The sequence below is a fragment of the Streptomyces sp. NPDC004838 genome, from assembly GCF_053600955.1.
The window spans coordinates 1-112195 of record NZ_JBSGAW010000026.1; the positions used below are offsets into that span (position 1 = coordinate 1).

The window sequence follows — 112195 nt, forward strand, 5'->3', positions numbered from 1 at the left end:
GCCACGGACCGGCCAACCTGGCCACCCTCCGCAACCTCGCGATCAACGCACTCCGGGACGCTGGGTACAGCAACATCGCCGCTGGACTCCGCGAGGTGTCCTACGAACCATTCACCCGACCACTCAAGCTCCTGGGCATCAACTGACCACCACCACAACAAGATCACCGCGACTTTGAATCAGCCCTGGGGAAAGGGGATCGACCAGTCCTTCGGGTCGATCTGCATCCACGTCTTGATCTTGTTGCCGTCCGGGTCGACCTTCACCATGTACAGCGCGTCGAACAGTTGCTCGTACGCCTTCGGCGGCCGGGTTGACAGGTCCGTGAACGTGTAGCTCACCTGCATCGGCAGACACGCCTCGGTCCGGGTCATCTGCGTTGCGATGTTCACCAGCGTCGGGTCGCACCAGGCACCCTTGATGATCGGGTCCGGGTATGAGGGCAGCCGTTGCTGTCGCCGCGCCTGCGCCACGTCCTCCGGGCTGCGCTTCAGCTCCGCCAGCGGCGTCAGCGTCACCGTTGAACGGCTCTTCGGGCCGGTGCTGCGGTACACCTTCGGCTTGCCGTCGGTGACCGTGCCATTCCGCTGGACCGTCACCCACTCCCACGCGGGCTGCGGCGCATCGTGGTGCGCGGGCGGGGTCGCGCCGATGTTGGGCTTGGGGAGATCGATGTCGATCTTCTTGGCGCGGCCTATGTCGGTACGCCTCGGTGACGCGAAGCCGTAGATTCGAGTCGCGCCCGTGTTGTCGGCCCGGTCTACTGACCGTACTTCCGCCTGATGGTTGCCGTTCTCGGTAGGGGCGGCGTTGAACGAGGCGTAGAGGCTGCCGGTGGATGTCGGGGTGCTCAGCCACCCGTCAGGGCTGGTGTTCCCGCTGTTGCCGTCGTCGTCGGTTTCGGCCGGACCGATCCGGTACTGCACTTCGCGGGCGTCGGTGACGCCGGTCTCCACATCGAATCGGCCCTGCTCGCCCGTGGCGCCGCCCGGAAGGTTCTCCGGGTAGGTGGACGACGTGATGCTCTTCGGAGCGCCGGGGGCGGTGGTGTCGACGACGAACTGACGCCACGGGGACCAGCCGGTGTTGTAGTGCGTGCCGTCGTAGGCGCTGGTGCGGAACTTGTAGGTGTGGCCGTCCTTGAGCTGGCCCGCGGGCACGGTCACGTGGACGGGGGTGCCGGAGGCGGCGTAGGCGGACACGACGACGCCGTCGCCCGCGGGGGTGGTGATGGGGAGATTGGTGACGGAGTCGTAGATCTGGAAGGTGCCGTTGACGTGGTCGCCGTCGGGGTCGGTGAAGGTGTCCCGCAGGGTCGGCGTGGTGGTGTTGACGGCCCAGACGCCCGCGTACGACTTGAAGGGCGGTCCTGCCTCCTGGTGGGTGCCGTCGGAGGGCCGGTAGTTGTAGACGACGGTCAGCTTGGGCTGGTGGGCCGCGTTGTTGGCGGAGTTGACTCGCTTCCAGGCGCGTGTGTCGTCCACGGCGGCGCGCAGGCCCATATGACCACGGGTGGCGCTGGCCGAGGCCCAGGTCTGGACGAGGGTGTCGACGTCGGCGTTGATCCAGCCGTCGGGCTGGGCGGCGGCGCAGGACGGGTTGCCGCGGGTCTGGGCGGAGGAGTGGTACTGGTGGTTCCAGACGGGCTGGTGCGTCCAGCGCGATGCTGTGGAAGACGCGGTGGTGTCCCAGACCGTCCAGCTCTGCGCGGTGCAGTCGGTGTTGCCCGAGTGGTAGTTCCACAGCGCGAGATTCGTGTCGACAATCAGCGCGTCCCGGAACGGTGTGGTGTTCCAGGTGATGAATGAGCGGGCGGTGCGGGCCGTCCCGTCGGGGTTGTGGGTGCCCGGGCGCGGGCCGCGCGGGTGTCCGTGGTCTCGGTTCTGGTCTCAGTCGGTGGTTCGGGTCGGGGAATGAAGGTGTCTCCCATGCGGCGCATGGCGTCCTTGTGAGGGTGGAGCGTCCGGCTTGAGCAGGCGTTCGGCCCGGCCATGCTGACCCGGCTCAAGGCCCAGCTGTGGTGGGGCGTCCGCCGGAGGGAGGGAGAAGTCGGTATGCCTGAACGGGAAGCGCAAGACCGGCCGCGCCCTGATCGAGGCGCTGTGGGCGGAAGGGGAGCGGCCGCGTACCGCGTACTTCGAGTGGTTCGCGCCGGAGGAGACGGACCGGGCGGACCCGGCGACGTGGCGGGCCTGCCTGCCCGCGCTCGGCTACACAATCGCTTTCACGATGAGCCCGCGCGCTTCCTGCCCGTGGACTGCCGGCTTCGTGATCCTGGCGAAACGCGCGGAGGGCGTGCTCACGCATCGAAGCCACCAAGGCACCACCAAACCGGCGGGCCTCACCGTGTCACAGAACAGACACACCCGGCACACCAGCACCCCACCCCGGCGGAAGATGGCCTCTCGCATCAGTAACGCCGAGGGGGCACACATGGGGTTCATCAACGACGCCAAGGCACAGGTCGCCGTCAAGGAGGCGCGGGAAGCCTACGCGCGCGGTCAGCAGGTCCTCGTCTACAAGATCATTGAGGCGACCATGAACAGCCGAGTCACCGCGCCCATGCCGGGCGTTGCCGAGCAGATCAGCGCGATCGAAGAGGCGGGCTGGACTCTCTCCAACATGGCGGCCGCAGAGGCCAAGGCCCTGACCAGTGAACGCACCGCGCTCATCTGTCTGTTTCGCCGAATGGGGTGACCGCGCGAAACACGGGCCCGGCCGCCCGCGCAGGCCGGGCTCACGCACGCTCGGGGGTGCGGCGAGGGTGACCGCCCTGCCACCGAGCGGGTCTCACCTGTGTCACAGAAACAGGCGCACCGCCCACAGGACCGCAGCCCCCGCGCAGGATGAACCTTCTCTCATCACGCATACGTCATGAGGAACCATGGCCAGCTATAGCGACATCCAGAAAGCCGTCAGAGTCGAGAAGTTCCGCATCTGGTTCGCCTGAGTCTCCGGTGGAATCATCATGCTGCTCATCGCCAACGCCACCAAGAACATCGCGATCGTCAGTGTGATCACCCAAACCCTCGCCATCGTCCTCGGTATCCTCTCGACCATCACCGCCATACGGATGACCAACCAGCTCAACAAGAAAGCCGAAACCGCCCGTAAGGAAGTCCTCGGCGACCTGTAACCAGAGGTAAGGCGGCGCTTGGGCCCGGACGCTCCGGTACCGGGCGCCCTACCGTCGACTCACCGCCCAGCAACGCGCCCTCCACCACGCCGACATCAGCAGCGTCACAGCCCGGTGACAGGAATAACGCACCACCCAGTAGCACGGGCCACGTCCACCGCCCTGACCTGATGCACGGACACATCCTCACCACCACCGTCGCGGCCGGCCTCCTCCTCGCGCTCACCGCCCCTTATCCGCTCCTGCGGTCGGCCGTGCTCCTGCCTGCGATTGTGGATGCGGCCGAGATCCCCAGAACCTGGCCCTGGGTCGCCGGGGCGCTCGCCGCGTCCGCTGGTGAGGGGATCGCGTCGTGTACAGGGTTGCCAGCCGACCAGCCTGGGATCGGGCACAATCCGGTGCGGGGCCACCGCCTTCCGCCGTGTTCAGGCTGAGCACCCCCGCGGCCCAGGGGCGTAACTCCGTTAGACGCGAGGGAAGCCGGTCTCGCCGGAGGCGTGGCGGTGTGCCTCGGTGAAGTACCCGCTGGGTGGTGGCAGTTCGGATGCCGAGCCCGTGCCTCACCCCGGTCGGCGGTCGCGAGTCTGCGGATGAGTACGTGCGGCCTCGATCTGAGTCACGGTACTCATGACCCCTGCTCTGCCCGTTCCCACACTGCGAGCATGAGACGACCATCCAGGAACCATATTGCTCGGGTCCGGAAACCCTCCCTCGTCCGGCGCGGCGCGGCGCTCGCGGTGGTGTGCGTGTTCGCTCTCGCCGGCTGTGGCACCGAAGAGGCGGGCGGCGAGGATCCGAAAGCCGGAGCCGGCGACCGGGCAGGGGGCGAATCGGTCGCGTCCTCGTCCGCCGGGTCCAGGGACGCCGAGTTCCTCGCGTTCATGGAACTCCTCAGCTCCCTTGCCGAGCCGTGCTTCCCGGACGTGCCGGTGCCGCCGGGGGAACCGCCCTCCGCGGCCCTGCCGTCCTTCTCGCGCGAGCCGACCATCATGCCGTTGCCCGAGGAGTCCTTTCCGGACGAGCCGCCGCCCACCGGTGAACCCATGGACCCCATGGACGTCAAGAAGGAGGTGCCACTGCGCTCCACGGAGAAGTGCGCTGCCCGCGTCCACTCCCAGCGCATCACGAAGGCCCTCGAGAGCCAGCCCGCCCCCGCCCCGCAGCCGGTCAAGAAGACCCTGCGCGGCCTCGGTTACATCGACGAGCGGATCCACGGCCCGCAACGCTCCGGTGACAGGGTGGAGTTCACCCTCGACCTGCGGATTCTGGGCGGCGAGCTGTGTTTGTCCGGCAACGTGACCGGTACGAAGACCGTCATCGAGCCGTACGGCGCTTCCTCCGAGGTCGACTGCACGGATGTCGAGCGGCGCCGCTGAACAGCGGCAGGCAGGTTGGGTACGCCCCCAGTCCGGCCTTGTCTCGCAGTCGTGGCTACTTCGCCGAAGTTCGGCTGGCGGATGGGGCACGGCGCGCGGTGACAGCCCGCGGGGTCGCCCTGTGGTCGCGGCCCGGCTCCGCGCACGCGGGTTCGCCCTTCAGGGTCCCGAGAAGACGCTGCCGCGATGACAGGCCGAGGTGACCGGAGGCAGCCGGAGAGGATCGGCCGAGGCTACGGAGCTACTCGGACGCTTCCAGTTCCTCGAAGTCACCCAGACGCCATGAGCCGTTGAAAGCCGGCTGTTCGGGGCCGTACACGCGGAAGCAGCCGAACCAGCCGCGGCCCGGGATGGTCCGGATCCAGTGGGGGTCGGGGGCGGTGGGCGGCTTCGTGGGGGCGAAGAAGAGGTCGATCACCTTGGTGCTCTCGGGGGCGAGGCCGTCCAGCAGGGAGCGGAGGGCCGCCCGGTCCTGGGGGGTCGCGACCTCGGAGCGGGTCTCGGCGTCGTACACCGTCAGGGACCAGAACAGCGTGGCCGGTACGGGCAGGGGCACCGACAGACGGTAGGCACGGCCGCCGTCGAGGTAGCCGCCTCGGGCGTCGCGGAGGCCGAGCCAGGAGAGGGAGCCCTGGCCCAGCGCGCGGCGGAACATCGCCGGGGCGGCCCCGGTCGCCTGGGCGAACCAGCGGTCCCTGGCCTCGATGTCGAGGGAGCCGGGACGTTCGAAGGAGCCGTTCTCCGGGCGGAGCCCGGCCCACTCCCAGGCGCGGTCCGGCCAGGCGAGGCGGTCGGGGCGGCGGGAGGCGAAGGCCGAGACGAGGAGGCCGTCGCGGCCCTCGTGCGCGGCCTCGGTGAGAAGCGCGGTCATCCGCTCGTCCGGCGCGAAGGGGCGGCCCGTCTCGATGCCGAGTTCCGCGAGCAGGCCCAGCATGGGGCGGAACTCCTCGATCGCGGGCTCCGAGTCGATCACCCCGTGCAGGACCCGCCAGAAGGCGAGATTGTCCTCCCAGCGCAGACAGGTGCAGTCGAAGGGGCGATCGCTGTGGTCGACGAAGGCGTACGGAGACGGATGGTCGCTCTTGGCCAGCGGGTAGCAGCGGACCGCCGCCAGCACCTTCTTCGCGGCCTCCACGTCACCGCGCAGCGGCAGCGCCCGCAGGGCGCAGAACACGGTCCAGGTGTCCGCGCGCACCACCGTGTACCCGTCGTACCCCTCATCGGCGACGGGACCGTTCCAGCCGGGCGGCAGCAGCAGATGCCGGCCGCCCCTGGGACCGTACGCGCCGGGCAGGCCGAGATCGGTCAACCAGCGGTGGTGGTGGTCGTTCACCAGTCCGACGATCGGGCCGGGCGGCAGGTCGATCACCATCGGGCCGCTCTCCCGCAGATCCAGGACGCCGTTCGTGCAGGGCGTGTCCGAGTTCAGGGTGAAACCGATGTGGTGGGGGCGGGCGAGGAAGAGCAGCGCGGTGCGGTTGTCCACGGCTCCCGTGTCGCGTACGCCCTGGATGACGCCCTCCAGCGAGACGGTCGGGTAGAAGAAGCGGTACGCCTCGACGGCCCGGCGGCGGTCCGTGTCGGCGAGCGCGGTCCGGGTGCTCTCCCGCGTCGGATAGCCGCCCCGGAACTCCACCGTGCGCGCCATACCGGCCCCTCTCGTCTGTCCCACCCTCCGAGGGGCACCGGGGAACCGCCATCGACGAGGTCCGAACGGGTGACGGGCGGGAACGGGCCTCATCACCATCGGCGGTCCTGCCGGTCCTGCCGGTCTTCTCGGTTCGGTCCTGCCGGTTTTGCCGGTCTTCTCGGTCCTGCTGGTTCTCCCGGTTCTCCCGGTCGTCCAGTGCGTCCAGTCGTCGGACCGGTCGTGCCGCTGATCGGCCGTCCACCTCACCGGGGGACAGGTCGGCGATGCGCTCGCTTTCCCGGATGCGACGGCCCGCCCGCCTTCGGGTTCCCCGCGCGGGCGTGCCCGGACCCGGTCGGGGGCGGTTCGGCTGGTACGTCGTACTCCTCGCGCGCCCTCCGCACGTACCCGCGCGGCCATGGCGGCGGATCACCGGCCCGCTACGAAGCCACGGTCCGGCTCGCCCCGATACGCCAGGCGCTGTGACCGCGACCATCGCGTCGGCGGGCACGTAGTCTCGGGTCAGGGGCCCGCCACCAGTCACGAGCCCACCCAGAGTCAAGGGCCCGCCACGAGTCACGAGCCCGCTGAGAGCGATGAACAGGATCCCGCAGTGGCCGTCACCCGTCGTGCCTCGCTCGCCGCGCTGACCGCCCTCGCCGCCGTCCCGCTCGTCGGCTGCACCAAGGCCGCCGACACCGCCTCGCCTCCCGCGACGGATCCCGCCGGTGCCAAAGCCGCCGACACCGCCTCGCCTCCTGAGACCCATGAGGCCAAGGCGCCGACCGGCGACGCCTTCGCGGCCTTGGAGCGAGAGTTCGACGCCCGGCTCGGCGTCTACGCGATCGACACCGGCAGCGGGCGGACGGTCCTGCACCGGCCCGACGAGCGCTTCGCCTACTGCTCCACCCACAAAGCGCTCTCGGCAGCCGCCGTACTCCAGCAGAACACCCTGGAAGAACTCGAAGAACTCGTCCGCTACAGCCACGACGACCTGGTGTCCCACTCACCGGTCACCGAGAAGCACGTCGACACCGGCATGTCCCTGCGCGCTCTGTGCGACGCCGCCATCCGCTACAGCGACAACACCGCCGCCAACCTCCTCTTCGACGAGTTGGGCGGACCGAAAGCCTTCCAGGCCGCGCTCGCCGCCCTGGGCGACACCACCACCCGGGCCGACCGCATCGAGACCGCCCTCAGCGAAGCCACCCCGGGCGACACCCGCGACACCAGCACCCCTCGCGCCCTCGCCACCGACCTGCGCGCCTACACGCTCGGCGACACCCTCGACGACGAGAAGAAGGCGCTGCTGACCGATTGGCTCAAGCGCAACACCACCGGCGACAGCCTCATCCGCGCGGGTCTCCCCGCCACCTGGGAAGTCGGGGACAAAACCGGTACAGGCGGCTACGGCACCCGCAACGACATCGCCGTCGCCTGGCCGCCCAAGGCCGCCCCCATCGTCATCGTCACCCTCTCCAGCCGCGACACCCAGGGCACCCAGGACACCGAACACCACGACGAACTCATCGCACGCGCCGCCAAGGCAGTCGTCACCGCCTTGACCTGACGGCCTCGAGGAGGCTCTAGGAGCGGCCCGAGATCCGGTCCGCCAGCTTCGCCACCCGGTCCGTCCCCGTGGAGATCCCCGCCGACTCACGGCGGTCCGCGCCCCGATAGGCCGCGTACATCGCCTGTACGCCGACCCAGCGCATCGGCTCCGGCTCCCATTTGCGGACCTTGTGGTCGACCCAGGGCAGCGCGGTGAGATCGGTGGAGCCCGCCTGCCCCGAGTCCCGCTGGATCAGATCGCGCAGGGTGCGGGCCGCGAGATTGGTGGTGGTGACGCCGGAGCCGACATAGCCGCCCGCCCAGCCGAGGCCGGTGGAACGGTCGAGCGCGACCGTCGCGCACCAGTCGCGGGGCACGCCCAGGACGCCGGACCACGCGTGGTCGATCCTGGCGCGCGCGGTGGCGGGGAAGAAGCGGACCAGCATGTCGCGGAGCGCCTCGATCGTCGCGGGCTGGGTGCGCCCGTCGTTGTCCGTACGCGATCCGAAGCGGTACGGGACGCCCCGCCCGCCGATCGCGATGCGGTCGTCCGCCGTGCGCTGGGCGTACACATAGGCGTGGGCCATGTCGCCGAGCGTTTCACGGCCCTCCCAGCCGATGGTCTCCCACACCGACGGGGGCAGCGGCTCGGTCGCGATCATGGAGGAGTTCATGGGGAGCCAGGCGCGGCGCTGGCCCTTGATGCCGGCGGTGAAGCCCTCGGTGCAGCGCAGGATGTAGGGGGCGCGGACCGTGCCGTACGGGGTGACGGCCCGCTTCGGCATGATCTCCGTGACCGGGGTGGACTCGTGGATCGTGACGCCGAGCGCCTCGACCGCCGCCACGAGGCCCTTGACCAGCTTCACCGGGTGCAGCCGCGCGCCGTGCGGGGTCCAGCTGGAGGCGATGGCTCCGGTGACGCGTACCCGGTCGGCGGTCTCACGGGCCCCGAACATCAGCCGTTCCTTCTCGCCGAAGGCGATCTCGACGGCGTGGTACGCCTTGAGCCGCTCGAACTGCGCCGGGGTGTAGGCGACTTCGAGGACCCCGCCCCGGTGGATGTCGGCGTCGATGTTCTCCTCTTCGGTGACCCGGATGACTTCGTCGACGGAGTCGTTCATGGCGTTCTGGAGGCGTACGGCGGCTTCGTGGCCGTGGAGCCTGGCGTACCGGCCGCGGCCGGCGATGCCGTTGTAGAGCCAGCCGCCGTTCCGCCCCGACGCGCCGTAGCCGCAGAATTTCGCCTCAAGGATGGTGATCTTCAGAAAGGGGGCGGCCTGCTTCAGGTAGTACGCCGTCCACAGTCCGGTGTATCCGCCGCCGACGATGCAGACGTCCGCCGTGGCGTCACCGGGGAGCGGCTCGCGGGGCTCGGGGAGTCCGTCCTGCGCGTACCAGAACGAAATGCCGCCGTTGACGGTGCTCGTCGTGCTCATCTTGTCCCTTTGCCTCTTCGGCTTCGGCCTTTTGTCTCTCGGCCTTGTCGTTCTCCGGCCCTGCTCATCGCTCTGGTGCTCTGGTGGTCTGGTGCTCAGGTGCTCTGATGCGTGGCGGGACCATGTTCATACGACTGTAAGCGCGGCGGCGGGCGGTGAGAATAACGGAATTCGTTGAGTTGGAAGTCTGTGGGATCGACGGGTGACGGACGCCCCGGCGGCTTCGGCGGACAGCCGGCGGCCGGGCTCGCCCGCGCCGGGCACCACCCTGTCGCGCGCGTCCGCCGGGACAGTCCGTACGGCTCACGGCTCACGGCTCACGGCTTACGGCACGAGTACGACCTTGCCCATCGTCCCGCGGGTCTCCATCGCGCGATGCGCGCGGGCCGCCTCGGCGAGCGGGAAGCGCTGGACGGCCGGTCGCAGCCGGCCCTCCGCCGCCTCGTCGAGGGAGCGTCGCTCCAGTACGCGAATGTCCCCGCCCGCCTTCTGGAGCATCACCGGGCCGAGCACCTGTTCGGAGGTGATGCCGCGATCGGTCTGTTCGTCGTCGGTGAAGGTCAGCGGGCCGCCTTCGCTCTGGTCGCCCCTGACCCAGCCGAAGACGATGTGCTGCCCGCCCTTGCCGAGAAGGCCCACGGCGGCGAGCGCGGTCGTCCCGCCGACCGAGTCGAAGACGACCGTGGCGCGCCGGTCGCCCAGATACGAGGAGACCTGGTCCGGCCAGTCGGGCAGCGTGTAGTCGACCGCGAGGTCGGCGCCGTTGGCCAGCGCGCGGGAGACCTTGACCGGGCCGCCCGCGAGGGCGATGACGGTCGCGCCCGCGTTCTTGGCGTACTGGACGAGAAGCGTGCCGATACCGCCCGCCGCGGCCGGGACGACGGCGACGGATTCCGGGCCCAGCTCCGCGAACTGGAGGATGCCCATCGTCGTACGCCCGGTCCCGATCATGGCGACGGCCTCGGCCTCGTCGAGACCGGCGGGGATCTCGTGGAGTCGGGCCGCGTCGGTGACGGCGAGTTCCGCGTAGCCGCCGGGGACCATGCCGAGGTGGACGACGACCTTCTTGCCGAGCCACCGGGGGTCGGTGCCCGCGCCGAGCCCGTCCACCGTGCCCGCGACCTCGCGGCCGGGGATGGTGGGCAATTCGACAGGGGTGGGGTACGGGCCGGTCCGCCCCTCGCGCAGGTCGCTGTCGAGGAGGTGCACGCCGGCAGCGGCGACGGCGATCCGCACCTGTCCGGGGCCGGGGACCGGGTCCTCGACCTCCTCGTACACGAGGTTCTCGGCGGGTCCGTAGGTGTGGAGGCGGATGGCGTGCATGGATGCTCCCGTTGGGTGGCTACTTGGAAGTGCGGTTTGGCGGTGCGGCTGGGCGGCGCGGCTTCTGGGAATGCGGCGGCTTGGAACGCGCGGCTTGGAATGTGGCGTCCGGCCGCCCGACCAGCGTTCAACCTCAAGTCCGCTTGAGGTCAAGAGGTGTTCCGCCGCCGCCCCGGGATTCCCGGCCGGTTACCGGATTCCCGGACTGGTGGCGGGCCCCGCGCGGGTCTGGCCCCGCCGGTGGAAGGCATGTCATGATCGCGGTACTAAGGGGGGAGACCATGGCTCTGTACATCGGCGTACCGATCGGCCTGATAGCGCTGCTGCTCGTGGTCGCCGGGGTGGCCGCACTCCGTTGGAGCTGGCTTCCGTCCTGGCAGCGTCGGCACGTCGTCCGCCCGCAATTGTTCGGCTGGGCGCAGCTGACGATCGCCGCCGCGCTCGTCCTCCAGTTGGCGGGCGGTCTGCTCATCGAGCAGACGGGCGCGCGTTCCGCGGTCACCACGTTCGGCGCGGTGGTCGCGCTGTTCGGCCTCTCGCTGATGGTGCCGGCCCAGCGGCAGCCGCGGAGGCGCTGAGTCCCGTCCCCTTGGGGATCCTTCGGGGGCGGTCGCCGCGGGTTCTCTCCCGGCCTCCCCCCCGGCCTCCCTCCCGGCCGGCCCGCGTCAGACGCGCGGGAAGCGGGCCTGGAGGTCCCAGATCACGGGATTGTCCGCGAGTCCTTCGTGCATGTCGGACAGGTCGGCGATCAGGTCGTGCAGAAAGTCCCGTGCTTCCCTGCGCAGCTCGGTGTGGCCGAAGGTGAGCGGCGGTTCGTCCCCCGCCATCCAGTCCGCCTCCACGTCCACCCACCCGAACCGCCGCTCGAACAGCATCCGGTCGGCGGACTCGGTGAAGTCCAACTCCGCGTGGAGCGGCCGTGAGGCCCGGCTGCCGAGGGGGTCCCGATCGAGCTGCTCGACGATGTCGCAGAGCGCCCAGGCGAAGTCGAGCACCGGCACCCATCCCCAGGCTGTGGACAGCTCCCGGTCCTCCTTGGCGTCCGCGAGATACACGTCCCCGCAGAACAGGTCGTACCTCAGGGCGTGGACGTCCGCGCGGCGGTAGTCGGTCTGCGGGGGGTCGGGGAAGCGACGGGAGAGGGAGTAGCCGATGTCGAGCACGGGGTGATGGTGTCACGCCCCCCGGATCCGCCGTCGGCGCGGTCCGGTGCCGCCGGGGGTGGGGACCTGCGCGGTCGCGGGTACGGCCCTGCGCGGTCGCGTCGCCGGTACGGTGTCGTCGGTCCGGGGGCTGGGGGCCGGGGTCCGGGCGCGTACGGGCCTCTTTCGGGCCTCGGGCACGTGTTCCGGGCCTCGGTTACGTGATGCGAATCGGCCGTCATCGGCCGACGCGGCTCCGGCCGGGGCCCACCCGGTCCGGGCCGGGAGGCGGGTCGGGGCAGGTCGGGGCGGGGCGGATCGGGGCGGATCGGGGAGCGTGCGGCCGAGCGGTGTCCCGGACAGACAGGCCCTGTCCCGGACACGGGAGGGCCGGGAACGCGGCAGGGCCTTCGCACACCGGCCACCTGCTCTTTCCGGTGGGACAGGGACGGACCGTCGCTCACGGGTGGCCGGATCCCGCAGTGATACCGGATACGGCCGGATCCTGTGTCACCCCGCGCGCGCCCACGCTCTCCGGCCGCCGACATGTTGGAGCCATGTCATAACCTGCGTGCCGACCGATCACACGGGCCGTGGACGGGAGCTGTCGCGGCTCTCCGAACGAAACGGGGTTTCCCATGGGTGTGCGTATGCGTGGCCTGTCGGTGGCGACGGCGTTCTTAGTCGCCGCCGGTTCCGTCGCCCTGACCGGCTCTCCGGCCGCTTCCGCGACGGCCGCTTCCGCGACGGCCGCCTCGGCGATGGCCGCCACCGGCGCGGCTCTTCCCATCACGTCGAGCGGCGACATCGTGGTGGACGGCGACCACCGGCGCGTCTTCATCAGCGACCCGTCGGGCGGCAAGGTCGTCGTCACCGACTACGCGGGCCGGGTCGTGGCGACGGTCGCCTCCCTGCCCGGCGTACAGGGTCTGGAGCTGTCCGAGGACTCCGAGACGGTGTACGCGGCCGCCGCTCGGGCCGACGCCATCGTGGCGATCGACACGGACACGCTCAAGGAGTCCGCCCGCTACCCCACCGGTCCGGGCACCCGGCCCACGTTCCCGGCGCTGACCGGTGACACGCTCTGGTTCGGCTACGGCGCGGCCACCGAAGGCGACATCGGCTCGGTCGACGTATCGGACGACGACGGCGACCCCACCGTCACCCTGAACCGGGCGCCGGGCCGTGAGTGGTACTCGGCCCCCATGCTGGCGTCGGCACCCGGTGAGCCGGATGTCCTGGTCGCGGGTTCCGTGGGTCTCAGCCCGGCCGAGGTCGTGGCGTACGACGTATCCGGGGGTACGGTCAAGCGGCAGGCGTATCTGTGGACGAGCGCCTCCAACACCGAAGACATCGCCCTCAGCCCCGACGGCGACCAGGTCGTGGTGGCGAGCGGATTCCCGTACCACCTCCAGGTGTACCGGACATCGGACCTCGCCGAGGATGGCGCCTACACCACCGGTTCGTACCCGAACGCGGTGGACATCGCTCCGGACGGCACCGTGGCCGGGGGAGTGAACAGCTGGTACTCACCCGACGTCTTCACCTTCCGGCCGGGCACCGCCACCCCGATCCGGGAGTACGACTTCGGCCGGACCAGCGCCACCATCCCGACGCTTCAGTCGGCGGGGCTCGCCTGGGCTCCCGACCGCAGCAGGCTCTTCGCCGTCGCGGGCGACCGATGGGCGGGGGCATTCACTCTGGAGGTCCTTCCCGCGCCCACGCGGCCGGCGCCGTGACGTCAATCCGGCCGGCGCCGTGAACCGTGGCGGACACCGCGTCGACAGGTGACCCGAGCGCGCGGAGCGCGGAGCCGGGCTGTGGCGGCGGGGCTCACGCGCGGTGGTGGCGGGGCCCTCGGCGGGCGGTAGCCGCGCGTGGTCCCCCTTCTCCGGTGAACTTCGCGGCCCCGCGCGCCCCTCGCCGCCCCCGGCACTCCCGCCACCCCCGCCGCCCCCGGCACTCCCGACCGGGGGACCCGTCGTCCCTCCGGTCCGACACCCCCCGCTGTTACCCTGATGAAGACGTTGATCGTTTGTTGAGGAGCCCAGACATGGTGGTGGACGACGACATCTCCGGGTGATTCCCGGACCCGACAGGCCACCGGCCGGTGCGTGGAAGCGCCGCCGACGTGGCCTCGCTGTCGTTTCCTCCCTCCCCTTGTCTCTCGCCGGGGCACACGTGTCTGCCCCGCCTCCTCCTTACGAGGTCACCTCCATGTCCGATGCCTTCATCGTCTGCTCGAACCTGTCCTTCTCCTGGCCCGACGACACCCCCGTCTTCGAGGACCTGTCCTTCACGGTCGGCTCCGGCCGCACCGGCCTCGTCGCGCCCAACGGCACCGGCAAGAGCACGCTGCTTAGGCTCATCGCCGGTGAACTGCCGCCCGGCACCGGGTCGGTCTCCGTGGCCGGCACCCTCGGCTACCTCCCGCAGACCCTTCCCCTCACCGGCGACCTCACGGTCGCCGAGGTGCTGGGCGTCGCCGAGATCATCCAGGCCATCGACGCCGTGGAGTCCGGGGACGTCGACGAGAAGCACTTCACCACCATCGCCGACGACTGGGATGTCGAGGAACGCACCCGCGCCCAGCTCGACCGCCTCGGCCTGGCCGACCTCACCCTGGATCGCAGCCTGAGCACCCTCAGCGGCGGCCAGGTCATCTCCCTCGGTCTCGCCGCCCAGTTGCTGAAGCGGCCCGACGTACTGCTCCTCGACGAACCCACCAACAACCTCGACCGCGACGCCCGGAACAAGCTCTACGGCGTACTGGAGGACTTCAAGGGCTGCCTGTTCCTGGTCAGCCACGACCGCGCGCTGCTCGACCGCATGGAACGCATCGCCGAACTCGGCCGCGGTGAACTGCGCACCTACGGCGGCAACTTCACCGAGTACGAGGAGGCCGTACGGGCGGAGCAGGAAGTCGCCGAGAAGAACGTCCGCAACGCCGAGCAGGAGCTGAAGCGGGAGAAGCGCGAGATGCAGCAGGCCCGCGAGCGCGCGGAACGCCGCCAGAGCAACGCCGCCCGCAACCTGAAGAACGCCGGTCTGCCCCGCATCTTCGCCGGCAACATGAAGCGTGGCGCGCAGGAGTCCGCGGGCCGGGCGGGCCAGATGCACGCCGGCCGGGTCAGCGAGGCGAAGGCCCGCCTGGACGAGGCCGGGCGGGCGCTGCGCGAGGAGCAGCGCATCACGCTGGACCTGCCGGACACCAACGTCCCCGCAGGACGCAACCTGTTCCTCGGCGAGCGGCTTCGCGTCCGTCTCGGCGGTCTGGACGTGTTCGCCGGTGCGGGGGTCGATGTGACGATTCGGGGTCCGGAGCGTGTCGCGCTGACCGGTCCCAACGGCGCCGGCAAGAGCACGCTGCTGCGTCTGCTCAGCGGTGACCTGTCTCCGCGGAGTGGTGTGATCAAGCGTGCCGACGGTCGCACCGCCTACCTTTCACAGCGACTGGACCTGCTGGATCCGGACCGTACGGTGGCCGAGAACTTCGCCGAGTACGCCCCGGAGCGGCCGGAGGCCGAGCGGATGAACCTGCTCGCCCGCTTCCTCTTCCGAGGGGCTCGCGTCCATCTGCCCGTCGGGGTGCTCTCCGGAGGCGAGCGGCTGCGCGCCACCCTGGCCTGTGTGCTGTGCGCGGTACCGGCTCCGCATCTGCTGCTCCTGGACGAGCCGACGAACAACCTCGACCTGGTCAGCGTGGGCCAGTTGGAGAGCGCCTTGAACTCCTACCAGGGCGCCTTCGTGGTGGTCAGCCACGATGAGCGGTTCCTGCGCGGGATCGGCGTGGACCGGTGGCTGCGGCTGGCCGACGGCGAGCTGAAGGAGACGGGCGCCCCAGAGGAGTGAGCCGCCGGTGTCGACCCCGCCCGTGTCCGAGGCCCCGCGTCTCCGACCGTCGGAACCAGCGGTCGCCCGGTCCCGGAAACGTGGGCCGCGGTGCCGGTGGTCCGGCATGTGGCCGGGCGTGCATAACATCAGAGAATGACCTTGAAGACTTTGCAGGTCGACGCCGTTTGGGTGCGTCGACTGATCGCTTTCGCGGAGCGTCCCTGGGACAGATCCCAGCTGGAGGAAGCCTTCTTGCAGCTGGGATGGGCAGGACCCGGCGCGGAGGGACGCCCCGACGTTCAATGGGGCGGCGGGGCGGGGTGTCCTCACGAAATCGACGGTGGCGGGGTGGACGGGGTCGGGTGGCGACTGGAACTCGGGGATCCGCCGGGAATCGGAGTCGAGGATGCGCACATCCGGCTGCCGTGCGCGCTGTTCTGGCCCGCGTTCGGCGACGAGGCTGACATCGAGGACGAAGAGGATGAAGGGGACGACGAGGGCGAAGAGGACGACCTCGATGGTGATTACGGACCGGCGTGGATCCGGCAGCCGGAGGCGACACGTGCCGGCTTTCATGCCGAGTACGACCGTCTGGGAGCGCTGATCCGGGCAGAACTCGGCGAGCCGGACGAGACAGGGTCCGCTGACATGGACGAGCACTGGGAGACGTGGAACCGGAAGGCCGGGGAAGTGGTCCTGGAGCGCACCGACGACATCAACTCCTACTCCCACTACGACGTGATCGCCTTGAAGGTCGTCATGGGCAGTGGGCACCGCTGAGGATCACCGGGCCGGACACCGTGGCCGCCGAAATCGCCACCCGTGCGGAAGGAAGAGAATGACACTGAACCCCGAGCACATCGTCCGGCGGCTGTTCGAGGAGACAGAAGCCGAGAACTTCGACTTCACGATCACGCTGAGCGACAGCGAGGACGAGGAACGGTGGCTACAGCTGCGGGGTAGCTCGATCAACGTTCCGTACCCTCATAGCGATAGCCCAGAACAGGTCATGCCCGGCTTCGATGTCTTCGGCACCGTGTCGTGGGGTGTCGACAGCTGGGAACCCGGTCGCTACGCGACGCTCGACTGGGGCGTTGACGAAGGGCCGGAGCGCAGGGACGAGCGACTCGTCCTCACGACGGTCCTCACACGGATGCTTGAGAACTACCTTGGACTGCCGGTGGATTCCGGTCGATGGGTCGTCGAGGAAGCGTGACGCGTCCCGCTTCGGCGACCGATCGACACGTCCAACGCCTCTGTCGGGACCTCTGGCAGGACGTCTGTCCGACCGTCTGTGGGGGACCTCTGTCGGGACCTCTGCCGGGACCTCTAGGGAAGCAGGCGCTGCTCCTTCGCCACCGACACCGCGCCCGCCCTCGTGTCCACGCCCAGCTTGGCGTAGATCCGGCCGAGATGGGTCTTGACCGTCGCCTCGCTGATGAACAGCGCCCTCGCGATCTCACGGTTGCCGAGGCCCCGAGCCAACTGCCCGAGAATGTCTCGTTCGCGTTCCGTCAGGGAGGGACGGCCCGCGCCGCGCATATGGTCCATGACACGGCTCGCGATCGGCGCGGAGAGCGCCGTACGACCCTGGGCGGCCGAGCGGATCGCGGCGAACAGTTCCTCCGGGCGCTCCGCCTTCAGCAGATAGCCCGTCGCGCCCGCCTCGATCGCCCGCGTGATGTCCGCGTCGGTGTCGTACGTCGTCAGCACGAGGACATGAGCACGCCCGCCCGCGCCCGAGCCTGCGCCTGTACCCATGTCAGGGCCCGAGCCCGCACCCGCGTCCGCATCCGTGCCCGAGCCCGAGCCCGCAGCGACGCCCGCATCCGTGCCCGAGCCCGCTTCCGCTTCGGCGGACGCCGCGGCGATGCGACGGGTCGCCTCCACCCCGTCGATCCCCGCGCCCAACTGGAGGTCCATCAGTACGACGTCGGGCCTGAGCTTCACCGCCATGGCGACCGCTTCCTCGCCGCTGCCCGCCTCCCCGACGACCTCGATGTCGGGCTCGCTGCCGAGGAGCGCGAGCAGCCCGGCGCGTACGACGGCGTGGTCGTCGCAGAGCAGGATCCGTACCGGACGCACCGGATGCGCGGGACGTACCGGGTGTGCAGGACGCATGGGGGTCATACCCGCTCCAGGGGAGGTTCCAGGGGAGGTTCCAGGGGAACCGCGGCGGAGACGACGGAGCCCTCTCCCGGCGCGGACTCGATCGTCAGGGTGCCGCCGAGCTGCCGCAGCCGTGCCCGCATCGCGGCGAGCCCGTGACCGCGCGGGCCCTGCGGCGCGTCCAGCACGTCCGCCGGTGCGAACCCCCGGCCGTCGTCGGCGATGTCGAGGACCACCTGGTCGTCCAGATGGCTGAGGGTGAGCGCCGCGGTGGCCGCGTCGGAGTGCTCGCGTACGTTCGCCAGAGCGCCCTGCGCGATCCGCAGCAGCGCCGACTGCACGCGGTCGGGCAGCGGGCCGGGCGTACCGTCCACGAGGAACCGGACCCGCAGCCCGCCGGACGCGCCGGCGGTCTCCCGCTCGGCCAGCGTGCGCAGGGCTTCGGCCAGGCCCCCGCCCGCCGCCAGCTCGGCCGGGGCGAGGTCGTGGACGAAGCGCCGGGCCTCGGCGAGGCTGCGCTCGGCGATGGACTCGGCGGTCAGCACATGGCCGCGGGCGGTCGCCGGATCGCTCTCCCAGGTCCGTTCGGCCGCCTGGAGCAGCATCTGCTGACTGGACAGGCTCTGCGCGAGGGTGTCGTGGATCTCCATGGACAGCCGCTGGCGCTCGGCGAGCGTGCCCTCACGGCGTTCGGTGGCGGCCAGCTCGCGGCGCGTCCGGATCAGGTCGTCTATCAGGGCTTGGAGCCGGTCGGCCTGGCGGCGCATATGGAGGAAGACGGCCGTGGCGAGTACGGCGACGGCGGGCGGCAGCAGGAACATGTTCGGGTCCACGCCCTGCCGCAGCCGCCACTCCGCCATCACGACGAGCACGCAGAGTACGGCGACGAGGGCGACGGCGGCGCGCGTGGGCAGGGACCGCAGCCCCGTGTAGATCAGGGGGACCGCGCACCAGGCGAAGCTGGGCGCGAGCAGGACGACCACCACCCAGCAGCCGACGACGAGCCCGAGCCGGACGAGTTCGCTCCGGTCCGGTGCCTGTCCGTCCCGCGTGCGCCGGTCCTGTGAGTGACCGTCCCGTGTGCCCGAGTGCTCTGCGTACCGGTGGCGTACGTACCGTTCCCGCACGTACCGGACGAGGCGGTGGCCGCCGAGCTGGAGCGCGGCCAGGGCGATGCTCAGCCCGATCACCCAGGGCAGCCGCGGACTGTCGGAGTGCTTGATCACATAGCGCAGGAGGGCCCCGCCGAGGAGGGCGAGGAACGCGATGTTCATGAGCGCGTCGAGCCACCGGGTGTCGTGGTCCGCGCCTCCTCGGGCGTAACGCGCCGAGCCGCCGAGGGCGCGGGCGTACCCGCCGGGGCGCGCGTCCGCTCCCGCGTGGGTGCCGGGCGCGGCCGCGCGCGCGGTCCGGGCGTCGTCCCGTGCCGTACGGTCCCCGGCCCGGCCGCCCCGCGCGGCGGGCGCGCGCCCTCGGTGGAACATCGTCATCTCTCCTGAGCTGGGTCTTCTTCCGCATGGTGACCCGGTGGGACCGCGACCGCATCAACCGATCGGCCGACCCGGACGTCATCCATGATGCCTGCGTGGAGCAGCCGGTACGCCGACGGCCGGGCCCCGGACCCGGCCCGAGGATCGATGGCGGAAGGTACCGAGCCCCACAGCACACAGGAGCCAACGATCATGAAGAAGATGTCGATCCGCACCCGCGTCATCACTGGTGCTGTCGCCGCGGCCGCACTCAGCGCGGGCACCTTCGGAGCCGTATCCGCCAGCGCTTCCGCCCCCGCCGCCGAAACGCGCGCCTCGGAGCGGACGGACGCCTCGAACCGGAACCTCCAGCAGACGACGCACCTGACGATCGACGCCGCGACGAAGGCCGCGCAGGCGACGCTGGACGCGGCCGAGCGGGCGGGCCAGCGGGTCACCGTCGCCGTCGTCGACCGCAACGGCAACACCATCGTGACCCTGCGCGGCAACGGCGCCGGCCCGCAGTCGTACGAGTCGGCCGAACAGAAGGCGTTCACCGCGGTCTCCTGGAACGCCCCCACCTCCGAGCTGGTCAAGCGCCTCGAGAGCACCCCCACCCTGAAGGACATCCCCGGCACGCTCTTCCTCGCGGGCGGCGCGCCCGTCCAGTCGAAGGGCGCCCCGATCGCGGGCATCGGCGTCGCCGGCGCGCCGAGCGGCGCGCAGGACGAGGAGTTCGCGAGGGCGGGCGTCGCGACGCTCACGCGCTGACGCGCCCTTCGCGCCGCCTTGGCCCCACGCACCGACCACACCGCCCCGGCGGCGGCCCCACCCGCCGCCGGGGTACGCCCGCGCTCGTCAGGGGGAGGGCTTCTCTCGGCAGGCGCGGCCCTCACAGGCCCTGGGACGATCCCTGGGCTTCCGGCCAGCACCTCACCATGATGTTGCTGATGTATATCTCTATGCACATTGTCTATGCGGAGGCGGGCAGGGGTGAATGCGGCATGGCGGTGACGCAGATCGATATCGATGACGAGGCCCTGGAACGTGTCATGGCTCTGTCGAATGTCCGGACCAAGAAGGAAGCGGTCAATCTCGCCCTCCGTTTCTACGCGGAGCGGCAGGAGCGCGCGGCGCGGATCAGCCGCCACTTCGAGCGCGCGCGCGAGTGGGGTGCGGTCGAGGACGCCGAACTGCTGCACCGGGCGGAGAAGCGCGGCCGGTGATCTATCTGCTCGACACCTCCGGTCTTGTGCGGTTGCTCAGCGACTCCAAACTCCAGTCGGCTTGGTACGACGCCGTCGACGCCGGGGCCATGTCGTCGTGCTACCCCCAGCGCACCGAGTTCCTCCACAGTGCCCGGAACCAACGGGAGTACGACGAGATCGTGGAGATGTTCACGGACCTCTACCCCGATGTGTCCGTGCCGAAGAACGCGGGCCGCTGGATCGGGCGGTCCAGCATCGTATGGCCCGAGCGGGAGAGCATCGCAGCGCCTCGGCGGTGGATCTCATCATCGCCGCTACCGCTGCCTACCATGGCCTGACCGTTCTGCACGACGACGCCGACTACCGTGCCGTCGCCCGGCACGCGGCTGATCTGAGCGAACACCGCGTCCACGACATCGTCTGACCCGGCCCTTCCGGGGCCTTGGATCCATGCCCCGGCACCGCCCCTGGGCTCCGGGCCTTCACCCGTGCCGATGCCTTCGCTCCCCGCCCCCGCGCCGCCCCGCGCCTAGGATCAGCGCATGCCCCGGCCCTCCCGCTCGCGCGCCCTGGCCCCCGCCCTCGCCCTGCTCCTGCTCCTGCTCCTGGTCCCGCTGTCCGGGTGTACGGACGGGGGCGGGCGCGGCGGGGACGGGAGACCGGGGAGCGCGGGCGTACGGGACCCGCTCTTCCCCAAGCTGGGCAACGGCGGATACGACGTACGGCACTACCGCCTGACCCTCGAATACGAACCGGGGACCGGCGAACTCGGCGGCACCGCCGAGATCCTCGCCCGCGCCACGCAGGACCTCAGCGCCTTCAATCTCGATCTGCACCGGATGACCGTGCGGGACGTCACCGTCGACGGCGATCCGGCCGCCGTCAACCAGGCGGGCCACGAAGTGACCGTGCGCCCCCGCCGCGATCTCGCCGAGGGCCGGAACTTCCGTACCGTCGTCCGCTACTCCGGCAGCCCGCGCACCATCACCGATCCCGACGGGGCGAAGGAGGGCTGGCTGACGTCAGGGGGCGGCTCGCTGGCGGTCGGTGAGCCGGCGGGGTCGATGGCGTGGTTCCCGGGCAACAACCACCCGAGCGACAAGGCCGCGTACGACCTCGCGATCACCGTACCCAAGGGGCTGAAGGCGGTCTCCAACGGCGAACTCGCGCGGGAGACCACGACCGGCGGGCGCACCACCTTCGTATGGCGGACGCCCGAGCCGATGGCGTCTTATCTCGCGACGCTCGCGATCGGCCCGTACGAGATGACGTCGTCCCGTACTCCGGCCGGACTGCCGGTGCTGACCGCCACCGATCCCGCAGCGGCGGACACCGCGGCCGTGTCCGCCCGTATCCCCGAGATCATGACGTGGGCGACGGCGAAATTCGGCCCGTATCCCTTCTCCTCCATCGGCGCGATCGCCGTCCGGGACGGCGCGGTCGAGTACGCCCTGGAGACCCAGAACCGGCCCGTCATCCCGGCAGGTCAGTTCGACGTCGCGACCCTCGTCCATGAGATCGCGCACCAGTGGTACGGCAACTCCGTGACGCCCAGGACCTGGAAGGACATGTGGCTGAACGAGGGGTTCGCCACCTACGCCGAGTGGATGTGGTCGCAGGACACCGGCGGAGCCCCGGTACGGGAGCGTTACGAGGAGGCGTTCGCCGGCAGCGCCAACTGGGCCTTCCCGCCCGCCGATCCGCCCTCCGCGAAGGAGATCTCCGACCCGCCGGTGTACGGGCGGGGCGCGATGGTCCTGCATCAGGTACGGAAGACGGTGGGGGACGAGACGTTCTCCCGGATCCTGCGGGGGTGGGCGACGGAGCACCGGCACGGCAACGCGTCGACCGGCGACTTCACCGCGTACGCCGAGAAGGTGTCGGGCAAGGACCTGGACCCGGTGTGGCAGACCTGGCTGTACGGCAAGGACAAGCCGTCCCGGCCGTGAGACGGGCGCGGGTCGTCGGGTGGGCCCTGGTCGTCGGGGAGCCCTGGTCGTGACGCGGGCCCTGGCCATGAGGCGGGCCCTGTGGCCATGCGGGTGGGCCACGTCGTCAGGTGGACTTCTCGGATTTCAGCTCGCCCCAGACCTGCTTCCCCCACTGGTACCGCTCTGTGCCCCACTGCTCGGTGAGCGCGTCGACCAAGAGGAGTCCCCGGCCCCGGACCTGGTCACCATGGGAGTCCGTCCTCAACCGCGGAACCGTCTGGGAGCGGTCGACCACGCCCACACGGGCACCGTTCTCCGGGAGCCGGGACACCATCACGCGGATCGAGGGAAAGCGACTGTGGTCGACCGCGTTGGACACCAGCTCGGTGACCACCAGCGTGGCATTCTCGATCAGTTCCTCCAGATCCCAGGCGGCCAGCGCGGTACGGACGAGCCTGCGGGCCACGGCGGCGCTCTCCGGCGTGCGCGGGAGCGTCTGGGAGTATCCGGGATGCCCTGTCGGGCGGGACGTGACAGTCATCAGGACCTCGGTGCGGTGTGTGGACGGCTCGCGGTCTCCCCCGAGGGGGTTACGGCCTCGCCCCAGTGAACGGCCGCCCCGGACACGACAGGAGGAAGAGTTCCGGGTGCATGTGTCCGGCCCGACCGGAAAACTCGCGAATCCCTCACGAAAAGGGACCCGCTCTTCGCCTCCCTGGCCCATGCCCGTACGGCCGTCGGCCACTCAAGACTCGGCGATCGTCAGGCCGCCCTGCGCTCCCTGGGGTACGCCCAGGAGGCCCTGGTCAAGGCGGAGACGGACCGGCCCCGGCCGAGCTGGACGGCTTTCTACGGCCTCCCCGAGCTGACGGCCGTCACCGCTATCGTCCGGGACCGGATCGGGGACCACGCGGACGCGGAGGCGGCGTCTCACCAGGCACTCTCCTCGATACCCGAACAGTTCCGCAGAAACCGGGCCCTGGCCACGACGCGGCTCGCCCTTGCCCAGCTTCACCAGCGTGACATCGACCAGGCGTGTGCCACCGCGTCCAGAGCCTTCGAGCTGATGTCGGGCTCCCCGATGCCGGGCCGGATGCGGTCCCGCCTCGGGGATTTCTACCGCGACTTGATCACCCTTGCGCCGGACGCGGCGGTCGCACAAGAGTGGGGAGACCGCTACCGCGCCGAATGGAGCCGAGCTTGAACGTCGCCGAACTGGTGGTCCGTCGCTTCACCCACGAGGACCTCCCCGAGATCCGCCAGGCCCTGATCGACATCCACGCGGACGCCTACGCGGACGCCATGGACGCCGAGTTCAACCAGCGTTTTCCCTGGTTCGTGGATCACTGGGGCGGCAACCACGGCTTCGATTGCGTGATCGCCTTCGACGGTGAGGCGCCGGCGGCCTTCGCTTACGGGGCTCCCTCCACGCCCTACCGGGAGTGGTGGCGCGAGCACCTGAAGGAGACTCCGGCGGAGCACCGGACCTTCTCGTACTCCGAGCTGGCCGTCCGGACTCGGTACCGGAAGACGGGCACGGCGGAGCTGGTCACCTGGGCGCTTCTGGATGGGCGTGATGAGGACCTGGTCGTCCTCCTGGTCGACACCGACCACCCCCGCGTGCAGGCCCTGTACGAGACTTGGGGCTTCCGGAAGGTCGGCGAGCGCCAGCCCTTCCCCGACTCCCCGGTGTACGCGGTCATGCTCGCGGAGCTTCCTCTGGAGCGGCCCGGGAAGGCTGTGTCCTCTTAACCGTCTACAAGGCGGTGACCGACACGTCGAGCCCTTCCGGAAGCGCGAGGGGCTCCATCATCTCGGAAGGAATCACTGTCCGGACTCAACGGTCGCCCACGCAAAACGCCCGGCTGGGAAACCCCAACCGAGCGCCTGCGTAAACTCCTCGCGTCCTGACCAAACCGACCACGTGTGGCAACGCCCCCTGGAATCCGCCGACGAGTTCCGGTCGGACGGGCGGGGGCTCTCGCGGCCTGCGATCGGTCAGGGATCCATCCGGGATCGGTGAGGATCCGTCAGGACCGACAGCGATCTGTCAGTGATCTGTCAGTGGTCCGTCAGAGGTTGACGCCGAAGTCGCGGGCGATGCCGTCCAGCCCCGCCGCGTACCCCTGCCCCACGGCGCGGAACTTCCACTCCGCGCCGTTGCGGTACAGCTCGCCGAAGACCATCGCGGTCTCGACCGCCGCGTCCTCGCTCAGGTCGTAGCGCGCGATCTCGGCGCCGCCCGCCTGGTTCAGGATCCGGATGTACGCGTTGCGCACCATGCCGAAGTTCTGCGAGCGGGTGACGGCGTCGTAGATCGAGACCGGGAAGACGATCTTGTCGATGTCGGCGGGCAGCCCGGCCAGGTTGACGTTGATCTGCTCGTCGTCGCCACCGCCCTCGCCGGTGCGGTTGTCACCGGTGTGCACGATGCTCTGGTCCGGCGTCGACTTGTTGTTGAAGAAGACGAAGTACGCGTCGGAGGAGACCCTGCCCGAGGCGTTCACCCCGATCGCGGAGGCGTCGAGGTCGAAGTCGGTGCCGGTGGTGGTACGGACGTCCCAGCCGAGGCCGACCGTGACGGCGGTCAGGCCCGGTGCCTCCTTGGTCAGCGAGACGTTGCCGCCCTTGGAAAGGCTTACTGCCATTGGGATGTCCCCTTTGTCGTCTTCGTGGTTGAGTCTGTGTACTTGAGCTCTTCCGAAGCTACCGTTACCCCTCATAACGCAGGCAAGGGATCAGCAGGTTCCCTGCGATTTTCTGTTCTTCTTTCCGTTCTTCGTGCATCCCCGGAGCGGCGTGGGGGTGATGCCGAAGCCGGCCGGTCCGCGGACCGTTGAAAACGTGATGGCGCGAGCGGGCTCGGCAGGGGAGCATGGACCCATGTCCGGGCCCTATGTCATCCGCGGTTCGGTCTCCCTCCCGGAGGCCGAGCTGATCTGGCGTTTCTCCAGGTCGTCGGGGCCCGGCGGCCAGCACGTCAACACCAGCGACTCCAGGGTCGAGCTGCGTTTCGATCTCGCCGCGACGGAATCCCTGCCCACGGTCTGGAAGGAACGGGCCCTTGAGCGGCTCGCCGACCGGCTCGTCGGCGGCGTGATCGCCGTCCGCGCGTCCGAGCACCGCTCCCAGTGGCGCAACCGTGAGACGGCGGCGGTCCGTCTCGCCGCCCTCCTCGCCGAGGCGACGGCTCCGCCGCCGAAGCCGCGCCGCCCCACCCGTATCCCGCGCGGCATCAACGAACGCAGACTGCGGCAGAAGAAACAGCGCGCGGAGACGAAGCGGGGCCGGTCGGGACAGGACTGGGGCTGACGTCCCGACGCGCACAGGGTGTGCCGCATTCCGGTGACCCTGAGCATGCGGCGTGCAGTGTGCGGGCGCGACGCGATCCCCTGGGCCTGCCGTCCCCTGGGCCTGCCGTGGATGACTCCGCGTACGCGCACGTCCCGGGAGCGCACGCTGTCTGATCCGCCGCTACAGCACAGCCGTCAGCGGCAGCCGGACCGCCGGGGGCAGCGGCCGGATGGCCGGCTCGGCCTGCATGCTCTGGATCAGCAGCGCGGCGAAACGCCGGGAGGCGGCCACCGCCGCGGCCGGTGCTGTGGTCCGGATGCCACCGTTGGCCATGAGCACCATGATCAGGTCCTCCAGGACGAAGTCCGGGCGCAGCTTGCCCGCCGCCTTGGCCCGGCGGGCGAGTTCGGCGGCATTGCCGAGTGCCCGATCCCGGTCCACGGCGAAGTCGATCGCGCGCGGGAAGGCCGAGACGAACGCCGCGGTGAAACCCCGGTCCTGTGCGTGCATTTCACAGAGCTTCTCGATCATCCGGCAGAAGCCGTGCCATGGGTCCGGATCGGCCAGCCCGTCATCGACGACAGCGGCGCAGGCCGCCATCTGCTCGGTGAAGACCTCGGTGACCAGCGCCTCCTTGGTCGGAAAATGCCGGTAGACGGTCGCGGGGCCGACCCCGGCACGCCGCGCGATCTCGCGCATCGCCACGTCCAGCCCGTGCTCGGCGAAGGCTGTGCGGGCCACTGCGAGGATGCGCTCGCGGTTGTCCCGTGCGTCGGAGCGCTGGGAGTGAGGCAATCGGTTCGTCACCGCTCTCACTTTAGCTAAACGGACGGGGTGTTCCAGTAGCGTCCGGCGCCATGAGAGCACTGACATTCGCCGAGTACGGTCCGACAAGCGTTCTTGAGGTCGCCGACGTACCGGAACCACATGCGGGGCCGGGCCGGATCCGGGTGGCCGTACGGGCCTCGGGCCTCACTCCCGCCGACTGTTATCTGCGCTCGGGCCGGTTCCGCGACATGGCGCCGCTGCGCCTGCCCCATGTGCTCGGCATGGACGCGGCAGGTGTGGTCGACGAGGTCGGCACAGGAGTCACCGGTGTCCGGCGGGGCGATGAGGTCTTCGGCATCGTCGATGTCGCGGAACTCGGGGGCGCGAGCGCCGAGTACGCCGTCCTGGCCGCCTGGGCGCCGAAGCCGGACGCGCTGAGCTGGGAGCAGGCCGGCGGCGCGGCCGGGAACATCGAGACCGCCACGCGCGTGCTCGACCGGCTGAAGGTCGGCACCGGCACGACCCTGCTGATCGAGGGCGCGGCCGGCGGGGTCGGCACGGTCGCCGTCCAACTCGCGGTGGCCCGCGGCGCGACCGTCATCGGTACGGCCGGCGCACGCAACCACGAGTTCGTCGCGGGGCTGGGGGCGGCACCGACCGCCTACGGCACCGGGCTGGGTGAGCGGGTCGCCGCCCTCGCGCCGGAGGGAGTCGACGCCGTCCTGGACTGCGCCGGATCCGGCTCGCTGCCCGATCTGGTGGAGCTCACCGGTAGCCCGGACCGGGTGGTGACCATCGCCGACATGAACGCCGCCGAGTACGGAGTCCACCTCTCACGCTCGGCGGGCCCCGGAGCGGACCCGCAGGCGCTCGAAGGACTCGCCGCGGCCGCCGCCCTCGCGCGACAGGGCCGCTTCACCGTCCCGGTCGCGGCCGCCTTCACCATCGAGAACGCGGCCGCGGCACACGAGTTGAGCGAGACCGGCCACGCCCGGGGAAAGATCGTCCTTACCCTCTAGCGACCTTCTGGCGACCCTCTGGCGACCTTTTGGCGAGCTTCTGGCGACCCTCTGGCGTCGCATCTGCGAGGCCCTGGTCCCGTGGTGACGTGACGCGCTGTTCGGACGTTGGTCCGGGCAGCGCGTTGTCGTCGGGCTGTCCGGCCGTCAGAACGAGTCCGCGCCCGCGGAGCAGGCACGCCGCCGACGACCGGCCGCTCCGCGAGGTCGTCGACAGCGCGAACGTTGCCTGACACGGTCGCCCGGCACGTCGCAGAGCGCGACCCCCGCCGCCCCCCGCGGGAGTTGAGCCCCCGTGCACCGACGCCCTCCGTTCCCCGGCGTCGGACGACGCCCGGGAACGGGCGTGCTAGCGTTGGTGGCGCAGAGACAACCGGGTCGACTGCGGGACCAGAAGTGGGAGGTGAGGTTGATGTCTGCCGTCAAGGCCACTGCCGTGTGCAGTGCCCGCCGGACCATCCTCACGTCCCGGGCCCCGGTCTGACCTGACGTTCACCCCCTCCCAAGCCCGACGGCTCACGGGGGCGGAGCTTCGCGCTCGACGGGGTCCTTGTTCAAGGGTCTCTACGTTGTCTCAATCTACTTTCCACCATGATCAGCCGTACTCCCTGGCGGACTACGGCTGGGACGAGGCGTGTGAGCACGCCTTCGCGCCCCATCGCGATGCCGGCCTGATCCCGGCCCGCGTCGTGCGAGCCGAACGCGGCTCGTGCCAAGCAGTCACCGACACCGGAATCCTCCGCGCGGAGGTCCCCGGTGCCGCCGATCAGAGGAATCCGCTGTCGCCGTGCACGGGCGACTGGGCGGCCCTGCGTCCTGCCACCACCCATCACGGACCGGTGCTGGACGCGGTACTGGAGCGGCGCACCGCCCTGGTGCGATCCACCGCTTCGCGTACCTCCCGTGGCCAGGTCCTGGCCGCCAACGTCGACACGGTCGTGGTGACGGTGTCGCTGGGTGCCCCGCTGAAGCACGGCAGGACCGAACGCATGCTCGCCCTGGCCTGGGAGAGCGGTGCCCAGCCGGTCGTGGTGCTCACCAAGGCCGACCAGTGTGCCGACGCGCAGCTGGCCGCTGCCGAGGTGTCCGAGGTGGCACCGGGCACGGACGTGCTGGTCACCAGCGCCGTGACCGGGCTGGGCCTGGACACCCTGACGGCCGTCCTGAACGGCACCATCGTGCTGCTGGGCCCCTCCGGAGCGGGTAAGTCCACTCTGGGTAACCAACTGCTGGGCGAGGACCGGCTGGCGACCGGCGCCGTGCGCGACGTGGACGGCAAGGGGCGGCACACCACCGCATGGCGGGAGCTGTTGCCGCTGCCCGGCGGCGGGGTTCTGCTGGACACCCCCGGTCTGCGCGCGATCGGCCTGCACGACGCCCAGGACGGGCTGGAGCAGACCTTCGCCGAGATCGAACACCTCGCACAGGACTGCCGGTTCACGGACTGCGCACACGTGAGCGAACCCGGCTGCGCGGTGCTGGCCGCCGTCGAGGCAGGCGAGATTCCCCAGCGCCGCCTGGACAGCTACCGCCAGCTGCTGAGGGAGAACGCCTACGCCGACTCCCGTACCGACGCTCGGCTGCGCGCCGACCGCGAGGCCGCCAAGAAGGACATCACGCGGCACCTGCGGGCCACCTACCAGTTCCGGGAGCGCCAGCAGTGAACGACACCGACACACCCGACCACGCTCCTGGCGCCGAACCGGTGACGGACGCGTTCCTCGCCCTGCACCACGACCTGCCCCGGCAGGGCCCCGGCTCGGACGCCACCACACGGCGCCTGCTGGAGACGGCCGGGCCCTTGCCCGAGCGTCCGCGGGTGCTGGACGCGGGCTGCGGCCCCGGCCGCTCCACCCTGCTGCTGGCGGAGGAAGCCGGTGCGCACGTGACCGCGGTGGACCTGCACCAGCCCTTCCTGGACGGCCTCGCCGCCGAGGCGGCCCGCCGGGGCCTGGGCGACCGGGTCACGGTCGTCAACTGCTCGATGGACCGGCTGCCCGTCCCCGATCACAGCTTCGACGTCATCTGGGCCGAGGGGTCCGTATACACCGTCGGCTTCGATGTCGCCCTGCGCGCCTGGCATCGCCTGCTCGCCCCCGGCGGCGTCCTCGTCGTCACCGAAATCGAATGGACCGTGCCCAGTCCCGCCGCCCCGGCGCGCGCCTACTGGGACGCGACCTACCCACTGCGCAGCCACGCCGCAAACACCGCCGCCGCGCAGGCCGCCGGCTACCGCCTCGGCGCGCACTGGACGCTGCCGGAAAGCGACTGGTGGGACGAGTACTACACGCCGCTCACCCAGCGCATGGCCCGAGCGGACCCGCGGCGGCCCGGCATGCCGGAGGCCCTGGCCGCACACCGGACAGAGATCGACATGCGGCGCGCACACGGTAGTGACTACAACTACGCCGCCTACCTCCTCCACCCCCACGACACCCCTGAGAACGGAACCATGACCACCTGGACCACCCGCCCCGAAACCGCCGACGACATCCCCGCCATCCGGGACATCCTCACCGCGGCCTTTCCCTCCGCCGCCGAGGCCGGCATCGTCGACGCCCTGCGCGCTGACCCGAAGGCGTGGATCGACGGCCTGTCGATGGTCACCGCGGCCCCCGACGGCACCCCGGTGGGGTACGCGCTGCTCACCCGCTGCCATGTCGACGGCCAACCCGCCCTCGCCCTGGCCCCGTGCGCGGTACTGCCCTCGGCCCAGCGCACCGGTGCCGGCTCCGCGGCCATCCGCGCCGCCTTGGCCGCCGCCCGGGTCATGGGAGAGAACCTCGTCGTCGTCCTGGGACACGCCGGTTACTACCCTCGGTTCGGCTTCACGCCGGCCTCCCGTTTCGGCATCCGCGCCCCCTTCGACGTACCTGACGAGGCCATGATGGCCATGGCTCTGGACGACACGAGCCCGGTCCCGGCGGGCACCATCCAGTACCCCGCCGCGTTCGGCGTCTGACCCCTCCTGTGGCGCCCCGGGGCTCGTGCCGCGGGGCGCCACAGCCCTTGCCGGGCCACGTGATCCCTGATGGCCCGGATGGCCCAGATGGTCCGGATGGTCCGGGAGGGCGCGGCGGCTGTCGGACGGCGGGGGTCACACCGGGGCCGAGGCCGCTTCCTCCTGCGGGCTGCGCGGCCACGGCAGTACGCGTACACGCGGCCACGGCAGTACGTGTACACAGCGGATACGGCCGCGCGAAGCGCCCGCATCGGCCGATTGGATGATGTAAGGGTCATCCGTCCTGCTTCCGCGGACTGGCCGGTACGCGGACCGGTATGCGGGCCTCCGCGATGCAGGCTGGAGGAAGTGCGGTCGGGAGCCTCCGCCGCCGTCCGGGGCCGAGTCACAGGGAGTGAGCCATGAGCAGCGCCGTCGACAGCAGATTGCTGGAAGCCGCCCGCGCCGGGGACGCCGACGGGGTACGGGCCGCGCTGGCGGACGGCGCGGAGATCGAGGCGCGGGACGAACAGTCGCGTACGCCGCTGTTGCTGGCCTCGCTCGGGGACCATGTCGAGGCCGCCCGCGTGCTCGTCGCCGCCGGCGCCGACCCGGACGCGCAGGACGGCCGGGCGGACAGCGCGTGGCTGGTCACCGGGGTGACCGGCAGCGTGGCGATGATGCGGGCGCTGCTGCCCGCGCGGCCGGACGTGGCCCTGCGCAACCGCTTCGGCGGGGTCTCGGTGATCCCCGCCAGTGAGCGCGGGCATGTCGCGTACGTACGGGCCGTGCTCAGCGAGACCGATATCGACGTGAACCACGTCAACGACCTGGGGTGGACCGCGCTGCTGGAGGCGGTGATCCTCGGCGACGGCGGGCGCGACCACCAGCAGATCGTGGAGATCCTGCTGGCCTGCGGAGCCACGCCCTCCATCGCCGACAACGACGGCGTCACCCCGCTCCGGCACGCCGAGCGCCGTGGGTTCCGGGAGATGGCCGCTCTGCTGCGGGACGCCCGGTGAAACGCCGCGCGCTGCTCGTGGTGCCCGTTCTGCTCGGCGTCCTCGCCGGCTGCGGCGCGGACGCGAGCCCCACCACGGCACCGGACGCGAGCAGTGCCTCCGTACCGGATTCGGACCGCGCCACGGCACCGGATTCGGGCCGTGCCGCCGGGCAGGGCACGCGTGAGGCGGGGCGGCCCTCGGCCTCCGCGCCCGTGGACCCGGACCCCGGCCGTACGACTCCCTCCGGCACCCTCCTCGTCGCCGACTTCGGCGGGGACACCGTCACCTTCCTCCATCCCGAGCGCGGGCCCTTCGCCTCCGTCCGGGTCGGGACCGCGCCCTACGGCCTCACGGTCGGGAAGGACGGCCGGGCCTGGATCGCCACCGCCGAAGGGGTCGCGGTGGTCGACACCCGTACGCGGAAGAGCCTGGGCCGTATCCCGTACCGCACGGAGACCGGGCCCGTCACCGACGGCGAGTACCGGGGCGGCGGGATGGGCATCGCCCTCGCGCCCGACGGGAAGCGCGTCTATGTAGGGGTGAACGTCCCCGGCGGGCCCGGTGTGCTGGAGATCGTCGACACCGCCGCCCGCCGGGTCGTCGACACCGTCCCCGTCGGGCGGCGGCCGTTCGACGTCGACGTGTCACGCGACGGCGCGGAGGTGTACGCCACGAACCACGACTCCTTCGACGTGACCGCGGTCCGGGCCGATGGCCTCACCGCCCGCCGCTTCGAGGTCGCGCCATACGGAACCGAGGGCGGCCTCGGCTCCTGGCTCAAACCGCACTACGCCGCCGTGCGCGAGGACGGGCGGCTGCTGCTGCCGTTCGAGGGGGAGCGGCTGGCCGTACTCGATCCGCGTACCGGACGGGTCACGATCGAGAGGATGACCGCCGACACCCACCAGCACGGCGCGCTCCTCACCCCCGACGGGACCCTTCTCGCGGTCGGCACCGGACCGATCGGCTCGGGCGACGAGGACGCGTCGCTGACCATCCGTACCAAGGACGGCCGGGAACGCGTCGTACCGCTCGACGGGCCGCACGAGGACGTCGCCGTCTCCGCCGACGGGCGCACGGCGTACGTCACGGGCGGCTTCACCCGTGACGGGTACTGGGACGGGATCACGGTCGTCGGCATCGACGACGGCGGTACGCGCCGTCTGGCCGGAGGCGCGAGACCGCTGGGCATCGCGGTCCTGTAGCCAGGGTGGGCCCCGCCGATCCACCCCCGGTGGCCGACCCGTCGGTCCATCCGTCGGGCCACCGGCCGTGGCATCCGACCGGCGGTGCGAGGGGCCTGCGGATTCCTGGGGTGCGCGGCCGGGCGGGGCGCGGTCCGGCAGGGCGCGCGGCTCCACGGGTGGTGCTCTGTGGTGGTCGTCGGCCCGACGGGTGGTGCTCGGCCATGGTCGTCGGCCCGACCGGCGGTGCTCCGCCGTCCCCGTCAGCCCAACTGGCGGTAACGGCCGCGGAAGTACGTCAGCGGTTCCCCCTCCGCGCTCGGGAGCCCCACCTCCAGCACCCGGCCGATCACGAGCGTGTGGTCACCCGCGAGCACACGCTGTTCGGTGCGGCACTCCAGTGTCGCCAGCGAGCCGCGGACCAGGAGCGCGCCACTCGCCTCGCCCCTTGTATAGGGGATGTCCTCGAAGAGAAGGCGGTCGCTGAGCCGGCCCTTCATCGCGAAGCGGCCGGCGACATGACGCTGACTCTCGGCCAGGACCGAGACCCCCCACATCGGCTGCTCGGACAGCAGATCGTCCATACGGGAGCCGTTGCGCAGACTGACCATCACCAGCGGCGGGTCCAAGGACACCGAGAGGAACGCGGTGGCCGTCATTCCGGCGTCCTCGCCCCGAGGGCCCGCGTCCTCGTCGTGCGCGGTCACCAGGACGACACCCGCGGCCAGCCGGGACATCGCGGCACGGAATTCCTCGTTGCTCACCCCCTCAGCATGGGGGATCGAGACAGCGGAGCCGGAATGACCGGAATGATCCGAGCGAGGGGGGCGACCGGAACGAGGTGAGGGCGTCGTCTGCAGCACACAGGCACGCTAGCCGTGGGGATCCTCCCGGCGCATCGGGCCAAAGGGGCGGCGATAGTCCTAGGACCCACGGCCCGCCGCGCCCACGCCGTCGTCCGCGGGCCAGGAGCAACCACCCGGCGCACCTGCCGTTCGGCCCCCGGCGGGCCCGTCGCCCCGGCCCCCGGCGGGCACCCGCACCCGCCCCGACAGTCGTTTGACGGTCGTCGAGGCAGCCGCCCGGCACCCCCCGACCCCCACCGTGCCAGCACCCCTCGCCACCCCGACACGCCCCATGCGCGCTCCCCGTCCGCGCCCCCTCCCCGCCCGCCCGACTTTCCGCTTTGCGTTCAGAAAACGCTGGTAAGAGCCAAAAGCACTTCCATTCGGAACCCCCCGACGCTCATCAGTCGATGTGACTTGAGTCACAGAGGACGGTATTTGTTGACCCTGTGTACCGGGGGGACAGCTCGCTGTGATTCAGTGGCCGGGAAGCCGCGCGTGGCCAGAGCGCGAGACGACCGCGAGAAGACCGCCGCACGAAGGCCGAAGAGATACCTGGAGTCTGCTGTCGAGGTCTCGGGGAGAGCGAGCATGGAGACCGAGTCGGAGCCCTACGTCCGTCTTGCGACCCTGCGACAGCTGCACAAGGTCGTGGCGGACCTCAACATGGCGCGCAGCCTCGCCGACACGCTGCAGACCGTCGCCGACGGCATCGTGGCGGGACTCGGCTACGAGCTGGCCTGTGTCAACCTCGTACGCCCCGACGGAGACCTCGTCGTCGCCGCCTTCGCCGGCAGCGCCGCGGCCGAGGCCCTCATCACCGGCCGGGTCGGCTCCCGCCCGTCCTGGGAACGCCGCCTCTCCATGGGCGAGGCGTGGGGCGAACTCCGCTTCATCCCGCACACCGAGGGCTGGGTGCTCATCGAGGACGACGTCCCCCAGTGGCACACCGACGGCCCCGAGCCCCGCTTCGAGGACGAGTGGCACCCGCGCGACCGCCTCTACGCCCCCATGTACGCCTCCGCCTCCGGCCGTGAACTCCTCGGCGTCATCTCCGTCGACCGGCCCCGCAACGGACGCCGCCCCGGCCCCTGGGGCCAGGAAGCACTCCAGATGTACGCGTCCCAGGCGGGCATTGCGATCAGCAATGCCCGACTGAGAGCAAACATGCAGCGCGCACTCGTCCGCCTGGAACGCGAACAGCAGGCCCTGCGCGCGAGCGAGGAGTCGTTCCGGCAGGCGTTCGAGTACGCGCCCAGCGGCATGGCGATCGCCGAAATGGGCGGCGACCAGCACGGACGCCTGCTGCGCACCAACGACGCCCTCTGCCGGCTCCTCGGCCGGCCCGCGTCCGCGATGCGCCGCTACTCCTTCGCCGACCTGGTCCACCCCGAGGACGTCGGCACCCTGCTCCGCACCTCCGCCGAGGGCGGACGGGCCGAGATCCGCCTCGGCCGCCGGGACGGCACCTATATCTGGGTCTCGCTCCGCAACTCCGTCGTCGCCGACACCGCCGACGGCCCCCGCTTCCTGCTGACCCACGTCGAGGACATCGAGGACCGCAAGCGCCACGAACTCCAGCTCGCCCACCGGGCCTCGCACGACGCGCTCACCGGTCTGCCCAACAGCGCCGAACTACGCGCCCGGCTCAGCGCCAAACTCTGCGAGCAGCACCCGCAGACCGCCCCGCGCGGGACGGCCGTCGGCGCGATGGACGCGGCCCATGACGCCCTCTACGACGCGGAGACCGAGGCGATCTTCAACGCCGACGGCTTCGACTTCGGGCACCCCAGCCATCCCTTCGACCCGCATCACATCCACACCATCGCCCCCGACGACGAGATCGACGACGGCAGGAAAGGGCTCGCCGTCCTCTTCTGCGACCTCGACGGCTTCAAGACGATCAACGACCGGTTCGGGCACCAGACCGGCGACTTCGTGCTGGTCGAGGTCGCGCGCCGGCTCACCAGAGGCGTACGCGAAGGGGACACGGTCGCCCGGCTCGGCGGAGACGAGTTCGTCGTCCTCGCGGACGGCCTGGGCGCGGCGGACGCGGCCGATCTCGCCGTACGCCTTCGGAACGCGATCATCCAGCCGATGCGGGTCGGCGGCCGCGGGGTCAGGGTCGGCGCGAGTTTCGGCATCGGGTGGGCGAGCTGCGGGATGACGGTCGACGAGGTGCTGCGCTCCGCCGACCAGCGGATGTACGTCGAGAAGCGGTCGAGGTCGAAGGTGCACCGCCGCGCGGGGTGACCCGCCGGGGCCCGGACCGCTCCCTGGTCCGGCCGTAAGCTCAAGTGGTACGCGGGTGTTGCGACCGTCGGCCGGGACCCTGTGAAGTCCGGCCTATTGGGTCAACGCCAGACAATCGGTTACTCCGAACCGGGTAGGCTCGCCCGCGTCGGCGTAGCGCTGGCGACATGGTGAGGAGTGACAAGGGATGACGGCCGCGAACAACGGCGGAACCACGCCCGAGGACGACGACCCGTTCGGCTACCTGTACGAGGACGGGCAGGCGGCGGGCGCCACACCACCCGGACAGGGCCGGGGCTACGGCTACCCGGGTCCCGCAGCGCAGCCCGGCGTCCCCCGAACCTCGTATAACCAGGTGCGGACGGTCGGCGAGCGCCAGTACGGCGGTCACCAGGCCCACGGCCAGGTTCCCCCGCAGCACCACCCGCAGCAGCCGGGGTACGGGCAGCAGGGCCCCGGCCAGCCGAACGCGCAGTACGCGGCGCCGGAGACGTACCCCGGCGGCGTGCCTCCCCGCGGGCCCGCGCAGCAGCCCGGCGGGCGCGGCGGCGGGCGCGGCCCCAACACCAAGGGCCTCCTGATCGGCGCGCTCGCGGTCGTCGCGGTCGTCGTGATCAGCATCAGCATCGCGCTGCTGACCAGCGGCGACGAGAAGGGCAAGGGCAACGAGGCCAAGCCGACCAACAGCGCGACCGCGGGCGACTCGGTCAAGCCGAGCGACGAGCCGTCGAGGCAAGAGGAGATGCCCGGCGAGCTGCCCAGGCAGGACGCCGCGACGCTCAAGCTGGGTTCCCCAGCTGAGCTGGGCACGGAGATCCAGGGTGCCAAAGGCGACGGCGGTGCCTATGTGAAGTTCAACGGCCTCGGCGGGTCGGCCAGCTGGTCGGTTCAGGTGCCGTCCGGCGGCGAGTACACGATGTTCATCACCTACAGCGTGCCCGGCAAGGACGCGAAGACTTCGCTCACGATCAATGACGGAACGCCGCGCTCCATCAACATGTCGAACTTCGCGAAAGCCGGAGAGGGCGACTGGGAGAAGGGCTGGACCCGTACCTACTCCTACGTCACCCTCAAAGAGGGGAAGAACGACCTGAAGATCTCCTGCGAGCAGGGCGACCAGTGCGAGGCCCTGCTCGATCAGGTCCGCCTCGAAAAGGGGAGAGTTAGCTGACGGGTCGTCAGTCCTTGGGTGGATCCCTACCGCGCGATCGCGGTAGGGATCTTGTTTTGACCCGAGAATCAGAATCCTGCCCAGGCGTAGCAACTGCTTCTCAAGGTGTTGCCGTCGAAAGTGGCCGCCTGAATCCCGGCGTCGAACAGGCCGCTGGCGTCCGAGGCCGTTGTCGTCCAGGTCCTCTGTGTGTTGGGGCCCCCGGTGTGCGAGCGCCACTGCCAGTGCTTGAGGGTTCCATGGGTGTTTCTGGAGACGAACCGGATCTTCACGTGGTACCGGTCGTTGGAGACATCCCTGACGGTCATTTTGACGTTGACGTTAGCGCCGGGGCCGTGCCAATTCCGGATCTCCACGCTGCCCGAGGCGCCTGTTGTGCCACATGCCCCGTGTGCGATCGGGACCGGAGGTGCCGCGTGGGCAGGGGCCGTCAACGTGGCCCCCAGGGCTAAGGAGGCGGTCAGAGTCGCTGTGGTGGTCAGAACACTTCTCCGCATATCGATCCCTTCTAGAACATGCGATCGAATGGAACGCTACTTCTGGCGATACGTAGAAGGCATGAGCATTTTTGCGACGTTGCGGGTCAGGTGCTCATCAGCCGCAGGAAGTCCGCCACCGTCCCGGCCATCGCCTCACGGGCCGGGGCGAGGTATTTCCGGGGGTCGACGGTCCGGGCGTCGGCCGCCAGGAACTCCCGGACCGCGCGCGTGTACGCCGTGTTCAGTGCCGTGCCCACATTGATCTTGACCATGCCGACCGCGACGGCGGCGCGGATCTCGCCGTCCGGGACCCCTGACGAGCCGTGCAGCACCAGCGGCACCGGGACGGCGTCCCGGAGCCGGGCTATCAGGGCGTGGTCCAGGGCCGCGGTCCGTTCGGTCATCGCGTGAGACGAGCCCACCGCGACGGCCAGCGCGTCCACGCCCGTCGCGGCGGCATAGGCCGCGGCCTCGTCCGGGTCGGTCCGTACGCCCGCGGTGTGCGCGTCGAGCGGGACCCGGTTGTCCCCGCCGTCCTCGTCGGCCTTGCCGGGCTTGGCTCGCTGACCGTGCTCGCCCCGCTCGCCGTCCTTGCCGCCGATGCGGCCCAGCTCCGCCTCGACCCAGATGCCGTGCTCGCGGCCCCAGCGGACCGCGTCCGCGGTGACGCGCACATTCTCCGCGTAACCCAGCTTCGAGGCGTCGAACATGACCGAGCCGAAGCCCTCGGCGCGGGCCTCCCGCAGCAGTCCGGGGGAGACCACATGGTCGAGGTGGAGGGCGAGGGGCGCCGACGAGGCGCGGGCCACGGCGGTCGCGGCGGCGGCGACGGCGGACAGTCTGCCGCCGTGGAAGCGCACCGCGTTCTCGGAGATCTGGAGGATCGCGGGCGATCCGGCCGCCTCCGCGCCGGCGGCGATCGCCTCCGCGTGTTCGAGGGTGATGACATTGAACGCGGCGATGCCCCGCCCGTCGGCAGCGGCGGCCGAGACGAGTTCACCGGTACGGACGAGGGGCATGTCGGTCACCTGCCGCGCTGGAGGACGTACGGGGCGGGAGGCCGGTCCGGACGGCGAGCAGCGGCCAGGGGTGCGCGCGCCGAGCGGCGAACCGCTCCACGGCGAACCGCTCCACGGCGAACCGTGCCATGCGCCGTGTCCGGCGCTGGGTTCCCGGCCGGGTGACGGGTTCCGGCCGGGGCCGGGCCGGATGGCGAACCGCTCCACGGCGGAGGCGGACCGTGCACAGGGTGACCGCGCCGGACGGCGACCCGCACCGGGCCGAGCGGCGAACCCCCACAGCCGCTCCCGCCGCCCCGCGGGCCCCGCGCCCGCTCACGCCGCCGCCGTGCGTTCGGTCACCGTGATCCGCGGGAGCAGTTCCCCGTACGCCGACGCGTCGAACTCGCCCGCCGTCGGGGCCAGGACGGTCGCCGCCGAGAGGGCGACCGCGCGGGCGAGGCGTTCCGGCCAGGGCATGCCGTCGACGAGGCCGGCGAGCAGCGCGGCGACGGTGGAGTCGCCCGCGCCCGTCGGGTTGCCCTTCAGCGGGGTGGGGGCCTTGGCCTCCCAGATGCCGTCCGGTGTGGCCGCGAGGAGGCCGTCCGGGCCCAGCGAGGCGACCACGGAGCGCGCTCCCCGCCGCCGCCCGCCGAGGGCCGCGCGCAGGGGCTCACGGGCTCCGGTGAGCTGGGCCAGTTCGTCGGCGTTCGGCTTCACGAGGTCGGGGCGGGCGGCGATACCGCGGCGCAGCGGCTCGCCGCTGGTGTCGAGGAGTACGGGGACCTCGGCGGTCCGCGCCCGGCGGACGAGTTCCGCGTACGCGCCCACGTGGATGCCGGGCGGCAGGCTGCCGCAGAGCGCGACCGCGTCGGCGTCCCGCAGCAGCGCCTCGTACGAGACGAGGAAGCGGCCCCACTCCTCGGGGGTGACGGTGGGGCCCGGCTCGTCCAGCCGGGTGGTGTCGCCGGTCGACGCGTCCACGACGGCGATCGTGCGGCGGGTGGTTCCGGCGATGGGGACGAGCGCGTCGTGCGGCGAGAGGGGCGCGAGGAGTTCGCGCAGTACGGTTCCGGCCGTACCGCCGACCAGTCCGGTGACGACGCTCTCGTGGCCGAGCGCGGAGAGCACACGGGCGACGTTGAGGCCCTTGCCGCCGGGGCGTTCGCGGACCTCGGCGACGCGGTGGACGGCGTGCGGGACGAGGGCCGGGACGTGGTAGGTGATGTCGAGCGCGGCGTTCAGCGTGACGGTGAGGATCACCGCGGCACCCCCTCGAACCGTCGGACAGTAGGGCATTCGGGCAGTAGAGCGGTCGGGCAGAGCCGGGCCGTACGGACGCCGGTCCCCTGGCGGTCCGGCCCACCGACCGTCCGGTCCATTGCAGTCCGGCCCACCAGCGGTCCAGCTACCAGCGGCCCAGCCACCGGCGATCCGGCCACCGGGCAGTCCGGCTACCGGCGATCCGGCACGTCGGCAGTCCGGCACACCGGCAGTCCGGTCGTACGAAATTCAGTGCGGATTCTCGTGCGGCCCTGATCATGCCAAACAGAGGGCGGTTGGCCCAGACCCCGGGCCAACCGCCTTGCCATGTTCTGTGCCACTCCGTAGCGGATTCACCCTATGTGGGCTCGACGACCCACGCACCCTGTCGCATCACGCCCTTGAGTCCGAACTGCTCGTCCAGGACCACCAGGTCGGCGTTCTTGCCCGGCTCCAGCGAGCCGACGGTGTCGTACACGCCGAGGAGTTTCGCCGGGTTCGCCGAGATCGCCTGGACGATGTCCTCCACCGGGATGCGGTCCACGGTGGCGGCGCGCTTGAACGCCGTGTCCAGGGTGAGGGTGGAGCCCGCGATCGAGCCGCCCTCGACGAGGCGGGCGACGCCGTTGGTGACGTCCACGGCGAGCGGGCCGAGCTGGTAGTGGCCGTCGCCGAAGCCGGCCGCGTCCATGGCGTCCGTGATGAAGGCGACGCGGCCCGCGCCCGCGCGGTAGAAGGCGAGTTCGAGGGCGGCGGGGTGCAGATGCGTGCCGTCGTTGATCAGCTCGACGGTGACCCGCTCGTCCTCCAGCAGCGCGACGATCGGGCCGGGGGTGCGGTGGCCGAGCGGGGGCATCGCGTTGAACAGGTGCGTCGCCACGGTCGCGCCCGCGTCGATCGCCTCGACGGTCTGCTCGTAGGTGGCGTCCGTATGGCCGATCGCGGCGATGACGCCGTGCTCGGCCAGCAGGCGTACGGAGTCGATGCCGCCGGGCAGCTCGGCGGCGAGCGTCATCATCTTCGCGGTGCCGCGCGCCGCGTCGACGAGCTTGCGGACCTCGGCCGGGTCGGGGTGGCGCAGCAGTTCCTCGCTGTGCGCGCCCTTGCGGCAGGGGGAGATGAACGGGCCCTCGAAGTGGATGCCCGCGAGGTCGCCCTGCTCGACGATCTCGGAGAGCGCGCCGGCGCGGTGGGCGAGGAAGCCGAGATCGGCGGTGACGAGGGAGGCGACGATGGTCGTGGTGCCGTGCTCGCGGTGGGTCCGCACGCCCTGGAGCACATCCTCCGCGGTGCCGCCGGTGAAGGACGCGCCGCCGCCGCCGTGGTTGTGGATGTCGACGAAGCCGGGGACGATCCAGTGGCCGGACAGGTCATGGGTGGGCGTCTCGTCGGGCGCGGTCCCGGCGATCTTCGAGCCCGCGACGATCACCCGTCCGTTCTGGACGGTCCCGGTCGGCAGTACCACCCGGGCGCCGGTGAGGATCGTGGTGTCGGCGCGTGCGGCGCTTTCGGCGAGTGCGGCGCGTGCGGCCATTAGACGGTTACCTCCGAGTCGGTGGTGATCAGATCCCAGGCGAGCAGACCGGCGCCCAGGCAGCCGGCGGTGTCCCCGAGGGCTGCTGGGACGATGGTGGGCAGTTTCTGGAAGGTGACCCGCTCCTCGACCGCGGTCCGGAGCGGTGTGAACAACGTTTCCCCCGCCTCGGCGAGGCCGCCACCGATGATCAGGGTGCGAGGGTCCAGGAGGGTGAGCGCGGTGACGAGTCCGGCGGCGAGGGCGTCGACGGCGTCCTGCCATACGGCGATCGCGCGCGGGTCGCCGGACTCCACGGCCTTGGCGCAGTCGGCGGCGTCGGCGTAACGGTCGCCGCTGGCCTGGGCCCAGGCGCGGGTGACGGCGGAGGCGGAGGCGAGGGTCTCCAGACAGCCGCGCTGGCCGCAGCCGCAGTCGGGTCCGTCGGGGCGTACGACGACATGGCCGATCTCGCCCGCGTAGCCGTGGGCTCCCGCCTCGATGGAGCCGCCGATGCCGATGGCTCCGGCGATCCCGGTGCCCAGCGGCACGAACAGGAACCGGTCGGCCCCCAGGCCCGCGCCGATCCTGCCCTCGGCGAGGCCGCCGGTGCGCACATCGTGGCCGAGGGCGACGGGGATGCCGCGCAGCCGACGGCTGAGCAGGTCGCGCATGGGGACGTCGCGCCAGCCGAGGTTGGCGGCGTAGACGGCGATCCCGAGGTCGGAGTCGACGATTCCGGGTACGGCGACTCCGGCGGCGAGGGCGCTCTGGCCGAGGTGGTCCTGGCCGTAGTTTCGGAGGTCCTCGGCGAAGTCGAGGATCGACTGCACGACGGCATCGGCCCCCCGCTCCCGCCCTGTGGCGCGCCGATCCTCATGGAGGAGCGTCCCGTCCACCCCGACGAGGGCGGCTTTCATGCCGGTGCCGCCCACATCGAGGGCGATGACGTGTCTCACGCGCACAGTCTGGCGGGTGAGGACCCGAAAGGTCTAGTCCACTAGCCAGGATTGTTGAGTAGACATACAAATTCAGGGGGCTTTTTTTGGGATCGTTTGCCGGGATTTGGGACGCGCACTGGTTGCAAATACTGCGAATTTCCATTGCTCAACGGCTTGTTCGGCCGCATCTGGTTCGCCCGATCCATACCGGTTCCGTCCCTGGTCGGCCGACGGTGCGCGTACGGCGCGGGGGCGACGCGCGGACCGCCTTCGCGCCCGGAAAGCCGTCCGCCGCGGCACGCGCCGCCGGGGGTGACCCTCTGGGGGGCGGCTCGCCGGGGCGGTCGGTCGGTGACACTCCGGATGGATGTGAGGACGGAGGGTGAGTGCGAGATGTCGGGGGTACGGGGCAGTGCCCGGACGGAGCTTCGGGGGCTTGCGGGGATCACGGGGGTACGGCGCGGTGCGGCGGTACGGCCTGGCCCGGGTCACAGGCGGGGGCGGGAGGCGGAGGCGTACACCTGGGCGCGGGCACCTGGTCACCCTGTGTGAGCACCTGGCCTATTCCGCCGGGCAGGCGAGGCCGGGCTCCGCACGATTCGGAGAGCACGCGACCAGTGCCAGGGACAGGAACTGGGCCTGCCCGAGGTAGAAGCCGTGGGAGACGTCGCCGCCCCACGCAAGCCGCTCGGAGGCGGAGGAGACCAGGACCGCGAGCCGAGTGGTGTCGCGGTCGTGTGCTGAGGCGAATCGGGGCGCGCACTCCGCCAGTCGTCGGCCCAGCCAGTCCGCTGCGTTCTTCGGCTCCTGCCAGGTGTCCTTGATCAGGGCCGGTCGCTTGATCAGCCAATGAGCCGTCTCGATGGGTGGGAGGTCCGTCACGGGGAACTCGGCGACCGCCTCCCGGTACCGGTCCACGAGCCGCTGTGCCGCCGTGTCGCCGACCGCCGCCGTGGGTGGTGGGTCGGGGTACGGGGGTCGCCTCAGCCCCTCGTCGTCGAAGCGTTCTCTGGGGCCGGTCCACAGATAGCCGTGGATATGCAACTGGGCTTCCCGTCAGGCGAGTGGAGAAGCGGCTCCCAACCCGCGGGGGAAGGGGCGAGAGCCGCCGTCGAGAGGGTCCTGTGAGTCAGGCCGAGAGACCGAACCGCGCCGGATCGATGCCCGCCGCCTCCAACTCGGCCGTGGTGAACCTGAGCGGCTCACCGCCCGGCCGCTTGCTGTCTCCCAACGCCCACCCGTCCATGGCGATACGGGCGAGGGTCACGCAGGATTCGCCGTCCGGGTGGGTGTTGCCACCGCAGGCCCGGGAGAACTCCGCCCCGGTGACGTCGAGGCCGTACAGGTCGGTTCCGCTCATGGATGTGCACCTTTCTGGATTCAGTGACTGAGAAGTGGAGAGGCTGGCCGGACCGCCTGCGGTTTGTCGTCCGGCACCAGGACGACGCAGGGCGTGAGGACGCTTCCCTTGCCACCGGATAACAACTGGTCAAGGGCGGAGTGAAATCCGGTCACCACTCCCGACGACCGCTCTCGCGGCAGGATCGCCTCTGACGGCGGGAGGATCATTTCCGTGTCCGCCGAGGCCGCCCATCCCTGAATTGGCCGGACAGGATTGTGGATTCGGCCCGTCTCTCCGTCCCGGAATATGGGACGGGCGGGGGCCGGCCCCCTTCGCCGACCTCGTACGGCCGGCTTTACCTGCTTGTCCTGCTTGTCCGGCTTTCTCGGGTTGCTTGGCATCCACCCATCGTGGCCCTCCGGCGACGATGGTTCTAGGGTGTTTCCCGTTCGCTCAAGAAGTCATCACGGATGCCAGTGACGTGGGTCCGCATATCCTCGCGGAAAAGGGCCACCCGTCCGAAGTCCTCGAACTTTGAAACGTACAGTTCGATGTCTCGTTGCTCGCTTGTCGTGATCTCGGCGTGTGGGATCTCAACAATTACCATTCGGAAGTCGAAGAGCGCGAATGATGACGTCGGAAGGCATGGCATCGCCGCAGACAGCGGTACCACGCCGATGGTGATGTTCGGCATTCTGGACATAGTGATGAGCTTGTCCAACTGTGCTGCCATCATCGGCGCTCGAATCAGCTTCCACCGTAGAACAGATTCAGTGATCAGGAAGCTGAATTCGCGTGATCGGTCGTAGAGCACCTCCTGACGTCGCAGACGTGCACCGATCATCTTCTCCAGAGCGTCGTCGGTCAGTTGCGACCCTTGCTGTACACCTCGAACGTATTCAGGTGTCTGGAGCAGGCCGGGAATGCATGAGGGTTGAAAGATCCTCAACAGTGTCGTCTGGGCCTCGATGGCTCGGATGGTCTCCTGGTGTTTGTGGAGGCCAGTACGGCGGTAGATACGCCATGCCGTCGCCTCCGTGGACACCCTTCTGGCCGCTGCGGTCAGCTCGGCCTTGACTTCCTCGGACACTCCCAGGGCCGTGAGGACGCGTTCCACATCGAGAACGCTCGGCGCCAGCGCACCGTTTTCGATCTTGCTGAGTTTGCTGGGAGACATGACAGCGCTGCGGGCAACGACTTTGGCCTGTTTCCCGCTGGTCTCCCGTAGTCTCCGCAGCGCTCTGCCGAGGTCTGTTCCGTTCACTCTTCCTGGTACCGCTCCCACCACTCGGTGAACGGCACGGCACGCCCCAGGGCGATGTCCCGATGCTCAATCCACTCCGAAGCGTCCGAGTGGGATCGCGCGCCGAGGAACTCCCCGCCTGCTCCGTAGGTCATGGAGACCACGGAGGATTCGTCGAAAATCCAGAAGTCGGGAACCCCTTCGAGGGGGTTCGGCTGGTCGGTGGTGTCGAGGATAAAGAACTCTTCACCAGCCGTCACGTTCTTTCCATAGCCCCAGCCGAGCTCGAACCTGAGATAGTCCGTGAGGGGGCGGGAGAGGATGTGTACGCGGTACATGCGCTTCCCGGCCGCAGTGTTTCCGCGTACCTCGTCCACCCATTCCTGGTTGTAGTCGTCCGGCTGGGGTTCACCGGCCAGGAATGCCCGAATCATTTCTGCGTCGGATGACCCGCTGTAGTCGTTCAGGGTCTCCAGTCGAAAGGCTTCCCGTTGGAAGTCCGAGAAGAGTTTCTCGAACTCGTCAGGCGAGATATTCACGTGCGTACCTCTCGATGACGTGGGCGGGGATTCGGACGACGGATTCACCGGCCGGGATATCTAAACCGCCCGTCTCCGTTTCGTCTACGTCGTAGCCCTGAACGAGTAGGTCCCCGCTGCCGTCGATGGAGTACAGAGCGGCACAGGTGCCCTTCTCGCACTCCCCGACCAATCGCGTCAGTGCCATGTCGTTCCTCTGTTCCGAGGTCTGTGACTGTGTTGAGTTCGATACTCCCGAGCCGGTGATGCGAGGGTCAAGGGAACACCGTTGAGAGAACAGGAAACCGGGCAGCGTGTCGCTCTGCGGTCCTGTACGGCTCCGTAGTCCCGTCCGGCCCCGCCCCCCACCCTTGTCCGACCCTTGTCCGGGCATCCCGCCGTGCGTGTCCCGTGGCCGCTTTCGGTCGCGGCGCGATGCCGCACATGCTGCGGGTGGAAGTGCGTACGCCGACTGGACTCCGGCGATAGGTGCGAGCGCGGTTCGCCCGCGCTCGGCGAAATCCTCACGATGACGTTGGCCATATCCGGACCACGGTGCGGGGCCGGCGGTGCGAACCTCTCGACGCAGGGGTGCGGTCAGGTGGTGGGGATGACGTAGGCACGGGCGAAGTGGGTGCCGATGACGGCCTCGTGGAGGTGTCCTGCGATGCTGCGGTCGCCCACGACGCCCATGACGACGTGGAGGTGGACGAGACCGTTGCGGATCTCGCCGGTGCCGGTCATCTCTCCGGGCAGGTCGTACGCGGTGATGGTGTCCTTGAGCGCGTCGTCCTCGGGCATGGTGGAGAGGGTGAAGGAATCGGCGGCTCCGATCAGGGAGACGATCGCCGCATCGGTGATCCCGGCCTCGGCGGCCTGGCGGTTCAGCTCGCCGACGAACTCACCCTCGGGGACTTCAAAGACGATCACGCGGGACTCCGCCCGATCATCGGGCTCAGTTCCCGCAGCATGACGGAGGAACACCAGCGGGCACCAGCGTCACGGGGGTTGAGGGCTTCCCTCGCGAAGCGGGCGGCGAGGAAGTCCGCGCGGTGCCCGTAGGAAGCGGGCTGCGAGACGATCCGGCCCCCGGTCGTCCAGTCCACTGCACAGACGCGGGAGGTCACAGCCCTCATATAGAGGTTGCGGACCTCCTCGTCGTGTGCCAGGACGCGGGCGACTTCGTCGGCCTGGCCCTGCCCGGGAACCTTGGCGAGAATGCCCGCCGCGTTGACGCGCAGGATCGGTACGTCGCCATCGAGCATCCACCGGCGCAGGTGCGCGGTGGACCCCTTGTCGGTCAGTGATGCGGTGACGATGTCCGCGCCGTAGGTGGTCTGGACGCGGGCCAGGGGCCCTGGGTCGCACCCGGCGATGCTGGCCGCCATGTCCGAGGCCGGATCGCCATGTCTGACGGCCAGGGCGGACACTCCCAGGAAGGCCCGTCGGTTCAGACGGTCCAGCTTGGCCTCCGCCGTCAGTTCCCTGTCAGGGACGCCCAGCACCTGGGACAGGTGCCTGATCCAGTGCTTGCCGGGGATGACCTTCCCCGTCTCCCACCGCTTGACCGCGTCTCGGCCCGGAGCCCCGTTGGGGTCACATGAGGAAGTGGCCAGTTGGTCGGCGAGCTGGGACTGTGTCCACTGCCTGGCGAGACGCCGACTACGGATTAACTCTCCCATCGGCATGGGCACATGATGCCCCCCGAAATGCCCCTCCGGAGTTGACTCGGCAGGGTTCACCCTTGAGGAAGCCTCCATCAGGAGGTCGCGCCATCACCTGCCGTAAGGGGCCGCCTCACGCACCCCCGGCAGGGCTGAACACTGGAGTATTCGTCCCGTCGAGGGTGGACGGGAACCGGCCTGCGATACACCGGAGCCGGACACCCCGCCTCGCAAGAGCCCCCGCCCGGAGTGGAATGGCTGCAGAGCATTCCCCTGCCGGAATCAAAAGAACTGGGTAAAAGTCGGCCAAGGAGGAAAATTGATCAGCAACTCCACCAGTCCGGATGCCTCTGTCTCCTCGGTTCCATGGGGAATGCGCCGCATGGAACCCCTCCGGAACGGTGAGCAGTCTCCGTGGCGCTACGTGGGAATCGACCCCCACACACAGACCGGCCGCTGGGCTGGAAGCGACGGAGTGATGAGCCCCGCCGAACTCGGAAAGCACGGCACTTCCGTGAACACGTATCCGCCCACTCAGGTCGGAAAGGACGGAAAGATCGACGCCGACAGTGGTCAGGACGCCACCCAGGATTAGGAGACAGCGGGCGTGAACGAATTCCCGGTGCTGGTCGCAACAGAGCATGAGGACGCAACAGCCGACTTGGTGATCGCCGAGTTGAACCGGCGCCGGGTGCCCGTACTGCGACTTGATCCCGGACGCGACTTTCCCAGCCGCGCCGGAGTCGTCGCACGCATGGGGCCCGGAGGCTGGAGCGGCCGCATCTCAGTGGGGGAACGAACGGCAGACCTCGCACGGATACGAGCCCTCTATCACCGGCGGCCGAGTGTTTTCACACAGGCTGAAGACAATCAGGCCGCTCGATTCTCGGCGCAGGAGAACAGACGTGGCTTCGGTGGAGTGCTGGCGGCGCTGTCGGATTGCCTGTACCTCAGCCACCCTCAGGCAATCGCCCGAGCCGAATACAAGCCTGCCCAGCTCGCCACGGCATCCAGAGCAGGATTCACGGTCCCGGCGACACTGATCACGAACGACCCGGCCGAAGCCAAGGCATTCAGCGCCCGGCAGCCGAGCATCTACAAGCCCCTGCACGCCGGGGCGTACGACGTTGACGGCGAACCGGCCGGCATCTGGGCCGCGCCCGTCAAGTTTGAGGATCTGGATCGCACCGTGAGCCATTGCGCGCACCTGTTCCAGGCTCAGGTACCCAAGACAGCCGACGTGCGCGCGGTCGTTGTCGGCGATCGGGTCTTCTGCGCACGTATCACCTCTCCGCCCGGTGTGGTGGACTGGCGTGCAGAATACCGGAATCTGAGCTACGACCCGATCCCGTGCCCGGACGAGTTACGACCGCTACTTCTCGACTATCTCGCACACTTCGGTCTCCGCTTCGGTGCTTTCGACTTCGCCGAGACCGTTGACGGTGCGTGGTGGTTCCTGGAATGCAACCCCAATGGTCAATGGGCCTGGCTCGAAGCCGCAGCCGGACTGCCCATCACCGCCGCAATCGCGGACCTGCTAGAGAACGGCGAGAGGACGACATGACCGATGACGCTCATGCGGAATCGCTGCGCGCGGGTCTCGCGCGACGGCTCCGCGCATCGGGTGCGCTGAGAAGTCCGCGATGGGAAGCCGCCGTCAGGGCCGTGCCACGTGAGGCGTTTCTGGGCCACGGATGGTTCGAGTACGAGGAGGGCGGCTGGTATCGTCCGGTCCTTCTCGCGGAAAGCCCCGAACTGCTGCCGCGCGTATACGAGGACGACACGCTCGTCACGCAGGTGGCGGAGTCGGTGTTCCCGCGTCAGGTCGAGGGGCGCATCGCGCACCGGCCCTCCTCGTCGTCCACCCTTCCGGGACTGGTGGTGCGCATGCTTGAGGAGTCGCGAGTGTCCGAAGGGCATCGGATTCTCGAAATCGGTACGGGTACCGGCTACTCGACCGCTCTCCTCTCCCATGCGGCCGGCGATGAGAATGTGACCACTGTCGAGGTGGACGCGGACGTCTCCTCCCGCGCCGGAGTCGCACTCGGACAGTTGGGTTACTGGCCCGAACTGGTCGTTAGTGACGGGTTGAAGGGCCACCAGGACGGCGCGCCCTATGACCGGGTCATCGCCACCTGCGGTGTCCATACGGTTCCCGCCGAATGGATCGCTCAGACCCGCGCGGGCGGCAAGGTCCTCGTCACGGTCTGCGGCTGGATGAACGCCTCCGAACTCGTCCGGTTGACCGTGGCGGAAGACGGAACAGCAAGTGGCCCCGTTCTGGGCGGGCAGGTCTCGTTCATCCTCGCGCGACCGCACCTCCCCCCGGCACTCGGCATGTTGCCCGATCTCGACTCAGCGGAGGCAGTCCCCACCACCGTTGGCGGTGACGTCCTGGACGACTGGACAGCCCGCTTCGTCGCACAGTTCGCGGCCCCACGGGCTCAGCGCTTCACACTGCCTCGCAACGGCCGGGACGAACATGTCGTCATCGACGTGGAAGCAGGGGCATGGGCCGCCGTGTACCAGGACGGCGCGCGATGGATGGTTCGGCAGGGCGGCCCCGTACGGCTCTGGGACGCCATCACCGACCAACTCGCCAGATGGCGCGATGCGGGCGAGCCGACTGCCGAGCGTCTACGTCTGCACGTCGGGCCGGATGGTCAGCGCCTGTCCTGGGGATAGCCGCACTTGGCCCGTCGGGCACGGTACGCCCGGAGGGGGGATTGGGCCCTCTGCTTGGACGGGGGTGGTGGACGGCTTTGAATTCTCTACGGGGCGGCGGACCGCTGGGGCAGCGATCCGCCGGATCCCGGTGTGCCCTTCGGGTCAGGGCGTGAGGTCTCCGCGTGTGAGGGCGGTGACGAAGGCGGACCAGTCGGCCGCCGGGAAGACGAGGACTGGGCCTTGGGGGGTTTTGCTGTCGCGTACGGGGACGATGGCGTCGAGGTTGTCGGCTATCTCGACGCACTCGCCGCCGTCGGAGTTGCTGTGGCTGCTCTTGCGCCACGCGGCGGCGGTAAGGAAGTCGTCGGAGACCTCCAGGCATGCACCGCCGTCCGTGTTGCTGTGGCTGCTCTTGCGCCAGGTGACGGCACTCAGGTCGATGGGTCGTCGCACGGCACTTCCTCCAACATCCGCGAGATGAAGATCCGCGACTCGGCCGGGGGCAGCGCCAGGTCGCGTACTGCATCGTATGCGAGTTGAAGACGCTCAACAGAGCAGGATTCTTGGATCAGTTCGCCACGATGGGCATTCTCCGTGTAGGCCACGGTCCGCCCTTCTGGGAGCCGCAGGAACATCACGGCAGTACTGTCCAGGCTGTGGAGACCGGCGCTGAACGGTACAACCTGAACCGCCACGTTCGGGAGCTCAGTCACGGCTATCAAGTGCCTTAGCTGCTCCTGCCAGGCATTCGGATTCCGTAGTGCCATGCGCAGCACCGCTTCATGGAGAATGGTGCGGAACTGCGGCCCCATGGGGCCTGTCAGCAGCTCGCCTCGGATGAGCCGTGCTTTGACATGCTTGTCCAGCTCCTTGCCATTGCCGCCACCCCCGGCAAGCAGTTCACTCGCGTATCCCTTGGTCTGGAGCATTCCGGGCACGCTGCTCACCCCGAAGTGCCAGAGACTCACAGCCTCCTGCTCCAGCTTCATGTACTTCCGGTACTGCTCCTTGAACTGCGTCGTGTCCGCGACCGCCAGCTCCCACAGCGCCAGGAACATCCCCGCCGTCCCGTAGTGCTGGTCCAGCGCCTCGACGACCTCCGGGCCGCCCAGGGTCTCGCCCTTCTCCATCTTGCCGAACAACGACCAGTCCCAGCCCAGCACTTCGCCCAGCTTGCGCAGGCTCTCGCCGCGCTCGGTGCGGCGTAACCGAAGCTCCTCGGCGAACCGCTGGCGCGGCACCCGGCTGCGGTCGGTGGTGGCTCTTCTCGGCGGCATGGGGTTCCCCTCCGTGGAAGGTGTGGAACTAGCGCCGTCCGGTGTGGAATTACGGCCCGATTCTGACGTTCGTTCCCCGATTCCGGGGCCATGCTTCGTAGCGCCCGGAACACGCAGAGTAGCCCAACTCCCGTGACGTATATCAGCAAACGGGGAAATGTCAGGATCGGAGCGAACACAGATGGCGACGGATCGTTGGAGTGCGGCCGAGAAGATCAGGAACGCCGAGGAGGCCCGCGACGCGCTCGCCGCCGCGCTCGAACGGGCGGGGATCCGGCTGCCCTCGCTGGGCGTGGACCCGTACACATACGCGTCCGCGGTCCCGCTTCCACTGGTGGAGCTGGGCCGCTGTTCCCCGTCCGTCGCGCTGGCGCTGGCGGCGGTCATCGAGCAGGGGACCGATCGAGGGGCGGCACGGCGGTGAGCGCCCACGCCAGGGCCCTGCACCCGGAAACCTCAGAGGTCCCGGAGGCTCCGGCTCTCCCGGAGGGCCCGGCAGTCTCCGCCGCGCGCTTCCCGTGGCGGGACGGATGGCCGTACACCGCGCGGGCCGGCGACGGCAACGCCTGGGTGACCGGCCGCTGTTGGTTCTTCTGCCGCCGCGAAGACGAGCCTGTGCTCTGGGTCGGCTCCGTACGCAGCCCCGGCGGGATCGGGAACGTGTACGCCTGCGGTCTGTGCGTCGCCGAGCTGGACCGCCTGGTGCGCATTCAGGTCGCCGAACGGGACCTCGGGCAGCTTGCTGCCCGGTGACCGGCCACGGCACCCGCGCGGAAGGAACGCCGGGCGGATCGCGCCCGGACACGCCACCACAACGAACACGCCACAAGCGGACCCCCGCGACGCTACGAACGTCCGGGGGCGTGGCCCATCAGCTTCGAAGGAGCTGACGAACATGACGGACCTTATCCTGCGCGCGGTCGCGCGTCTGAGTTCTCTTCTGTTCACCGGCGGCGGCGGACGGCACCGAGCCGTGACCGTGCCGCCCGCCCCGGCCCCCGCCGTACCGCAGCCGCCCCGGCACGTGGCCCTTCCGGCCCACCGGAGCCCGTACGCCCAAGAAGTCGCCGAGAAGCTGCCGTTCACGGACACGATCGACCCGGTACGGCCCTATGTACTCGCCTCGCCCCGCCCGCGCCCGGACTCTCCGGAGGAGCGGGCGCAGGCCGAACGGCGCTGGGTACTGGAGATGGCGATACGCGGTCTCGACGCGGGACCGGCCGTCATCCATGGAGTACGCGTCCTGCCCGGCGGCCGTACGGTCACAGTGGCGGCGGTCGCATGACCGCCGACAGCCTCACCGGCGAGCCCCCGGCCCTCCCCGGCACCGACTGCTGCCACTGCGGCAGGCTCACCACCGCTCCGGTCGCGGTCCGGTGGGTCCCACGCCCCAGCGGAGCCGGGACGACCTTGTACGCGTGTCCCGACTGCGCACCCGGACTCTGCCTCGGCCCGACGCCGGGGGAGCTGGACGGGGACGCCTGACGGGAGCGGGCGGTCGCCGGTGATCGGACCGTTCGCGATCGGGACGACCCGTGTGCAGGGGAAGCCGCGACACATCGTTCGGCGGGGCGGCACCGGCTCGGTGCGTTTCCGGCGGGCGATGTGCCGCGGCCTCGGCCGGTGGCAGTACGGTCCCGGCCAGACCCACAGGTCAGACGGCGACGCTGGACTCCCCCGCGTACGATGAGCGCGAAAGGTTGGTGGGTGTCAGCGTGGGCAAGTCACGGGGAGGCGGTCGTACGGGCTCGGGTTCCGGGCAGAGTGTCTGGCTGCGCCGATCGCCCGCGCCGCGCCACGAGCCGCCGCTGTCCAGGGAGCGCATCACCGAGGCGGCCATCGCCCTGCTCGACGAGGAGGGCATGGAGCGGCTGACCATGCGCCGTCTCGCGGAGCGTCTGGGCGTCGGGGCCACGACGCTGTACTGGCACATCGACACCAAGGACGACGTCGTCGACCTGGCGACCGACGCCATCTTCGTCGAAGCCTCGCTCCCCGACGGGCAGGACGGAAACTGGCAGGAGAATGTCGTAGCCCTTCTCTCCGGTTGTCGGGCCATGCTTGTGCGGCACCCGTGGTCCGCGGCGCTGCCGCTGCGTCAGCGACCGTCGATCGGGCCGAACTTCCTGGCGTGGCTGGAATTCCTCCAGGCGACACTGTCGCGCGCCGGATTCAACGCACAGCAGACACAGGCCGTCTGCTGGCTGCTGTACAACCACGTCCTGGGCTCCGCCGCGAGCCAGTCCAACCTCCAGTGGCCCAAGGACGAACGCATGGCGGCCCAGGAGCAGTTGAGGCGGCAGCAGGACAAGTTCCCGACGCTCGTGGAGTACGAGTACATGCTCGACGAGGGCTGGGAGGAGAACTTCCGCCTGGGGGTGAAGGTCGTCCTCGACGGCCTGGAGGCCCAGCTCCCCGCCATCGACTGACTGAGGGTCCCGTCGTGGTGCTTGCCGGGACCGGGTCTTCTTCGTGTGGCTCACTTCTTGCCGATGTGCAGCGCTTCCTTCTTGAAGACCTCGAAGTAGCTGGGAACGCCCTGGGTGGTGATGACCTCGACGCGGGCGCCGACGTTGCGGTTGTCGACCGCCTCGCGCACCAGCGCGTCCGCGAGGTCCCGCCGCGAGGTGAACCAGCCTGGGTGACGGGACGGGCTGACGATGTAGTCGGTGGCGGTCGTGGCGTCGAAGAGACCGGCGGGGCGGACGACCGTCCAGTCCAGGCCGCTGGCGCTCACGATGTCCTCCATACGGCTGGTGTCCTCGTAGAGGGGGCGGCCCATCTTGAGCAGGATCGGCACGATCACCTTGCGGAAGACGAACTTCTCGCCGGGTGCGTCCTCGTAGTTGGCGCCGATCGAGCTGACGCAGACCAGCCGCCGGATGCCGTGGGCGTGCATGGCCGTGATGACGTTCCCGGTGCCCTGCGAATAGACGGTCACCGGCTCCTTGGTGTACGGGATGCCGACGGTCGAGACAACTGCGTCATGGCCGGCCACCACGCGGTGCACCTGCTCGGCGTTGAGGATGTCCGCCTCGGCCACGCTCAGCCGGGCGCTGCTCAGCGGGAACGCGTCGGGCCTGCGGGTCACGGCGGTGACCTCGTGGCCTTCGGTGAGTGCCTGTTCGGTGGCCAGCCGGCCCGTCGGGCCGTTTGCGCCGAAGATGACCAGTTTCATGTGTTCCTCCTGTGCGGGACGACATGGTGTGGCTGCGGGCGTGTGGCTGCGCGGATGTCCACCGGGACACGGGAAGGGGTGCGGCGCGGTGCCTCGCGTCCGTGACGCAGGGGAGACCCGGCCGTGCATGGGGGCGTCCCCGTGCCTTCGGCGGGCGTCCCGCCGCCCTCCCGGTGCCCGTCGGTCCCCGTCTGGCGCCTCGGAAGACGAGCCGAATCGGACATCGATCGAACACCCGAACGTTGTTCTAGGGCCAGATCAACGTACCACCGTCGGGTGGGGGATCGAGTGGCGGGACCTGGCCGCCGGCGTGCGGCGCACCTGCGGCCTTGAAAACCGTGTCCTGGGTGACCGGCGACGAAGCCTGCGGCCAGGACCCGCGCCTACGTGCCGACTTGGAGGCACCCGGCATCAGGCATCCTGCATCAGGTAGTCGGCATGGGGCATGAGACATGGGGCATCAGGCACTCGGCACCTGATCGCGCCACCTGGCATCGAGCATCGGGCGCTTGGCATCAGACATCCTGCATCAGGCAGTCGGCACCCGGCACCTGATCAAGCGTCAGGCACTCGGCATAAGGCATCAGGCATCAGGCATCAGCCCCATGCGGCCACTACCGACAACGGACCGACGACGAACCCGCTGTATGGATCGCAAAACCGGACTGACGCGCCAACCGCCCAGGAGGGAGGGCTTCTCCCCCGAAGTGATGAGGTGATCCCCTTCGGTCGGCCGAGGCCCGTGCGGGGACCTGGAACCTAGCGTCGGAGTGTGTCCAAATCCCCCTCCTCCCAACGTGTTCCGTCCCTCGACGTCCTGCGCGGCGTCGCCATCATCGGAACCCTGCTGACCAATATCTGGATCTTCGTCCCCATGGAGTTCGATCCGGGCTCGTGGACGAGTACGAGTCCAGGCAGTTGGCAGCAGCGAATCCAAGAACTGTCCGGTGTGGTGTCGAACGGCAAGTTCCTGGGGCTTCTGTCGATTCTGTTCGGCGTCGGCATAGCGATTCAGTTCGAGTCGGCGATGCGGCAGGGGCTTCGCTGGCCCTGGCGGTACGAGTGGCGTGCGCTGCTGCTGCTGGCGGACGGCTTCCTGCACTTCGCACTCGTCGTCTCATTCGACATTCTCATGGGGTACGCGCTGGTCGCGATGGTCGTCGCTCCGCTGCTGCGGCTGCGGGACCGCTGGCTCGCCGTGGCCACCGCGCTCGCCACGGCGGTGCACCTGGCCCTGGAGTTCCGCCGGGCGGAGGGGATGCAATCGTCCGGCCGCGAGACCTCCCCGGAGCCGACGCCCGACGACTTGAAGAACAACGTGGACACGGGCGCCGGCGCCCCCGACGTCGGCTATCTCGATGAGGTGGTGATGCGGATCGAGGATTTCTGGAACGGCCGCTACGAGGCGTTCGTCATCGCCCCGCCGCTGTCCGCGGCCCTCTTCCTCGCCGGGGTGCTGCTGTGGCGGCGGGGCCTGTTCCGGGACGACGAGCGGGCACGGACGCTGAGCCGCCGGCTGGCGTTGTGGGGGCTGGGCACGGGGGTGCCGCTGTCGCTGTGGCGGGTCACCCCACTGCCGGGCGCGGAGGACCTCGCCCTCGATCTGTCGCGCTACGTCTTCGCTCCCCTGGTGGCCTTCGGATATCTCGGGCTCGGCCTCATCCTGCTGCGCCGTTTCGGGAGTTCCGGTTTTGTCGCACGCCGGTTCGCCGATGTCGGCAAGACCGCGCTGTCGTGCTACATGCTGCAGAATGTAGTGGCCCTGGTGATCTTCAGCCCCTGGGCGTTCGGTCTCGGAGCGCTGGGCGCCGTGGGCACGCTGGTCGCCTGGGCGGCGATCAGCGCCCTGCTGATGGCCGCCGCGTCCTGGTGGCTGCGGCACCACCGGCAGGGGCCATTCGAGTTGGTCTGGCGAGCCGCGGGCGACGCCCCCTTCCGCCGTGGGCGGAAACGGGCGGACGACACCCCCGTCCCCGTCGGCCAGCGGAGTTCCGATTGACCACAGTGCTCAGCAAGAACGTGTCCGCGCCCCGGGCCATCGCCCCCACGGCGGCGGCCGTGATCATCGTCACGGCCGGCATCGACCTGGGTGAACTGATCTGGGGCGGTGTGACGACCGGCTGGCTCCTGGTCACCGCCGTCACCACCGTCGTCTCCAGTGTGTCCATGCTGTGGCGCCGTACGCGTCCCGGGGCGGCCCTGACCGTCGCGTGCCTGGGCTATGCCGTCGCCTGGGTCATCTGTCTGTCCCAGCCCAGACCGCTGCCCGCCATGGTGCAGGCCGCCGTCTGGGTGACCGCGTTCGGTGCCGTCGCCACGGGCACCGAACGATGGCGGCACACCGCGCTCGCGGCGCTCGGGATGTGCGTCGCCGCGGATGCGTACGCGCACATTGCCGTCGGCTGGCGCCTCTCATTCGCGCCGGCGGGCGTCGTCTACACGATCGTCAACTTCAGCTTCATCCCCGTCGTGGTGGTCGCGGCGGCCGACGCGGTGCGCGGCAGGGTCGCACTCGCCACCGCCCGCGCCGAGCAGGCCGACCGGCTGCGGGAACTGGACGCGCGCGGCGCCGCTCACGACGAACGGCTTCGGCTGGCACGGGAGTTGCACGACGTGGTCGCCAACAGGCTCAGCGCCGTGGCCATGCGGATCACCGCTGTCGGCCATGTCAACGGAACACGGCGTACACCCGAGGGCAGGGCCCTGACCGAGATCGGTTCGGAGATCGACAGCGCGCTGACCGAACTGCGCTCCGTGCTGGGCACCCTGCGGGACGACGAGCACGGAGCGGACACCCCGGACACACACTCGCTGAACCAACTCCCGGGGCTGGCCGAAAGCGCCCGCCGGGCCGGGGCGGATGTCGAGGTGACGATCAGCGGAGAACCGCGCCCGCTGCCCAGCCTGATCGACCTCGCCGCCTATCGCATCATCCAGGAGGCACTGGCCAATGTGACCCGGCACGCCTGCCCACCGCGTGCCACGGTCACTCTCGACTACCGCGACACCGCCCTGCATCTGCGGGTCGACGACGACGGCACCGCACCGGGCGGGCCGTCGACCGAGGTACGGGGGCATGGAATCATCGGGATCCGCGAACGCGCGGCGCTGTGCGGTGGCCGGGCGACGGCGGGGCCCCGGCCCGGCGGGGGCTGGCGGGTCGACGCGGTCCTGCCCTGCCGGAAGGGTGTGTCATGACCGTGTCCGTCCTGCTCGCGGACGATCAGGAGCTGGTGCGTACCAGCATGCGCATGATGATCGACGTCGAACCCGACCTCTCGGTCGTCGCGGAAGCCCCGGACGGGCGTGCCGCGGTCGAACTGGCCGCCCGGCTGCGTCCCGATGTCGTGGTCATGGACATCCGGATGCCGGAGATGGACGGGGTGACGGCGACCCGCCGGATCATGGCGGACGCCGCCCCGCCCGCCGTGGTGGCGCTCACCACCTTCGACCTGGACGAGTATCTCTTCGGAGCGCTGGCGGCAGGTGCCGCGGGCTTCGTACTGAAGAAGGACACCGCCCACACTCTGCTCGGTGCCATCCGGGCGGCGGCGCGCGGCGAGGGCTTCGTGTCGACGGGCCCGACCCGGCGGCTGATCTCCCGGCTCTCCGGCGGCACCGCCCCCGCGGTCCTGCCGGACGATCTCACCCCTCGCGAGAGGGACGTCCTCGCGCTCCTCGGGCATGCGATGAGCAACACGCAGATCGCCCGGAGGCTGCGCATCGAGGAGAGCACCGTCAAGACACACGTTCAGAACGTGCTGGCGAAACTCGATGTGCGCAGCAGGGTTCAGGCTGCCCTGATCTCCAGCAGGGCCGGGCTCGTCCGGTACGGCGAGAGCACCGCGGCACCGCCACGGGAACACTGACGCGTCGGCCGTCGGCCACCACTCGCTACGACGAGACCCCGAGAGTCCTACCAGGCGGCTGTCACCGTCGCGTCCCTGCTCCTCTGGCTGAACCCACTGTGAAGACACCGCCCAACCGATGCCCGACCGATGCCTAACCGTCCAGGCTGTCCGGACCGTTCAGACTGTCCGGACCGTTCAGGATCACGCTCCGTGTCAGGTTCCTCGGGCGGTCCGGGTCGAGGCCCTTCGCCTCGGCGAGGGTGACCGCGAGGCGCTGTGCGCGGATCAGGTCCGCCATCGGGTCCGCCGAGACATGGGCGACCAGCGTGCCTCCGACCGCCGCGACGTCCGCCGCGAGTCCCTCGGGGAGCGCCCCGAAGACCCAGGCCACCCGGCCCGGCGCGGTGATGGAGATCGGACCGTGGCGGTACTCCATCGCCGGGTACGCCTCCGTCCACGCGCCCGCCGCCTCCCGCATCTTCAGGCCGGCCTCCAGCGCCAGGCCGTACGTCCAGCCCCGCCCCAGGAAGGTCCACTGCTCCGCCGAGACGACCGCGTCCGCGAGCGGCTCGGTCACCGCCAGCTCCGCGTCCACCGCCGCCTCGGTGACCGGCTTCACGCCGGGGACGTCGCCGAGGCCCGCGCGCAGAAAGGCCAGCGCGGTCGTGGCGAACCGGGTCTGGACGACCGACTCCTCGTCCGCCCAGTCCAGTACCGCGACCGTGTCCGCCGCGTCCATGACCGGTGTCTTGGGGTCGGCCGTCAGCGCGAGGGTCGGCACGCGGCCCTTCAGCCGCGCCAGCAGCTCCAGGACCTCGGTCGTCGTACCGGAACGGGTGATCGCGACGACCCGGTCGTACGAACGCCCCGCCTGGTCGTACGAACGCCCCGCCTGGTCGTACGAACGCCCCGCCTGGTCATGGGTACGTCCCGCCTGGTCGTGCGTACGCCCCGAGGGGAACTCCGACGCGGCGAAGGCGTCCGTCTCGCCCAGCCCCGCCGCCTCCCGCAGCGCGGCGTACGCGATCGCCATGAACCACGACGTCCCGCACCCGGTGACGGCCACCCGCTCGCCCGGCCGGGGCAACCCGTCGAAGTCGGCTGCGAATGCGGCGGCCCGCCGCCAGCAGGCGGGCTGGGTCGCAATCTCTGTCGCGGTACGGGACATTCTGCGGTACTCCTCGCGAGTTTGGGAAGTATCGGGAATTTCGTAAGGACTGGTGCGGCTTTCTGCGGTTTCTCATGGATTTGGGTCATTGGTTCAGGCCAATTCATTGAAACTACATGCTGTAAAACCTGTCCCGCGGCCGGGTCGCCCATTACCTCAGGTGATGCAGACGTTGCAGAAGTGAGACCGCTCGGCGTAGACCTTTGAAGATTGAAGGAGAAAAATGGCTGCCCATCTCGGTGGCGCAGGGGGCGCCGGGGGATACCGGGCATATGCACGCATGCGGGGCGCCACGGGAGCGTCATGGGGGCCCGAATGGTACAGAACCAGCCATCCGGCTAAAGGTGGGGAACGCCTGTGCGAAGGCACCTTTTCGGAGTTACCGCGGCCGCCGCCGCGTTGGGGATATCGGCCACTCTCTTGGGCTGTGGCTCCTCGTCCGGCTCGTCCGATGTCACCCTCAAACTGGTCGCCGCCGACTACGACGTCGACGGCGGACAGAGCAGCAGAGCCTACTGGGCGAAGCTGACCGCCGATTTCGAGGCGCAGAACCCCGGTATCGACGTCGAGGTCCAGATCGAGTCCTGGAACGACGTGGACCGCAAGGTCGCGGAGATGGTCAAAGAGAACAAGGCGCCGGACATTGCTCAGATCGGGGCGTACGCCGACTACGCCGCCGATGACAAGCTCTACAGCGCCGACGAACTGCTCTCCATCCCGATCCAGTCCAACTTCCTCGGGCCTCTCACCGACGCCGGCAAGCAGCGGCGCGTGCAGTACGGACTGCCGTTCGTCGCCTCCACTCGGCTCCTCTTCTACAACAAGGAGCTCTTCGAGGAGGCGGGGATCGAGAAGGCCCCGGAGACCTGGGCCGAACTGCGCGAAGCCGCGCAGAAGCTGAAGACGAAGACGGACGTCCCCTATCCGTTCGCCCTTCCGCTCGGGCCCGAGGAGGCCCAGGCGGAGACCATGATGTGGCTCCTCAGCGGTGGAGGCAACGCCTTCGTCGATCCCGGCGGCACCTACACGATCGCCTCCGAGAACAACATCAACACCTTCGAGTGGCTGAAGTCCAATCTCGTCGACCGTGATCTCACCGGCCCGGTCGCCCCCGGCAAGCTGAACCGCAAGGAAGCCTTCGCCGCGTTCACGCGGGGCGAGGTCGGCATGCTCAACGGCCACCCTTCCCTGATGCAGACGGCCGAGAAGGCCGGCATCAAGCTGGGCAAGATCCCCATGCCCGGCCGCACCGGCAAGCCCAAGGCCACGATGGGCGTCGCCGACTGGATCATGGGCTTCAGGCAGAACGGCAACCGCGCCGAGATCGGCAAGTTCCTGGACTTCATGTTCAGCGACAAGAACGTGCTCGACTTCGCCTCGCAGAACGATCTGCTGCCGGTGACGATCTCCGCCTCGGAGACGATGGCGCGGGACCCGGAGCACAAGGACCTGAAGGAGTTCCTCGACGGGCTCCCCACCTCGATGCTGCCGCCGGTGGGCAAGACCTCGTGGTCCGCCGTCAGCGAGGACTTGAAGAAGCACATCGGCAACGCGGTCGCCCCGGACAACAACCCCAGAACCGTGCTGGAATCCATCGCCGGGCGGGCGGAGAACGCGGACGCGGAGGAGTAGCGCGGAGCGCGTACGGCTCCACTGCGGATGCGGCTGCGGAAGCCGAAGCCGAAGCCGAGGGGGAGGCAGACACGGATGTGGATGCGGGGCGCGGTCGGGCTGTGCGGGCCCGGCCGCGCCCCGCTGTCCGTCGTCCGTCGTCCGTCGTCCGTCGTCCGTACGTGCCGAGCGTGCCGTGCGCGCCGCAGGGAGGGGGAGGCCCTCCGAGCGGGCGTGGATTCCCGAGGGCTGCCCGCTTCGGGGAGCGCCGATAGGTTGGACCGTATGACCGACCATGAGCCCGGCCCTCCGGACGCGCCCGACCAGGGATCCCTCCCTGTTCCCGGCCCCGACTCCGGGCCCGGCCCCGCTTCCGCGCCCGCTTCCGGGCGCGACTCCGGCTCCGGGTCCGACTCCGAGCTCGGCTCTGAAACCGGCCCCGCGCCTGCAACCGGTTCCGCCCCCGAAACCGGCTCCGGAGCAGGCCCCGCCGACGAAACCGCCGACGAAACCGCCCCTGACCCCGAAACCGACCCCGAAACCGACCCCGCCCCCGAAACCGGGCCCGGCCACGGGCCCCCCGCGCTCTCGGAGCGCGACCGGGCCGTGCTCGCCATGGAGCGGCGTTCCTGGAGCGGGCCGGGGGCCAAGGAGCGGGCGATCCGGGAGCGGCTCGGCATCTCACCAGTCCGCTACTACCAGCTTCTCAACGCACTGCTGGACGACGAACGGGCCCTCGCCCATGACCCGATTACGGTCAACCGGCTCCGTCGCGTGAGAGACGCGAAACGCGCACGCCGATAAGGTCGGTGGCATGGGCAGCTCCCCGCACTCCCCGCACGCGCACTCCCTGCCGACTCCCTCGACGCCCGCGGGCCGCGAAGGTCTCGCCGCGCTCCTGGCCCGGCCGGGCAGAGCCGTCGTGGCACTCGACTTCGACGGCACACTCGCCGACATCGTGCCGGACCCCGAACAGGCCCGCGCCCACCCCGGCGCCGCTGCCGCGCTCGCGCGGCTCGCGCCGAAGGTCGCGTCCGTCGCCGTCGTGACCGGACGGCCCGCCGGGGTCGCGGTCCGGTACGGCGGCTTCGCCGGGGTGCCGGGCCTCGACCATCTCGTCGTACTCGGCCACTACGGCGCGGAGCGCTGGAACGCCGTCACCGGCACCGTGAACACCCCCGCCCCCCACCCCGGCGTCATCGCCGTCCGCGCCGAACTGCCCGGCTTCCTCGACCGCTTCGGGGCCTGGCGTGGCACCTGGATCGAGGAGAAGGGGCAGGCGGTCGCGGTCCACACCCGCCGTGCCGCCGACCCGCAGGGCGCGTTCCAGGCGCTGCGCGAGCCGCTCGCCGCCCTCGCCACCCGTCACGGGCTGATCCTGGAACCGGGCCGTATGGTCCTCGAACTGCGCCCGCCCGGTATGGACAAGGGCGTCGCCCTCGCCGAGTACGTACAGGAGGTGAAGGCGGAGGCCGTCCTCTACGCGGGCGACGACCTCGGCGATCTGCCCGCCTTCGCCGCCGTCGAGAAACTGCGCTCGGACGGGGTGCCGGGGCTGCTGGTGTGCAGCGGCAGTACGGAGGTCACCGAACTGGCCGAACGCGCCGACCTCCTGGTGCCGGGGCCGCCCGCGGTCGTGGAGTTCCTCGCGTCGCTCGCCGACGGCATCCGGTAACGCTGCTTCGGGACTACGTCCCCTGGGAGGGGATACGGCCTCCGGGAGGGGCCCGGACCCCGTGGGGAGCCGCGTACGGACGCCGCTGCGGAACCCCCGCCTCCTGCGGAGCCACCGCGTTGACCGGTACGCCGAAGCCGGTAGCCGAAGCCGGTCCGCCGGTGACGGCACGCCGAAGCCCGTCACGCCGCGGACGGGCACCCTCCGGCCGACGGCTCAGGTCCCCGCGGTCAGCGCCTCCAACTGGTCCAGGAACCAGCGCTGCGGCGGCAGCGCCGTCGCCGCCGCGGCCAGCCGCTTGCCGCGGCGGGTGCGTTCGGCGTCCGGCATGGTCAGGGCCTGGTGGAGCGCCTCGGCCGTGCCGGTCACGTCGTACGGGTTGACCGTCACCGCGTCCTCGCCGAGTTCCGCGTACGCGCCCGCCTCCCGCGACAGAACCAGCGCGCAGCTCTTGTCCGAGAGCAGCGGGATCTCCTTGGCGACCAGGTTCATGCCGTCGCGGATCGGGTTGACCAGCGCCACGTCGGCCAGACGGTACGCGGCCAGCGAGCGGGCGAAGTCGTCCTCCACATGGAGCACGACGGGGGTCCAGCCGTCGGTGCCGTACGCGCTGTTGATCTCGTCGGCCACACGCTGGACCTGCGCCGTGTACTCGCGGTAGACCGCCAGGTCCTGCCGGGACGGGTAGGCGAAGGCGACATGGACGACCCGTTCGCGCCACTCGGGCCGGGAGGCCAGCAGCTCGCGGTAGGCGAGCAGCCCGCGGACGATGTTCTTCGACAGTTCGGTGCGGTCGACCCGCACGATCGTGCGGCGGCCGGGGCCGATCTGCTCGCGCAGGGCGGTCATGCGCTCGGCCACGTCCGGCCGGTGCGCGCGCTCCATCAGGAACTCGGCGTCCACACCGAGTCCGTGGACCCCGATCCGGGTGCCCTTCAGGGCGTCCGGGCCCAGCAGCTCCGTACAGCACGCGGTGAACGCGTCCGCCCAGCGCCGGGTGAGGAAACAGGTCCGGTCGGCGCCGAGGAGGCCGCGCAGCAGTTGTGCGCCGATGTCGTCCGGCAGCAGGCGGAAGTAGTCGACGGGGGCCCAGGGGGTGTGCGAGAAGTGCCCGATCCGCAGGTCGGGGCGGAGTTCGCGCAGCATGCCCGGCACCAGCGCCAGATGGTAGTCCTGCACCAGGACGGCGGCCCCTTCCCCCGCCCGCTCGGCGAGGGCCTCGGCGAAGGAGCGGTTGTAGCTTTCGTACGAACGCCACTGACGCCGGAACTCCTGGTCGAAGACCGGCTCCAGCGGTGTCTGGTACAGCAGATGGTGGACAAACCAGAGCACCGAGTTGGCGATGCCGTTGTACGCGTCGGAGTGGACGGTCTCGTCGATGTCGAGCATCAGCACGCCGGGCTCGCCGACACCGCGCCGCACGGCCTCCCGGTCGCCTGCGCCGAGGGCGGAGCAGACCCAGAGGGAGTCGGCGTCCGATCCGACGGCGGAGAGCCCGGAGACCAGTCCGCCGCCGCCCCGCCGGGAGTTGAGCGTGTGGTCGTCGTCGAGCGTGTACGAGACGGGGCCGCGGTTGGACGCGACGAGGACCCGGGCGCTGGCCCGGTCGGCGGAGGGGTCGGAGACCATGTGCCGAAACCTAGCCCGTCCCGCTACCTCTCAAACGTGCGTACGCCCGCCCCCGGCGTGCCGTCCGTCACTCCCGCGCCACGCGCCTCCCGAGCCGACGCCACACACCGCACACCGCACACCACACACCACACACCACACACCGCACACCACACACCACACACCACACACCGCACACACAGGCCGCACGCCGCTCGCCGACGCCACGCGCCTGCGCGCGCCGCAAGCCGCACCCGTAGGTGCCGCACCCCGCACGTGCCCCACGCCCGCTATCGCAAGCCCGCTATCGCGCCGGGTATCGCGCGCCGCCCCCGCAGGCCGCGAGCGCGCGCGGCACCCTCCGCGGCGCGACCCGTCGCGCCGGACGGGCCCAGGCACGGGTCCACGTATGCGTCGTATCCGTCCATGCACGCGTCCAGGTACAGGCCCAGATACAGGCCCAGATACGGGCCCAGGCGCGGGCCGGGCCCCGCGCCGCCTGCCCGTCGGTGGCGCGTCATCTCACGGGTTGCGCCGGCTGCGCGCCGCCGCGACGGCGATCGCCCCGGCGGCGGCCAGCGCGAGCCCCAGCCCGCTCAGCAGCCAGAGCCGCTCAGCGCCTTGGTCCCGCCCGTTGGGGGCGAGGGCGGGCGGGGCGGCGTCGGGCGGAGCCGCCGCCGTGACGGCCACGACGATCAGGACCAGGATGCCGAGGATCACGGTGAGCCGCAGAAGACTGCGGCGCGGAGAACGCGGAGTATCGAGTCGAAAAGTCATACATAGGATGTTCTGTCATGCATGACGCCCTATGTCGGCTATGCGGCACGACGCGCCGCATACTCACCGATCTCGCGCATCGGCTGTCGTTCCTCCGTGTCGACCTTGTGCGTCCTCGGTACGAACCCGTCCTCGCCGCGCGTGAACTGGGTCAGCGAGGGGCGCGTCAAATGCCCGCGGGAGAGCCGTAGTTGGGCGGTCCGGTAGATCGCCGCGGCCATTCGGCCCAACGCCTGGTCGTCCTGGTGCCGGTGCTTGCGGGAGCCGACGTCCACCTGTGCCAGCGCGTCGAGGCCCGCCGTGTGCAGCGCGTCGACGAGAAGCCCCAGCTCCACTCCGTAACCGACGGGGAAGGGCAGCCGCTCCAGCAGCGAGCGCCGGGCCGCGTACTCCCCGCCCAGCGGCTGGACGAACCCCGCGAGCTGCGGCCAGTGCAGATTCAGCAGCGGGCGCGCCACCAGCTCGGTCACCCGGCCGCCCTGCACCGCGCCCCCTCCGGAGGCAGACCCCGTGCCCCCTCCGGAGGCCGACACCGCGCCCCCGCCGGAGACCGGCGCCCCGGAGGCCGGCTCCCCAGGAGCCGCCGAGGCCGAGGGGCCCGCCGAGCCGTCTCCGGGCCCCGCCGAGCCGAATCCGGGACCGACGGGCCGGTCGTACATCGCCTTGACGAACTGAAGCTCCGGATCGGTCAGCAGCGGCCCGACGACCCCCGAGACGAAGTCCGCCGAGAAGTCCCGCAGATCCGCGTCGATGAAGCAGACGATGTCACCACGCGTCACCATCAGCGAGCGCCACAGCACCTCCCCCTTGCCGGGCACGGCCGGTATCCGGGGCAGGATGTCGTCCCGGTGCACCACCCGGGCCCCCGCCGCCGCGGCGACCTCCCCCGTACGGTCCGTGGAGCCCGAGTCGATCACCACCAGCTCGTCCACGAGCGGCGTCTTCTCCATCAGCTCGCGGCGGATCACGGTGACGATGTCACCGACCGTCGCCTCCTCGTTCAGGGCGGGCAGGACGACGCTCACCGTCGTCGTGCGCTTGGCCGCGATCAGCCTGCCCAGCGGGCGATCGGACGCCCGCCAGGTGCGCCTGCTCAGCCAGCGCTCCACTTCATCGAGCACGTTCGACTACTCCCCGGTCATGCACGTTGTGATCCATGTGATCCATGTGATCCATCTCGCGGTTCGGACGACTGTCTCCACCGCCCGGACCTTCGGTTACAGTCTTGAACAACGCGGATGACCGTCGCATGTCGGGGGTCCGGCGTTCAACAGTTCAACAATCGAAACCCATAATCGAAACACCCATAACTGAATACCGCTCATCCAGAGGGGCAGAGGGATACGGCCCGTAGAAGCCCCGGCAACCCTCCAGCCGGTCTCCGACGCGTTCAGCGCTCGCGAGGCTCCCGGCTCGGGAAGGTGCCAAATCCGTCTCATGGCGAGATGCGCCATGAGGAAGATGAGGAGAAAGGGCCTCGCCTCCATGGCTGCGCAGACCGTCGCAAGTACCTCGAACACCGGCAACGCCGACATCCCGGACAGTGCGGGTAATACGGAAAACGCCGGCAACACCAGCGGTACCGGCAACACCGACAGCTCCGCCACGCCCGGCACGCCCCCCGATCTCGGCCCCGCCGCCGCCCTCTCCTGTCGCGAGTGCGGAGAGCGCTTCGCCCTCGGCCCGATCTTCGCCTGCGCCTCCTGTTTCGGCCCGCTGGAAGTCGCGTACGACCTGCCGACGGGCGACCCCGAGGGACTGCGGAAGCGGATCGAGGCCGGCCCCGAGAACATCTGGCGGTACGCGCCCCTGCTGCCCGTCCCCGCCGACGTGGCGGAGAAGCCCAGCCTCAACCCCGGCTTCACCAAGCTCGTCAAGGCCGACAACCTCGCCCGCGAACTGGGCGTCACCGGCGGCCTGTACGTCAAGGACGACTCCGGCAACCCGACGCACTCCTTCAAGGACCGTGTCGTCGCCATCGCCGTCGAGGCCGCCCGCGCCTTCGGGTTCACCACCCTCTCCTGCTCCTCCACCGGCAACCTCGCGGGCGCGGTCGGCGCCGCCGCGGCCCGCGCCGGCTTCCGCTCCTGCGTCTTCATCCCGCACGACCTCGAGCAGGGCAAGGTCGTCATGGCCGCCGTCTACGGCGGCGAACTGGTCGGCATCGAGGGCAACTACGACGATGTGAACCGCTTCTGCTCCGAACTGATCGGCGACCCGCTCGGCGAGGGCTGGGGCTTCGTCAACGTCAACCTCCGCCCGTACTACGGAGAGGGCTCCAAGACCCTCGCGTACGAGATCTGCGAACAGCTCGGCTGGCGCATCCCCGATCAGATCGTGATCCCGGTCGCCTCCGGCTCCCAGCTCACCAAGATCGACAAGGGGCTCCAGGAGCTGATCAAGCTCGGCCTGGTCGAGGAGAAGCCCTACCGGATCATCGGCGCGCAGGCCGAGGGCTGCTCACCGGTCTCCGCCGCCTACAAGGCCGGCCATGACGTCGTACGGCCGGTCAAGCCCGACACCATCGTCAAGTCGCTCGCCATCGGCAACCCCGCCGACGGCCCCTATGTGCTGGACATCGCCCGCCGCACGGGCGGCGTGGTCGAGGACGTCGACGACGAGGAAGTCGTCGCCGCGATCAAGCTGCTGGCCCAGACCGAGGGCATCTTCGCCGAGACCGCGGGCGGGGTGACGGTCGGAGTGACGAAGAAGCTGCTCGACGCGGGCGTGCTCGACCCCGCGCTCACCACCGTCGTCCTCAACACCGGCGACGGCCTCAAGACCCTGGACGCGGTAGCACCGACCACCGGTCCCACGGCGACCATCCGACCGAGCCTGGACGCCTTCCGCGACGCGGGCCTGGCCAACTGACCCCCTGGAGATCCGAAGAATGAGCGTCAACGTCCGCATCCCGACCATCCTCCGCACCTACACCGGCGGCAAGTCCGAGGTCCCGGCCGAGGGCACGACCCTCGCCGAGGTCATCGCCGACCTGGACAAGAACCACAACGGCATCGCCGCACGCGTCCTGGACGACGAGGGCAAGCTGCGCCGCTTCGTCAACGTGTACGTCAACGACGACGACGTCCGCTTCGAGCAGGGCCTGGCGACGGAGACGCCGGACGGCGCCGGGATCTCCATCATCCCCGCGGTCGCCGGCGGCTGAGCCCTTCCCGGCCTCCGGAGCCCTCCCCGGCCTCCTGGGGCCCGGCCTCCGGAGCCCTTCCCGGCCTCCGGAGCCCTCCCCGGCCTCCTGGGGCCCGGCCTCCGGAGCCCTCGCCGGCCCTCTGGCGGCCGGCCTCCGGCACTCCGGCCCGGAACCCCGGCGGCCGGCCTCCGGAACCCAGGAGGCCGGGCCCCGGAAACCCCGGTCGCGGGGCCCTCGGACCCCGGTCGCCGGGCCTCCGGCAGGGCCCCTGCGACGGCCCTTCGACCGCCCCGCGACTAACGAAGAGTCCTTTACGCAGAGTCATTGCGATTGCCCCCTCCGTGAGACATCCGGAGGGGGCAATTCTGCATGGTTGAGCACGCTACAGTTGGGGAACGCCCCACCGCCGCTCGCGTCGACCGCCCGCGAGATCGCGCCCCGGCACGATAAGAAGCAGCCAAAGTGTCGTAGCCCTTTGTCTCATAAGTTCCCTTTGTCTGGCCTGATTTGCCCCGGAATTTCTTGAATTCCGGTCAATTACCCGATCGTAGGTTCCCGGAAATCTCGTCCCATTGCCCTGTTGCAGAGGGCAGTTGGGCAGATACATTCAGCCGCGGTCGACGCGTTCCGGCGCACACCTGTGAGGTCTCCCCCCGTCAGCGGCGGGCGGGATAGCTACGTCGGGTGAGGTATGACCCGGGTCCGCGAGGTGCGGTCCTGCGCAAGGGCCAGTAATAGGGGAGTTAGGCATGGCTCAGGGCACCGTCAAGTGGTTCAACGCGGAGAAGGGGTACGGCTTCATCGCGGTCGACGGTGGTGCGGATGTTTTCGTCCACTACAGCGCGATCCAGATGGACGGTTACCGCACCCTGGAGGAGGGTCAGCGAGTCGAGTTCGAGATCTCGCAGGGACAGAAGGGCCCGCAGGCCGACATGGTCAAACTCGCGGTCTGAGTCCCGATCCCGGACGCGCTCGGCATTCCGACGCGCTTTCACGCAGGTGGGGTCCGCATCCCGGTCAGGGGTGCGGGCCCCATGTGCGTGCAGGGGGCGTACGGGTCCCTGTGAGGCGCGGTACGGGACCGGTCCCGTACAGACTGGCGGCGCGCGGGTCCGTCCGTACGAGAGGCGCACGGGTCCGTCCGTACGAGAGGCGTGCTGGGTCGGGTCCGGGTCCGTACAGGTGTGCCCGGCGCGATGCCCCGCGGGAAGGCCGCGCCCGACTTCCTCCGCGCTCCCGCCCTCGCACCCGGACGCCGTCTCGGTCAAGCCCTCGGCTCAGCGGAGGCGCTTGCACTCACAGGGGTCGAGTGCTAATCATTGGCGTTAGCACTCTCAGGCTGAGAGTGCTTACCAAGGATCGGGTCGGTGAGGCCCGCACGCCATGTGGCACAAGGAAGCCGCACGGTGGGCAGGCCGTCCGTCGCGGGCATCAGCGCGGTCCGAGAGCTTCCCACCCAGTCCGTGGAGGACACTTCACATGGCAAAGATCATCGCGTTCGACGAGGAGGCACGGCGCGGTCTCGAGCGCGGGATGAACCAGCTCGCCGACGCCGTCAAGGTCACCCTTGGCCCCAAGGGCCGGAACGTCGTCCTCGAGAAGAAGTGGGGCGCCCCCACGATCACCAACGATGGTGTTTCCATCGCCAAGGAGATCGAGCTCGAGGACCCGTACGAGAAGATCGGCGCCGAGCTGGTCAAGGAGGTCGCCAAGAAGACGGACGACGTCGCCGGTGACGGTACGACCACCGCGACCGTCCTCGCCCAGGCGCTCGTCCGCGAGGGTCTGCGCAACGTCGCCGCCGGCGCCAACCCGATGGCCCTCAAGCGCGGCATCGAGAAGGCCGTCGAGGCCGTCTCCGGTGCCCTCCTCGAGCAGGCCAAGGACGTGGAGACCAAGGAGCAGATCGCTTCCACCGCCTCCATCTCCGCCGGTGACGTCCAGATCGGCGAGCTGATCGCCGAGGCCATGGACAAGGTCGGCAAGGAAGGCGTCATCACCGTCGAGGAGTCCCAGACCTTCGGGCTGGAGCTTGAGCTCACCGAGGGCATGCGCTTCGACAAGGGCTACATCTCGGCGTACTTCGCCACCGACATGGAGCGTATGGAGGCGTCCCTGGACGACCCGTACATCCTCGTCGTCAACTCCAAGATCTCCTCGGTCAAGGACCTGCTCCCGCTGCTGGAGAAGGTCATGCAGTCGGGCAAGCCCCTGCTGATCATCGCCGAGGACGTCGAGGCCGAGGCCCTGTCCACGCTGATCGTCAACAAGATCCGCGGCACCTTCAAGTCCGTCGCCGTCAAGGCCCCGGGCTTCGGCGACCGCCGCAAGGCGATGCTGAACGACATCGCCATCCTCACCGGCGGCACGGTCATCTCCGAAGAGGTCGGCCTCAAGCTGGAGAACGCGGGCCTGGACCTCCTCGGCCGCGCCCGCAAGGTCGTCATCACCAAGGACGAGACCACGATCGTCGACGGCGCCGGTGACAGCGACCAGGTCGCCGGCCGGGTCAACCAGATCCGCGCCGAGATCGAGAACTCCGACTCGGACTACGACCGCGAGAAGCTCCAGGAGCGCCTCGCGAAGCTGGCCGGCGGCGTGGCCGTCATCAAGGCCGGCGCGGCGACCGAGGTCGAGCTCAAGGAGCGCAAGCACCGCATCGAGGACGCCGTTCGCAACGCGAAGGCGGCCGTCGAAGAGGGCATCGTCGCCGGTGGTGGCGTGGCCCTGCTCCAGGCTTCCTCGGTCTTCGAGAAGCTGGAGCTGACCGGCGACGAGGCGACCGGCGCCAACGCCGTGAAGCTCGCGCTGGAGGCCCCGCTCAAGCAGATCGCCGTCAACGGCGGCCTTGAGGGCGGCGTCGTGGTGGAGAAGGTCCGCAACCTCACCCCCGGTCACGGCCTCAACGCCGCGTCCGGCGAGTACGTGGACATGATCGCCGAGGGCATTCTCGACCCGGCGAAGGTGACCCGCTCGGCGCTGCAGAACGCCGCGTCGATCGCCGCGCTCTTCCTCACCACCGAGGCCGTCATCGCCGACAAGCCGGAGAAGGCCGCCGCGGCCGCTCCGGGCGGTATGCCGGGCGGTGACATGGACTTCTGATCCCCTTCCGGGATCGGCGGACCATCGCGCGACCGAACGCGGGGCCGACCCGTGGCACAGGCCGACCGACCACCGGTCGGCCGAGTGCCGGGCCGGCTCGGCGCGAGGCCGCGCGTGCACCACAGACACAAGAGCACATACGAAGGGCGGCACCCCACTCCCAGGGGGTGCCGCCCTTCGGCATGTGCGGAGGCCCATCCCGACGCGCACCTCACCGACTTGGAGTACGCGGTCGAAGTGCTATGGCGTCTGACACAAGGCCCCGAGAAAGCGCCCTGAATCCGCGAAGGGCCGCTCAGACCGGACCGCATCGCGCCTGGTCCACAGGGTTCAGGGCGGCCTGCGACCCAGCCGGTCGACCCCTCGGCATACGAGCCGGGCTCGCAGCATGAGAATCCCCGCCGCAAGGAAGCGCGGCGGGGCGGTCATCAGCTCAGCGCCTTCTCGATCGCCTCGAAGATGTCGGCGTCGGTCTCCTGCTGCCAGGAGGGCAGGTCGGACCAGTCGGCCACGTAGCCGGGCTTCGGGTCCTCGAAGTGCTTGAACATCTGGGCCGTCCAGCACGTCGCGACGAACCGGCTCTTCTGCTCGCGGGACAGCCTCGACGTGTGGCTGCCGCTGATCTCGATGAACTGCCGGACCTGGTCGTAGACCGACCCCGCGGCCTCACGCTCCCACTGAGGGGTGTCTTCCCACGGGGTCACATAGCCGGCCTTCGGCTCGCCGGGGAAGTGCTGGTGCACTCCCGTGATCCAGGCTTCCCGGAACAGTCGTGCACCCTCGGTCTGCGACATGCCTACCTCTCTCGTCACGGCGTGCTCAGCGTGGCGATCTCCGCCCCCAGCTCCGCCACGCGGTGGTCCCGGCGCAGGGGGCCGAACTCGTCGCACAGGGCTCGGAGTCTACGGGCGACGTACCCGGACGCGGAGGCTCGGGCCAGGGCAGTGGCTTCCCTGCCGTACGCCACAACCTGCTCCGGATCCCGCCGCTTCGCGCCGATGGCGGCCAGGTCGGTGAGCACTGCTCCGCGTCGCCGGTACGACTGCCCGGGTGCCAGGGCTGTCTGCTCCAGGGCATCCGTCAAGGTGTTCTCCGCCAGGTCGAGACGGCCGAGCTGTACGTAGCGCGATCCCCGTTCCTCAGCCAGCCGCGCGCCGTCGAACCGAAGCCATCCGCTGTTGACGCAGTCCGCGGTGAGGTCGCGGACGGTCTCCGCCTGATCCATCGCGCGCTCGCACGCGTCTAGGTCGCCGAGGCCGGCGTATGCCTCGGCTTGGACGGAAGCGACCCAATGTCGAGTCGAGAGGTTGCTGTCCCCCCGGCTGGCCAGTCGCTCCGCCGCGCCGAGTATCTGCGCTGCCTGGCGGTAGCGCTGCTCGGACATTTCTACGTAGGCGTGGCGGACGAGCGCGCATGCCCACAGGTCGTACGCCTCGGCGTCCTTGCTGATCGACGCCGCGAGCGAGTACGACGCGGCTGCGTCGGAGTACCGGTTGCCGTCGAACGCCACCTCGCCAGCCAACTGGAAGAGGTCGGAGGCCGCCTTCAGAAGGGGCCGCGCGTTTCCACGGTGGCCCGCCAATGCCTCGTTCAGCGTCGTCAGCTGGTCACGGATGACGGGATACACGGAGCCCTTGGAGCGGGCCAGTCGGTAGACCTGCCAGAGATGGCTGTTCATGCGTGCGAAGTCGGCAGGAATCCTCCGACGGACGCCCTCGGTGAGAGCCTTGGCCTCCTCGACTGGCAGGGCGGTCAAAGCCCCGCTGACAGTCAGTACGCGGAGGAATTCGCGGCGGATCATTTCGTCGGGGTCTCCCGCGCTCGGGGGGTCGGACTGGTGCCCAGCGGCCTCCTGGCCTGCGGCTCGTGGCGGTGCCAGGAGGGTGTCCAGCTCTTGGAGGCTGACTTCGAGGGCGATGGCCAAGGCTCGTCGCTGGGGCGGCTGAGGAGCGACTCTGCCGCTTTCCCAGCGTCCGACCGTTGTGCGGTCTACACCGAGTAACTCGGCCAACTTCTCCTGACTGTAGCCCAGGGCCCTGCGTCGTTCCGCCAGTCCCATAGCACCCCCTCTCTGCGGTTTCGGCCCCTTCGGCACCCGTGCACGGACCTGTGTCAAGAGTGCCGCATGGATGCCGTGGAGACCTCCGACTTCTGGCGCTTTCCTGGATGTTGCCCTGGACGAGCAGCGGGATTCACAGAGGAGTTCGGTCATGACGACGAGAGACGAGGCTCTGGCACGCGAGCCGGATGACAACGCGCGGACGCAGGGCCTAGGCGCTGAGCAGCGGGTCCTTATGACGCTCAGGGTTTCCCGCGACTCCGGCCGGACTTGGGGCCAGATGACCGAGGTACAGGAAGACGAGAATCCGGTGACCCTCGACAACCCCGGTCACTTTCCGCCGTGCACGTGCCCGCGCTGCACGGACCACTCCCCGTGCTCCGGAGCCTCCTCTCAGGTGGAGTCGTGATGCGGTGTACACACTGGCGCCGGGTGCCCCTGGACCTGGTGCGGGAAGCGCGAGAGAGGTTGGCCGCCGAGTACGTCGACTCCCACGGCGGAGTTCAGTCCCGGCACCCTCTCCCTCCTCACAACGAGAGCTGCAGGGACTGCGGCGGTAGCGGCACCGACTCGTCCGGCAAGAGCTGCGGCACCTGCAACGGGCTTGGCGAGATCTACTGCCGCGCTGGCCGTCATGGCCTACGCGGGCCGTCACGTTCCACGATCCTGAAGGAAGGCCGCTGATGGCACACGCGCTGATCGCATCACCGTTCCTCGACGGACACCTGCTCCTCAAACCCGGAGCGAGGGCCGGAGCCCGAATCCCCCTCGGCCACTACGACGGTCTGCGGCAGGCTGCCGCCGACGGCGAGGATATGCCTACCTGGGCGGTGCAGACTGCCGCCGACGTGTGGGGTGTTGACCTGAGCGGTCGGCCCGCGCAGGGCACGGTGCTGGTGCGCAAGCCGTCCCCGTACGGCTACTGCCGCGCCTCCTGGGAGATCAACCTCGGCTGCAACTTCGGCTGCAAGCACTGCTACCTCGGCGACCGTCCCTTTTCCGGCCTCGGCTGGGAGGACAAGGTGCGGCTGCTGGACATCATGCGCGAGGCCGGTGTCCTCTGGCTCCAGATCACCGGCGGCGAGCCCACCATGGACCCGGACTTCCAGGGCGCTTACCGATACGCCTGGCAGGCCGGGATGATGCTCACCATCTCCACCAACGGCTCGCTGCTCTGGCGGCCGGACCTCCTCAAGCTCTTCCGGGCCTGCCCGCCCTACCGGCTGGTCGTCAGCATGTACGGAGCGAGCGAAGAGTCCTTCGACACGCTCACCCAGCGCCGTGGCGCGTGGAAAGCGTTCCGGCGCGGCATGGACGCCGCACGGGAGGCGGGCCTGCCTCTGCGCATCAACGTCGTGGTGACGGAGGACAACGCCTCCGAGGCGGACGAGATGGCCGCCCTCGCCGATGGGTGGAACGTCGAGAACCACGCCTACACGAACATGACGCCCACGATCTACGGCGGTGGCGAGCCACTGCTTGCTCAGTCCGCCGCCCACCTGAGGCAGCGCAAGCCGTTCGCCGGCTGCAACGCGGGACACACCTTCTTCCACGCCGACCCGCACGCCAAGGTGTCGATCTGCAAGGTCGGCCGGGACGACCAGATCGACCTCATGGCCGAAGGCATCGACGGCCTGGCCCGGCTCGGCGTCATCGCCGACCGCCTCATGCTTCGCACCGGAGGGTGCGAGGGCTGCGCCTTGTCCGGCACCTGCCGGGTCTGCCGCCCCCTGGCCAAGCACTACCAGGAAGCCAAGGCGCCGCTGCACAGCTACTGCCAACACGGCGACAAGGAGAACGCATCATGACCTCACCCGTACTGGTGGACCTTCTGCCGGGCCCGCCGACCTCGGCGCGTCGCGCGGCACCACCGGTCGCCGCCCACTCGGTGACCGCCGTCCTGGACCTGGACGACGTCGTGGAGAGCGCGGAATGCTCCTGCGACGCCGGCGACGACAACCCCCACTGACCGACAGATCCAGTCGGTTCCGTTCAGGCCCTGGCGTGTTCGCGCCGGGGCCTGAACCCTGACCGGCCGACCGTTAGGGTGCCGCTCATGTTCTTCCGCTGGGACTGGCTCCGGCCCGTACTGACCGCGCCGATCGTGCCGACTCTCGGCCCCGTCCACCCCCACGCGCTCACCGTCGACCTCTTCGAGGACACTCTGCGAGCGGCTGTCGCCGACCGGTCTTTCCTCCACTACGACAAGGACCGGCGCTGGAGTGGCGAGAAGGACGAGACGGTCCTCCGCGGCGATGTGGTCCATCAGCCCGACCACACCCTCATCCCCACCCTGACCCGGCGTGGACGCGGCACCGTCAAGGTCTTCGCCTACGGGCACCGCAGCGGCGTCGTGGACGAAGCCGCCGGGCTGGCGGTGAAGCTCGCCGCAGTGCACGACGCGATGAAGGCCCGAGTCGTGCGCCCGCTCGGCCCCGAGACCGGCTTCCCGCGAGGCACACGCATCCAGCTGAAGGACTTCACCACCTGCCCGTGCCCCGAGTTCGGCGGCCCGGTACGCCCCGTGGACGACTGGCCGAGCGCCGTGCGGGAGACCTTCGCGCCGTTCGCCACGGCCATGGCCGCTGACGGCCTGGCCTTCCTCCACACCCGGATGCGGGCAGGTAGCTGCGGCCCGGTCCTCGCCGCCGCCGTCGAGGACCGGATCGTGGGCGCGATCGGCCCCATGGAAGTACGCCCCGACGCGATCGGATGCCCCCAGCTCATGCCCCAGTACTTCGCGGTCCTGCCCGAGGCGCGAGGGCAGGGTCTGGGCCGCGCCCTGTGGCGGGCCGCGATGTACTGGGGCCAGTCCCACGGTGCCTCCTACCAGCTCCTTCAGACCGAGGTCGGCGGCCCATCCGACAGGCTGTGCCAAGCCGAAGGACTGACTTCCCTCGGCTTCAGCCACACCACTCCGGCGTAGCCGATTCAGCATCCGTACGCGCGCGTCGCCGCCCACCGCCTCGCGCTCGCCGCCAACGCCCACCGCTCCGCAGGCTCTCGTCGGCATCGCCAACCCGCTGACCCGTCGGGTTCGACCGGCTCGCCGTGATCGGGTTCAAGGCGCGACCCGGAACGACAAGCCCGGGGTAGCAATGGAGGTCCGCCGGCAGTCGTGGGAACTGCCGGCGGACCTTGTACGTGAGCATGGCGGTCGGTCAGTACGGCGTGATGGCCGAGGTGGTCGCCGCGACACCGGCCGCTTCACCGGTACGGTGAGCGAGCGGACGCATCCGATGGACGGTGCCGTGGCGACCGAGTCGTTCTTCGTGCCGGAAGTGCGCGAACCGGCTTACGGCTGGGGCGTCGGCGAGGTCGAGGCCCCGGCGCCGGACCCGGCCGGCACGGCCGACCCCGCGGGTGCGGCCGATGCGACCGGCGCGGCAGGCGCGGCGGCCGGTGCCCCGGCGACCTGAGTCGTGGGCTGCGTCGCGGGCGCGGCGTTGAACTCCTCCAGCATCGCGGGGGTGAACCCGAACCAGTACGTGGCGAGGAAGCCCACCACGTACCCGACCAGCAGCCCGCCCGCGTAGATCGCGACCGTCGTGCCGAGGCCGTGGTTGCCCTGAACCAGCGGGAACAACGCCCACCCCGAGGGGCCGATCGCCGTCGAACCCACCTTGTCGCCGAGCATGTTGAACAGTCCGACGAAGCCGCCGCCGAAGGCCCCGCCGACGCACGCCGTGATGAACGGGCGGCCCAGCGGCAGCGAGACACCGTAGATCAGCGGCTCGCCGACGCCCAGCACACCGGCAGGGAGCGCGGACTTGATGGTGTTCCGGATCGAGATGTTCTTCGGGAGCCTGACGTACACGGCCATCGCCGCGCCGACCTGGCCCGCGCCCGCCATCGCGAGGATGGGCAGCAGCACGGTGTAGCCCTGCTGCTCGATCAGCGTCGTGTGGATGGGGATCAGCGCCTGGTGCAGGCCCAGCATCACCAGCGGCAGGAACAGCCCGCCGAGCACGAAGCCCGCGCCCGCGCCGCCGTTCTCCAGCAGCCAGTTGGCGAAGTCGCCGATGGCGGTGGAGACCTCGCCGGCCACGAACATCAGGCCGAAGATGGTGACCAGCCCGGAGACGAGGACCGTCAGGGTCGGGGTGACCAGCACGTCCAGCGACTCCGGCACCCAGCGCCTGCACCATTTCTCGACGTACACCGCGAGCACCGCGGCCCCGAGCGCGCCGAGCACGCCGCCCTGACCGGGCGAGAGCTGCTGACCGAACGCGTCGATCTTCGCGACCCCCGGGAACACGATGATCGCGGCGACCGCGCCGCCCAGGATCGGGGTGCCGCCGAACTCCTTCGCCGTGTTGAAGCCGACGAAGACCGCGATCAGGGCCATGAATCCGCTGGCCATGGCGGCGAGCGCCGGGGTGACGGAGGTCAGCCAGCCGAGGTTGATGAGGAGGCCGTTGATTCCGGCGATGATGCCGCAGCCGATGAGGGCGGGGATCAGCGGGACGAAGATGTTCGCGATCTTCCGCAGGAAGAGTTTGAAGGGGGTGGCGTTACGGGCCTTCCGCGCGGCCTTGATCGCCGCGCCCTTGTCGGCCAGTTCCTCGGCGGTGTTGCCTCCCGGCGGGCTTCCGGCCTGTCTGCCGGCCTGCGCCCCGGCTGCCGCTCCCGCATCTGTCCCCGCCTCGGCGACCAGGGCCTCGAACTCCGGGGTGACGCGGGCGACGGTGCCCGGACCGAGGACGATCTGATACGTGTCGTCCTCGACCACGCCCATCACGGAGGGCAGCGCCTTGAGGGCGTCGTCCTGCACGAGCGTACGGTCGTGCAGACCGAGGCGGAGACGGGTCATGCAGTGGGCGACGGAGGAGACGTTGGCCGCGCCGCCGACGAGGGGAAGGATCGCGGCGGCGATGGCGCGGTTCTTGTTTTCGGGTGTGCTCATGTGCGGTGCCTTGCTGTGCGGGGGCGGTGCGGGTGCGTGTCCTTGAAAGGGGCTTGTGACGGGCCTGGCGTTCGGCCTGGGTCCTGGGGCTTGCGGTGGGCTGGGCGGCGGCGGGGTTTGCGGTACGGGCGGCGGCCGTGGGCGCCGGCGGCGGGCGGGCCCGTCGGCGGGAGCGTCGTCAGCCGTCCCCGTCCGCCGGGATGAAGCTCACGACGGCGGTCGGCCGACGGCCATCCGGTCCACCTGGGGCCCTCGGGCCGGAGTTCGGTCGGCGTCCGGTCCACCTCCGGCCGGCACCCGGCCAAGCGCTCGGCGTCAGCTCGGCGTTCGGTCGGCGTCCGGCTGGCGTCCGGCCGACGTCGGCCGGCGGGCTCAGCCGGCCGCCTGGAGCGCGGCGCGCAGCCGCCCGCCCGACTCCGTCAGGAGCCTCGCGGCCGTGGGCCCGTCGACCGAACCGAGAATCGTGAGGATCGCGGCCTTCACCTCGCCATCGGTCGCGGCAAGCGCGGCCTCCACCTCCTCATCCGACGCCCCCGTCGCAAAGGAAACGATTCTGCGGGAGCGGGCGCGCAGTTTCTCGTTGCTGGCGCGGAGGTCGACCATCAGATTCCCGTACGTCTTGCCGAGCCGGATCATCGTGATCGTCGTGATCATGTTGAGGACGAGCTTCTGGGCCGTGCCGGCCTTCAGCCGCGTCGAGCCGTTGAGCAGTTCGGGCCCGACGACGACTTCGATGCCGTGCTCGGCGGCGGCGGCGAGGGGGCTGCCCGCGTTGCAGGACAGGCCGACGGTGAGCGCGCCCGCGGTACGGGCGTACTCCACCGCGCCGATCGCGTACGGCGTGCGACCCGACGCCGAGATGCCGACGACGGTGTCGTCCGCCGTGAGGCCCAGCTCCGCCAGATCGTCCGCGGCCAGCCGCTCGCTGTCCTCCGCGCCCTCGACCGCTTCCACCAGCGCGGACGGCCCGCCCGCGATCAGGCCCACGACCTGGGAGGGATCGGTGTTGAAGGTGGGCGGACACTCGCTGGCGTCGAGCACGCCGAGCCGACCGGCGGTGCCCGCGCCCGCGTAGACGAGCCGGCCGCCGCGCGCCATCCGCTCGGCCAGGGCGTCGATCACGGCGGCGATGGCCGGCAGCTGCTCGGCGACGGCGACCGGCACGGTCCGGTCCTCGTCGTTCATGGTCCGGGCGATGTCGAGGGTGGGCAGCTGGTCGATGTCGGAGAGTTCGGGCCGGAACGCCTCGGTGGTGAGCGTTTCGAGCTGGGCGCGGAGTTCGCCGTAAGCGGGTGTGGCGGGTGTGGCGGAGGTCATGGGGGGCTTCCTCATCGGTCGTTCAGCGGCTGTTGCGGGGGCTGTGCCGGTGTGCGAGGGCTTCGTACGAGGCGGCGAGCGCGGGGGCCGCGGTGTCGTACGTGCGCTGGGCCACACCGATGAACAGGCAGTCCACCACGAGGAGCTGACTGGTACGGGACGACATGGCGGCCGGGCGCAGCTCGCTCTCGCGGGCGGCGGACGTGGTCAGGACGTGGTCGGCGTACTGCGATACGGGCGCGTCGGGGCGGCCGGTGATGGCGACGGTCGTGGCTCCGTGCTCGAAGGCGACGCGGAGGGGTTCGATCACATCGCCGGTCGAGCCGGAGTGGGTGATCGCGATGGCCACATCGCCGCTACGGAGCTGGACGGCGTTGGTGACCGCGAGGTGCGGGTCGGCGTGCGCGTGCGCTATCAGGCCGATACGGAGCAGCTTCTGCGCGAGGTCCATGCCGACGAGCGAGGACGCGCCGATGCCGTAGATGTCGATACGGCGTGCGGTGGCGGCGGCCGTGACGACGGCGGAGAGCTGTGTGGTGTCGAGGCCGGCGGCCGTGTCGGCGAGGGTCTGCTGCTCGTCGTGGGCGAGCTTGGCGACGACTTCGTCGATCGGGTCGTCGACGGCGATGTCCGCGGTGACGCTCGGCGCGCGGCCGGACTGCTGGTGGGCGGCGAGCCCGGCGAGGGCGAGGCGCAGATCCCTGTATCCGGGGTAACCGAGAAGACGTGCCGTACGGACCACGGTGGCCTCGCTGGTGCCGGTCCGCTCGGCGAGAGCGGTGACGGTGAGGGCCGCGCAGCCCGCCGGGTCGTCGGCGACGGCTTCGGCGACGAGCTGCATGGAGCGGGTCATGGACGGGGTGAGCGTCCGGACTTTGGCGGCGAGGGCGGCGGGCGCGGGCGGCGCCTTGTTGCTGAAAATTTCCTTCACGTCATCACTCACATCATGAAAGATATTTTCTGCTCTACTGTTCAGTCAACCCCCATCTGGTACGGAATCGGACATGGCACGGAGTCCTGGCGGGTGCGGGACAATGGGCGCATGGACGATGCCGACCCCCTTGAGCAGGCGCTGCACATGGCCCGCGCCCTGGTCCTCGCGGATCTGGCCGCGCGCGATGTCGCGGACGCCGAGGTGGTGTCGATGGTCGAGAAGTCGGTGACCCACCGCCGCTGGTGGGTGCGGCAGTGGCCGGAAGGCGTCGACTACGTCACGGGTCTCGTCGCCCAGGACGTCCAGGACGCCCTTCTCGAAAGCCATGGCCGCTGGCCCCTCTGCCCCGTCTGCGACGCGGGCGACCCGCACGCCCTCGACGTCGAACCGGAGCTGGGCTCGGACCCGCACTGGGTCTGCGCCAAGGCGGGCGTGGTGGTGTCCGCCGTCGGCGGCCTCGCGTGACGGTCTACATCGACCCGCCGACCTGGCCCGGTCATGGACGGATGTGGTCCCACCTGATCAGCGATGTCTCGTACGACGAACTCCACGCCTTCGCCGCCTCCATCGGCTGCCCCCGCCGCGCCTTCGAACGCGACCACTACGACGTCCCCTCCCACCGCTACGCCGACGCGGTGGCGGCGGGCGCGGTGCAGGTGTCGAGCCGCGAGGTGGTCAGACTGCTGACGGCGGCGGGTCTGCGGCGGCCGAAGGGGCGGCCGGCGTAGGGCGTGGAGCGCACGCTGCGGGGCGTCGCCCCGAGGACCCGGAACGACCCGGAACGACCCGGAACGACCCGGAATGAACCGGAACGGCCCGGATGAAACCGTACGACGGGAACGATCCGAACAGCTCCAGCGACCCGGACGGCCTGAACGACTCGAACGGCTCAAGGGACCTGAACGACCTGAACGACCTGAACGGTCCGAACGACGCAGGCGACCTGAACAGCTCGAACAGCTCGAACGGCTTGAATTGCTCGAACAGCCTGAACACCTTGAACGGCCCCGACGGCTCGAACCGTCCGCCTCCCGTCCACCTCCCGCCCGGCGCCCGGTCAGACCTGTTCGGCGCAGGCCACCGCCGGCTCCCGGACGCCGGAGGACGACGACGTCACCACCCGCGACCCGCCGTGCAGCCGCAGCGAGACGCCGACCAGGGCCACGGCGACGAGCATCATCCCCGCGCCCGCCCAGGCCGTCGACGCGAAGCCGAAGTCCGCGTCGATGACCGTGCCGCCGAGCCAGGGGCCGCCCGTGTTGCCCAGGTTGAAGGCCGCGGTCGTCGTCGCGCCGGCGAGGGTGGGGGCCGCGCCCGCGACATTGAACATCCGGGCGTTGAGGGCCGGAGCCGTGAAGAAGGCGGAGAGCCCGAGCAGGAACGCCAGGGTGACCACGGCTGCCGGGGTGGTGGCGAAGAGCGCGAGGGCCGCGAGGAACACGGTCGACGCGGTGATCCCGCTGAGCATCACCCCGAAGAGGCGCGCGTCCGCGATCCGGCCGCCCACCGTCGTACCGACGAGGGCGCCGAGCCCGAACAGGGCCAGCACCGTCGGCACCCAGCCCTCGCCGATTCCGGCGACGTCCGTCAGCAGCGGCGCGAGATACGAGAACGCGCAGAAGACCCCGCCCGCCGCGAGCGCCGTGATCGCGATGGAGAGCCAGACCTGCCGGTCCCGGTAGATCGACAACTCCCGCCGCAGCCGCGGCTTCTCCTCGGGCAGCGGAATCCGGGGGATCAGCGTCACGACTCCCACGAGCGCGACCGCCGACGCCAGCCCGACCGCCCAGAACGCCGACCGCCACCCGAACTGCTCCCCGAGGAACGCCCCCGCCGGCACGCCCAGCACATTCGCGATCGACAGCCCGCCGATCATCACCGCCATCGCCCGCGCCCGCGCGTTCACCGGCACCATCGCGATGGCCACGGCCGCCCCGAGCGCCCAGAACCCCGCACACGCGAACGCGCTGACCACCCGCGACACGAACAGGACCTCGTACGTCGGAGCCACCGCCCCCGCGACCTGCCCCACCCCGAACACCGAGATCAGCGCGATGAGCGTCGCCTTGCGCGGCAGCCGCAGCGTCGCCACGGCGAGCAGCGGCGCGCCGACCACCATCCCGATCGCGAACGCGGATATGAGAAGCCCGGCCTGCGGGATCGACACATCCATGTCGTCCGCGATGGGCGGCAGAAGCCCGGAGAGCATGAACTCGCTCGTGCCGAGCGCGAAGACGGACAGGCCGAGCATGTAGACGGCGAGCGGCATACGGCGACGAGAGTCGGATTCGGGCATGACATGGGCAACGGTCGCGGTTGTGCCTGTCATTCCCAGGAGCGCGGACGATCTTGCATGGGTTTCGCGGGGGAGGAGTGCCGGACTCCCCGCACCCTCGGCTGAGCGTGCCGGACTCCCGGCACCCTCGGTTGAGCGGCCGGACTTCCAGCGCCCTTGGTTGAGCGGCTGGCCCACGGGCCGCCGCGCCGGCCGTCCCGGCCGGGTCAGTCGCCGCGTAGAAACAGCCCGTACACGATCTGGTACGGCCCCAGAAGAAGGCTGATGAGGACGCCCGGCATCCAGAGGAGGACCGTCAGGGCACGGCGCACCACACCCCACGGGGTCAGCACGGGAAGAGGGTCGGAGGCGCGCCGTGGATCGTGGATCAGCCGTACGCGCTCGGGCTGCCCGGGGACACGGCGGACGCTGTGATCGGCCCTCATGGTGCGGTCCACACCCGTGGTGTCGGTGTAGCGGAAGGACCTCGGGTAGCCGCTGTTCTCGTCGAGGGTCGCCTCCATGGGAACGCCGCGGAACCGGAGGACGATCCGCCGGCACAGGTGCCAGACCAGGGGGACGACGAAGGCCAGGCCGAGGGCGAGGGGCAGCAGGGCGAACACCGCCGCTACGGCGTTGAGCCACTCGCCGACCGCGAAGAGGCCCACGACTCCCGCCGCGTATGCGCCGCCGACGACCCACAGGGCGATCAGAAGTGGGTCCGGGTCCCATCGCCTCGGGGCGGTCTCCGACGTACGGACCATCGCGGCGCCGTCCTCCCTGGGAGTGGACGGGTCCCGTCGTGGAAGGGCGGCGCCGACCGCTGCGACGAGCGCCTGGGCGGCCGCGGAGTTGCGGGAGTGCACGTGGTGGACGGTGGGGTCGACGCCCTCCGGCGCCGGTGAGTACGACAGCGACGGCGCGCCGGGACGCGTCCAGGCGTACTTCCTCGACGGCTTCCAGAGGTATGTGCAACTGGGCGCGGGGCAGCGTCAGGAGCAACCCGTCCGGGCGCAGGCTGAGCGTCGCCGAGCGGCCGGAGAGAAGGATGGACGGCGCGGCACGGGCTGAGTGGACATCCGGGCAGCATGAGGGCCGCAATCGCCGCCAGCCCCAAGGCAGTTGAACGAGATCCACCCGCGCCGGAGCGGTGGAAACCGGTCTTTGGGCGTCGGCCCTGCCCAGGGTGGTTTCTCGGCTGATCGCGATGACGACGATCCATGTGTACCGGGGGTGTCCGCGTCTACCGGGAGTGTCCGGGTGTACCGGGGGTGTCCGGGTGTACCGGGGGTGTCCGGGCCGTCTCTTTCACTTCTCGCTCGGGCCGCGGAGTGCGCTCGGGTCGCGGAGCGCCTGCCGTACCGACCAGACCACGGCGACCAGCGGGACGGCCACCACCGCGCCGATCACGCCCGCCGTGATGGCGCCTCCGACCACGGAGAGGGCCACCACGACGGGGTGAAGCCGGACCGCCCAGCTCATGACCAGCGGGTGCAGCAGATGGGCCTCGATCTGCCCGATGACCACGATGAGCACCACCACGATCCCCGCCACCAGCACTCCCTTGGACGCGAGCGCGATCACCACCGCGACGGCCAGAGCGATCGGCGAGCCGATCAGGGGGACGAACGCGGCGAAGAACTCCAGCAGCGCCAGTGGCAGCGCGAGGGGTACGCCGAGCAGGGCGAGCGCGATGCCGACGAGGACCGCGTTGACCGTGGCGACGAGGAGCACGCCGTGGGTGTAGCCGGTGAAGGTCCGCCACGCGGCCCGTCCCGCCGTGGCGGTACGGCCGCGGAACCGGGACGGCAGATCGGCGCAGAACCAGGCCCAGTACCGCTCGCCGGAGTGGATGAAGAAGAAGGAGCAGAACACGGCGAGGGCGAGCACGGTGAACACCTCGATCACCCGGCCGGCGCCGCTGAGGGCGGTGCTCACCAGCGCGGAGCGGTGGGTCGTGAGCAGATGCCCGAGCTGGGACTGGAAGTCGGTCAGGGCGTGGGGGGAGAGCCGGAACGGAGGCTTCTCCAGTAGCTGCAGGATCCGGTTGAACCCGTTGTGGAACTCCCGCGCCAGCGTGCTCTGCTGCCCGGCGACCACCTCCCCGACCAGCGCGAACACACCGAGGACGAGGACGATGCTGCCGGTCACCGTCAGCCCTACGGCGAGCGCGCGGGGCAGCCTGCGGGCCAGCAGGCCGGCGGTGGGCCGCAGCACGGCCGTGGCCACGAGTGCCAGGAAGACGGCGACGGCGATCTGATGGAAGCGGCCGAGCACGGAGAAGACCCCGAGGACGACGAGCACCACCACGACGACGCGCCAGGCGTACGCGGCGGCGACGCGCAGACCCTCGGGTACGGCCGGGTGCGGGGTGGGGGCGGGCGGTGACGGCGGCGGCTCGGCGGTGCTGGACATCCCTTCGCTGTTACCGCCGCCGGTCCGCGGGTCCCCGTGGGCGTCGACCGTTTCACCCGGAGGGCACCGCCCTGATCCGCTGTTCGGCCGGACCCGACGTCCGGGCACCACCGTCTCGGCCCTGTCCTCCCGACGCTGCCGGAAGGGCCGAGGAACTCAGCGTGTAGCCAGGGCCGTGGCCTCTGTGCGGGGTTCGGATGGTTCACCACCGGTGAGGGCGGCGAAGTCGGCGTGGACCTGCGCCACGGCCTCGGGATACGTCTCGCGCCTGGCGTGCTCGGCGAGTGCCCGGTAGACGCTGGCGAAGGAGCATGGACCACCCCCGTCCCCTGGCACGTCAGCGAACGCCACACGCCGTTGCGCGGCGAGGACACCCACCTCGTACGGCCCTACGCACCCCTCGACGACACCCTGCGGCTCCGGACCGTACGACCCCGGCCCCGCCGGATCCTCGTCCACATGGCCCGCGGCCTGGACCTGGCCGCGCTTCCGGGAGCGCCCGGATGACCGTCGACGGACTCACCGTCCCCGTACCCGAACCCCTCACCGCCGACTGCACCCACTGCCACCGCCCCACCCACGCACCCATCCCCATCCGCTGGACAGAACACTCACTCCACTACGCGTGCCCCCAGTGCGCACCCCACCTCACCCCAGGCCCCACTCCCAACGAGTAGCCCCTGTTCAGGAGCCTCTACTCGGGGGCGAGGAGGGCCAGTTCGGCCGTGAGGTTGCGACGGGCCCGCGTCTCCCATTCGCGTACGCCGTGCGGGGTGTGGAAGAGGCGCGGCAGATCGAGGAGTTGGCGCAGCACGGCGGCCCGGCCGGCGCGGAAGGCGTCGTCCGGGACGAAGCCGTACTCCTCCCGTACGGCGGCGGTGTAGGCGGCGTACGGCTCCGGGCCCGAGGCCAGGATCGCGAGATCGGCGTCGCACAGGACCGCGCCGTTGGCGTCGTCGTCGGCCGGGGCGTGGGTGACGGTGAGGCGGACCAGACGGGCGACTTCGGCGGTGGCCTCGGGGGAGAGCCCGGCTTCGGGAAGGGCGCGCTCCGCGAGACGGGCCGAGCGCTCCTCGTTCTCCGAGCGCTCGGGAAGGTAGACCGCGTCGTGGAACCAGGCCGCCAGGCGTACGAGTTCGGGATCGGCGGCATGCGCGGCGAGCGTGTCGACGTGGTCGAGGACCGCGACCAGGTGGGCGGTGGTGTGGTACCGGCGCTGCGGCTCGCCCCAGCGGGCAAGCAGATTCTCCGCGTACGGGACCGGGTCCGGACCGTCGGCCGCACCGCCGCCGCGTGCGGCCGTGACCGTACGTGTCCACCGTTCGCGGAGATCGGCACAGGGCTCGTCCGGGTGGGCCGCGCCGGCGGCGGGGTCGCTCATGGAACGACTGTACGGCGCGGGCGCACGGCTCCGGTACGTGCCGCTCGGGACGAGGGACCTTGTAGGCCACGGGACCCCGGACAGCGGGCCCGCGCGGCAAACGGCAGGCGGATTCGCCGCATGGGCATCACCTGCCCCTGGATCTCTGCGGCCTGAAGAGGCCGGCCGGCCTACATGGAACCCGTTGTGCCGGGACGGAAGAAGCCGGTAGCGAGGTCAGCGCAGCTCTGACGGATGCGACGGAGGGCTTCGACCACGTCGTCACCGAAAGCGATCGGCGCACCAGGAGAATCCACGCGCTGGAACTCCTCGTTACGGATCACTCGTCGGGGGTAGCTTACGGCTCGGGGAACGTCGCCCACCGTCACCCGAGCGAAACCGTCCCGCAGGTCCGAGGAGCGATTTCGCGGCCCGATCCGTCCCAGGCGACCAAAAGCGCCGATCGGGGTGACACTGGAGAAAGACGGAGGGAAAACGCCTACCAGCCGTAGCGGAGGGCAGACATCATGATCGGAGTGATGATCCTCTTCGGGCTCATCCTGGTGGCCCTGATAACCGTGGCCATGTGGCGCGACGGTCGGCGGCGGGCCCAGCTCGTGGTGCCGCGCCCGGAAGAGCAGCCGCGCAAGCCCGATCACCGTGAGCACATCGAGGAAGTCCGTGAGGCCGACGGGGAGGACTCCTTCCCCCACGACGGGGGGCGTCTGCTCCCGTACAACCTGAGGACGCACAGCAGCCACAGCACGGGCAAGGGCCCGGAGAGCAGGCCCAAGCACAGCCCGAACCCCCACAGCGGCTCCTTCGGCAGCGGCGGCCTGGGCGGCTGACGCGGCCTGACGCGGCCTGACGCGGCGGAGGCGGCTGAGTGGCCGTGTTCGTCCAACCGGCCGGTCCTCACGGGGATGGTTCGCCTCCCGCGGGTCTTCGCGGGTTCCGGCGCGCTGCCCGTCCAGTCGCGCGTTCGCCTGACCCGGTGCGCGCCCGCCCGGCCAGTTGCCCGCCCGGCCAGGGCGCGTGCCCACCCGGCCAGGGCGCGTGCCCACCCGGCCAAGTGCCCGCCCACCCGGCCAAGTGCCCGCCCGTCGGGCGGCGCGCGGAGCCGCGGAAGCCAAAGGCCGAGCGCCACAGGGCGAGCCTCCAAAGACCGAGCGCCGCGGGTGGGGCCGTCAAAACCAAAGACCGAGGGCCCGGGCGTGATGCCCGGGCCCTCGGCCTCCTGGTACCGGTTCGGGTTCGGTACCGCTGTGACTACGAGGCCGCCCTGAAGCCCCGCAGCCGCAGGCTGTTCCCGACCACGAACACCGACGAGAAGGCCATCGCCGCGCCCGCGATCATCGGGCTCAGCAGCCCCATCGCGGCGAGCGGCAGCGCCGCCACGTTGTAGGCGAAGGCCCAGAACAGGTTCGTACGGATCGTGCCCAGCGTCTTGCGCGCCAGCCGGATCGCGTCGGCCGCCGACCGCAGGTCACCGCGGACCAGGGTCAGATCGCTGGCCTCGATCGCGGCGTCCGTGCCGGTGCCCATCGCCAGGCCCAGATCGGCCTGGGCGAGCGCCGCCGCGTCGTTGACGCCGTCGCCGACCATGGCGACGCTGCGGCCCTCCGCCTGGAGGCGCTTGACGACGTCGACCTTGTCCTCCGGCATGACCTCGGCGATCACCTCGCCGATGCCGACCTCGGCGGCCACCGCCTCGGCGACGGCCTTGTTGTCCCCGGTCAGCAGGATCGGGGTCAGGCCCAGGCCGCGCAGCCGGGTGATGGCTTCGGCGCTGGTCTCCTTGACCGCGTCCGCGACCTCCAGGACCGCGCGGGCCTCGCCGTCCCAGGCCACCGCGATCGCGGTACGGCCCGCGGCCTCCGCCTCGGCCTTGGCACGCGCCAGGTCCTCCGGCAGGTGGATCTCCCATTCGGCGAGCAGCTTGACCCGGCCCACCAGCATGGCGTGGCCTTCGACGATGCCCTGAACGCCGAGTCCGGGGATGTTGGCGAAGTCCTCGGGCGCGGGGAGCGTGCCGACCTCGGCGGTGGCTCCGGTGGCGACGGCCTGGGCGATCGGGTGCTCGGAGGCGTTCTCCAGAGCGCCCGCCAGCCGCAGGACCTCGGCCCGGTCGGTGGTGGAGTGGACGTGCACGCCGAGCAGGGTCATCTTGCCGGTGGTGACGGTTCCGGTCTTGTCGAGGACGACGGTGTCGACCTTGCGGGTGGTCTCCAGGACCTCGGGGCCCTTGATGAGGATGCCGAGCTGCGCGCCGCGGCCCGTACCGACCATGAGGGCGGTCGGGGTGGCGAGCCCCAGGGCGCAGGGGCAGGCGATGATCAGTACGGCGACGGCGGCGGTGAAGGCCGCTGCCCAGCCCTCGCCCATCGCCAGCCAGACGCCGAGGGTGCCGAGCGCCAGCAGGATCACGATCGGCACGAAGACGCCGGAGATCTTGTCGGCGAGCCGCTGGGCCGCCGCCTTGCCGTTCTGCGCGTCCTCGACCAGCTTGGCCATCCGGGCGAGCTGGGTGTCGGCCCCGACGCGGGTGGCCTCGACGACCAGCCGGCCGCCGGCGTTCAGGGTGGCTCCGGTGACGGAGTCGCCGGGGCCGACCTCGACGGGCACCGACTCACCGGTCAGCATGGAGGCGTCCACGGCGGACGAGCCCTCGACCACGAGACCGTCGGTGGCGATCTTCTCGCCGGGGCGTACGAGGAAGTGGTCGCCGACGGCCAGCTGGGCCGTGGGGATGCGTACCTCCTGGCCGTCCCGGAGAACGGTGACCTCCTTCGCGCCCAGCTCCATCAGCGCCCTGAGCGCCGCCCCCGCCTTGCGCTTGGAGCGGGCCTCGAAGTAGCGCCCGGCCAGGATGAAGGCGGTGACGCCGGCGGCGGCCTCCAGATAGATGTTGGAGGAGCCGTCGGAGCGGGAGATGGTCAGCTCGAACGGGTGGGTCATGCCGGGCATGCCCGCGTGACCCCAGAACAGCGCGTAGATCGACCACAGGAACGCGGCGATCGTGCCGACGGAGATCAGGGTGTCCATGGTGGCCGCGCCGTGCCGGGCGTTCTTCCAGGCGGCGCGGTGGAAGGGCCAGCCGGCGTAGACGACGACGGGCGCGGCGAGCGTCAGCGAGAGCCACTGCCAGTACTCGAACTGGAGGGCGGGGATCATCGCCATGGCGATGACGGGTACGGCGAGGACGAGAGCGGTGATGAGCCGTTCCCGCAGGGTCTTCAGCTCCCCGTCGACCTCTTCGGTCTCGTCGCCGGCCTCCTGCGCGCCGGCCGTGCCGTCGGCGCCGGGCGCGACGGCCTGCCGCTTGGGTTTGGGTTCGGCGGCGGTGTAGCCGGTGGCCTCGACGGTCCCGATGAGATCCTGTACGGAGATGTCGTCGCTGAAGGTGACCTTCGCCTTCTCCGTGGCGTAGTTCACCGTCGCTTCGACGCCGTCCATGCGGTTGAGCTTCTTCTCGATACGGGACGCACAAGAGGCGCAGGTCATGCCGCCGATGGCGAGTTCTACCTCTTTGTGGGTGGCTGTGTGCGCCACGGTTCCTCCCTGTCCGAGCCTTGATGCCTCTAATGATACCCCTAGGGGGTATCGGATCACTCTTTATGTATACCCCCTATAGGTATATCGTGCAAGTCCTGAACCCCGCGATGTGGGGGGCTTCTCATCGGGCCGCTGATGCATCCGCGATGCCCGCGTATTAGCCTTGCTATTGGACTAGACCTGTTAACGCTGTAGCCGCCCCAGGAGGAATGGGTTCACATGAGCAACCGTGCAGTCCTGGAGGTGATCGCTCTGGACGCCGAGGACGCGATCGCCGCGCAGTCAGGAGGGGCGGACCGGCTGGAGCTGATCACCGACATCGCGGCGGACGGTCTGACCCCGTCGCGGGAGACGTTCGCCCGTATCCGGGAGGCGGTCGGCATTCCCCTGCGGGTGATGCTCCGGCTCGCGGACGGCTTCTCGGCGGGCTCCCCGGAGGATGCGGAGGCGCTGGTGCGGGCCGCGGCCGGTCTGCACGCGGAGGGGGCGCAGGAGTTCGTGCTGGGCTTCCTCGACGACGCGGGCAACCCCGACCTGGTCACCGTGGAACGGCTCCTCGCCGAGGCGTCCGGCTGCCGCTGGACCTTCCACCGGGCGATCGACCGCGCCGCCGACCGCGACGCGCTCCGCAAGCAGCTCGCCGATATGCCGGGCCTCGACACCTACCTCACGGCGGGCTCCCCCCTGGGCGTGGACGACGGCCTCCCCACCCTCGTCGCGGAAGCCGCCCGGCGCGGCGAACCGGGCTACGAGCCCGAACTCCTCGTCGGCGGCGGCCTGCGGCTGGACCACCTTCCCGCCCTGATGGCCGCGGGCATCGACGCCTTCCACATCGGGGGCGCGGCTCGGGTGAACGGCTGGGAGGGTCCGGTGAGCGCGGAGGCGGTACGGAAGTGGCGGATGGCCATCGACGCCTGAACGTCGCCTGAACCGCCGCCGGAAGCGACGCCTTGACCGCGCCTGACTCGCAGCCTGAACGGCCCGCCTGAACGGCCGCCTAGAGGAGAGCGCTTTCCGGTCATGTCGGGGCCTTGATGAGAACGGCCCCGCGCCGCCGCCCGCTCGGCCCGAGGTTCGGCCCGCGCGCTCTGCTGCACGTACTGCCTGCACGTTTTGCCCGCCTGGTCATCCCGTGTGGCGAGCCCGTGAGCCTGTGAGTACGTGAGCACGCGGGTACGTGAGTACGCGAGCCCGCGTGGTCCGCTCCGAGGCAGGCGCTCGCCCACGTCCCCGTCCCCGCGCGGTCGCCGTGCCGTCGGTCCCGCGCGGTAGACCGCCTCGCCGCGACGGGACCTCGCCGCGACGGGCCTGGGCGCGATGTGCCGGTGATCCGCCGGGTGCCGGCTCCGGCCGCCTCCCGTACGGAGGAAACGCCTCCGGCCGCCCCCGTACGACGGAGACGGCCGGAATCATCAGCGCATCAGCGCATCGGCGCATCGGCACACAGCGCACCAAGTGCGTCGGCGCGTCAGCGGTACATCAGCGCACGTCGACGTAGTCCCCGGCCGTCACGACCCCGGCCATCTTGGAGTTGCCCACGAACTTGTAGCGCCAGTAACCGTCGGTCGTCGCCTTGACCGTGGTCTTCAGATTGCCCTTGCTGTCCGTGCTGACCCGCTTGACCACGGAGTACTTCGTGGAGCCCTTCTTGCGGAACTCCAGCTGGACCGGCAGGTTGCGGTAGCCGGAGTAGACGTCCCGGTCCCAGTTGGCGACGCGCAGACCGCCGGTGACCGTGAGGGTCTTGTTCTTCTTCACCGGCTCGGGGCTGGCGTTCACGGTCAGACGGGCTTCCCGCAGGATCGAGAAGGTCCTGGCGTTCTCGATGAAGGTGAAGGTCTCCCCGTCGCTCGCCAGCGCGGCGACCTGGGTCTTCCAGGGGCCCGCCAGGCGGTTCTCCAGGTCGAACCAGGGGTCGACCACGTAGTCGGCCCGGCAGGTGGGCGCTACACCCGTGCAGTTCTTGGCGATGATCGTGTCGGGAACGAGCACGCCGTCGGGCAGCTCGGGGTTCGTGCCCCTCCACGGGAAGGCGAACCCCTCGGCGACGCCGTCGGGGGTGGCGGCCTTGAAGGTCACCGAGAACTTCTTGTTGTTGAGGCCGACCACGAGCGGCTTGCCGCCGTTGACGACCACGTTTGAGATCCTCGGCGGGGTGACGGCGGCGATCTTGGCCTTCGCGTCCGCCGAGGCTCCGACACGCTTCTTGGCTCCGAGACGCTTCTTGGCTTCGGCGATCGCCGACTCGGCCGCGCTCTGGCCCGAGCCACCCGGCTTCTCGTCGGCCTGGACGGCGGGAGCCGCCAGGGTGGTCAGAACGAGCGCGCCGGTCACAGCGGCCACTGACACACGTATACGCATGAATTCCCCAGTTTATGCGAGGGGCTCCGCGGCACGGATATCCAGTGCCGAGCGGAGCGCCTGGAGGTCTGTTTGACGTTCCAGACGCCGGAGCGGAACGAAGGGTTGTACGGGAGAACCGAATCACCGTGCGATCAGGCCGGGCGGAAGGGCCCGGAGCGCGCGCTCAGGGCGGAAGGGCCCGGAGCGCGCGCTCAGGGCGGAAGGGCCCGGAGCGCGCGCTCACCCCGTCCGGCCCGCCAACTGGACCGGCAGAGCGCCCCGGTGAAGCACGGTCAGCCCTGAGACCGCCCGTGTCAGAGCCACGTACAGCCTGCGCAGACCGGTCCGTTCGTCGGGCTCGGCGGCGACGAGGGCCGCCGGGTCGTCCAGGACGACATAGTCGTACTCCAGCCCCTTGGCCAGAGAGGCCGGGACCAGCGTCAGCCGGGACTCGGCCGTCGTCAGGGAACCGGGAGCGAGATAGGGCAGTCCGGCGGCGGTCAGCGCCGAACCCAGCGCCTCCACCCGGCCGTCGGCCGCGATCAGACCGGTCGAGCCCTCCCGCCGCAGAGCCTCCACGCACGCGGCCACGACCGCCGCGTCCAGTTCGTCCGCTCCGCCCGCGACCTCGCGGACCTCCAGCGAACCGGGCGACTCACGCACCGAAGTGACCTCCGCCAAACCGGGGGACATGAACGGAAGCAGCCGGGAGGCGTACGAGATGACCTCGCGCGGCACCCGGAATCCGGCGGTCAGCTCCTCCACCACCGCGTCCGGCTTGCCCAGATGGGACAGGGCCTCGGCCCAGCTCTCGGTCGCCCACGGAGTCGTCCCCTGCGCGAGATCGCCCAGCACGGTCGCCGAACCCGTCGTACAGCGCCGTCCCACCGCCCGGTACTGCATGGGCGACAGGTCCTGCGCCTCGTCGAGGACCACATGGCCCAGCGAGTGCGTCCGGCTCACCAGATCCGCCGCCTCGTCGATCAGCACGGCGTCCGCGGACGACCACTTCGCGGAACGCGGACTCCGCGCCGGCCTCTCCCACAGGATCGTCCGCTGCTCCTCCCCGGTCAGCACGCCGTCCGCGTGGGCGGCCAGGAACTCCGCGTCCGAGAGCAGCCGCAGCACCAGCTTCGCCGGGTCCACGGGAGGCCAGATCGCCTTGACGGCCGCCTTCACGGCGGGGTTACGGGCCACCGCGTCCTGGACGCGGTCGTCGGGCGCCTCGCCCGCCTGCTCCATGCGGACGAGGACGGCGTGCGCGATCCGCTGGGGAAGGGCGTCGCGGGCCGCGCCGTAGCGGATGTCCCGCTCCAGCAGTTCGACCACGATCTCTTCGAGTTCGTACGCGGGAACGCGCCACCGCCGGGAACCGCGGACCACCATCACGGGCTCGACGGGCGGCGTGACATGCGACCGCAGGGCCCGCGTGAGGACCTCCGCCATCCGGGCGTCGCCCTTGACGGCGGCCGCGGCCGGGCCGTCGACGCCGCGCACCTCCACATGCGCGACCAACTCGTCGACGGTCGACTGCCTGACCTCCAACTCGCCCAGCGCGGGCAGGACCTGCTCGATGTAGTCGAGGAAGGAACGGTTCGGCCCGATGACGAGCGTGCCGGCGCGGGCCAGCCGCTCCCGGTGCGCGTAGAGGAGATACGCGACCCGGTGCAGGCCCACGGCGGTCTTTCCGGTGCCGGGACCGCCCTGCACACAGACCGTGCCACCGAGCCCCGACCGGACGATCTCGTCCTGCTCCGGCTGGATCGTGGCGACGATGTCCCGCATCGGGCCCACGCGCGGGCGCTCGATCTCCTCCCGGAGCAGCCTGCCGACATGGCTCTCATCCGCCGGGTCGGTCAGATGCTCGTCCTCGTACGCCGTCAGCTCGCCGCCCGTGTAGCCGAAGCGCCGCCGGAGTTCCACGTCCTGGGGGTCCTTGCGGGACGCCCGGTAGAACGGCTTCGACACGGGCGCCCGCCAGTCCACCACCATCGGGTCGCCGTGGGCGTCGTGGACATGGCGTCGGCCGATATAGAAGCTGTGGCCCTCCTGGGCGGTCTCGAGATAGTCGAGACGGCCGAAGAAGAGCGGTGTGTGGACGAGATCGGCGAGTTCCTTGATCCGCAGCTCCTTCTGGCTCTCCAGCACCCGCGTGTTGACCCAGTTCGCGGTCACGTCACGGATGTCGAGCGACTGGGCCGCCTCGCGCATCGTGCGCAACGCGGCACGGGAGGCGGACAGATGCGAGCGTTCCCGGAGAAGGGGATCGCCGCCGGGCGCGGGCTCGGGGACATGCGCAGGCTCGGGGGCATGCGTGGGCTGGGGGGCATGCGAGGGTACGGGGACGTGCGCGGGCACGGATCGCCTCCGGGGAAGCTGCGGGGGTCTGGACGGAGAGACCGACCGGTTTCCGTCCGGGCGGCGGCGCTCCTCGGAGGGAGGCGGGCAAGACGGAGGAGTCTAGTCAATGGCGCGGCACGGGAGCGAACGGTATTCCCTGGGGAGGACTAATCCCTGGGAGGACTCCGTGTCCTCCTGAAGTGCCGGTCCCGTAGGGGAACCCGTATGCCTGGAGTCGTACACGGGACGGAGAGGGGTTCAATCCGGGGGCCGATGCGCTGAGCAGGCACGGAATCCACCATGGATACATGACCACGACGACTCTCACCCCGGCATCCGAGATCCCCCGAACCCGCACCCGCCGACACGTCACCGCGAGCCGCGCCCCGGACTCCCAGCACCCCCAACACGCTCAGCACGCCCAGCACCGCGTCGGCAACGCACTGCGCGCGGTCAAGGTGTTCACCGCCGCCGTCTTCAGCGTGGCGGTCCTGGGGGAGTACGCGGAGGAGGCGGGCGTCCGCCGTTGAGCCCTCTCCCGCCCCCGTTGAGCCCTCTCCCGCCCCCGTTGAGCCCTCTCCCGCCCCCCGCATACGCCGAACGCTCCAGCCGTTTCACGGCCTTGCGCTGATCCACTAGTAGGGTCGCCGCCGTGACGTTCCGTAACGTGAGCCCCCGATCACTTGCCGCGGTCCTCGCCCTCGCGCTGGCCGCGCTCTGCACCGCGCAGCGCGTCCCGCTGCGTGTCCCCCTCGCCGACGGCTTCGCGTACGGCTTCATCGTCACCGACTGGCAACTGCCCGCCACGCATCCCCCCTTCGCCGCGATCCTCCTCGTGCCGACCGCCTGGCTGCCCGACCCGGCCCTCGAGGTCGCCTTCGTCGCGGGGAACGCCCTCCTTCTGGCCCTCCTCGTCAGACTCTGCTGCCGCGTCGCCGGCCTGACCGCGCCCGTGCCGCTGCTGCTGGCCGCCGTCGCCGTCGGCGTCTGGCTCGAACCGGACTTCACCCTCGCCCTCGTCTGCCTGGTCCTGTGGGACCTGGCCCGCGACGAAGACGCCATCGGGAAGGGCTTCGCGCTCGGCGTCGCGGCCGGGGTCGCCCTCGCGCCCGCCGTGTTCATCGTCTATCTGCTGCTCACCGGCCGGGTACGGGCGGGGCTCACCGCCCTCGCCTCCCTCACGGGCACGGTGCTGCTGGGCGCGCTCGTCCTCCCGCACGCGAGCACGGACTTCTGGACCAGCGGGGTCTTCGCGACGGCCGGGGACGCGCGCCAGCTCGCGTGGTGCGCGCCGCTGCTGGCGCTCGTATGGCTGACCAGCCGTACTCACGCGGGCGCGCGGGAAGTGAGCGCCCCGACCGAGGCGACGGGCCCGGCCGCCCGGCTCGGCTGAGCCACCGGACCATGCACCGGGCGGCACCGGACCATGCACCGGGCCGTAGGCCGGGCGATGCACTACGCCATGCACCAGACCACGCGCCGGACCATGCACCAGACCGCGCGCCGGACTATGCACCAGACCACGCGCCGGACCATGCGCGTCAGCCCAGCAGGTCGTGCGCGTCCACGATCCGGTACGCGTACCCCTGCTCCGCCAGGAACCGCTGCCGGTGCGCCGCGAAGTCCTGGTCGATGGTGTCGCGGGCGACGACCGAGTAGAAGCGGGCCTCGTGCCCGTCCGCCTTCGGCCGCAGCACCCGGCCGAGCCGCTGCGCCTCCTCCTGCCGGGAGCCGAACGTGCCCGACACCTGGATCGCGACGGTGGCCTCCGGAAGGTCGACGGAGAAGTTCGCCACCTTGGACACCACGAGCACGGAGATCTCGCCCTGCCGGAAGGACTCGAACAGCTTCTCCCGCTGCGCGTTCGACGTCTCGCCCTTGATGACCGGCGCGTCCAGATGCTCACCCAGCTCGTCGAGCTGGTCGATGTACTGGCCGATGACCAGCGTCTGCTCGCCCCGGTGCTTGGCGACCAGCGCCTCCGCCACCTTGCGCTTGGTCTCGGTGGTCGCGCAGTAGCGGTACTTCTCCTCCGTCTCGGCGGTGGCGTACGCCAGCCGCTCGGAGTCGGTCAGATTGACCCGTACCTCCACACAGTCCGCCGGAGCGATGTACCCCTGCGCCTCGATCTCCTTCCATGGAGCGTCGAAGCGCTTCGGCCCGATCAGCGAGAACACGTCCGACTCCCGCCCGTCCTCCCGGACGAGCGTGGCGGTCAGCCCGAGCCGCCGCCGGGCCTGCAGATCGGCGGTGAACTTGAAGACGGGCGCGGGCAGCAGATGCACCTCGTCGTAGACGATGAGACCCCAGTCACGGGAGTCGAACAGCTCCAGATGCGGATAGACGCCCTTCCGCCGGGTCGTCAGCACCTGGTAGGTGGCGATGGTGACCGGGCGGATCTCCTTCCGCGTACCGCTGTACTCGCCGATCTCGTCCTCGGACAGCGAGGTCCGCTTCACCAGCTCGTGCTTCCACTGCCGGGCGGAGACGGTGTTGGTGACCAGGATCAGCGTCGTCGCCTTGGCCTGCGCCATCGCACCCGCCCCGACGAGGGTCTTGCCCGCGCCGCACGGCAGCACGACGACCCCGGAGCCGCCGTGCCAGAACCCCTCGACGGCCTGCTTCTGGTACGGCCGCAGGGCCCAGCCGGTCTCGTCGAGATCGATACGGTGGGCCTCGCCGTCCACATAGCCCGCGAGGTCTTCGGCGGGCCAGCCCAGCTTCAGCAGCGTCTGCTTGATCTGCCCGCGCTCGGACGGGTGCACCGCGACCGTGTCCGGGTCCAGCCGCGCCCCCACCAGCGGCTGCACCTTCTTCGACCGGAGGATCTCCTCCAGTACGGGACGGTCGGTCGACGTCAGCACCAGCCCGTGGGCGGGGTGCTTGGAGAGCGTGAGCCGACCGTAGCGGGCCATCGTCTCGGCGACATCGACCAGCAGCGCGTGGGGCACCGGGTAGCGGCTGAACTCGACGAGCGCGTCCACGACCTGCTCGGCGTCATGCCCGGCGGCCCGCGCGTTCCACAGGCCGAGCGGGGTGACGCGGTAGGTGTGGATGTGCTCGGGCGCGCGCTCCAGCTCGGCGAACGGCGCGATGGCGCGTCGGCAGGCGTCGGCCTGCTCGTGGTCGACCTCCAGCAGGAGGGTCTTGTCGCTCTGGACGATCAGGCAGGACACATATACCTCCGAAAATAGGATCGTCCCGTGACGAACAGCACACCCGCTACGGCTCGGGCTCTGCCCCGTGCCCGACGCTCAAAGGGCGTTCCGGCCAGTGCGCCGGGGACGCGCGCGGCCATCTATGTCCGCCTTTCGCGGGAAACAGAAGAGTCTACCTCGCCGGAGCGTCAGCGAGCCGTGTGAGAGGAGTTGTGCCAGGCCAGGGGCTGGAACGTCGTAACAGTGAAAGAAGCCATCGACGTGTCCGGCTATTCCCGCGGGCTGAATCGCCCGGGGCTGCAGCGGATCCGGTCACGCCCTGGCTGCTCTGTCCCTGCGGCCTCGAACCAGCAGGGTCCCCATGCGCTGACTTCCCACAGGCGGTGGAATCACATTCACAGAGACGTCGACGTATCCGTGCTCCTTCAGCGTCACGGCCCACACGTCCGGCTCGTAGTCCCAGCGCTTGACCACAGCGGGTTCCTCGTCGGGCCCGCGCGGAATGTAGGACGCCTGACAGCCGTAGCAACCCTCCACAGCGGGCCGTTGGGACATGGCTAACACCCCGCCCGGCTTGAGCGTCGCATGGACTGCGGGAAGCATCTCAGCCGGATCGGTGAAGTAGGCGGCCCCGAAGACGGAGCAGATCCCGTCGAACGGAGCCTGCGTCCGCATGAACGAGAGGGCGTCTCCCCTGTACAGCGTCATGCCACCGATGTCGGGCCAACGCTCACGCGCCTTGGCCAGCTGCGCCGGCGACAAGTCCACTCCTACGGCTTCCATACCGAGAGTGGCGAGATGGGCGACGTTTCCGCCGGAGCCGCAACCCAGGTCCAGCACCCTGCCTCCGGCGGGCAAGGACAGCACTTCGGCCCCAGGTCCATGGTCAGGGTGCTGGGTCCAGTTGAACCAGGTGGTCTCGCCCTTGGCGTTTGTCCTCCTGCGCTGGGGCTTGCTCTCCGAGTAGGTGTCCCAGGCATCGCTACGAGTGTCGGTCACGGTGTCCGTCCCATGTCATGGCGTCAGCCGCCCGGCTTGGAGATCGGGCGGCTGACGCGCTGAGGCGTGCTACTTGTTCACGGGGCTGTCGGTGCACCCAGCGTGGCACTGTGTGCATCCGGCCGCGCCCTCGTTGGGCCAGAACTCAGGGTCGACGGTGTATCCGGCCGCGCGGATCGCGGCCTTCGTCGCCTCCATGGCGGCCCTGCCCGCTTCGGAGTCCGAGCCGGTCTCGTCGTCGTCCGGAACGTGGTGGATGTAGTCCACGCCCAGCGCCTTGGCGAAGGCCACGTAGGAGACGCTCCGCTTGATGAACGCGTGCCAGAACAAGTCCACCCGAAGAGATGGGGTGAGCGGCTCAGCGGTTAGCGTGGAGGCCACCAGGAAGGCCGCCAACTGGCTCACCCCACGCTCGGCCTGGTCGTCGGACAGTTCCAGCCAGGTCCTTCGCACGTCCCGGGCGAGCCGCTCCCTGAGGTCGGGGCTGATGAAGCCCAAGACTTCTCCCGGTTGCTTCGTGATCGTCACGTCAGTTCCTTCCGTGTCGGATGGTCCGTGATCGGAGAGCATCGGGGGCACTCGCAGGGAGGCCACGCGGCGGACGCTGCGGGGGGCGACGGCTTCTCACTCCGGCCGGTCGGGAAGACGACCTCACGGTCGTACGTCCTGCCGCCGTCGCGGGACACCCGCATCGTCATGGTCATCCGCTCACGCTCCCTCGTAGCTGCCTCACGACGCTCTGATGTTGTCCCTGTCGGCCAGGGCAGAGCGACGGCGGATCGGGCGTCGTCCGGGCGTCTGTCGGATACGAGGGCAAGCACTACGTAGTGATCGTCCAGCACGTGAACCGGTTGACCGTCCGGAGTCTGCCCGGGGCGAGCAGCAACCCGGACAGCCCGCTCGCGCTGGACCTGACCGTTGACCGGAACGTGGTCACCGGTACATGGGTCGAGCAGACCGCCGCAGACGGCTACTACCACGGGGCCCGCTACCACGGGGCCATCCAACTCCTGGTCGAGCCGACCGGACGGCGCATGGCCGGGAAATGGGTCGGCTTCGGCAAGGACTTCGATGTGAATACCGGCCCCTGGGAACTGCGGCTGGTGGACCGCTCCATGGGCAAGGCCGCGATGGAGAGGTACAGCCGGCCGCCGGAGTGATCGGCGCCGACGCCGAGGGTCCGGCCGTCCGGGGGCTGAGTATGCGGGGCCGCGGGATGAGTACGTGTACGGTGCCGGGGCCGCGGACGGTCCGGTTGGCTGGGGGCATGTCGAACTACTGGAATCCGTACGCGTACGGCACGCCCCCCGGTCCCGTGCCGTCCGGGCAGGCCGACGCCGACCGGAGGGACGAGCGCTGGTGGGTGGTGCCCGCGGTGTGCACTCCGCTGGTGGTGCTGCTCGCGTTCATCGACTTCCGGTCGGCCGGACCGAGCATTCCGGCGGTGTGGGCGATCGGGTACGTCGTCCCGGCCGCCCTGGTCGCGGCGAGTTGGCTCCAGGGGAGGACCGTCCGGCGGCGCACCGCGCGGTCGGTACTGGCGGCCATGGGCTGTGCACTGGCCTTCTTCTACACGGAGACGATCATGGCCGTCCTGCTGGCCGTGTGGTTCGGCGACATCTTCGTCAAGGTCGTGCAGGCGACGGTGGAGGGCCTGTAGGGCGGTCGGGCCGGAGTGCCTGCCGACGGGGGCGCGGGCGGGTCGGCTCGCGGCCCGGTTCAGGTCGAGTCGTCCGCGAGTTCCGCGACGCCCGTGATCCGGTGCAGCGGGTACGTGCGGACCTCGTCCGCCGTGTGGTCGTACGCGGTGACGAAGCCGCCCTCCACCCGTACGGGCGCGATCACGCGCTGGCTGGCCGAGCCCTCCGCGTTGACATAGCCGATCCAGAGCGCGGAGCCGGTCATGGCCGCCGCCTGGACCGTGGCCAGGGTCTCGGCGGCCGTGGTGCGGGGGAGTTCACCGTTCCGGGACCCGGATCCGGATCCCGACGTGGCACCCGCCCCGGCCTCGGAACGCGACGCGGGAGCCGTCCCCTCCGCCACCGGCTTGCGTACGACCGTGGACGCGAGGTCGCCCGCCCGGATGGCCTTCACCGCCGCGCCCAGCAGGACCGCGTCGGGCACGGGCGGCCCGTCCGAGTGCGGCGCGGGCGGATTGCGCGGCGGGGTCCGGCGGGCGTGGGCGCGGGTGATCATGACATCCCCCTCCGCCGATTCCGCCGCCGGGGCGTATCCCATCGCCCGCAGGCCGTTCAGCAGCGTCGCCGGGTCGGCCGGAGAGGCGAGGACGGTGGGCGCGAGGCGGCGGAGCCGCAGGCTCTGCGACCGCTTGTCGGCGATGATCTCGTCGAGCATCACATCGTCGTCGCAGCGTACGTACGCGGAGGCCGCGCCGATCCGGAGATGCCCGTGGCGGCGGGCCACATCGTCGATGAGATAGCTGAGCGGCTGCGGCACGGGCGTCCGGGAGTGCGCCGTGAGGAAGGTGTGCAGATCAGAGGCGGACCGCCCCGCGTCCAGCGCCCTGCGGACGGATCCCGGAGTGAACCGGTACACCGTCGCCCCGCCCTTCGACTCGATGTCCGCGAGCACGGCGAGCGTCTCGGCGAGGGGCCGCTCCAGCGGGCCGGGGGCGACGGCGGTGAGGTCGGCCTGGAGGAGGACATGGTCCAGCGGGGTCGGCAGCAGCGGCGCGAGCGCGGCAGCGGCGGCGGCTTGCGGGGCCGCCGACGTACCTGACGTTGACGTTGCGGGTGCTGCGGATGTCGCGGGTGCTGCGGGTGCTGCGGATGTCGCGGAGGCCGAGGGTGACGCGGGTGAGTCCGGCCCCGGAGTGCCCGCCCCCGCACCTCCCGCGCCTCTGACGGGCTCGTTCAGCAGCTCCCGCCCGTGCGCCGACAGCGCGCCCCTGCCCGTCACCCCCAGCGTCTCCGCCTCCGACAGGGTCCACAGGGCGACGCGGGAACGGAAGTCGGTGCCTTTGTCCGGGGCCGCGCCGCGCAGCGGGCGTTCCCAGCGGAGGCGTGCGAGCACCGACTCCGCGTCCGGGGAGACGCCCGGCGGAAGGGCGGCGAGCAGGGTGAGGACGCGGCGGCGGATCTCGGGGGCCGAGGGACGGTCGAGGTCGGGTCCGAGAGCGGAGAGGGCGCGGCCCTTGCTGTCCTGGGTGCCGACCAGGCCGGGGGTGCGGGTGGCGGCGAGCCACGCGGACGCGAGGGCCGCCCAGCGCTCGGCGGGCGGCAGGGTGAGCCATTCGTCGTACGCGGGCGTGGGCGCGTACCGCTCGTCGGCTTCGCCGTCCGACGCGAGCAGCCCCGCCGCGTACGTCAGCTCCAGCCAGAACGCGGCCATCGGCTCGCCGCAGTCCAGCGCCGCCGCCGTGCGCTTGAGGTCCCGGACGGAGAGGCCCCCGGCGCGCAGCACCGCGGGCCCGCCCTCGTGCCAGTCCTGGAGCAGGTCCTCGACCGTCGACAGGGCGGCGAACGCCTGGCCCGCCGCCGTCCTGTCCACAACCTGTGGACGGCCCTCGCCGGCGTTCGCCGCGGGAACGATCTCCGGCGGCACCGGCTCCGGCACGCGGTGCGCACGCCCCGCCCGCAGATGCAGCGCGGCCTCGCGCGGCAGCACGACCGTACGGGGAGAGGCGGAGGCCGCCAGCAGGAGTCCCCGGTCGCGCAGCCACCGTACGGGCGGTGTGGACTGGGCCGTCACCTCGCCGTAGGGAGGCCCCCAGACGAGCCGGTCCAGCACGGCCAGGGCCTCGGCCGGGGCCCCGTCCAGCAGTGCGCCCATCCGCTGCCGGTCGGTGAAGAGCGAGGTCAGCGCGGCGACGGCGGAGACCGGGTCATGGGTGGTCGGCAGGCCGGCCGCCGTGACGATCTCCTGGATCCGGCCGGGCGACATCCCGGCCGTGGCCTCGGTGACGGTGGGGCCGAGGCCGGTCGGGGACGGCCGGGTCGGCGAGGGCGAGAGGAGTTCCCGTGCGGTGCGCACCAGCCGGAGGCGGTCGTTCCCGCCCCATACCAGCGCCTGCGTGCGCAGGTTCTCCACCGTCTCCGGCAGCACCCGCTCGACCACCGGATCGCCCTCGTCGCCGGCGAGCAGTGCGAGCAGGGTGTCGTACGGAGCCGGGTCGGGGGCCACGGCCAGGGCCTCGGCGGTCTGAAGGGAGAACCGGTCGAGCCGTTCCAGGGCGCGTACGACCGAGGCGCGCGTCCCCGCGCGGGTCGCCAGCTGCGTCAGATCGCCGGGCACGGGGGTCAGCAGATCGGGGCGCGCGCGCAGCAGCGCGGCCAGCTCCTCGTCGCCGCGCGCCCGCAGGGCCTCGGCCAGCGTGCGCGGACTGCTTCCTTCGGGCATGGTCCCCATCCGCCCCACGTTAGTCGCTGGAGGGCTCGGGCCGCGCTACCGTCGGGGCAGGGTCAGGGGAGCATCCGAGGGGAACTGTCCGTGGGGATCGAGAGCGACCAGCTCGTGTACGACTATCTCAGCCGGGTCGGCGATCTGGCGCAGCAGCGGCAGCTGCCGTCCGGCACCCGGATGCGGCTGGTGTCGGAGCTGCGCGGCGAGATCGACCGGCAGCGTACGAGAGCGGTGTCGGACAACCCGGCGTCGGTCCGCCGCATCCTGGGGAGGCTCGGGTCACCGGACGAGGTGGTGGCGGCGGCGACGGACGGCGGCCACGCGGCTCCCGCGCCGAGGTCGGCGGCCCCCGACCTGGCCGACCCGGACCGCGCCGACTTCAACCGCGCTGGCTTCAACCGCGCTGACCGAGACCGGCCTTCGGGCGACCGGCAGTCCGGAGACCGCACGTCCGGAGACCGCACGTCCGGCGACCGGCAGTCCGGAGACCGGCCGGTCCCCGAGCCGCCGTCCGGCGAGCGGCCCTCCGGTCTGTTCGGTCTGCCGGGCCGGCGCATACGCCGGCGGATTCCGCGCCCGCGCCGGGACTCGGCCCCCGTACGACCCGAGGCCCCGCCGCCGGGCCCGGTCGTAGGGTTGCCGCCCCACCTCGCCGGACTCGACGAACTCGGCCCCTCGCACGACAAGGACGTCGACTGGTGGCGCGTCGAGCCCAAGCCGTACGGCGCCGGTGAGCGGGTCGCCGGGTTCACGGGCGGGGTGGAGATCCCCGAGATACTGCACCCGCCGCGACCGGAGGACGGGAGCGAAGAGGGCGAGGACGGCGAGGGGGAGGGCGGCGAGGCGGAGTCCGAGGACGCCGGGGCGGAGACCGGGCGCCGACGGTGGGCGTCGCGATGGAGGCCGCGCCTTCGTCGGCGTGGTGCGGCGGCCGAAGCCGAAGGGGCCGAGGAAGAGGCCGGGGAGGGGGCGTCGACGGGCGTACGCCTCGGCAACCCGTTCCTTCTGCTCGCCGCCGCCCTGCTGATCGCGGGCGTGGTTCTCGGCTCCTGGCTCGCGCTCGGCCTCGGCTGGCTGCTGGCGTACGGCTCCCGCCGACTCACCCCGTTCGAGACGAAACTGACGGTCTTCGGCCTGCCCGCGGCGGCCGTGACGGCCGGACTGGTGTGGCTGTGGGGCCGGAACGAGGGCCGCTGGGGCGACCCCATTCCGCAGGAGGGGATGCGGGACGCGCTCGCCGGTACCTGGCCATGGGTGCTGAAGGGCGCGGCGATCGCCTCCGCGCTCTACCTGGTGTGGCGGGCGCGGAGGCGCTGACCGCGACCGCGACGGCGGCGGTGACGGTGACGGTGGCCGAGGTGGTGACGGTCCCCGCGACGGGGACCGTTGTCGACGTGGGAACGGCGACGGAGACGATGGCCCTTGCGCGGGCGGCTCACTTCGTCAGCGCGGCCCGCATCTCCTCAAGGATCTTGTTCGCCGCGGTGTAGCCGATGCCCTGGATCCACAGCTCGTCCTCGACGGCGAAGACCTTGCCGTTCTTCACGGCGTTCATGTTCTTCCACAGCCCGCTTTCGAGGGTGCCGGTCCGCTTGGCCTTGGCCGGGTCCCCGTAGGTGGAGTGGAAGACGGCGTCCGCGTCCGCGAGGTCGATCCGCTCCGGGCTGACGTCGTACGAGAACCCGTCCTTCGCCTTGTCGGCCACGGCGGCCCGGCCGAGCCCCGCGTCGGCGAGGATCGTCGCGATGTAGTTCTGCTTGCCGTAGATGCGGATGTCCCCGCCCTCCACGAAGCGGACCACGTTGACCTTCGTCGCCGCGGCCTTCTCCGGCCCGCCGAGCGCGGCGGTGACCTCCGCGGCACGGGCGTCGTACGCGGCGACCGCCTTCTGGGCCTCGGGCTTCTTGCCGAGCGCCTCGGCGTGGACCTGGAAGTTCTCCTTCCAGGGGTAGCCGGTGGTCTCCGTCATCACGGTCGGCGCGATCTTCGTCAGCGCGTCGTACTTCGCGCCGTGGCGGATCTTGCTCGTCAGGATCAGATCGGGCTTCAGGGCGGCGATCGCCTCCATGTTGGGCGTCATCATCTCGCCGACGTCCTTGATGCCCTCGACCTTGTCCTTGGGCAGATAGCCGAGGAACCCGCTCTCGGCGTCGACGTGGGTGGAACCGACCGGCTTCACGCCGAGCGTGATGGCGGAGTCCAGTTCGGCGGTGTCGAGGACGACGACCCGCTGGGGCGTCTCGGGCACCTTCACGTCACCCATGGCGGTCTTCACCGTACGGGTGCCGCCCCCGCCGCCGGGGGAGCCGTCGTCGGTGTCCGAACTGTCCGATGACCCGCACCCGGTGAGGGCGAGGGCGGAGGCGAGGAGGAGGGCGCCGGCGGCGAGGCCGCGGTTCCCGGACCACGAGGTCATGGAGCTTCCTTTCGTACGGTGTCCTGGTCCCGCCGGTCGGCGGTGGGTGTGTTCGCGGAGGCCGGCCGGGTCGCGAGGGCGGACTCGACCACGCCGCCGCGGTCGGAATCGCGGTCGGAATCGCGGTCGGAATCGGACGGCGGGGAGTAGGGCGCGCCCGGCACGACCAGCGGCGACCCCGTCACCGGATCCGGGATCACCACCGAGTCGAGACCGAAGACCTCCCGTACGAGCGCGGCCGTGACGACCTCCTTCGGGCGGCCCTCGGCGACGATCCGGCCCGCCTTCATGGCGACCAGGTGATCGGCGTACCGCGCGGCCTGGTTGAGGTCGTGGAGAACGGCGACGACCGTGCGTCCGCGCTCGTGATTGAGCTGGCGCACCAGGTCGAGGACCTCCACCTGGTGCGAGATGTCGAGGAACGTCGTCGGCTCGTCCAGCAGCAGCAGATCCGTCTCCTGCGCGAGGGCCATCGCGATCCACACGCGCTGGCGCTGCCCGCCGGAGAGTTCGTCGACGGACCGCTCGGCGAGCGCGGTGACGTCCGTACGCTCCATCGCGTCCGTGACCGCCCGCTCGTCCTCCTCGGACCACTGCCTCCACCATGCCTGGTGGGGCTGGCGGCCACGGGAGACGAGATCGGCGACGGTGATGGCCTCGGGCGCGACCGGCGACTGCGGCAGCAGCCCGATGGACTGGGCGATCCGCTTCGTCGGCGTCTTCGCCAGCTCCTGCCCGTCCAGGAGCACGGCACCGCCCTTCGGCTTCAGCAGCCGTCCCAGGGCGCGCAGAGTGGTCGACTTGCCGCAGGCGTTCGGGCCGACGATGACGGTGACCCGGCCGTCGGGGACCGCGAGGTCCAGTTCATGGACCACCGTGCGGTCCTCGTAGGCGAGCGTCAACTCGCGGGCGGTGAGCCTGCTGCTCGTCACGGGCCTCACGACTTCCCTCCGGTGGTACGGCTCCGAATGATGAGCCAGATCAGATAGGGCGCGCCGACGGCGGCCGTCAGAACCCCCACGGGCAGTTCGGTCGGCGAGAACAGCTTCCGTGCGAGCAGATCGGCGAGTACGACGATCACCGCGCCCATCAGCGCGGAGCAGAGCAGCGGGATCTGCGCGGTCCTCGTCATACGGCGGGCGATCTGCGGGGCGAGCAGCGCGACGAAGTCGACGGGTCCGGCCGCGCCCGTCGCCACGGAAGCGAGCACGACCCCGAGGACGACCAGCCCCAGCCGCACCCGCCCGAGCCGCACCCCCAGTGCGGTCGCCATGTCGTCGTCCAGCGAGACGGTCCGCTGCGCCCGCGCGGCCCAGACGACGGCGGGCGCGAGCAGGAGCAGCGTCCACGCGAGGGGCGTCGCCTCGTCCCAGCCGCGGCCGTTGAGGGAGCCGGTCATCCAGATCTGCGCCTGCTGGGCGACCAGATAGTCGCCCTTCGTCATGAAGAGCGTGGTCAGCGAGCGCAGTGCGATCGCGAACCCGATCCCGATCAGCACGAACCGGGTCGCGTGCAGTCCGCCGCGCCAGGCGAAGACGTAGACGAGCGCGGCGGCGACGATTCCGCCGGTGACGGAGAGATAGGGGAGCACGGTGTACGACGTGACCCCGAAGGTCATCGCCCCCACGGTCAGCGCGCTGGCGCCCTGGCTGATGCCGATGATGTCCGGGCTGGCGAGGGGGTTGCGGGCGACGGTCTGAATGAGCGCCCCCGCGATCCCGAACGCGATCCCGACGAGCAGCCCGACCACCATGCGCGGCAGCCTGAGCGTCCCGACGACCACCTCGGCGGCCGACGGCTGCCCGAGCAGCACCTTCATGACGTCGCCGGGCGCGACGAAGCTCTCCCCGACGGAGAGGTACGCGACACACACGCCCGCGAGCGCCAGCGCCAGCCCGACGGCCACCCAGGCCGCCCGCCGATGCAGCAGGAAGCTCCCCTTCCGCGCCCGCACCAGGCCGTACCCCGCAGGGCGGATGCTCGCGCTCATGTCCCACTCCCTGTGCTCTGATCCCCCACGTCCCCGCCGCAATGCCTCGGCACATGCCCACGTCCGGCCACGACCCGTCCGGATTGCCTCCGGGTGCCCTGATCGGTGGGGCCCACGTCCCCGCTGGTGGGCGTTCGCCCTGGGTGTTCCGCCCAACGGCGCGGGGTGGCTCGCGCTGGGTAGCCATGTCCGCTGGTGGGCGTATGTTCCGCATGGCGGTACGGGCGGGCACCCGCCGGGGTGCGGTGCCTTGGCAGGCGGGTCCGCCCCCAGGCAACCTCCCCCGGCCCGGCGGCCTGAGCCACCGCACCCGCCGGGGTGCGGTGCCTTGGCAGGTGGGGCTGCTCTGAGGCAACCTCTCCCGGCCCGGCGGCCTGAGTTACGCGGGCGGGTTGCGGTGTGAGGGGCTGGTTCCGGGTGCCCTGGTTGGTGGGGTAGGTGCCCCTGCCGGTGGGCGTATGTTCCGCAAGGCGGAACGGGCGGGCACCCCCCGAGGCGCGGCGCCTCGGCAAGTGGGTCGGCCCCCAGGCAACCTCTTCCGGCCCGGCGGCCTGAGCCACCGCACCCGCCGAGGCGCGGCGCCTCGGCAGGCGGGGCTGCCCCGAGGCAAGCTCCCCCGGCCTGACGGCCAGAGTCACCGCACCTGCCGAGGCGCGGCGCCTTGGCGGGCGGGGCTGCCCCGAGGCAACCTCTTCCGGCCCGGCGGCCCGAGTCACCGCACCCGCCGGGGTGCGGTGCCTTGGCGGGCGGGGCTGCCCCGAGGCAACCTCTCCCGGCCCGGCGGCCCGAGCCACCGCACCCGCCGGGGTGCGGTGCTTTGGCAGGCGGGGCTGCCCCGAGGCAAGCTCCCCCGGCCTGACGGCCAGAGTCACCGCACCTGCCGAGGCGCGGCGCCTTGGCAGGCGAGGCCACCCCGAGACCCGCGCTCCCGGCCCGACGGCCCGAGTCACGCGGGGACAGCCTTGCGGCGGACCAGCGTCACCAGGAACGGCACGCCGATCAGGGCCGTCATCACACCCGCCGGGATCTCGCCCGGTGGGAAGACGACTCGGCCGATGACGTCGGACACCAAGAGCATCACCGGCCCGATCAGGGCCGCCATCGGGAGGATCCACCGATGGTCGCTGCCCACGATCGCGCGGGCGATGTGGGGAACGGCGAGGCCGATGAAGGCGATCGGGCCGGCCGCGGCCACCGCGACACCGGTCAGGACCGTCGCGGCGACGCCGCCCGTGATGCGTACCGTCGCGACCTTCTGGCCGAGGCTCTTCGCGACGTCCTCGCCGAGTGCCAGCGCGTCGAGGCCGCGCGCCACGACGGCCACCAGCAGTATGCCGACCGTCAGGATGGGCCAGATCTGCTGGACGATCTCCGACTCGCGGCCCGAGATCGACCCCACCTGCCAGAAGCGGAACTCGTCGAGCGCGGCGGCCTTGGTCGTGAGGACCGCCATCGTCACTGACACCAGCAGCGCGTTGATCGCCGCACCGCCGAGCGCGAGCTTCACCGGCGTCGCCCCGCCCCGTCCGCTGGAGGCGATCGCGTACACCGCTACGGAGGCGACCGCCGCGCCCCCGAAGGCGAACCAGACGTAGCCGGTGAGCGTGTGCACTCCGGCGTACGCGATCGCGAGGACGACCCCCACCGAAGCGCCCTGGCTGATGCCGAGGATGCCGGGGTCGGCGATCGGATTGCGGGTCAGGCCCTGGAGAACCGTTCCGGCGAGGGCGAGCGCCGCGCCGACCATCAACCCGATCAGTGTGCGGGGGAGGCGGAGTTCGCGTACGACTTCGGCGTCGTCACCGCCCCCGCCCTGGAACAGGGCCTCGAACACGGCGGACGGCGCGATGGCCCGCGCCCCCACCCCGAGGCTGAGCAGGACCGCGACCAGCAGCGCCAGTACGGCTGCCGCCGTCCAGCCGGTGCGGCGGACCGCGAGCGCGCGTCTGGCTGACATGAGGACCAATCGGGAGAACACCGGGCAATGGATAGGTAAGGCTTGGCTAAGTCTAAAGGTTGGTTGCACGTGCCATTCATGGGCACTGCACAACTGACGGTCGAGGGCTGGGCGGGTGAGGGCCTGACCCGACGCGAGCGACACCCGGGCATGGCGAGGCGAGAGGCGGCAGAGGGGGCGGCGAAGAGCCGACGGAGACACGGCGGCGAGGTGCCATCGGGAACGCGCAGAGCCGACGGAGACACGACGGCGACACGGCGGCGACGCGTCGGCGAGAACGCGGAGAGCCAACAGGCAGGCGGCGGCGAGACCGTGGCGAGACGGCGATGGGCACAATGACCCCATGGCTTCACACCAGGAGACCGCCGCCCCCCGACCGCTCACCGTCGGCTTCGACCTCGACATGACCCTCATCGACTCGCGCCCCGGCATCCACGCCGCCCTGGTCGCGCTGGCCGAGGAGACGGGCGTAGGGATCGACGCGGATCTCGCCGTCACCCGGCTGGGGCCTCCGCTGGAGCAGGAGCTGGCGCACTGGTTCCCGGATGATCGAATTCAAGCCATGGGTGACCGCTACCGGGAGATCTATCCGGCGTACGCCATCGAGCCCACCCTCGCCCTCCCCGGCGCCCGCGAAGCCATCGCCGCCATACGCGAAACCGGCGGCCGGGCCATCGTCGTCACCGCCAAACACGAACCGAACGCCAAGCTCCACCTCGCCCATCTCGGCATCGAGCCCGACGCCGTCATCGGCTCGCTCTGGGCCGAGGGGAAGGCGGAGGCCCTCCGGGAGTACGGCGCCGGTGTGTACGTGGGCGACCACATCGGAGACGTACGCGGCGCGCACACCGCCGGAGCGCTCGCCGTCGCCGTGCCGACGGGCCCCTGCTCCGCAACCGAACTGCGGGAAGCCGGGGCGGATGTGGTGATCCGGGATCTGACGGAGTTCCCGGCATGGCTGCGGCGGCATCTCGCGGGCTGAGAGCCGGTGGGCGAAAGCGGCAGGACGAGAGCCGTAGGCGAGACCGGCGGGGTGAAGGCGGCGGGGGTGGCGGGGTGAAGGCGGCGGGGGCGAGCCGTCACGGGGTGAGCGTCGCCGCCGGGTGAAAGTCGCAGGCCGAGAGCCGTGGCGTGCAACCGGACGGCAGGTGAAAGCCGTCCCCTCTGTTACGGCGTCACCGATCTGGCCGCCCGCCGCTGAGCCGCGACCGAACGGAGGACACCCGCCCCCGCGATCAGAAACCCGACGCCCATCAGCATGCAGACCGCGTAGGCGATCGGCGGAAAGGGCTCGGTACCCAGAAACAGCGGTGCCACGGTGATCAGTGTGGCCACCGCGCCGACGATGAAGACGATCGCTCCGGCGCGGACCAGTCCGTCACCCGGCACGGAAGGAGTAGCAGTCATCCGGCCAGGGTAGTTCCCTGCGAGGAGGAACCGTTCGGCGGCGTCTTGTCACCAGCCTCCGGACCATTAGCCTTGGGGATGGAGCGGGTCGGACGACCCGCTGCAGTGCTATTCGGAGCTGTTTTCCGGTTGCCCGAGCGCCCCACGAAGCGCCCCAACGAGTACGAGGACGAGGACAGACGTGCCTACCGGCAAGGTCAAATGGTTCAACAGCGAGAAGGGCTTCGGCTTTCTCTCCCGCGACGACGGCGGCGACGTCTTCGTGCACTCGTCAGTACTGCCCGACGGGCTCGATTCGCTCAAGCCCGGCCAGCGCGTCGAGTTCGGCGTCGTCGCGGGCCAGCGCGGTGACCAGGCGCTCTCGGTGACGGTCCTCGATCCGGCTCCGTCCGTGGCGGCGGCCCAGCGCCGCAAGCCCGACGAGCTGGCGTCCATCGTCCAGGACCTGACGACTCTTCTGGAGAACATCACCCCGTCGCTGGAGCGCGGCCGTTACCCCGACAAGGTGCAGGGCAAGAAGATCGCGGGCCTGCTCCGGGCGGTGGCGGACCAGCTCGACGTCTGAGCCGCTCCGGTGGGTCGCTCCGGGACACTTCGGCAGCCGGACCACTCCGGCAACCGGACCAGTCCGGTCGGCAGCTGGGCTACTTCGGCAACCGGGCCACTCCGGCAGCTGCGCCGTTCTGGGGTCCGAGCCGCCTGGGCATCCAGCCTGTCCAACCCGCGTCTAGTCCAACCGCGGGAATTCGAGCGCGTCGCGGCCGAGGGGCGGTACCAGCCCCTCGGCCGCCGCGCGTGTCAGCAGCCCCCGTACCGCCGCGTACCCGTCGACCCCCAGGTCCGCGGTGAACTCGTTCACATACAGCCCGATATGCCGGTTCGCCACGGTCGGGTCCATCTCCTGCGCGTGCTCCCGCACATACGGACGTGACGCCGCCGGGTCCTCCCAGGCCATCCGCACCGAAGCGCGGATCGTCCGCGCCAGCAGCCGCAGCCTCTCCTCGCCCAGCGAACGCTTTGCGATGATCGCGCCCAGCGGGATCGGGAGACCGGTGGTCGACTCCCAGTGCTCGCCCATGTCGGCGAGGCAGTGGAGCCCGTAGTCGCGATACGTGAACCGCGCCTCGTGGATGACGAGACCGGCGTCCACCTTCCCGTCCCGTACGGCGGGCATGATCTCGTGGAACGGCATCACGACCACCTCGCCCACCCCGTCGGGCACCTGGTCCGCGGCCCAGAGCCGGAACAGCAGATACGCGGTCGAGCGCTCGCTCGGCACGGCGACCGTCTTCCCGGTCAGGTCCGTGCCTTCCCCACGGGTCAGCACGAGCGGACCGCAGCCACGGCCGAGCGCGCCGCCGCAGGGCAGCAGGGTGTAGGTGTCGAGGACCCACGGCAGCACCGCGTACGACACCTTGAGGATCTCGCCCTCGCCGCGCTCGGCCATGCCGTTGGTGATGTCGATGTCCGCGAACGTGACGTCGATGGCGGGAGCGCCGGGGACCCGGCCGTGTGCCCAGGCGTCGAAGACGAAGGTGTCGTTAGGGCAGGGCGAGTAGGCGATGTCGTACGCCTGGCCGTGCCCCGCCTCGTCCATGGCTTCAAAACCGGTTCGGTCGCTCACGGCGACTCCTCCTCGAAGAGCGGGCTGAGCCGCTGGAATGCGCGGGTGAGCGCCTCCAGCGCGTCCTTGATGCGCCAGGCGTCCCGGTCGCGCGGGCCGACGGGATTGGAGATCGTCCGGATCTCCAGCAC

Annotated in this window: 107 protein-coding genes, 3 pseudogenes and 1 riboswitch (1 of these 111 cut by a window edge); of the genes and pseudogenes, 57 read left to right on the top strand and 53 right to left on the bottom strand. The window is 70.6% G+C overall.

The annotated features are described in order from the left end of the window. Nucleotides 1-179: 179 nt before the first annotated feature. Nucleotides 180-1802 carry a DNRLRE domain-containing protein gene (locus ACWEFL_RS26270; protein ID WP_451717153.1) on the bottom strand — a complete coding sequence of 541 codons (1623 nt, stop codon included), beginning with the start codon at nt 1800-1802 and terminating at the stop codon, nt 180-182. Between the two features lie 631 nt (nt 1803-2433). Here ACWEFL_RS26270 and ACWEFL_RS26275 point away from each other — a divergent pair. From ACWEFL_RS26275 to ACWEFL_RS26285, 3 genes are all read left to right on the top strand, one after another. Continuing rightward, nucleotides 2434-2697: a hypothetical protein gene (locus ACWEFL_RS26275; RefSeq protein WP_451716972.1), complete on the top strand. Its 264-nt coding sequence runs from the start codon at nt 2434-2436 to the stop codon at nt 2695-2697. Between the two features lie 271 nt (nt 2698-2968). Then, entirely contained in the window at nt 2969-3136 is a 168-nt protein-coding gene (locus ACWEFL_RS26280; RefSeq protein ID WP_451716974.1) for a hypothetical protein, read from the top strand. Nucleotides 3137-3798: 662 nt separating this feature from the next. After that, a complete protein-coding gene (locus ACWEFL_RS26285; protein WP_451716975.1) occupies nt 3799-4512 on the top strand; it encodes a hypothetical protein in 714 nt (237 codons plus the stop codon). 241 nt (nt 4513-4753) lie between these two features. Here ACWEFL_RS26285 and ACWEFL_RS26290 read toward each other — a convergent pair whose 3' ends face one another. Beyond that, on the bottom strand, nt 4754-6160 hold the full coding sequence (locus tag ACWEFL_RS26290) for a DUF1214 domain-containing protein (RefSeq protein WP_451716977.1): 1407 nt from the start codon (nt 6158-6160) through the stop codon (nt 4754-4756). 595 nt (nt 6161-6755) lie between these two features. On the opposite strand from ACWEFL_RS26290, the gene bla reads away from it, so the two are divergent. After that, the gene (gene bla, locus ACWEFL_RS26295) at nt 6756-7712 is read left to right on the top strand and encodes a class A beta-lactamase (protein WP_451716979.1); all 957 of its coding nucleotides are present in this window, start codon (nt 6756-6758) and stop codon (nt 7710-7712) included. A gap of 16 nt (nt 7713-7728) precedes the next feature. Here bla and ACWEFL_RS26300 read toward each other — a convergent pair whose 3' ends face one another. Both ACWEFL_RS26300 and ACWEFL_RS26305 read right to left on the bottom strand, forming a co-directional pair. Next, nucleotides 7729-9129 carry an NAD(P)/FAD-dependent oxidoreductase gene (locus ACWEFL_RS26300; protein WP_451716981.1) on the bottom strand — a complete coding sequence of 467 codons (1401 nt, stop codon included), beginning with the start codon at nt 9127-9129 and terminating at the stop codon, nt 7729-7731. A gap of 324 nt (nt 9130-9453) precedes the next feature. Beyond that, nucleotides 9454-10452 carry a zinc-binding dehydrogenase gene (locus ACWEFL_RS26305; RefSeq protein WP_451716982.1) on the bottom strand — a complete coding sequence of 333 codons (999 nt, stop codon included), beginning with the start codon at nt 10450-10452 and terminating at the stop codon, nt 9454-9456. Nucleotides 10453-10733: 281 nt separating this feature from the next. On the opposite strand from ACWEFL_RS26305, the gene ACWEFL_RS26310 reads away from it, so the two are divergent. After that, nucleotides 10734-11030 (top strand): hypothetical protein, encoded by a 297-nt coding sequence (locus ACWEFL_RS26310; protein WP_451716984.1) that lies wholly within the window; start codon nt 10734-10736, stop codon nt 11028-11030. A gap of 87 nt (nt 11031-11117) precedes the next feature. Here the strand turns inward: ACWEFL_RS26310 and ACWEFL_RS26315 are convergent, their stop codons facing one another. Further along, nucleotides 11118-11615 (bottom strand): hypothetical protein, encoded by a 498-nt coding sequence (locus ACWEFL_RS26315; protein ID WP_451716985.1) that lies wholly within the window; start codon nt 11613-11615, stop codon nt 11118-11120. Nucleotides 11616-12232: 617 nt separating this feature from the next. Here ACWEFL_RS26315 and ACWEFL_RS26320 point away from each other — a divergent pair. The 4 genes from ACWEFL_RS26320 (at nt 12233) to ACWEFL_RS26335 (ending at nt 16644) form a co-directional block, all read left to right on the top strand. Next, nucleotides 12233-13333 (top strand): YncE family protein, encoded by a 1101-nt coding sequence (locus ACWEFL_RS26320; protein ID WP_451716986.1) that lies wholly within the window; start codon nt 12233-12235, stop codon nt 13331-13333. Between the two features lie 478 nt (nt 13334-13811). After that, nucleotides 13812-15446 carry a ribosomal protection-like ABC-F family protein gene (abc-f, locus tag ACWEFL_RS26325; protein ID WP_451716988.1) on the top strand — a complete coding sequence of 545 codons (1635 nt, stop codon included), beginning with the start codon at nt 13812-13814 and terminating at the stop codon, nt 15444-15446. A 135-nt stretch (nt 15447-15581) separates the two neighbouring features. Further along, nucleotides 15582-16208 (top strand): hypothetical protein, encoded by a 627-nt coding sequence (locus tag ACWEFL_RS26330; RefSeq protein WP_451716989.1) that lies wholly within the window; start codon nt 15582-15584, stop codon nt 16206-16208. Nucleotides 16209-16266: 58 nt separating this feature from the next. Beyond that, nucleotides 16267-16644: a hypothetical protein gene (locus tag ACWEFL_RS26335; RefSeq protein ID WP_451716990.1), complete on the top strand. Its 378-nt coding sequence runs from the start codon at nt 16267-16269 to the stop codon at nt 16642-16644. Nucleotides 16645-16757: 113 nt separating this feature from the next. Here the strand turns inward: ACWEFL_RS26335 and ACWEFL_RS26340 are convergent, their stop codons facing one another. Together ACWEFL_RS26340 and ACWEFL_RS26345 are read right to left on the bottom strand one after the other, a co-directional pair. Then, nucleotides 16758-17549 carry a response regulator gene (locus ACWEFL_RS26340; protein ID WP_451717155.1) on the bottom strand — a complete coding sequence of 264 codons (792 nt, stop codon included), beginning with the start codon at nt 17547-17549 and terminating at the stop codon, nt 16758-16760. Nucleotides 17550-17554: 5 nt separating this feature from the next. Beyond that, complete coding sequence (locus ACWEFL_RS26345) at nt 17555-19027, bottom strand: sensor histidine kinase (protein WP_451716991.1); 1473 nt, start codon at nt 19025-19027, stop codon at nt 17555-17557. Between the two features lie 192 nt (nt 19028-19219). Here ACWEFL_RS26345 and ACWEFL_RS26350 point away from each other — a divergent pair, with 192 nt between their 5' ends. The 4 genes and pseudogenes from ACWEFL_RS26350 to ACWEFL_RS26365 all read left to right on the top strand — a co-directional run bounded on the left by ACWEFL_RS26350 (nt 19220) and on the right by ACWEFL_RS26365 (nt 22163). Beyond that, nucleotides 19220-19777, top strand: a complete 558-nt coding sequence (locus ACWEFL_RS26350) for a GlcG/HbpS family heme-binding protein (protein WP_451716993.1) — start codon at nt 19220-19222, stop codon at nt 19775-19777. A 179-nt stretch (nt 19778-19956) separates the two neighbouring features. Then, complete coding sequence (locus ACWEFL_RS26355; protein WP_451716995.1) at nt 19957-20232, top strand: type II toxin-antitoxin system VapB family antitoxin; 276 nt, start codon at nt 19957-19959, stop codon at nt 20230-20232. Next, nucleotides 20229-20638, top strand: a pseudogene (locus ACWEFL_RS26360) (PIN domain-containing protein). Before ACWEFL_RS26355 ends, ACWEFL_RS26360 begins: the two are co-directional and overlap by 4 nt. Before the next feature lie 118 nt (nt 20639-20756). Further along, nucleotides 20757-22163 (top strand): M1 family metallopeptidase, encoded by a 1407-nt coding sequence (locus tag ACWEFL_RS26365; protein ID WP_451716996.1) that lies wholly within the window; start codon nt 20757-20759, stop codon nt 22161-22163. Nucleotides 22164-22269: 106 nt separating this feature from the next. Here ACWEFL_RS26365 and ACWEFL_RS26370 read toward each other — a convergent pair whose 3' ends face one another. After that, complete coding sequence (locus tag ACWEFL_RS26370; RefSeq protein ID WP_451716998.1) at nt 22270-22686, bottom strand: ATP-binding protein; 417 nt, start codon at nt 22684-22686, stop codon at nt 22270-22272. A 647-nt stretch (nt 22687-23333) separates the two neighbouring features. Between ACWEFL_RS26370 and ACWEFL_RS26375 the strand changes: the two genes are divergently transcribed. Beyond that, complete coding sequence (locus tag ACWEFL_RS26375; protein ID WP_451716999.1) at nt 23334-23897, top strand: GNAT family N-acetyltransferase; 564 nt, start codon at nt 23334-23336, stop codon at nt 23895-23897. A gap of 320 nt (nt 23898-24217) precedes the next feature. Here the strand turns inward: ACWEFL_RS26375 and ACWEFL_RS26380 are convergent, their stop codons facing one another. Further along, on the bottom strand, nt 24218-24793 hold the full coding sequence (locus tag ACWEFL_RS26380) for a TerD family protein (RefSeq protein ID WP_451717001.1): 576 nt from the start codon (nt 24791-24793) through the stop codon (nt 24218-24220). 235 nt (nt 24794-25028) lie between these two features. On the opposite strand from ACWEFL_RS26380, the gene arfB reads away from it, so the two are divergent. Next, nucleotides 25029-25457, top strand: a complete 429-nt coding sequence (gene arfB, locus ACWEFL_RS26385; protein ID WP_451717003.1) for an alternative ribosome rescue aminoacyl-tRNA hydrolase ArfB — start codon at nt 25029-25031, stop codon at nt 25455-25457. Between the two features lie 162 nt (nt 25458-25619). Here arfB and ACWEFL_RS26390 read toward each other — a convergent pair whose 3' ends face one another. Next, the gene (locus ACWEFL_RS26390) at nt 25620-26246 is read right to left on the bottom strand and encodes a TetR/AcrR family transcriptional regulator (RefSeq protein ID WP_451717005.1); all 627 of its coding nucleotides are present in this window, start codon (nt 26244-26246) and stop codon (nt 25620-25622) included. Between the two features lie 50 nt (nt 26247-26296). On the opposite strand from ACWEFL_RS26390, the gene ACWEFL_RS26395 reads away from it, so the two are divergent. From ACWEFL_RS26395 to ACWEFL_RS26415, 5 genes are all read left to right on the top strand, one after another. Beyond that, nucleotides 26297-27226 carry an NADP-dependent oxidoreductase gene (locus ACWEFL_RS26395; protein ID WP_451717007.1) on the top strand — a complete coding sequence of 310 codons (930 nt, stop codon included), beginning with the start codon at nt 26297-26299 and terminating at the stop codon, nt 27224-27226. Nucleotides 27227-27795: 569 nt separating this feature from the next. After that, nucleotides 27796-28890 carry a ribosome small subunit-dependent GTPase A gene (gene rsgA, locus ACWEFL_RS26400; RefSeq protein WP_451717008.1) on the top strand — a complete coding sequence of 365 codons (1095 nt, stop codon included), beginning with the start codon at nt 27796-27798 and terminating at the stop codon, nt 28888-28890. Next, nucleotides 28887-30188, top strand: a complete 1302-nt coding sequence (locus tag ACWEFL_RS26405) for a GNAT family N-acetyltransferase (protein WP_451717010.1) — start codon at nt 28887-28889, stop codon at nt 30186-30188. Before rsgA ends, ACWEFL_RS26405 begins: the two co-directional genes overlap by 4 nt. 401 nt (nt 30189-30589) lie before the next feature. Then, a complete protein-coding gene (locus ACWEFL_RS26410; protein WP_451717011.1) occupies nt 30590-31189 on the top strand; it encodes an ankyrin repeat domain-containing protein in 600 nt (199 codons plus the stop codon). Continuing rightward, a complete protein-coding gene (locus ACWEFL_RS26415) occupies nt 31186-32376 on the top strand; it encodes a YncE family protein (RefSeq protein WP_451717013.1) in 1191 nt (396 codons plus the stop codon). The genes ACWEFL_RS26410 and ACWEFL_RS26415 overlap by 4 nt, the downstream gene beginning before the upstream one ends. Before the next feature lie 242 nt (nt 32377-32618). Here the strand turns inward: ACWEFL_RS26415 and ACWEFL_RS26420 are convergent, their stop codons facing one another. Further along, nucleotides 32619-33218, bottom strand: coding sequence for a flavin reductase family protein (locus ACWEFL_RS26420; RefSeq protein ID WP_451717015.1), 600 nt, complete (start codon nt 33216-33218; stop codon nt 32619-32621). A gap of 573 nt (nt 33219-33791) precedes the next feature. On the opposite strand from ACWEFL_RS26420, the gene cdgB reads away from it, so the two are divergent. Together cdgB and ACWEFL_RS26430 are read left to right on the top strand one after the other, a co-directional pair. After that, on the top strand, nt 33792-35453 hold the full coding sequence (cdgB, locus tag ACWEFL_RS26425; RefSeq protein WP_451717016.1) for a diguanylate cyclase CdgB: 1662 nt from the start codon (nt 33792-33794) through the stop codon (nt 35451-35453). Between the two features lie 187 nt (nt 35454-35640). Then, on the top strand, nt 35641-36624 hold the full coding sequence (locus tag ACWEFL_RS26430) for a carbohydrate-binding protein (protein WP_451717018.1): 984 nt from the start codon (nt 35641-35643) through the stop codon (nt 36622-36624). 68 nt (nt 36625-36692) lie between these two features. Here the strand turns inward: ACWEFL_RS26430 and ACWEFL_RS26435 are convergent, their stop codons facing one another. From ACWEFL_RS26435 to ACWEFL_RS26490, 12 genes are all read right to left on the bottom strand, one after another. Beyond that, the gene (locus ACWEFL_RS26435) at nt 36693-36932 is read right to left on the bottom strand and encodes a hypothetical protein (RefSeq protein ID WP_451717020.1); all 240 of its coding nucleotides are present in this window, start codon (nt 36930-36932) and stop codon (nt 36693-36695) included. A gap of 275 nt (nt 36933-37207) precedes the next feature. Beyond that, nucleotides 37208-38122: a class II fructose-bisphosphate aldolase gene (locus ACWEFL_RS26440; protein WP_451717021.1), complete on the bottom strand. Its 915-nt coding sequence runs from the start codon at nt 38120-38122 to the stop codon at nt 37208-37210. 315 nt (nt 38123-38437) lie between these two features. Continuing rightward, nucleotides 38438-39364, bottom strand: a complete 927-nt coding sequence (locus tag ACWEFL_RS26445) for a 1-phosphofructokinase family hexose kinase (RefSeq protein ID WP_451717023.1) — start codon at nt 39362-39364, stop codon at nt 38438-38440. A gap of 358 nt (nt 39365-39722) precedes the next feature. Beyond that, nucleotides 39723-40898, bottom strand: coding sequence for an N-acetylglucosamine-6-phosphate deacetylase (gene nagA / locus ACWEFL_RS26450; RefSeq protein ID WP_451717025.1), 1176 nt, complete (start codon nt 40896-40898; stop codon nt 39723-39725). Further along, complete coding sequence (locus ACWEFL_RS26455) at nt 40898-41836, bottom strand: ROK family protein (protein ID WP_451717026.1); 939 nt, start codon at nt 41834-41836, stop codon at nt 40898-40900. Before ACWEFL_RS26455 ends, nagA begins: the two co-directional genes overlap by 1 nt. A 543-nt stretch (nt 41837-42379) precedes the next feature. After that, nucleotides 42380-42862: a hypothetical protein gene (locus ACWEFL_RS26460; RefSeq protein WP_451717027.1), complete on the bottom strand. Its 483-nt coding sequence runs from the start codon at nt 42860-42862 to the stop codon at nt 42380-42382. An 85-nt stretch (nt 42863-42947) separates the two neighbouring features. Beyond that, nucleotides 42948-43178, bottom strand: a complete 231-nt coding sequence (locus ACWEFL_RS26465) for a DUF397 domain-containing protein (RefSeq protein ID WP_451717028.1) — start codon at nt 43176-43178, stop codon at nt 42948-42950. Nucleotides 43179-43593: 415 nt separating this feature from the next. Continuing rightward, nucleotides 43594-44424 (bottom strand): helix-turn-helix domain-containing protein, encoded by an 831-nt coding sequence (locus ACWEFL_RS26470; RefSeq protein WP_451717030.1) that lies wholly within the window; start codon nt 44422-44424, stop codon nt 43594-43596. After that, nucleotides 44421-44942 carry a DUF6879 family protein gene (locus ACWEFL_RS26475; RefSeq protein WP_451717031.1) on the bottom strand — a complete coding sequence of 174 codons (522 nt, stop codon included), beginning with the start codon at nt 44940-44942 and terminating at the stop codon, nt 44421-44423. Before ACWEFL_RS26475 ends, ACWEFL_RS26470 begins: the two co-directional genes overlap by 4 nt. Next, nucleotides 44926-45129 carry a hypothetical protein gene (locus ACWEFL_RS26480; protein ID WP_451717033.1) on the bottom strand — a complete coding sequence of 68 codons (204 nt, stop codon included), beginning with the start codon at nt 45127-45129 and terminating at the stop codon, nt 44926-44928. The genes ACWEFL_RS26475 and ACWEFL_RS26480 overlap by 17 nt, the downstream gene beginning before the upstream one ends. 389 nt (nt 45130-45518) lie before the next feature. Further along, nucleotides 45519-45851, bottom strand: coding sequence for a PCC domain-containing protein (locus ACWEFL_RS26485; RefSeq protein ID WP_451717035.1), 333 nt, complete (start codon nt 45849-45851; stop codon nt 45519-45521). Continuing rightward, complete coding sequence (locus ACWEFL_RS26490) at nt 45848-46609, bottom strand: helix-turn-helix domain-containing protein (RefSeq protein ID WP_451717036.1); 762 nt, start codon at nt 46607-46609, stop codon at nt 45848-45850. Before ACWEFL_RS26490 ends, ACWEFL_RS26485 begins: the two co-directional genes overlap by 4 nt. Before the next feature lie 349 nt (nt 46610-46958). Here ACWEFL_RS26490 and ACWEFL_RS26495 point away from each other — a divergent pair, with 349 nt between their 5' ends. The 3 genes from ACWEFL_RS26495 to tgmC are packed head-to-tail and all read left to right on the top strand — an operon-like array spanning nt 46959 to nt 49270. After that, entirely contained in the window at nt 46959-47180 is a 222-nt protein-coding gene (locus ACWEFL_RS26495; RefSeq protein ID WP_451717157.1) for a putative ATP-grasp-modified RiPP, read from the top strand. A 12-nt stretch (nt 47181-47192) separates the two neighbouring features. After that, complete coding sequence (gene tgmB, locus ACWEFL_RS26500) at nt 47193-48149, top strand: ATP-grasp ribosomal peptide maturase (protein ID WP_451717038.1); 957 nt, start codon at nt 47193-47195, stop codon at nt 48147-48149. Further along, nucleotides 48146-49270 carry an ATP-grasp peptide maturase system methyltransferase gene (tgmC, locus tag ACWEFL_RS26505; RefSeq protein ID WP_451717040.1) on the top strand — a complete coding sequence of 375 codons (1125 nt, stop codon included), beginning with the start codon at nt 48146-48148 and terminating at the stop codon, nt 49268-49270. Before tgmB ends, tgmC begins: the two co-directional genes overlap by 4 nt. Nucleotides 49271-49414: 144 nt before the next feature. Here the strand turns inward: tgmC and ACWEFL_RS26510 are convergent, their stop codons facing one another. After that, nucleotides 49415-49705 (bottom strand): DUF397 domain-containing protein, encoded by a 291-nt coding sequence (locus ACWEFL_RS26510; RefSeq protein ID WP_451717042.1) that lies wholly within the window; start codon nt 49703-49705, stop codon nt 49415-49417. Then, complete coding sequence (locus ACWEFL_RS26515) at nt 49684-50529, bottom strand: helix-turn-helix domain-containing protein (RefSeq protein ID WP_451717044.1); 846 nt, start codon at nt 50527-50529, stop codon at nt 49684-49686. Before ACWEFL_RS26515 ends, ACWEFL_RS26510 begins: the two co-directional genes overlap by 22 nt. A gap of 181 nt (nt 50530-50710) precedes the next feature. On the opposite strand from ACWEFL_RS26515, the gene ACWEFL_RS26520 reads away from it, so the two are divergent. From ACWEFL_RS26520 to ACWEFL_RS26540, 5 genes are all read left to right on the top strand, one after another. Further along, entirely contained in the window at nt 50711-50953 is a 243-nt protein-coding gene (locus ACWEFL_RS26520) for a hypothetical protein (protein WP_451717046.1), read from the top strand. Continuing rightward, nucleotides 50950-51282, top strand: a complete 333-nt coding sequence (locus ACWEFL_RS26525; RefSeq protein WP_451717048.1) for a hypothetical protein — start codon at nt 50950-50952, stop codon at nt 51280-51282. Before ACWEFL_RS26520 ends, ACWEFL_RS26525 begins: the two co-directional genes overlap by 4 nt. A 142-nt stretch (nt 51283-51424) precedes the next feature. Continuing rightward, entirely contained in the window at nt 51425-51814 is a 390-nt protein-coding gene (locus ACWEFL_RS26530; RefSeq protein ID WP_451717050.1) for a hypothetical protein, read from the top strand. Continuing rightward, nucleotides 51811-52014: a hypothetical protein gene (locus ACWEFL_RS26535; RefSeq protein ID WP_451717051.1), complete on the top strand. Its 204-nt coding sequence runs from the start codon at nt 51811-51813 to the stop codon at nt 52012-52014. Before ACWEFL_RS26530 ends, ACWEFL_RS26535 begins: the two co-directional genes overlap by 4 nt. Before the next feature lie 230 nt (nt 52015-52244). After that, a complete protein-coding gene (locus tag ACWEFL_RS26540) occupies nt 52245-52958 on the top strand; it encodes a TetR/AcrR family transcriptional regulator C-terminal domain-containing protein (RefSeq protein ID WP_451717053.1) in 714 nt (237 codons plus the stop codon). A 50-nt stretch (nt 52959-53008) separates the two neighbouring features. Here ACWEFL_RS26540 and ACWEFL_RS26545 read toward each other — a convergent pair whose 3' ends face one another. After that, a complete protein-coding gene (locus ACWEFL_RS26545) occupies nt 53009-53707 on the bottom strand; it encodes an NAD(P)-dependent oxidoreductase (protein ID WP_451717054.1) in 699 nt (232 codons plus the stop codon). Between the two features lie 772 nt (nt 53708-54479). Here ACWEFL_RS26545 and ACWEFL_RS26550 point away from each other — a divergent pair. The 3 genes from ACWEFL_RS26550 to ACWEFL_RS26560 are packed head-to-tail and all read left to right on the top strand — an operon-like array spanning nt 54480 to nt 57576. Beyond that, on the top strand, nt 54480-55706 hold the full coding sequence (locus ACWEFL_RS26550; RefSeq protein ID WP_451717055.1) for a DUF418 domain-containing protein: 1227 nt from the start codon (nt 54480-54482) through the stop codon (nt 55704-55706). Nucleotides 55707-55711: 5 nt separating this feature from the next. Continuing rightward, nucleotides 55712-56905 carry a sensor histidine kinase gene (locus tag ACWEFL_RS26555; protein WP_451717159.1) on the top strand — a complete coding sequence of 398 codons (1194 nt, stop codon included), beginning with the start codon at nt 55712-55714 and terminating at the stop codon, nt 56903-56905. Next, the gene (locus tag ACWEFL_RS26560) at nt 56902-57576 is read left to right on the top strand and encodes a response regulator (protein WP_451717056.1); all 675 of its coding nucleotides are present in this window, start codon (nt 56902-56904) and stop codon (nt 57574-57576) included. The genes ACWEFL_RS26555 and ACWEFL_RS26560 overlap by 4 nt, the downstream gene beginning before the upstream one ends. Before the next feature lie 133 nt (nt 57577-57709). On the opposite strand, the gene ACWEFL_RS26565 is transcribed toward ACWEFL_RS26560, so the two are convergent. Next, a complete protein-coding gene (locus ACWEFL_RS26565) occupies nt 57710-58726 on the bottom strand; it encodes an SIS domain-containing protein (RefSeq protein ID WP_451717058.1) in 1017 nt (338 codons plus the stop codon). Between the two features lie 357 nt (nt 58727-59083). Between ACWEFL_RS26565 and ACWEFL_RS26570 the strand changes: the two genes are divergently transcribed. The 3 genes and pseudogenes from ACWEFL_RS26570 to otsB all read left to right on the top strand — a co-directional run bounded on the left by ACWEFL_RS26570 (nt 59084) and on the right by otsB (nt 62012). After that, nucleotides 59084-60358 carry an extracellular solute-binding protein gene (locus ACWEFL_RS26570; protein ID WP_451717060.1) on the top strand — a complete coding sequence of 425 codons (1275 nt, stop codon included), beginning with the start codon at nt 59084-59086 and terminating at the stop codon, nt 60356-60358. Nucleotides 60359-60847: 489 nt separating this feature from the next. After that, nucleotides 60848-61141, top strand: a pseudogene (locus tag ACWEFL_RS26575) (DUF3263 domain-containing protein); the annotation flags it as partial. Nucleotides 61142-61151: 10 nt separating this feature from the next. Further along, entirely contained in the window at nt 61152-62012 is an 861-nt protein-coding gene (gene otsB / locus ACWEFL_RS26580) for a trehalose-phosphatase (protein WP_451717061.1), read from the top strand. 216 nt (nt 62013-62228) lie between these two features. Here the strand turns inward: otsB and ACWEFL_RS26585 are convergent, their stop codons facing one another. The 3 genes from ACWEFL_RS26585 to ACWEFL_RS26595 form a co-directional block, all read right to left on the bottom strand. Continuing rightward, a complete protein-coding gene (locus tag ACWEFL_RS26585; protein WP_451717062.1) occupies nt 62229-63641 on the bottom strand; it encodes an alpha,alpha-trehalose-phosphate synthase (UDP-forming) in 1413 nt (470 codons plus the stop codon). A gap of 501 nt (nt 63642-64142) precedes the next feature. After that, nucleotides 64143-64397, bottom strand: coding sequence for a hypothetical protein (locus tag ACWEFL_RS26590; RefSeq protein ID WP_451717063.1), 255 nt, complete (start codon nt 64395-64397; stop codon nt 64143-64145). Between the two features lie 38 nt (nt 64398-64435). Continuing rightward, nucleotides 64436-65518, bottom strand: a complete 1083-nt coding sequence (locus ACWEFL_RS26595) for a glucosyl-3-phosphoglycerate synthase (protein ID WP_451717064.1) — start codon at nt 65516-65518, stop codon at nt 64436-64438. Nucleotides 65519-65715: 197 nt separating this feature from the next. Beyond that, nucleotides 65716-65865: riboswitch (SAM riboswitch) on the top strand. Here ACWEFL_RS26595 and thrC point away from each other — a divergent pair. The 4 genes from thrC (at nt 65859) to groL (ending at nt 70647) form a co-directional block, all read left to right on the top strand. Then, a complete protein-coding gene (thrC, locus tag ACWEFL_RS26600) occupies nt 65859-67268 on the top strand; it encodes a threonine synthase (protein WP_451717161.1) in 1410 nt (469 codons plus the stop codon). (Overlaps the previous riboswitch by 7 nt.) A gap of 19 nt (nt 67269-67287) precedes the next feature. Beyond that, complete coding sequence (locus ACWEFL_RS26605) at nt 67288-67563, top strand: MoaD/ThiS family protein (protein WP_451717065.1); 276 nt, start codon at nt 67288-67290, stop codon at nt 67561-67563. Between the two features lie 731 nt (nt 67564-68294). Beyond that, nucleotides 68295-68498 carry a cold-shock protein gene (locus ACWEFL_RS26610; RefSeq protein WP_005315736.1) on the top strand — a complete coding sequence of 68 codons (204 nt, stop codon included), beginning with the start codon at nt 68295-68297 and terminating at the stop codon, nt 68496-68498. 526 nt (nt 68499-69024) lie between these two features. After that, a complete protein-coding gene (groL, locus tag ACWEFL_RS26615) occupies nt 69025-70647 on the top strand; it encodes a chaperonin GroEL (protein WP_451717066.1) in 1623 nt (540 codons plus the stop codon). 428 nt (nt 70648-71075) lie between these two features. Here groL and ACWEFL_RS26620 read toward each other — a convergent pair whose 3' ends face one another. After that, nucleotides 71076-71441, bottom strand: coding sequence for a hypothetical protein (locus tag ACWEFL_RS26620; RefSeq protein ID WP_451717067.1), 366 nt, complete (start codon nt 71439-71441; stop codon nt 71076-71078). 14 nt (nt 71442-71455) lie between these two features. After that, entirely contained in the window at nt 71456-72706 is a 1251-nt protein-coding gene (locus tag ACWEFL_RS26625; RefSeq protein WP_451717069.1) for a helix-turn-helix transcriptional regulator, read from the bottom strand. Between the two features lie 683 nt (nt 72707-73389). On the opposite strand from ACWEFL_RS26625, the gene ACWEFL_RS26630 reads away from it, so the two are divergent. The 3 genes from ACWEFL_RS26630 to ACWEFL_RS26640 all read left to right on the top strand — a co-directional run bounded on the left by ACWEFL_RS26630 (nt 73390) and on the right by ACWEFL_RS26640 (nt 75632). Further along, nucleotides 73390-74514 carry a radical SAM protein gene (locus ACWEFL_RS26630; RefSeq protein WP_451717071.1) on the top strand — a complete coding sequence of 375 codons (1125 nt, stop codon included), beginning with the start codon at nt 73390-73392 and terminating at the stop codon, nt 74512-74514. Next, nucleotides 74511-74675 carry a hypothetical protein gene (locus tag ACWEFL_RS26635; RefSeq protein ID WP_451717073.1) on the top strand — a complete coding sequence of 55 codons (165 nt, stop codon included), beginning with the start codon at nt 74511-74513 and terminating at the stop codon, nt 74673-74675. The genes ACWEFL_RS26630 and ACWEFL_RS26635 overlap by 4 nt, the downstream gene beginning before the upstream one ends. A gap of 87 nt (nt 74676-74762) precedes the next feature. After that, a complete protein-coding gene (locus ACWEFL_RS26640) occupies nt 74763-75632 on the top strand; it encodes a GNAT family N-acetyltransferase (RefSeq protein WP_451717074.1) in 870 nt (289 codons plus the stop codon). Between the two features lie 369 nt (nt 75633-76001). Here ACWEFL_RS26640 and ACWEFL_RS26645 read toward each other — a convergent pair whose 3' ends face one another. The 3 genes from ACWEFL_RS26645 to ACWEFL_RS26655 all read right to left on the bottom strand — a co-directional run bounded on the left by ACWEFL_RS26645 (nt 76002) and on the right by ACWEFL_RS26655 (nt 79872). Next, complete coding sequence (locus tag ACWEFL_RS26645; protein WP_451717076.1) at nt 76002-77612, bottom strand: PTS transporter subunit EIIC; 1611 nt, start codon at nt 77610-77612, stop codon at nt 76002-76004. A 372-nt stretch (nt 77613-77984) separates the two neighbouring features. After that, a complete protein-coding gene (gene murQ, locus ACWEFL_RS26650) occupies nt 77985-78929 on the bottom strand; it encodes an N-acetylmuramic acid 6-phosphate etherase (protein ID WP_451717077.1) in 945 nt (314 codons plus the stop codon). 22 nt (nt 78930-78951) lie between these two features. Next, complete coding sequence (locus tag ACWEFL_RS26655) at nt 78952-79872, bottom strand: MurR/RpiR family transcriptional regulator (protein ID WP_451717078.1); 921 nt, start codon at nt 79870-79872, stop codon at nt 78952-78954. A gap of 99 nt (nt 79873-79971) precedes the next feature. Between ACWEFL_RS26655 and ACWEFL_RS26660 the strand changes: the two genes are divergently transcribed. Together ACWEFL_RS26660 and ACWEFL_RS26665 are read left to right on the top strand one after the other, a co-directional pair. Next, nucleotides 79972-80328 carry a hypothetical protein gene (locus ACWEFL_RS26660; protein ID WP_451717080.1) on the top strand — a complete coding sequence of 119 codons (357 nt, stop codon included), beginning with the start codon at nt 79972-79974 and terminating at the stop codon, nt 80326-80328. Then, nucleotides 80325-80591 carry a DUF4031 domain-containing protein gene (locus tag ACWEFL_RS26665; protein WP_451717081.1) on the top strand — a complete coding sequence of 89 codons (267 nt, stop codon included), beginning with the start codon at nt 80325-80327 and terminating at the stop codon, nt 80589-80591. The genes ACWEFL_RS26660 and ACWEFL_RS26665 overlap by 4 nt, the downstream gene beginning before the upstream one ends. Before the next feature lie 329 nt (nt 80592-80920). Here ACWEFL_RS26665 and ACWEFL_RS26670 read toward each other — a convergent pair whose 3' ends face one another. Both ACWEFL_RS26670 and ACWEFL_RS26675 read right to left on the bottom strand, forming a co-directional pair. Further along, a complete protein-coding gene (locus tag ACWEFL_RS26670; RefSeq protein WP_451717162.1) occupies nt 80921-82132 on the bottom strand; it encodes a Cmx/CmrA family chloramphenicol efflux MFS transporter in 1212 nt (403 codons plus the stop codon). Nucleotides 82133-82365: 233 nt separating this feature from the next. Then, nucleotides 82366-83004 (bottom strand): hypothetical protein, encoded by a 639-nt coding sequence (locus tag ACWEFL_RS26675; RefSeq protein ID WP_451717082.1) that lies wholly within the window; start codon nt 83002-83004, stop codon nt 82366-82368. Nucleotides 83005-83014: 10 nt separating this feature from the next. Here ACWEFL_RS26675 and ACWEFL_RS26680 point away from each other — a divergent pair, with 10 nt between their 5' ends. Then, the gene (locus ACWEFL_RS26680) at nt 83015-83209 is read left to right on the top strand and encodes a hypothetical protein (protein ID WP_451717084.1); all 195 of its coding nucleotides are present in this window, start codon (nt 83015-83017) and stop codon (nt 83207-83209) included. Nucleotides 83210-83446: 237 nt separating this feature from the next. Here the strand turns inward: ACWEFL_RS26680 and ACWEFL_RS26685 are convergent, their stop codons facing one another. Further along, the gene (locus tag ACWEFL_RS26685) at nt 83447-84553 is read right to left on the bottom strand and encodes an AI-2E family transporter (RefSeq protein WP_451717086.1); all 1107 of its coding nucleotides are present in this window, start codon (nt 84551-84553) and stop codon (nt 83447-83449) included. Between the two features lie 231 nt (nt 84554-84784). Between ACWEFL_RS26685 and ACWEFL_RS26690 the strand changes: the two genes are divergently transcribed. Next, complete coding sequence (locus ACWEFL_RS26690; protein ID WP_451717088.1) at nt 84785-85060, top strand: hypothetical protein; 276 nt, start codon at nt 84785-84787, stop codon at nt 85058-85060. After that, the gene (locus ACWEFL_RS26695) at nt 85057-85230 is read left to right on the top strand and encodes a hypothetical protein (RefSeq protein WP_451717090.1); all 174 of its coding nucleotides are present in this window, start codon (nt 85057-85059) and stop codon (nt 85228-85230) included. The genes ACWEFL_RS26690 and ACWEFL_RS26695 overlap by 4 nt, the downstream gene beginning before the upstream one ends. Nucleotides 85231-85247: 17 nt before the next feature. On the opposite strand, the gene ACWEFL_RS26700 is transcribed toward ACWEFL_RS26695, so the two are convergent. After that, complete coding sequence (locus ACWEFL_RS26700) at nt 85248-85934, bottom strand: HD domain-containing protein (RefSeq protein ID WP_451717092.1); 687 nt, start codon at nt 85932-85934, stop codon at nt 85248-85250. A 506-nt stretch (nt 85935-86440) separates the two neighbouring features. Here ACWEFL_RS26700 and ACWEFL_RS26705 point away from each other — a divergent pair. Then, nucleotides 86441-86761: a DUF6479 family protein gene (locus ACWEFL_RS26705; RefSeq protein ID WP_451717094.1), complete on the top strand. Its 321-nt coding sequence runs from the start codon at nt 86441-86443 to the stop codon at nt 86759-86761. Nucleotides 86762-87182: 421 nt separating this feature from the next. Here ACWEFL_RS26705 and ACWEFL_RS26710 read toward each other — a convergent pair whose 3' ends face one another. After that, nucleotides 87183-89417, bottom strand: coding sequence for a heavy metal translocating P-type ATPase (locus ACWEFL_RS26710; protein WP_451717164.1), 2235 nt, complete (start codon nt 89415-89417; stop codon nt 87183-87185). A gap of 270 nt (nt 89418-89687) precedes the next feature. Here ACWEFL_RS26710 and ACWEFL_RS26715 point away from each other — a divergent pair, with 270 nt between their 5' ends. Then, entirely contained in the window at nt 89688-90386 is a 699-nt protein-coding gene (locus tag ACWEFL_RS26715; RefSeq protein WP_451717096.1) for a copper homeostasis protein CutC, read from the top strand. A gap of 561 nt (nt 90387-90947) precedes the next feature. On the opposite strand, the gene ACWEFL_RS26720 is transcribed toward ACWEFL_RS26715, so the two are convergent. Beyond that, nucleotides 90948-91811 (bottom strand): calcium-binding protein, encoded by an 864-nt coding sequence (locus ACWEFL_RS26720; protein WP_451717098.1) that lies wholly within the window; start codon nt 91809-91811, stop codon nt 90948-90950. A 240-nt stretch (nt 91812-92051) separates the two neighbouring features. Continuing rightward, on the bottom strand, nt 92052-94169 hold the full coding sequence (locus ACWEFL_RS26725; protein ID WP_451717100.1) for a HelD family protein: 2118 nt from the start codon (nt 94167-94169) through the stop codon (nt 92052-92054). Between the two features lie 290 nt (nt 94170-94459). On the opposite strand from ACWEFL_RS26725, the gene ACWEFL_RS26730 reads away from it, so the two are divergent. Continuing rightward, complete coding sequence (locus ACWEFL_RS26730) at nt 94460-94681, top strand: hypothetical protein (RefSeq protein ID WP_451717102.1); 222 nt, start codon at nt 94460-94462, stop codon at nt 94679-94681. Nucleotides 94682-94803: 122 nt separating this feature from the next. Next, a complete protein-coding gene (locus ACWEFL_RS26735) occupies nt 94804-95544 on the top strand; it encodes a glycosyltransferase 87 family protein (protein WP_451717103.1) in 741 nt (246 codons plus the stop codon). Between the two features lie 148 nt (nt 95545-95692). Here ACWEFL_RS26735 and ACWEFL_RS26740 read toward each other — a convergent pair whose 3' ends face one another. The 3 genes from ACWEFL_RS26740 to ACWEFL_RS26750 all read right to left on the bottom strand — a co-directional run bounded on the left by ACWEFL_RS26740 (nt 95693) and on the right by ACWEFL_RS26750 (nt 98836). Then, the gene (locus tag ACWEFL_RS26740; protein WP_451717105.1) at nt 95693-97327 is read right to left on the bottom strand and encodes a DNA repair helicase XPB; all 1635 of its coding nucleotides are present in this window, start codon (nt 97325-97327) and stop codon (nt 95693-95695) included. Nucleotides 97328-97621: 294 nt separating this feature from the next. Then, a complete protein-coding gene (locus ACWEFL_RS26745; protein ID WP_451717107.1) occupies nt 97622-98308 on the bottom strand; it encodes a class I SAM-dependent methyltransferase in 687 nt (228 codons plus the stop codon). Between the two features lie 69 nt (nt 98309-98377). Further along, nucleotides 98378-98836: a hypothetical protein gene (locus ACWEFL_RS26750; protein ID WP_451717109.1), complete on the bottom strand. Its 459-nt coding sequence runs from the start codon at nt 98834-98836 to the stop codon at nt 98378-98380. Nucleotides 98837-99114: 278 nt separating this feature from the next. Between ACWEFL_RS26750 and ACWEFL_RS26755 the strand changes: the two are divergent. After that, a pseudogene (locus ACWEFL_RS26755) lies at nt 99115-99468 on the top strand (XRE family transcriptional regulator); the annotation flags it as partial. A gap of 107 nt (nt 99469-99575) precedes the next feature. Next, nucleotides 99576-99968, top strand: a complete 393-nt coding sequence (locus ACWEFL_RS26760) for a hypothetical protein (RefSeq protein WP_451717111.1) — start codon at nt 99576-99578, stop codon at nt 99966-99968. Nucleotides 99969-100027: 59 nt separating this feature from the next. Here ACWEFL_RS26760 and ACWEFL_RS26765 read toward each other — a convergent pair whose 3' ends face one another. Beyond that, nucleotides 100028-102667: a helicase-associated domain-containing protein gene (locus ACWEFL_RS26765; protein WP_451717166.1), complete on the bottom strand. Its 2640-nt coding sequence runs from the start codon at nt 102665-102667 to the stop codon at nt 100028-100030. A 90-nt stretch (nt 102668-102757) separates the two neighbouring features. Between ACWEFL_RS26765 and ACWEFL_RS26770 the strand changes: the two genes are divergently transcribed. Next, on the top strand, nt 102758-103987 hold the full coding sequence (locus tag ACWEFL_RS26770; protein ID WP_451717113.1) for a hypothetical protein: 1230 nt from the start codon (nt 102758-102760) through the stop codon (nt 103985-103987). Between the two features lie 118 nt (nt 103988-104105). On the opposite strand, the gene ACWEFL_RS26775 is transcribed toward ACWEFL_RS26770, so the two are convergent. From ACWEFL_RS26775 to ACWEFL_RS26790, 4 genes are all read right to left on the bottom strand, one after another. Next, nucleotides 104106-105086, bottom strand: coding sequence for an ABC transporter substrate-binding protein (locus tag ACWEFL_RS26775; protein WP_451717115.1), 981 nt, complete (start codon nt 105084-105086; stop codon nt 104106-104108). After that, complete coding sequence (locus ACWEFL_RS26780; RefSeq protein ID WP_451717117.1) at nt 105083-106027, bottom strand: ABC transporter ATP-binding protein; 945 nt, start codon at nt 106025-106027, stop codon at nt 105083-105085. Before ACWEFL_RS26780 ends, ACWEFL_RS26775 begins: the two co-directional genes overlap by 4 nt. Further along, nucleotides 106024-107076, bottom strand: coding sequence for a FecCD family ABC transporter permease (locus tag ACWEFL_RS26785; RefSeq protein WP_451717118.1), 1053 nt, complete (start codon nt 107074-107076; stop codon nt 106024-106026). Before ACWEFL_RS26785 ends, ACWEFL_RS26780 begins: the two co-directional genes overlap by 4 nt. A 946-nt stretch (nt 107077-108022) precedes the next feature. After that, complete coding sequence (locus ACWEFL_RS26790; RefSeq protein ID WP_451717120.1) at nt 108023-109033, bottom strand: FecCD family ABC transporter permease; 1011 nt, start codon at nt 109031-109033, stop codon at nt 108023-108025. A gap of 343 nt (nt 109034-109376) precedes the next feature. Between ACWEFL_RS26790 and ACWEFL_RS26795 the strand changes: the two genes are divergently transcribed. Further along, nucleotides 109377-110015, top strand: coding sequence for an HAD family hydrolase (locus tag ACWEFL_RS26795; protein WP_451717122.1), 639 nt, complete (start codon nt 109377-109379; stop codon nt 110013-110015). 185 nt (nt 110016-110200) lie between these two features. On the opposite strand, the gene ACWEFL_RS26800 is transcribed toward ACWEFL_RS26795, so the two are convergent. Further along, on the bottom strand, nt 110201-110440 hold the full coding sequence (locus ACWEFL_RS26800) for a hypothetical protein (RefSeq protein ID WP_451717124.1): 240 nt from the start codon (nt 110438-110440) through the stop codon (nt 110201-110203). Between the two features lie 181 nt (nt 110441-110621). Here ACWEFL_RS26800 and ACWEFL_RS26805 point away from each other — a divergent pair, with 181 nt between their 5' ends. Further along, the gene (locus ACWEFL_RS26805; RefSeq protein WP_451717126.1) at nt 110622-111005 is read left to right on the top strand and encodes a cold-shock protein; all 384 of its coding nucleotides are present in this window, start codon (nt 110622-110624) and stop codon (nt 111003-111005) included. Nucleotides 111006-111167: 162 nt separating this feature from the next. Here the strand turns inward: ACWEFL_RS26805 and ACWEFL_RS26810 are convergent, their stop codons facing one another. Beyond that, on the bottom strand, nt 111168-112037 hold the full coding sequence (locus tag ACWEFL_RS26810; protein ID WP_451717168.1) for a 1,4-dihydroxy-6-naphthoate synthase: 870 nt from the start codon (nt 112035-112037) through the stop codon (nt 111168-111170). A gap of 23 nt (nt 112038-112060) precedes the next feature. Beyond that, nucleotides 112061-112195, bottom strand: partial view of a futalosine hydrolase gene (locus tag ACWEFL_RS26815; protein ID WP_451717128.1) — the 3' portion only. Its footprint extends 690 nt past the window's final position; the window shows 135 of its 825 coding nt (coding positions 691-825); its start codon lies off the right edge, out of view; its stop codon occupies nt 112061-112063.

Excerpts from the sequence above, each read along its gene's own strand:
- otsB (WP_451717061.1), top strand. The coding sequence starts at position 61,152 with ATGGGCAGCTCCCCGCACTCCCCGCACGCGCACTCCCTGCCGACTCCC.
- ACWEFL_RS26465 (WP_451717028.1), bottom strand. The coding sequence starts at position 43,178 with ATGAGCGGAACCGACCTGTACGGCCTCGACGTCACCGGGGCGGAGTTC.
- ACWEFL_RS26515 (WP_451717044.1), bottom strand. The coding sequence starts at position 50,529 with ATGCCGCCGAGAAGAGCCACCACCGACCGCAGCCGGGTGCCGCGCCAG.
- cdgB (WP_451717016.1), top strand. The coding sequence starts at position 33,792 with ATGGAGACCGAGTCGGAGCCCTACGTCCGTCTTGCGACCCTGCGACAG.
- ACWEFL_RS26810 (WP_451717168.1), bottom strand. The coding sequence starts at position 112,037 with ATGGACGAGGCGGGGCACGGCCAGGCGTACGACATCGCCTACTCGCCC.
- ACWEFL_RS26275 (WP_451716972.1), top strand. The coding sequence starts at position 2,434 with ATGGGGTTCATCAACGACGCCAAGGCACAGGTCGCCGTCAAGGAGGCG.
- ACWEFL_RS26495 (WP_451717157.1), top strand. The coding sequence starts at position 46,959 with ATGCGCCGCATGGAACCCCTCCGGAACGGTGAGCAGTCTCCGTGGCGC.
- ACWEFL_RS26795 (WP_451717122.1), top strand. The coding sequence starts at position 109,377 with ATGGCTTCACACCAGGAGACCGCCGCCCCCCGACCGCTCACCGTCGGC.
- ACWEFL_RS26700 (WP_451717092.1), bottom strand. The coding sequence starts at position 85,934 with ATGAGCGACCCCGCCGCCGGCGCGGCCCACCCGGACGAGCCCTGTGCC.
- ACWEFL_RS26605 (WP_451717065.1), top strand. The coding sequence starts at position 67,288 with ATGAGCGTCAACGTCCGCATCCCGACCATCCTCCGCACCTACACCGGC.
- ACWEFL_RS26335 (WP_451716990.1), top strand. The coding sequence starts at position 16,267 with ATGACACTGAACCCCGAGCACATCGTCCGGCGGCTGTTCGAGGAGACA.
- ACWEFL_RS26350 (WP_451716993.1), top strand. The coding sequence starts at position 19,220 with ATGAAGAAGATGTCGATCCGCACCCGCGTCATCACTGGTGCTGTCGCC.
- ACWEFL_RS26280 (WP_451716974.1), top strand. The coding sequence starts at position 2,969 with ATGCTGCTCATCGCCAACGCCACCAAGAACATCGCGATCGTCAGTGTG.
- ACWEFL_RS26695 (WP_451717090.1), top strand. The coding sequence starts at position 85,057 with ATGACCGTCGACGGACTCACCGTCCCCGTACCCGAACCCCTCACCGCC.
- ACWEFL_RS26710 (WP_451717164.1), bottom strand. The coding sequence starts at position 89,417 with ATGACCTGCGCCTCTTGTGCGTCCCGTATCGAGAAGAAGCTCAACCGC.
- ACWEFL_RS26590 (WP_451717063.1), bottom strand. The coding sequence starts at position 64,397 with ATGACTTTTCGACTCGATACTCCGCGTTCTCCGCGCCGCAGTCTTCTG.
- ACWEFL_RS26610 (WP_005315736.1), top strand. The coding sequence starts at position 68,295 with ATGGCTCAGGGCACCGTCAAGTGGTTCAACGCGGAGAAGGGGTACGGC.
- ACWEFL_RS26435 (WP_451717020.1), bottom strand. The coding sequence starts at position 36,932 with ATGACCGTCAGGGATGTCTCCAACGACCGGTACCACGTGAAGATCCGG.
- ACWEFL_RS26305 (WP_451716982.1), bottom strand. The coding sequence starts at position 10,452 with ATGCACGCCATCCGCCTCCACACCTACGGACCCGCCGAGAACCTCGTG.
- ACWEFL_RS26290 (WP_451716977.1), bottom strand. The coding sequence starts at position 6,160 with ATGGCGCGCACGGTGGAGTTCCGGGGCGGCTATCCGACGCGGGAGAGC.
- ACWEFL_RS26705 (WP_451717094.1), top strand. The coding sequence starts at position 86,441 with ATGATCGGAGTGATGATCCTCTTCGGGCTCATCCTGGTGGCCCTGATA.
- groL (WP_451717066.1), top strand. The coding sequence starts at position 69,025 with ATGGCAAAGATCATCGCGTTCGACGAGGAGGCACGGCGCGGTCTCGAG.
- ACWEFL_RS26310 (WP_451716984.1), top strand. The coding sequence starts at position 10,734 with ATGGCTCTGTACATCGGCGTACCGATCGGCCTGATAGCGCTGCTGCTC.
- murQ (WP_451717077.1), bottom strand. The coding sequence starts at position 78,929 with ATGACCTCCGCCACACCCGCCACACCCGCTTACGGCGAACTCCGCGCC.
- ACWEFL_RS26440 (WP_451717021.1), bottom strand. The coding sequence starts at position 38,122 with ATGCCCCTCGTCCGTACCGGTGAACTCGTCTCGGCCGCCGCTGCCGAC.
- ACWEFL_RS26760 (WP_451717111.1), top strand. The coding sequence starts at position 99,576 with ATGTCGAACTACTGGAATCCGTACGCGTACGGCACGCCCCCCGGTCCC.
- ACWEFL_RS26285 (WP_451716975.1), top strand. The coding sequence starts at position 3,799 with ATGAGACGACCATCCAGGAACCATATTGCTCGGGTCCGGAAACCCTCC.
- ACWEFL_RS26320 (WP_451716986.1), top strand. The coding sequence starts at position 12,233 with ATGGGTGTGCGTATGCGTGGCCTGTCGGTGGCGACGGCGTTCTTAGTC.
- ACWEFL_RS26490 (WP_451717036.1), bottom strand. The coding sequence starts at position 46,609 with ATGCCGATGGGAGAGTTAATCCGTAGTCGGCGTCTCGCCAGGCAGTGG.
- ACWEFL_RS26565 (WP_451717058.1), bottom strand. The coding sequence starts at position 58,726 with ATGTCCCGTACCGCGACAGAGATTGCGACCCAGCCCGCCTGCTGGCGG.
- arfB (WP_451717003.1), top strand. The coding sequence starts at position 25,029 with ATGTCCGGGCCCTATGTCATCCGCGGTTCGGTCTCCCTCCCGGAGGCC.
- ACWEFL_RS26635 (WP_451717073.1), top strand. The coding sequence starts at position 74,511 with ATGACCTCACCCGTACTGGTGGACCTTCTGCCGGGCCCGCCGACCTCG.
- ACWEFL_RS26535 (WP_451717051.1), top strand. The coding sequence starts at position 51,811 with ATGACCGCCGACAGCCTCACCGGCGAGCCCCCGGCCCTCCCCGGCACC.
- ACWEFL_RS26685 (WP_451717086.1), bottom strand. The coding sequence starts at position 84,553 with ATGTCCAGCACCGCCGAGCCGCCGCCGTCACCGCCCGCCCCCACCCCG.
- ACWEFL_RS26765 (WP_451717166.1), bottom strand. The coding sequence starts at position 102,667 with ATGCCCGAAGGAAGCAGTCCGCGCACGCTGGCCGAGGCCCTGCGGGCG.
- ACWEFL_RS26715 (WP_451717096.1), top strand. The coding sequence starts at position 89,688 with ATGAGCAACCGTGCAGTCCTGGAGGTGATCGCTCTGGACGCCGAGGAC.
- ACWEFL_RS26480 (WP_451717033.1), bottom strand. The coding sequence starts at position 45,129 with ATGGCACTGACGCGATTGGTCGGGGAGTGCGAGAAGGGCACCTGTGCC.
- ACWEFL_RS26355 (WP_451716995.1), top strand. The coding sequence starts at position 19,957 with ATGTATATCTCTATGCACATTGTCTATGCGGAGGCGGGCAGGGGTGAA.
- ACWEFL_RS26625 (WP_451717069.1), bottom strand. The coding sequence starts at position 72,706 with ATGGGACTGGCGGAACGACGCAGGGCCCTGGGCTACAGTCAGGAGAAG.
- ACWEFL_RS26375 (WP_451716999.1), top strand. The coding sequence starts at position 23,334 with ATGGAGCCGAGCTTGAACGTCGCCGAACTGGTGGTCCGTCGCTTCACC.
- ACWEFL_RS26300 (WP_451716981.1), bottom strand. The coding sequence starts at position 9,129 with ATGAGCACGACGAGCACCGTCAACGGCGGCATTTCGTTCTGGTACGCG.
- ACWEFL_RS26410 (WP_451717011.1), top strand. The coding sequence starts at position 30,590 with ATGAGCAGCGCCGTCGACAGCAGATTGCTGGAAGCCGCCCGCGCCGGG.
- ACWEFL_RS26330 (WP_451716989.1), top strand. The coding sequence starts at position 15,582 with ATGACCTTGAAGACTTTGCAGGTCGACGCCGTTTGGGTGCGTCGACTG.
- ACWEFL_RS26345 (WP_451716991.1), bottom strand. The coding sequence starts at position 19,027 with ATGACGATGTTCCACCGAGGGCGCGCGCCCGCCGCGCGGGGCGGCCGG.
- ACWEFL_RS26430 (WP_451717018.1), top strand. The coding sequence starts at position 35,641 with ATGACGGCCGCGAACAACGGCGGAACCACGCCCGAGGACGACGACCCG.
- ACWEFL_RS26370 (WP_451716998.1), bottom strand. The coding sequence starts at position 22,686 with ATGACTGTCACGTCCCGCCCGACAGGGCATCCCGGATACTCCCAGACG.
- ACWEFL_RS26670 (WP_451717162.1), bottom strand. The coding sequence starts at position 82,132 with ATGCCGCTCGCCGTCTACATGCTCGGCCTGTCCGTCTTCGCGCTCGGC.
- ACWEFL_RS26520 (WP_451717046.1), top strand. The coding sequence starts at position 50,711 with ATGGCGACGGATCGTTGGAGTGCGGCCGAGAAGATCAGGAACGCCGAG.
- ACWEFL_RS26340 (WP_451717155.1), bottom strand. The coding sequence starts at position 17,549 with ATGCGTCCTGCACACCCGGTACGTCCCGCGCATCCGGTGCGTCCGGTA.
- ACWEFL_RS26530 (WP_451717050.1), top strand. The coding sequence starts at position 51,425 with ATGACGGACCTTATCCTGCGCGCGGTCGCGCGTCTGAGTTCTCTTCTG.
- ACWEFL_RS26545 (WP_451717054.1), bottom strand. The coding sequence starts at position 53,707 with ATGAAACTGGTCATCTTCGGCGCAAACGGCCCGACGGGCCGGCTGGCC.
- ACWEFL_RS26630 (WP_451717071.1), top strand. The coding sequence starts at position 73,390 with ATGGCACACGCGCTGATCGCATCACCGTTCCTCGACGGACACCTGCTC.
- ACWEFL_RS26785 (WP_451717118.1), bottom strand. The coding sequence starts at position 107,076 with ATGAGCGCGAGCATCCGCCCTGCGGGGTACGGCCTGGTGCGGGCGCGG.
- nagA (WP_451717025.1), bottom strand. The coding sequence starts at position 40,898 with ATGGCCGCACGCGCCGCACTCGCCGAAAGCGCCGCACGCGCCGACACC.
- ACWEFL_RS26800 (WP_451717124.1), bottom strand. The coding sequence starts at position 110,440 with ATGACTGCTACTCCTTCCGTGCCGGGTGACGGACTGGTCCGCGCCGGA.
- ACWEFL_RS26640 (WP_451717074.1), top strand. The coding sequence starts at position 74,763 with ATGTTCTTCCGCTGGGACTGGCTCCGGCCCGTACTGACCGCGCCGATC.
- ACWEFL_RS26620 (WP_451717067.1), bottom strand. The coding sequence starts at position 71,441 with ATGTCGCAGACCGAGGGTGCACGACTGTTCCGGGAAGCCTGGATCACG.
- abc-f (WP_451716988.1), top strand. The coding sequence starts at position 13,812 with ATGTCCGATGCCTTCATCGTCTGCTCGAACCTGTCCTTCTCCTGGCCC.
- ACWEFL_RS26730 (WP_451717102.1), top strand. The coding sequence starts at position 94,460 with ATGACCACGACGACTCTCACCCCGGCATCCGAGATCCCCCGAACCCGC.
- ACWEFL_RS26395 (WP_451717007.1), top strand. The coding sequence starts at position 26,297 with ATGAGAGCACTGACATTCGCCGAGTACGGTCCGACAAGCGTTCTTGAG.
- thrC (WP_451717161.1), top strand. The coding sequence starts at position 65,859 with ATGAGGAGAAAGGGCCTCGCCTCCATGGCTGCGCAGACCGTCGCAAGT.
- ACWEFL_RS26380 (WP_451717001.1), bottom strand. The coding sequence starts at position 24,793 with ATGGCAGTAAGCCTTTCCAAGGGCGGCAACGTCTCGCTGACCAAGGAG.
- ACWEFL_RS26365 (WP_451716996.1), top strand. The coding sequence starts at position 20,757 with ATGCCCCGGCCCTCCCGCTCGCGCGCCCTGGCCCCCGCCCTCGCCCTG.
- ACWEFL_RS26645 (WP_451717076.1), bottom strand. The coding sequence starts at position 77,612 with ATGAGCACACCCGAAAACAAGAACCGCGCCATCGCCGCCGCGATCCTT.
- ACWEFL_RS26775 (WP_451717115.1), bottom strand. The coding sequence starts at position 105,086 with ATGACCTCGTGGTCCGGGAACCGCGGCCTCGCCGCCGGCGCCCTCCTC.
- tgmC (WP_451717040.1), top strand. The coding sequence starts at position 48,146 with ATGACCGATGACGCTCATGCGGAATCGCTGCGCGCGGGTCTCGCGCGA.
- ACWEFL_RS26660 (WP_451717080.1), top strand. The coding sequence starts at position 79,972 with ATGGACGATGCCGACCCCCTTGAGCAGGCGCTGCACATGGCCCGCGCC.
- ACWEFL_RS26560 (WP_451717056.1), top strand. The coding sequence starts at position 56,902 with ATGACCGTGTCCGTCCTGCTCGCGGACGATCAGGAGCTGGTGCGTACC.
- ACWEFL_RS26585 (WP_451717062.1), bottom strand. The coding sequence starts at position 63,641 with ATGGTCTCCGACCCCTCCGCCGACCGGGCCAGCGCCCGGGTCCTCGTC.
- ACWEFL_RS26790 (WP_451717120.1), bottom strand. The coding sequence starts at position 109,033 with ATGTCAGCCAGACGCGCGCTCGCGGTCCGCCGCACCGGCTGGACGGCG.